At 42.8% G+C, this 115343-nt stretch carries 107 protein-coding genes, 1 pseudogene and 2 riboswitches (2 of these 110 cut by a window edge); of the genes and pseudogenes, 40 read left to right on the top strand and 68 right to left on the bottom strand.

Going from position 1 to position 115343, the window contains the following annotated elements; all coding sequences use genetic code 11:
* Nucleotides 1-1314, bottom strand: partial view of a fumarate hydratase gene (locus tag FZC79_RS09515; protein WP_148946573.1) — the 5' portion only. Its footprint begins 237 nt before the window's first position; 1314 of the gene's 1551 nt are visible here — the first part of the coding sequence; its start codon is at nt 1312-1314; its stop codon lies beyond the left edge, outside the window.
* Nucleotides 1315-1442: 128 nt separating this feature from the next.
* Nucleotides 1443-1694 (bottom strand): annotated as a pseudogene (locus FZC79_RS09510) (GNAT family N-acetyltransferase); the annotation flags it as partial.
* 198 nt (nt 1695-1892) lie between these two features.
* On the opposite strand from FZC79_RS09510, the gene tnpB reads away from it, so the two are divergent.
* Nucleotides 1893-3065: an IS200/IS605 family element RNA-guided endonuclease TnpB gene (gene tnpB / locus FZC79_RS09505; RefSeq protein ID WP_148946571.1), complete on the top strand. Its 1173-nt coding sequence runs from the start codon at nt 1893-1895 to the stop codon at nt 3063-3065.
* A gap of 28 nt (nt 3066-3093) precedes the next feature.
* Here the strand turns inward: tnpB and FZC79_RS09500 are convergent, their stop codons facing one another.
* From FZC79_RS09500 to FZC79_RS09495, 3 genes are all read right to left on the bottom strand, one after another.
* Nucleotides 3094-3312, bottom strand: a complete 219-nt coding sequence (locus FZC79_RS09500) for a hypothetical protein (RefSeq protein ID WP_148946570.1) — start codon at nt 3310-3312, stop codon at nt 3094-3096.
* 350 nt (nt 3313-3662) lie between these two features.
* Nucleotides 3663-3839 carry an SE1561 family protein gene (locus FZC79_RS23080; protein ID WP_187442717.1) on the bottom strand — a complete coding sequence of 59 codons (177 nt, stop codon included), beginning with the start codon at nt 3837-3839 and terminating at the stop codon, nt 3663-3665.
* Nucleotides 3840-3975: 136 nt separating this feature from the next.
* The gene (locus FZC79_RS09495) at nt 3976-4845 is read right to left on the bottom strand and encodes a YfkD famly protein (protein ID WP_148946569.1); all 870 of its coding nucleotides are present in this window, start codon (nt 4843-4845) and stop codon (nt 3976-3978) included.
* A 603-nt stretch (nt 4846-5448) separates the two neighbouring features.
* Here FZC79_RS09495 and FZC79_RS09490 point away from each other — a divergent pair.
* Nucleotides 5449-5868: a pyridoxamine 5'-phosphate oxidase family protein gene (locus FZC79_RS09490; protein WP_148946568.1), complete on the top strand. Its 420-nt coding sequence runs from the start codon at nt 5449-5451 to the stop codon at nt 5866-5868.
* 840 nt (nt 5869-6708) lie between these two features.
* Here the strand turns inward: FZC79_RS09490 and FZC79_RS09485 are convergent.
* Complete coding sequence (locus FZC79_RS09485) at nt 6709-7092, bottom strand: OsmC family protein (RefSeq protein ID WP_148946567.1); 384 nt, start codon at nt 7090-7092, stop codon at nt 6709-6711.
* A gap of 258 nt (nt 7093-7350) precedes the next feature.
* On the opposite strand from FZC79_RS09485, the gene FZC79_RS09480 reads away from it, so the two are divergent.
* Both FZC79_RS09480 and FZC79_RS09470 read left to right on the top strand, forming a co-directional pair.
* Nucleotides 7351-8529: an MFS transporter gene (locus FZC79_RS09480; RefSeq protein ID WP_148946566.1), complete on the top strand. Its 1179-nt coding sequence runs from the start codon at nt 7351-7353 to the stop codon at nt 8527-8529.
* A 325-nt stretch (nt 8530-8854) separates the two neighbouring features.
* Entirely contained in the window at nt 8855-10783 is a 1929-nt protein-coding gene (locus FZC79_RS09470) for a heavy metal translocating P-type ATPase (RefSeq protein WP_148946564.1), read from the top strand.
* A 470-nt stretch (nt 10784-11253) separates the two neighbouring features.
* Here the strand turns inward: FZC79_RS09470 and FZC79_RS09465 are convergent, their stop codons facing one another.
* A complete protein-coding gene (locus FZC79_RS09465) occupies nt 11254-12093 on the bottom strand; it encodes a YihY/virulence factor BrkB family protein (RefSeq protein WP_148946563.1) in 840 nt (279 codons plus the stop codon).
* A gap of 21 nt (nt 12094-12114) precedes the next feature.
* Nucleotides 12115-12498, bottom strand: a complete 384-nt coding sequence (locus tag FZC79_RS09460; RefSeq protein WP_148946562.1) for a YtxH domain-containing protein — start codon at nt 12496-12498, stop codon at nt 12115-12117.
* A gap of 319 nt (nt 12499-12817) precedes the next feature.
* On the opposite strand from FZC79_RS09460, the gene FZC79_RS09455 reads away from it, so the two are divergent.
* Nucleotides 12818-13042: a DUF1128 domain-containing protein gene (locus tag FZC79_RS09455; protein ID WP_148946561.1), complete on the top strand. Its 225-nt coding sequence runs from the start codon at nt 12818-12820 to the stop codon at nt 13040-13042.
* A gap of 205 nt (nt 13043-13247) precedes the next feature.
* On the opposite strand, the gene FZC79_RS09450 is transcribed toward FZC79_RS09455, so the two are convergent.
* The 6 genes from FZC79_RS09450 to motA all read right to left on the bottom strand — a co-directional run bounded on the left by FZC79_RS09450 (nt 13248) and on the right by motA (nt 19993).
* Nucleotides 13248-13769 carry a type 1 glutamine amidotransferase domain-containing protein gene (locus tag FZC79_RS09450; protein WP_148946560.1) on the bottom strand — a complete coding sequence of 174 codons (522 nt, stop codon included), beginning with the start codon at nt 13767-13769 and terminating at the stop codon, nt 13248-13250.
* Between the two features lie 101 nt (nt 13770-13870).
* Nucleotides 13871-14857: a class I SAM-dependent methyltransferase gene (locus FZC79_RS09445; RefSeq protein ID WP_148946559.1), complete on the bottom strand. Its 987-nt coding sequence runs from the start codon at nt 14855-14857 to the stop codon at nt 13871-13873.
* Nucleotides 14854-16170, bottom strand: a complete 1317-nt coding sequence (locus FZC79_RS09440) for an FAD-dependent oxidoreductase (protein WP_148946558.1) — start codon at nt 16168-16170, stop codon at nt 14854-14856. The genes FZC79_RS09445 and FZC79_RS09440 overlap by 4 nt, the downstream gene beginning before the upstream one ends.
* A gap of 464 nt (nt 16171-16634) precedes the next feature.
* Nucleotides 16635-18008, bottom strand: a complete 1374-nt coding sequence (locus tag FZC79_RS09435) for an alanine/glycine:cation symporter family protein (protein WP_148946557.1) — start codon at nt 18006-18008, stop codon at nt 16635-16637.
* Between the two features lie 439 nt (nt 18009-18447).
* Nucleotides 18448-19212 carry a flagellar motor protein MotB gene (motB, locus tag FZC79_RS09425; RefSeq protein ID WP_148946617.1) on the bottom strand — a complete coding sequence of 255 codons (765 nt, stop codon included), beginning with the start codon at nt 19210-19212 and terminating at the stop codon, nt 18448-18450.
* Nucleotides 19196-19993: a flagellar motor stator protein MotA gene (motA, locus tag FZC79_RS09420; protein WP_148946556.1), complete on the bottom strand. Its 798-nt coding sequence runs from the start codon at nt 19991-19993 to the stop codon at nt 19196-19198. Before motA ends, motB begins: the two co-directional genes overlap by 17 nt.
* Nucleotides 19994-20298: 305 nt before the next feature.
* On the opposite strand from motA, the gene FZC79_RS09415 reads away from it, so the two are divergent.
* Nucleotides 20299-21780, top strand: coding sequence for a methyl-accepting chemotaxis protein (locus FZC79_RS09415; protein WP_148946555.1), 1482 nt, complete (start codon nt 20299-20301; stop codon nt 21778-21780).
* A 70-nt stretch (nt 21781-21850) separates the two neighbouring features.
* On the opposite strand, the gene FZC79_RS09410 is transcribed toward FZC79_RS09415, so the two are convergent.
* A complete protein-coding gene (locus tag FZC79_RS09410; protein ID WP_148946554.1) occupies nt 21851-22225 on the bottom strand; it encodes a DnaJ family domain-containing protein in 375 nt (124 codons plus the stop codon).
* 249 nt (nt 22226-22474) lie between these two features.
* Here FZC79_RS09410 and FZC79_RS23075 point away from each other — a divergent pair, with 249 nt between their 5' ends.
* The gene (locus tag FZC79_RS23075) at nt 22475-22630 is read left to right on the top strand and encodes a hypothetical protein (RefSeq protein WP_187442715.1); all 156 of its coding nucleotides are present in this window, start codon (nt 22475-22477) and stop codon (nt 22628-22630) included.
* Between the two features lie 282 nt (nt 22631-22912).
* Here the strand turns inward: FZC79_RS23075 and hmpA are convergent, their stop codons facing one another.
* Nucleotides 22913-24124 (bottom strand): NO-inducible flavohemoprotein, encoded by a 1212-nt coding sequence (gene hmpA / locus FZC79_RS09405; RefSeq protein WP_148946553.1) that lies wholly within the window; start codon nt 24122-24124, stop codon nt 22913-22915.
* Nucleotides 24125-24309: 185 nt separating this feature from the next.
* Between hmpA and FZC79_RS09400 the strand changes: the two genes are divergently transcribed.
* Nucleotides 24310-24765: an RrF2 family transcriptional regulator gene (locus FZC79_RS09400; RefSeq protein ID WP_148946616.1), complete on the top strand. Its 456-nt coding sequence runs from the start codon at nt 24310-24312 to the stop codon at nt 24763-24765.
* 173 nt (nt 24766-24938) lie between these two features.
* Nucleotides 24939-28040 carry a hypothetical protein gene (locus FZC79_RS09395; protein ID WP_148946552.1) on the top strand — a complete coding sequence of 1034 codons (3102 nt, stop codon included), beginning with the start codon at nt 24939-24941 and terminating at the stop codon, nt 28038-28040.
* A gap of 345 nt (nt 28041-28385) precedes the next feature.
* Here FZC79_RS09395 and FZC79_RS09390 read toward each other — a convergent pair whose 3' ends face one another.
* Genes FZC79_RS09390 through FZC79_RS09380 form a run of 3 tightly spaced genes read right to left on the bottom strand, consistent with a single transcriptional unit; the run spans nt 28386 to nt 31647 of the window.
* Nucleotides 28386-29795 carry a glycosyltransferase family 2 protein gene (locus tag FZC79_RS09390; protein ID WP_148946551.1) on the bottom strand — a complete coding sequence of 470 codons (1410 nt, stop codon included), beginning with the start codon at nt 29793-29795 and terminating at the stop codon, nt 28386-28388.
* A complete protein-coding gene (locus FZC79_RS09385) occupies nt 29796-30833 on the bottom strand; it encodes a HEAT repeat domain-containing protein (RefSeq protein ID WP_148946550.1) in 1038 nt (345 codons plus the stop codon).
* Nucleotides 30826-31647 carry a response regulator transcription factor gene (locus tag FZC79_RS09380; RefSeq protein ID WP_187442714.1) on the bottom strand — a complete coding sequence of 274 codons (822 nt, stop codon included), beginning with the start codon at nt 31645-31647 and terminating at the stop codon, nt 30826-30828. The genes FZC79_RS09385 and FZC79_RS09380 overlap by 8 nt, the downstream gene beginning before the upstream one ends.
* A gap of 1425 nt (nt 31648-33072) precedes the next feature.
* On the opposite strand from FZC79_RS09380, the gene FZC79_RS09375 reads away from it, so the two are divergent.
* The 5 genes from FZC79_RS09375 to FZC79_RS09355 all read left to right on the top strand — a co-directional run bounded on the left by FZC79_RS09375 (nt 33073) and on the right by FZC79_RS09355 (nt 38321).
* Nucleotides 33073-34305 carry an aminopeptidase gene (locus FZC79_RS09375; protein ID WP_148946548.1) on the top strand — a complete coding sequence of 411 codons (1233 nt, stop codon included), beginning with the start codon at nt 33073-33075 and terminating at the stop codon, nt 34303-34305.
* 594 nt (nt 34306-34899) lie between these two features.
* Nucleotides 34900-36186: an MDR family MFS transporter gene (locus FZC79_RS09370; RefSeq protein ID WP_148946547.1), complete on the top strand. Its 1287-nt coding sequence runs from the start codon at nt 34900-34902 to the stop codon at nt 36184-36186.
* A 227-nt stretch (nt 36187-36413) separates the two neighbouring features.
* The gene (locus FZC79_RS09365; RefSeq protein ID WP_148946546.1) at nt 36414-36542 is read left to right on the top strand and encodes a DUF2639 domain-containing protein; all 129 of its coding nucleotides are present in this window, start codon (nt 36414-36416) and stop codon (nt 36540-36542) included.
* Nucleotides 36543-36958: 416 nt separating this feature from the next.
* Nucleotides 36959-37462 carry an acyl-CoA thioesterase gene (locus tag FZC79_RS09360; RefSeq protein WP_148946545.1) on the top strand — a complete coding sequence of 168 codons (504 nt, stop codon included), beginning with the start codon at nt 36959-36961 and terminating at the stop codon, nt 37460-37462.
* A 208-nt stretch (nt 37463-37670) separates the two neighbouring features.
* Complete coding sequence (locus FZC79_RS09355; RefSeq protein WP_148946544.1) at nt 37671-38321, top strand: glycoside hydrolase domain-containing protein; 651 nt, start codon at nt 37671-37673, stop codon at nt 38319-38321.
* A gap of 293 nt (nt 38322-38614) precedes the next feature.
* Here FZC79_RS09355 and FZC79_RS09350 read toward each other — a convergent pair whose 3' ends face one another.
* The gene (locus FZC79_RS09350) at nt 38615-39226 is read right to left on the bottom strand and encodes a hypothetical protein (RefSeq protein WP_148946543.1); all 612 of its coding nucleotides are present in this window, start codon (nt 39224-39226) and stop codon (nt 38615-38617) included.
* A 294-nt stretch (nt 39227-39520) separates the two neighbouring features.
* On the opposite strand from FZC79_RS09350, the gene FZC79_RS09345 reads away from it, so the two are divergent.
* The 4 genes from FZC79_RS09345 (at nt 39521) to FZC79_RS09330 (ending at nt 44157) form a co-directional block, all read left to right on the top strand.
* Entirely contained in the window at nt 39521-40498 is a 978-nt protein-coding gene (locus tag FZC79_RS09345) for a BMP family lipoprotein (RefSeq protein WP_252183294.1), read from the top strand.
* Nucleotides 40499-40514: 16 nt separating this feature from the next.
* Nucleotides 40515-42170: a methyl-accepting chemotaxis protein gene (locus FZC79_RS09340; protein ID WP_148946542.1), complete on the top strand. Its 1656-nt coding sequence runs from the start codon at nt 40515-40517 to the stop codon at nt 42168-42170.
* A gap of 468 nt (nt 42171-42638) precedes the next feature.
* Nucleotides 42639-43646 carry a rod-share determining protein MreBH gene (gene mreBH, locus FZC79_RS09335; RefSeq protein WP_148946541.1) on the top strand — a complete coding sequence of 336 codons (1008 nt, stop codon included), beginning with the start codon at nt 42639-42641 and terminating at the stop codon, nt 43644-43646.
* A gap of 271 nt (nt 43647-43917) precedes the next feature.
* A complete protein-coding gene (locus FZC79_RS09330; protein ID WP_148946540.1) occupies nt 43918-44157 on the top strand; it encodes a hypothetical protein in 240 nt (79 codons plus the stop codon).
* Here FZC79_RS09330 and FZC79_RS09325 read toward each other — a convergent pair.
* The 8 genes from FZC79_RS09325 to queF form a co-directional block, all read right to left on the bottom strand.
* Nucleotides 44154-45239 (bottom strand): nitric oxide synthase oxygenase, encoded by a 1086-nt coding sequence (locus FZC79_RS09325; RefSeq protein WP_187442713.1) that lies wholly within the window; start codon nt 45237-45239, stop codon nt 44154-44156. The genes FZC79_RS09330 and FZC79_RS09325 overlap by 4 nt on opposite strands.
* A 209-nt stretch (nt 45240-45448) precedes the next feature.
* Nucleotides 45449-45649: a hypothetical protein gene (locus tag FZC79_RS09320; RefSeq protein WP_148946538.1), complete on the bottom strand. Its 201-nt coding sequence runs from the start codon at nt 45647-45649 to the stop codon at nt 45449-45451.
* 354 nt (nt 45650-46003) lie between these two features.
* The gene (abc-f, locus tag FZC79_RS09315; RefSeq protein WP_148946537.1) at nt 46004-47890 is read right to left on the bottom strand and encodes a ribosomal protection-like ABC-F family protein; all 1887 of its coding nucleotides are present in this window, start codon (nt 47888-47890) and stop codon (nt 46004-46006) included.
* 317 nt (nt 47891-48207) lie between these two features.
* On the bottom strand, nt 48208-48327 hold the full coding sequence (locus FZC79_RS23835; RefSeq protein ID WP_286365363.1) for an RAxF-45 family protein: 120 nt from the start codon (nt 48325-48327) through the stop codon (nt 48208-48210).
* Nucleotides 48328-48409: 82 nt separating this feature from the next.
* Nucleotides 48410-48925: a GNAT family N-acetyltransferase gene (locus tag FZC79_RS09310; RefSeq protein WP_148946536.1), complete on the bottom strand. Its 516-nt coding sequence runs from the start codon at nt 48923-48925 to the stop codon at nt 48410-48412.
* Nucleotides 48926-48983: 58 nt separating this feature from the next.
* Nucleotides 48984-49832 carry a YitT family protein gene (locus FZC79_RS09305; RefSeq protein ID WP_148946535.1) on the bottom strand — a complete coding sequence of 283 codons (849 nt, stop codon included), beginning with the start codon at nt 49830-49832 and terminating at the stop codon, nt 48984-48986.
* A 452-nt stretch (nt 49833-50284) separates the two neighbouring features.
* Nucleotides 50285-50914 carry a queuosine precursor transporter gene (locus FZC79_RS09300; protein ID WP_148946534.1) on the bottom strand — a complete coding sequence of 210 codons (630 nt, stop codon included), beginning with the start codon at nt 50912-50914 and terminating at the stop codon, nt 50285-50287.
* Nucleotides 50915-50926: 12 nt separating this feature from the next.
* Nucleotides 50927-51424: a preQ(1) synthase gene (gene queF / locus FZC79_RS09295; RefSeq protein WP_148946533.1), complete on the bottom strand. Its 498-nt coding sequence runs from the start codon at nt 51422-51424 to the stop codon at nt 50927-50929.
* 111 nt (nt 51425-51535) lie between these two features.
* Nucleotides 51536-51582: riboswitch (PreQ1 riboswitch) on the bottom strand.
* A gap of 193 nt (nt 51583-51775) precedes the next feature.
* Between queF and FZC79_RS09290 the strand changes: the two genes are divergently transcribed.
* From FZC79_RS09290 to FZC79_RS09270, 5 genes are all read left to right on the top strand, one after another.
* Nucleotides 51776-53596 (top strand): solute:sodium symporter family transporter, encoded by a 1821-nt coding sequence (locus FZC79_RS09290; protein WP_148946532.1) that lies wholly within the window; start codon nt 51776-51778, stop codon nt 53594-53596.
* A 209-nt stretch (nt 53597-53805) separates the two neighbouring features.
* Nucleotides 53806-54477 carry a cobalamin B12-binding domain-containing protein gene (locus FZC79_RS09285; RefSeq protein ID WP_148946531.1) on the top strand — a complete coding sequence of 224 codons (672 nt, stop codon included), beginning with the start codon at nt 53806-53808 and terminating at the stop codon, nt 54475-54477.
* Nucleotides 54477-55052 (top strand): hypothetical protein, encoded by a 576-nt coding sequence (locus FZC79_RS09280; protein ID WP_148946530.1) that lies wholly within the window; start codon nt 54477-54479, stop codon nt 55050-55052. Before FZC79_RS09285 ends, FZC79_RS09280 begins: the two co-directional genes overlap by 1 nt.
* Before the next feature lie 12 nt (nt 55053-55064).
* Entirely contained in the window at nt 55065-55637 is a 573-nt protein-coding gene (locus FZC79_RS09275; RefSeq protein WP_148946529.1) for a beta-class carbonic anhydrase, read from the top strand.
* Nucleotides 55638-56196: 559 nt separating this feature from the next.
* A complete protein-coding gene (locus FZC79_RS09270; protein ID WP_148946528.1) occupies nt 56197-56403 on the top strand; it encodes a heavy-metal-associated domain-containing protein in 207 nt (68 codons plus the stop codon).
* A 67-nt stretch (nt 56404-56470) separates the two neighbouring features.
* Here FZC79_RS09270 and FZC79_RS09265 read toward each other — a convergent pair whose 3' ends face one another.
* A complete protein-coding gene (locus FZC79_RS09265) occupies nt 56471-56932 on the bottom strand; it encodes a GyrI-like domain-containing protein (RefSeq protein WP_148946527.1) in 462 nt (153 codons plus the stop codon).
* 425 nt (nt 56933-57357) lie between these two features.
* Between FZC79_RS09265 and FZC79_RS09260 the strand changes: the two genes are divergently transcribed.
* A complete protein-coding gene (locus FZC79_RS09260; protein ID WP_148941294.1) occupies nt 57358-57645 on the top strand; it encodes a hypothetical protein in 288 nt (95 codons plus the stop codon).
* A 30-nt stretch (nt 57646-57675) separates the two neighbouring features.
* On the opposite strand, the gene FZC79_RS09255 is transcribed toward FZC79_RS09260, so the two are convergent.
* Nucleotides 57676-58242 (bottom strand): flavin reductase family protein, encoded by a 567-nt coding sequence (locus FZC79_RS09255; RefSeq protein WP_148946526.1) that lies wholly within the window; start codon nt 58240-58242, stop codon nt 57676-57678.
* A gap of 642 nt (nt 58243-58884) precedes the next feature.
* Here FZC79_RS09255 and FZC79_RS09245 point away from each other — a divergent pair.
* The gene (locus FZC79_RS09245) at nt 58885-60264 is read left to right on the top strand and encodes an amino acid permease (protein ID WP_148946525.1); all 1380 of its coding nucleotides are present in this window, start codon (nt 58885-58887) and stop codon (nt 60262-60264) included.
* Nucleotides 60265-60750: 486 nt separating this feature from the next.
* Here the strand turns inward: FZC79_RS09245 and FZC79_RS09235 are convergent, their stop codons facing one another.
* From FZC79_RS09235 to FZC79_RS09180, 12 genes are all read right to left on the bottom strand, one after another.
* Complete coding sequence (locus tag FZC79_RS09235) at nt 60751-61383, bottom strand: response regulator transcription factor (RefSeq protein WP_148946524.1); 633 nt, start codon at nt 61381-61383, stop codon at nt 60751-60753.
* Nucleotides 61380-62426: a sensor histidine kinase gene (locus FZC79_RS09230; RefSeq protein WP_148946523.1), complete on the bottom strand. Its 1047-nt coding sequence runs from the start codon at nt 62424-62426 to the stop codon at nt 61380-61382. The genes FZC79_RS09235 and FZC79_RS09230 overlap by 4 nt, the downstream gene beginning before the upstream one ends.
* Nucleotides 62423-63154, bottom strand: a complete 732-nt coding sequence (gene liaF / locus FZC79_RS09225; RefSeq protein ID WP_148946522.1) for a cell wall-active antibiotics response protein LiaF — start codon at nt 63152-63154, stop codon at nt 62423-62425. Before liaF ends, FZC79_RS09230 begins: the two co-directional genes overlap by 4 nt.
* 127 nt (nt 63155-63281) lie before the next feature.
* A complete protein-coding gene (locus tag FZC79_RS09220) occupies nt 63282-63935 on the bottom strand; it encodes a PspA/IM30 family protein (RefSeq protein WP_148946521.1) in 654 nt (217 codons plus the stop codon).
* A gap of 83 nt (nt 63936-64018) precedes the next feature.
* A complete protein-coding gene (locus FZC79_RS09215; protein WP_148946520.1) occupies nt 64019-64363 on the bottom strand; it encodes a flagellar basal body rod protein in 345 nt (114 codons plus the stop codon).
* A 771-nt stretch (nt 64364-65134) separates the two neighbouring features.
* Entirely contained in the window at nt 65135-66244 is a 1110-nt protein-coding gene (locus tag FZC79_RS09210; protein ID WP_252183293.1) for a glycoside hydrolase domain-containing protein, read from the bottom strand.
* A 319-nt stretch (nt 66245-66563) separates the two neighbouring features.
* A complete protein-coding gene (locus FZC79_RS09205) occupies nt 66564-67571 on the bottom strand; it encodes a hypothetical protein (protein WP_148946519.1) in 1008 nt (335 codons plus the stop codon).
* An 18-nt stretch (nt 67572-67589) separates the two neighbouring features.
* Complete coding sequence (locus tag FZC79_RS09200) at nt 67590-68447, bottom strand: permease prefix domain 1-containing protein (RefSeq protein WP_148946518.1); 858 nt, start codon at nt 68445-68447, stop codon at nt 67590-67592.
* Nucleotides 68444-68770, bottom strand: coding sequence for a PadR family transcriptional regulator (locus tag FZC79_RS09195; RefSeq protein ID WP_148946517.1), 327 nt, complete (start codon nt 68768-68770; stop codon nt 68444-68446). The genes FZC79_RS09200 and FZC79_RS09195 overlap by 4 nt, the downstream gene beginning before the upstream one ends.
* Before the next feature lie 267 nt (nt 68771-69037).
* A complete protein-coding gene (locus FZC79_RS09190) occupies nt 69038-69568 on the bottom strand; it encodes a DUF4256 domain-containing protein (protein WP_148946613.1) in 531 nt (176 codons plus the stop codon).
* A 137-nt stretch (nt 69569-69705) separates the two neighbouring features.
* Nucleotides 69706-70257, bottom strand: coding sequence for a hypothetical protein (locus FZC79_RS09185; RefSeq protein ID WP_148946516.1), 552 nt, complete (start codon nt 70255-70257; stop codon nt 69706-69708).
* A gap of 234 nt (nt 70258-70491) precedes the next feature.
* Nucleotides 70492-72264 (bottom strand): M3 family oligoendopeptidase, encoded by a 1773-nt coding sequence (locus FZC79_RS09180; RefSeq protein WP_148946515.1) that lies wholly within the window; start codon nt 72262-72264, stop codon nt 70492-70494.
* 193 nt (nt 72265-72457) lie between these two features.
* Between FZC79_RS09180 and FZC79_RS09175 the strand changes: the two genes are divergently transcribed.
* The gene (locus tag FZC79_RS09175) at nt 72458-73183 is read left to right on the top strand and encodes a tryptophan-rich sensory protein (protein WP_148946514.1); all 726 of its coding nucleotides are present in this window, start codon (nt 72458-72460) and stop codon (nt 73181-73183) included.
* Between the two features lie 38 nt (nt 73184-73221).
* Complete coding sequence (locus FZC79_RS23070; protein WP_187442712.1) at nt 73222-73359, top strand: hypothetical protein; 138 nt, start codon at nt 73222-73224, stop codon at nt 73357-73359.
* 214 nt (nt 73360-73573) lie between these two features.
* Here the strand turns inward: FZC79_RS23070 and FZC79_RS09170 are convergent, their stop codons facing one another.
* From FZC79_RS09170 to FZC79_RS09160, 3 genes are all read right to left on the bottom strand, one after another.
* Entirely contained in the window at nt 73574-75439 is a 1866-nt protein-coding gene (locus FZC79_RS09170) for a cation:proton antiporter (protein ID WP_148946513.1), read from the bottom strand.
* A gap of 119 nt (nt 75440-75558) precedes the next feature.
* Nucleotides 75559-76881, bottom strand: a complete 1323-nt coding sequence (locus tag FZC79_RS09165; protein ID WP_148946512.1) for an oligosaccharide flippase family protein — start codon at nt 76879-76881, stop codon at nt 75559-75561.
* Nucleotides 76882-77183: 302 nt separating this feature from the next.
* Nucleotides 77184-77621, bottom strand: a complete 438-nt coding sequence (locus tag FZC79_RS09160) for a DUF1284 domain-containing protein (RefSeq protein WP_148946511.1) — start codon at nt 77619-77621, stop codon at nt 77184-77186.
* Between the two features lie 321 nt (nt 77622-77942).
* Here FZC79_RS09160 and kynU point away from each other — a divergent pair, with 321 nt between their 5' ends.
* On the top strand, nt 77943-79220 hold the full coding sequence (kynU, locus tag FZC79_RS09155; protein WP_148946510.1) for a kynureninase: 1278 nt from the start codon (nt 77943-77945) through the stop codon (nt 79218-79220).
* 11 nt (nt 79221-79231) lie between these two features.
* Nucleotides 79232-79852, top strand: coding sequence for an arylformamidase (gene kynB, locus FZC79_RS09150; protein ID WP_148946509.1), 621 nt, complete (start codon nt 79232-79234; stop codon nt 79850-79852).
* A gap of 205 nt (nt 79853-80057) precedes the next feature.
* Here kynB and FZC79_RS23595 read toward each other — a convergent pair whose 3' ends face one another.
* The gene (locus FZC79_RS23595) at nt 80058-80147 is read right to left on the bottom strand and encodes a putative holin-like toxin (RefSeq protein ID WP_222928531.1); all 90 of its coding nucleotides are present in this window, start codon (nt 80145-80147) and stop codon (nt 80058-80060) included.
* A 213-nt stretch (nt 80148-80360) separates the two neighbouring features.
* On the opposite strand from FZC79_RS23595, the gene FZC79_RS23065 reads away from it, so the two are divergent.
* Nucleotides 80361-80516: a hypothetical protein gene (locus FZC79_RS23065; RefSeq protein ID WP_187442711.1), complete on the top strand. Its 156-nt coding sequence runs from the start codon at nt 80361-80363 to the stop codon at nt 80514-80516.
* 155 nt (nt 80517-80671) lie between these two features.
* Here the strand turns inward: FZC79_RS23065 and FZC79_RS09145 are convergent, their stop codons facing one another.
* The 6 genes from FZC79_RS09145 to FZC79_RS09120 all read right to left on the bottom strand — a co-directional run bounded on the left by FZC79_RS09145 (nt 80672) and on the right by FZC79_RS09120 (nt 87726).
* Complete coding sequence (locus tag FZC79_RS09145; protein WP_148946508.1) at nt 80672-81199, bottom strand: hypothetical protein; 528 nt, start codon at nt 81197-81199, stop codon at nt 80672-80674.
* A 170-nt stretch (nt 81200-81369) separates the two neighbouring features.
* The gene (locus FZC79_RS09140; RefSeq protein WP_148946507.1) at nt 81370-82065 is read right to left on the bottom strand and encodes a DUF2306 domain-containing protein; all 696 of its coding nucleotides are present in this window, start codon (nt 82063-82065) and stop codon (nt 81370-81372) included.
* Nucleotides 82066-82226: 161 nt separating this feature from the next.
* Entirely contained in the window at nt 82227-84461 is a 2235-nt protein-coding gene (locus tag FZC79_RS09135; protein WP_148946506.1) for a UvrD-helicase domain-containing protein, read from the bottom strand.
* A 297-nt stretch (nt 84462-84758) separates the two neighbouring features.
* Nucleotides 84759-85100: a hypothetical protein gene (locus FZC79_RS09130; RefSeq protein WP_148991345.1), complete on the bottom strand. Its 342-nt coding sequence runs from the start codon at nt 85098-85100 to the stop codon at nt 84759-84761.
* A 90-nt stretch (nt 85101-85190) separates the two neighbouring features.
* On the bottom strand, nt 85191-86768 hold the full coding sequence (locus FZC79_RS09125) for a GGDEF domain-containing protein (RefSeq protein ID WP_187442710.1): 1578 nt from the start codon (nt 86766-86768) through the stop codon (nt 85191-85193).
* 265 nt (nt 86769-87033) lie between these two features.
* Nucleotides 87034-87726 (bottom strand): YqjF family protein, encoded by a 693-nt coding sequence (locus FZC79_RS09120; protein WP_148946503.1) that lies wholly within the window; start codon nt 87724-87726, stop codon nt 87034-87036.
* A gap of 165 nt (nt 87727-87891) precedes the next feature.
* Here FZC79_RS09120 and FZC79_RS09115 point away from each other — a divergent pair, with 165 nt between their 5' ends.
* Entirely contained in the window at nt 87892-88128 is a 237-nt protein-coding gene (locus FZC79_RS09115; RefSeq protein WP_148946502.1) for a hypothetical protein, read from the top strand.
* 148 nt (nt 88129-88276) lie between these two features.
* Complete coding sequence (locus tag FZC79_RS09110) at nt 88277-89833, top strand: ABC-F family ATP-binding cassette domain-containing protein (protein WP_148946501.1); 1557 nt, start codon at nt 88277-88279, stop codon at nt 89831-89833.
* Between the two features lie 209 nt (nt 89834-90042).
* Here FZC79_RS09110 and FZC79_RS09105 read toward each other — a convergent pair whose 3' ends face one another.
* Nucleotides 90043-90492, bottom strand: coding sequence for a GNAT family N-acetyltransferase (locus FZC79_RS09105; RefSeq protein WP_148946500.1), 450 nt, complete (start codon nt 90490-90492; stop codon nt 90043-90045).
* A 292-nt stretch (nt 90493-90784) separates the two neighbouring features.
* On the opposite strand from FZC79_RS09105, the gene FZC79_RS09100 reads away from it, so the two are divergent.
* Entirely contained in the window at nt 90785-92416 is a 1632-nt protein-coding gene (locus FZC79_RS09100) for an amidohydrolase (RefSeq protein ID WP_148946499.1), read from the top strand.
* Nucleotides 92417-92717: 301 nt separating this feature from the next.
* Here FZC79_RS09100 and cls read toward each other — a convergent pair whose 3' ends face one another.
* The gene (gene cls, locus FZC79_RS09095) at nt 92718-94226 is read right to left on the bottom strand and encodes a cardiolipin synthase (RefSeq protein WP_148946498.1); all 1509 of its coding nucleotides are present in this window, start codon (nt 94224-94226) and stop codon (nt 92718-92720) included.
* A gap of 228 nt (nt 94227-94454) precedes the next feature.
* Here cls and FZC79_RS09090 point away from each other — a divergent pair, with 228 nt between their 5' ends.
* Entirely contained in the window at nt 94455-94646 is a 192-nt protein-coding gene (locus FZC79_RS09090) for a CsbD family protein (protein WP_148946497.1), read from the top strand.
* Between the two features lie 113 nt (nt 94647-94759).
* Nucleotides 94760-94906 (top strand): lmo0937 family membrane protein, encoded by a 147-nt coding sequence (locus tag FZC79_RS09085; RefSeq protein ID WP_148946496.1) that lies wholly within the window; start codon nt 94760-94762, stop codon nt 94904-94906.
* 107 nt (nt 94907-95013) lie between these two features.
* Here FZC79_RS09085 and FZC79_RS09080 read toward each other — a convergent pair whose 3' ends face one another.
* On the bottom strand, nt 95014-96138 hold the full coding sequence (locus tag FZC79_RS09080; RefSeq protein WP_148946495.1) for a DEAD/DEAH box helicase: 1125 nt from the start codon (nt 96136-96138) through the stop codon (nt 95014-95016).
* A 98-nt stretch (nt 96139-96236) separates the two neighbouring features.
* Nucleotides 96237-97523, bottom strand: a complete 1287-nt coding sequence (locus tag FZC79_RS09075; protein WP_148946494.1) for an ATP-binding protein — start codon at nt 97521-97523, stop codon at nt 96237-96239.
* 968 nt (nt 97524-98491) lie between these two features.
* On the opposite strand from FZC79_RS09075, the gene FZC79_RS09070 reads away from it, so the two are divergent.
* The gene (locus FZC79_RS09070; protein WP_148946493.1) at nt 98492-98791 is read left to right on the top strand and encodes a hypothetical protein; all 300 of its coding nucleotides are present in this window, start codon (nt 98492-98494) and stop codon (nt 98789-98791) included.
* A 63-nt stretch (nt 98792-98854) separates the two neighbouring features.
* Here the strand turns inward: FZC79_RS09070 and FZC79_RS09065 are convergent, their stop codons facing one another.
* Together FZC79_RS09065 and FZC79_RS09060 are read right to left on the bottom strand one after the other, a co-directional pair.
* Nucleotides 98855-99625 (bottom strand): DeoR/GlpR family DNA-binding transcription regulator, encoded by a 771-nt coding sequence (locus tag FZC79_RS09065; protein ID WP_148946492.1) that lies wholly within the window; start codon nt 99623-99625, stop codon nt 98855-98857.
* Nucleotides 99626-99837: 212 nt separating this feature from the next.
* Nucleotides 99838-101121 (bottom strand): homoserine dehydrogenase, encoded by a 1284-nt coding sequence (locus tag FZC79_RS09060; RefSeq protein WP_148946491.1) that lies wholly within the window; start codon nt 101119-101121, stop codon nt 99838-99840.
* 160 nt (nt 101122-101281) lie between these two features.
* Nucleotides 101282-101386, top strand: a riboswitch (TPP riboswitch).
* 203 nt (nt 101387-101589) lie between these two features.
* Between FZC79_RS09060 and tenA the strand changes: the two genes are divergently transcribed.
* Genes tenA through FZC79_RS09040 form a run of 4 tightly spaced genes read left to right on the top strand, consistent with a single transcriptional unit; the run spans nt 101590 to nt 104783 of the window.
* A complete protein-coding gene (tenA, locus tag FZC79_RS09055; RefSeq protein WP_148946490.1) occupies nt 101590-102264 on the top strand; it encodes a thiaminase II in 675 nt (224 codons plus the stop codon).
* A complete protein-coding gene (locus FZC79_RS09050) occupies nt 102257-103033 on the top strand; it encodes an ABC transporter ATP-binding protein (protein ID WP_148946489.1) in 777 nt (258 codons plus the stop codon). Before tenA ends, FZC79_RS09050 begins: the two co-directional genes overlap by 8 nt.
* On the top strand, nt 103030-103782 hold the full coding sequence (locus FZC79_RS09045; protein WP_148946488.1) for an ABC transporter permease: 753 nt from the start codon (nt 103030-103032) through the stop codon (nt 103780-103782). Before FZC79_RS09050 ends, FZC79_RS09045 begins: the two co-directional genes overlap by 4 nt.
* The gene (locus tag FZC79_RS09040) at nt 103779-104783 is read left to right on the top strand and encodes an ABC transporter substrate-binding protein (RefSeq protein WP_187442709.1); all 1005 of its coding nucleotides are present in this window, start codon (nt 103779-103781) and stop codon (nt 104781-104783) included. The genes FZC79_RS09045 and FZC79_RS09040 overlap by 4 nt, the downstream gene beginning before the upstream one ends.
* 93 nt (nt 104784-104876) lie before the next feature.
* Here the strand turns inward: FZC79_RS09040 and FZC79_RS09035 are convergent, their stop codons facing one another.
* The 10 genes from FZC79_RS09035 to pdhA all read right to left on the bottom strand — a co-directional run.
* On the bottom strand, nt 104877-105755 hold the full coding sequence (locus FZC79_RS09035) for a DUF4097 family beta strand repeat-containing protein (RefSeq protein ID WP_148946486.1): 879 nt from the start codon (nt 105753-105755) through the stop codon (nt 104877-104879).
* Nucleotides 105756-105966: 211 nt separating this feature from the next.
* Complete coding sequence (locus FZC79_RS09030) at nt 105967-107121, bottom strand: homogentisate 1,2-dioxygenase (protein WP_187442719.1); 1155 nt, start codon at nt 107119-107121, stop codon at nt 105967-105969.
* Nucleotides 107115-108035: a fumarylacetoacetate hydrolase family protein gene (locus FZC79_RS09025; protein ID WP_148946484.1), complete on the bottom strand. Its 921-nt coding sequence runs from the start codon at nt 108033-108035 to the stop codon at nt 107115-107117. Before FZC79_RS09025 ends, FZC79_RS09030 begins: the two co-directional genes overlap by 7 nt.
* Nucleotides 108036-108039: 4 nt before the next feature.
* Entirely contained in the window at nt 108040-108651 is a 612-nt protein-coding gene (locus tag FZC79_RS09020; RefSeq protein ID WP_148946483.1) for a flavin reductase family protein, read from the bottom strand.
* Nucleotides 108641-109756, bottom strand: coding sequence for a histidinol-phosphate transaminase (gene hisC, locus FZC79_RS09015; RefSeq protein WP_353733605.1), 1116 nt, complete (start codon nt 109754-109756; stop codon nt 108641-108643). The genes FZC79_RS09020 and hisC overlap by 11 nt, the downstream gene beginning before the upstream one ends.
* Nucleotides 109757-109991: 235 nt before the next feature.
* Nucleotides 109992-111107: a 4-hydroxyphenylpyruvate dioxygenase gene (gene hppD, locus FZC79_RS09010; RefSeq protein ID WP_148946482.1), complete on the bottom strand. Its 1116-nt coding sequence runs from the start codon at nt 111105-111107 to the stop codon at nt 109992-109994.
* Nucleotides 111108-111622: 515 nt separating this feature from the next.
* The gene (locus FZC79_RS09005) at nt 111623-113050 is read right to left on the bottom strand and encodes a dihydrolipoyl dehydrogenase family protein (protein WP_148946481.1); all 1428 of its coding nucleotides are present in this window, start codon (nt 113048-113050) and stop codon (nt 111623-111625) included.
* Nucleotides 113051-114280 (bottom strand): dihydrolipoamide acetyltransferase family protein, encoded by a 1230-nt coding sequence (locus tag FZC79_RS09000; RefSeq protein ID WP_148946480.1) that lies wholly within the window; start codon nt 114278-114280, stop codon nt 113051-113053.
* Nucleotides 114281-114292: 12 nt separating this feature from the next.
* Nucleotides 114293-115288, bottom strand: coding sequence for an alpha-ketoacid dehydrogenase subunit beta (locus tag FZC79_RS08995; RefSeq protein ID WP_148946479.1), 996 nt, complete (start codon nt 115286-115288; stop codon nt 114293-114295).
* Nucleotides 115288-115343 carry the final stretch of a pyruvate dehydrogenase (acetyl-transferring) E1 component subunit alpha gene (gene pdhA / locus FZC79_RS08990; RefSeq protein ID WP_148946478.1) on the bottom strand. It continues 1009 nt past the right edge of the window, so the window shows 56 of its 1065 coding nt (coding positions 1010-1065); its start codon lies off the right edge, out of view — the gene reads right to left on this strand; it ends in the stop codon at nt 115288-115290. Before pdhA ends, FZC79_RS08995 begins: the two co-directional genes overlap by 1 nt.

Genomic DNA, 115343 nt, shown 5'->3' with positions numbered 1-115343 from the left:
GTGCTCACCCAGGGCCTCAAGCGTTTTTGGTCCCATACCGCCTTTTCCGATTACGGCACGGATGCCGAATTTCTTCATGATATCTCCTTGATAAGGCTCTTCGCGGATGGAAGTGGTCGGCCCGGCTGCTTTCACATGCCAGCTTCCTCCTTCATCCTTCATCATGACCGGTCCGCAGTGATAGATGACTTGGCCGTCAAGGTCTACCGGTGATTCATTATCGGAGAGGTGCTTGTGGATTGCGTCACGGCCTGTGTACATTCTTCCGTCGATACGCACCACATCACCCACTTTCAGGCTGCGGATTTTCTCTTCCGTAATAGGAGCCTGAAGTGTAATCACATCGGAATCCCCTTGTGATGCTGCTGCCGTCTCCTGCTGTGCTGTGTTTTCGGACAGGTCGACCAGCTCGCCTTCCTGATAAAGCCATTCCTGAACTGATCCTGTATCTGCATCAAGCTTGAAGCCCAATCTTCTGAAAGCCCAGCAGTTGTACGCAACAGAAACAAAGAAGCTTGCCGGGATGCGGTTCATGACACCAACCTTGCAGCCAAGCAAAGTCGTTTCACCGCCGAATCCCATGGTGCCGATTCCAAGTTCATTGGCATTATCCATAACATACTCCTCAAGCTTGCGGAGATCTTCATGGCTGTTTGTATCCTCCACAGAACGGAATAGCTGCTCTTTCGCAAGGTCATAACCAGAAGAACGATCTCCGCCGATTCCGACACCGATGAAGCCTGCAGAACAGCCCTGTCCTTGTGCCTGATAAACAGAGTGCATGATGCATTTCCGGATGCCATCAAGGTCGCGGCCGGCACGCCCTAAGCCATCCAGTTCGCATGGCAGGCTGTATTGAATATTCTTGTTTTCACAGCCGCCTCCTTTAAGGATTAAACGGGCATCAATGTAGTCTTTCTCCCACTGCTCGAATTTGATGACAGGTGTACCTAGTCCCAAGTTGTCCCCACTGTTCGCTCCGGTGAGGGAATCCACTGAATTCGGGCGCAGCTTCCCATCCTTAGTTGCTTCTTTCATGGCGGTATAGATGGCTTCTTTAATCTGTAACTGGTTTACGCCAACTGGTGTTTTGATTTTAAACGTTGGCAATCCGGTATCCTGGCAGATCGGCGAAACTTTATCATCAGCCATCTTAATATTGTTTGAGATGGTCGCCAAACTCATTGCTGAACGCGTTCCTGCACTTTCTCTTGCCTTCGCTGTCTTAATTGCTCTTCTAACATCCTTTGGCAGGTTCGTTGAAGTTTCAACAATCAGCTGATACATGCTTTCTTGCAGTTTTTCCATGTTCATATACAATTCCCCTTTTCTCCCGCTGCGTTTTCTCTATAGTCTATAAATTATCTAAAATTTTAATTTTTCACAATTCATTATACCCCTATAATTAGCAGAAAAAAAGACCTGATTGTAACCGATTACAGTCAAGTGGAGATTTTTTTTCTAAAATGAATTCTTTCGTCTTCTCTCTTATATGGTTGATATCCATTGTTCCTGTAAAAAGAGATGGCGTCACTCCATTCTTGATTAGTTTCCAGCACCATATGTATGGCTCCTCTCCTTTTAGCTTCCTGCTCTAAGAACTGAAGCATCTTGCGTCCGAGCCCCAATCCTCTATAGGAAGACACCACTGACATTCTCACAACCCTGGCCTCTTCCGGTGTTTCGGATATGAAAGCGCCTGTCGCTGCAAGTTCTCTTTATCTAAAAATGGCGAGAAAACTCCCTCTTCAAGCGTGTGAAGGGCATAGCCCAACGGTAAGGGGGAGATGAATCGCCTGCCTTTTGGTCTCTACTAAAAAAACTCTGAAAGAAACATATGTTCCCGAAATGCAATCTTTCTTGGTATAATTACTACCAGGAGGTGAAAACATTTGTATGTTAAAAAAACCTTTAAATTCAGGATCTATCCAAATCACAAACAGATTGAATTAATCAATAAAACGTTCGGTTGTTCCCGGTTTATCTACAACTATTTTGTTGGGAAACAAAAGAACAAAGACGCTTATTGGTCTATCGTAAATGAAATGGTACAGAATGGACAGCTTTCACAGAACAATTGGAAAGGTGAATTCTTCAACAAGAACCAATCCATCAAAGCTGTTCGAGAGCTCAAGAAGACCTATTCATTCTTGAAAGAAGTCGATAGTATCGCCCTTCAGAAATCAGTTGAAATCGTTCATGATTCCTACACACGGTATTACAAGAAACAAAACCGTTTACCTCGCTTCAAATCGAAGAAGAATCCTGTTCAATCTTATACCACAAAGTTTGTGAACGGGAATATACAAGTGAAAGATAAACACATCAAATTGCCAAAACTCGGCCTGGTTCGCTTTGCCAAGAGTCGTGAGGTAGAAGGGCGAATAATGAACGCCACCATTCGACGAAGCTCTTCGGGTAAGTTCTTCGTTTCAATTTTGGCTGAATCAGCAGTTCAACACTATAAGAAAACCGGCACCTCTGTCGGAATCGACGTAGGTTTGAAGGATTTCGCAACTCTTTCAGATGGCACAACTTATAAAAACCCCCGCTTTTTCCGTACATTAGAAAAGAAAATAATTAATGCCCAACGCATTCTTTCTAGGAGGCAATTGGGTTCTTCGAATTGGACTAAACAAAAAAAGAAAGTTGCCCGGCTGCACGAAAAAATCGCTAATGCAAGAAAAGATATGCTGGATAAAATCTCTACCGAAATAGTCAAAAACCACGACATTATCGGCATTGAAAATTTGTCCGTCAAAAAAATGTTAAAAAACAAAGACCTTTCAAAAGGGATCAGCGAAGTAAGCTGGGCCCAATTCAGGTCTATGTTGGAATACAAATCATTATGGTACGGTAAACAGGTGGTAGCCGCAGCGAAAAATTTCCCTTCCAGCCAGCTATGTTCTGTATGTAATCATAGGTATAAAGCTGTTAAAGATCTTGCGTTGCGTGAATGGACGTGTCCAAACTGTAAAAGCAACCATCAAAGGGATCTTAACGCAAGTATAAATCTTCGCAATGAAGCATTGCGATTAACCGCAGGGACTGCGGAGTTAGCCTAATCAAAAACGAACCAATAGGTTTGTGTTCTTAGGAATCCCCCACTTCAAGCGACCTGTAAGGGCGGTAAGTGGTGGGTAGTTCAAAGTGACCAACATAGAAGAATTTATTTTCTTTGTAATATCCTGTTATGTCATCCAGGTCCGGGTTCAATCCGTCGATGATGACACCAAAGCGCTCTTTGAAGCCTTGCAGGACGACGTTTTTTGCCGCTTCCGTCTGTCCTTCGGTTATTAATGAAATGTTCATGAATCTATCCTCACTATCCAAATTTGGTAAGTGTCCCTGAAAATTGATGAAGGACACCTGGTGGATTGTTTTTTTCTTTTAGCAGCCCTTATCCAGCCCCTATTGTAAAAATTACTTGATAAAAAAAGGCTGTTTTCGCATATATTGTTGCTTTCGGAAAAATCCCAAGAGCCGGATTTTTCCCGGTATACTAAGAGTTTTATCTCTTATCGGGGAAGAGTAGCTCTTTTCTTTTCGATATTACCGGATTTTTCCCTTCTTAAGATTTATATTTTTCGCAATTAGTATCAAATAGCAACAAAGTTTACGAAAAGAGCCTAAAAAAAAGAGCCAAAAACAGGCTCCTGGCATTACTTCTTAAATTGATCAACCTTCATTTCAAGATCATCAATCATTCCTATTAGACGGTCGATATCTTCTAAATCAGTGTGCTCAGGATCTATTGAATCCAGCACTTCCAGGAACATGTTCAGTCTCTGTTTCAAATAAAGTACCTGATCGTCTCTGTTGCTTGCTGCTTTGCCCATATGTCCGCTCCTTTAAATGAATTTCCTCTTTCATCCTACCGAATTCCGCAATGATTGACAAGCCAATTGGCCAGCCTGTCTTTGTCCTAGTAAAAAAACTGACACCCTATATTGATAGAGGTCAGCTTTTTAATGTTTAGCGTGGTTTATCAGTTGTAATGAATCCGAAAGAAACATGGTCCTGAACAGGGATCCAGGCACCGATTCCCTGGGATGTTACATTTTTAACCACAATGGAGCGTTTAGATCCTTTCATGACCAGATATACTTCTCCATAGGTCACTTTTCCTTTTTCGTTCACAGCAGGTGCATATCCATACAAGTAGCCAAGACGGCTTGGTGAAATGTTATAAACATGATCCTTTTTTGTTCCTGCTCCTACAATCGTTTGGAAGGAAAGTGGAAGCTGACTGTTTTCCATAGCCTTTAACAACATCATTTTTTGAACATCATCTGAATGTGGAACCTTGGCCGTCAATCCGCCTTTAATGTTTTTTTGGGCTTCTTGTACGTAGTGTATCTGATAATTTTGATTTCCGCCGCGGTTGTCATAGTAGTTCGTGTTGATTTTCTGATACTCCCAGTTCGGAGCTGTCTCAGTTGATTCATAATTTAATGGCCATTCCCCAAGGTAAATGGTGGCCCTCATCCCTATTGCGAATGGTGTTTTATTCATACTTGACTCGTTAAACATCCTAATAAGGTTCGGGTTCTCAATTTTCACATCCGAGGTATCAAGCAATTCAGCAGTGAGCTCGCTTGGCTGAAGATATGGGAGATCCTGTGTCGGATTCGGATAAGTATTTTCTTTTGCGATATTCAAGACTGAAGATGGGATTTGGACTTTTGGCTCAGCCTGCTTTTCGGCAGCCTTCTCTTCATCCTTCTTCTCGACTTTCTCCTGCTTAGGTGCCTTTTGTTTGTCTTCCTGCTTTTCTGCTGAGGCAGAGGGCAGGATCAAAGATGAGAAAAGGAACATCATAAGTACGATGCGAAATAGTTTCATGGCGTTACTCCCTTCTTGCATTTGCTTTTTCTATTGTTAGTTTTTCCGTTGTTTGCATTGTTATCCAAGCTATTTTTAAAAAATGTGGGTTCTCACAAGCTTTAATGGTTTTTAAGGAAAAAGCTACAGCAGGTTTTGGCGGTAACTTAAATGAAGATATTATTAAGAACAATCGATGTGTGTAATTCCTTCAATCATTATTTAAATTGAATATTTACAAAATTCAATTTTTATATTATAATAAAAATACCAGCCGGGATACCGGCAAAAGATTTTCATTCCCTAAATTCCCTACTAAAGAACAAGGCGACAGCTAAACAGCTTCGCCTTGTTTTTTTGCGGTTGCATTATAGACGGGCGGATCCCGGCAAGCTGAAAAATCATCTTAGTAACAGCGAGAAGCAGATGCATATATATATTGGCTCAAGTGAATTGCGGTAATTCTCAGATTTGGCCTCACAGGATGTGTTCTTTCACTTCTTGCACAGAATGTAACCATCCTTGTTACAGGAAGACCTGAAAAAACAGGCCCTTCTAAAAAACCTGGTTAAAACAACCTCCAATAGAACAGATTAATATCGTACATTTAAAGGAGGTTTAAATATGTCCCTTACATTAAGAGAAAAGATTGTGGAGTTGATCTCCCACCACAAAGTAGGAACATTGGCTACCATCAGGAATAATAGACCCTATTCCCGCTTCATGATGTTTTACAATGAAGAACTGACTCTATTCACTGCAACCAATCAGCATGCCCATAAAGCAGAAGACATTGCTCAGAATCCTTATGTCCATATTTTGCTTGGTTTTGACAGAGACAGCGATCATCAGCACTATGTGGAAATCGAAGCGGAAGCGGAGTTGGAGAAATCCGAGGAACTGAAGCACAAATTCTGGAATGATTATCTCAAGCCTTGGATCACTGCACCTGATGATCCGGAATATATGCTGCTTAAGCTCACACCTAAGACTATCCTTTACTACGAAAGAACAGGTAAAGAGCCTCAAGAGCTCAGCTTGTAATACTTAAACACTTTAAAGCACGAAAAGGGACAGTCCCTTTTCGTGCTTTAAAGCGTGAACGCAAAAGAAGATGGTACGGTCATTAAGGAACCCTGCCGTACAGTATGGGCATGAGATGGAAATGGTATAATGAAATCAGGCTAATAGAGACCACCATGCCTGGAAATCAGCTTTGTTTGGGTCTCAAGGTTGCATACTAGAGACCACTTCACGCGGAAATCAGCTCTGTTTGGGTCCCAAGAAAACTCCTAGAAACCACCTCACATGGAAATCAGCTCTGTTTGGGTCTCAAGGATGCTCCTAGAGAACACTTCAACTGGAAATCAGCCCTATCCGGGTCTCAAGGATGCACTCTAGAGACCACTTCAATCGGAAATCAGCTCTCTTATGGTCTCTAGGAAACCCTTAGAGACCACTTCAACCCAGAATTCAGCTCTCTTACGGTCTCTAGGAAACCCTTAGAGACCACTTCAACTGGAAATCAGCCCTGTTTGGGTCTCAAGGATGCACTCTAGAGACCACTTCAATCGGAAATCAGCTCTCTTATGGTCTCTAGGAAACCCTTAGAGACCACTTCAACCAGAATTCAGCTCTCTTACTGTCTCTAGGAAACCCTTAGAGACCACTTCAATCGGAGATCAGCTCTGTTTGGGTCTCAAGGATGCTCCTAGAGACCACCTCAACCAGAAATCAGCTCTCTCAGGGCCTCAAGGATACACTCTAGAAACCACTTCAACCAAAAATAAGTTCTCTCAGGGTCTCAAAGGATGCACTCTAGTATCCACTTCGAAATGCACTAAGCGGGACTGTCCCCTTTAACGCGGTGAAGCCAAAATGCTTTTATGATTGTAATTCAAAGGTTTCTTCAACTTCTATGCTGCCGATGACCGACTGGACCATTGAGCAGTTCTTTCTTGTTAATTCCATGGCTTTCTGTATTTTTTCTTCTTTTAGGTTTTCTCCTGTTATGGTGAAGTGCAGCGAGATTTTTTTAATTCTGTTGGCTTCCTCTTCAATCCTCTTTACGTCAGCTTTTATTGAAATGTCTTTAAAATCCACCCTTTGCTTCTCAAGGATTTTCCTCAGTACTCCCCCGCTGCATACAGCGATGGAAGACACCATCAATTGATATGGGCGGAAGCCGAATTCCTCATTGCCTGAAACTTCCAGTTGTCCATATGGAAGGCTGGCAGAAAAACCGCCTTCTTTCATGTTAAATTCCATTGAACTCACTCCTTTTTAAATCTGAAGGGTGCTTGCACTTTGTTCATTTTTTAGCGGGCAGGTTTCCAAACGGTCAATTCTACACTATCCCTTCAAGGACCTGCCATTGGATATTAACTCACTGGAAAATACCCAGCTGCCCGAACTGACTCAAACATCCCTTGCCCAAAAGTTTACTTCATAATGTTTTATCTTGCCAATATAGTGAAATGACGATACCATCGTAGAGGAAATACGTACGTCGGGAGATAGATATTTATGGATAAACAAATGAAATTCCGCTTCTGGGTGTTAATAAGTATTGTAGCCATTTCAGGATTCTCCCAAGGGATGCTCCTGCCTTTGATTGCCGTCATTTTTGAGGGAGACGGACTGTCGTCTTCACATAACGGTTTGAATGCAGCGGGCCTTTACATCGGGATCCTTCTCGTTTCCCCTTTTATGGAGGACCCTCTCAGGAAGTTCGGCTATAAGCCAATCATAATTGGAGGAGGGCTGCTTGTTATTCTTGCCCTGGTTCTTTTCCCTTTATGGAAATCATTCTGGTTTTGGTTTGGCTTAAGGATGCTTGTTGGAATCGGTGACCATGCCCTGCATTTCGGAACACAGACATGGATCACTTCCTTTTCCCCGGAAAGTAAGCGCGGACGTAATATATCGCTGTATGGATTGTTCTTCGGCCTGGGATTTGCGGTGGGCCCGCTGATGACTCCTTTAGTAAAAGTGAATGAATCACTGCCTTTCATCGTCTCTTCTTTGTTATGTTTAGCCGCATGGGTATTTTTATTTATATTAAAAAATGAACATCCAGAGCAAACAATGGAAGTCAGTTCCTTCCGCAGCACCATGTCGAGGTTCAAGAAAGCAACAAAGTATGGCTGGGTTGCCTTTCTTCCACCATTGGGCTATGGGTTTCTTGAGGCTTCTTTAAACGGAAGCTTCCCCGTTTATGGACTGAGAAACGGCATAGATGTTACAAGCGTTTCCATCCTGCTCACCTCTTTTGCCATTGGCGGAATTGTATTTCAGCTGCCCCTTGGCATTTTAAGCGACAAATACGGAAGACGCAGAATCCTGCTGACGATCCTGCTGCTCGGTTTCATCAGTTTTACCGCTGCCGGCTTCCTTGAAGCGTATATACCTGCTCTGACAGTAGTACTATTCATAGCCGGGATGGTTGTAGGCTCCACCTTCTCGCTCGGCATCAGCTACATGACCGATTTGATGCCAAGCAAGTATCTGCCGACAGGCAACCTGCTGTGCGGAGTTGCATTCAGCATTGGCAGTCTTGCCGGCCCCTATACAGGCGGGATCTTCATCGAGCTTTTTGAAAACATAAGCTTCTTCATGATTATTAGTTTAATTCTATTATTCATTTTCCTGGTCATCCTTTTTTACGGAAAAGAAAAAGCGAGCATACAGCCGGTCCAGTCTTAACAGCCTGCACTTTATTCTTTCCAAAGCATATGCTGTATGGTAAAATAAGAAACAATTAAATAGGAAAATTCTGTTTTCAAACGTGCACTACAGCTGTCATCTCCCAAGATGACAGCTTTCGTCGTTTTAATGGGGAAATGATGCTGATTATTGTTATCAACTAGAGCAAAAGCGGAAGCGCCTGGATCAGCCCCGACAGGCAAATGTTCCAAAGAGAAAAAAGGGCGCTCTTTCCTTTTATTCTCTTTGGGTTATTTGACCCCGAGGGGCTAGGACATGCGCATACAGCACTTATAAAAGAAAACGCTTAAAAGGAGAAGAGAATATGAGCTCACACGCAAAGTCAATGTCTGTAAATGCACGCACTGAATCCTCTGCTATCTCTATTTTAGAAAAAATAAAGCCGCATGCCGAACTAATCGCTGCACTTGTCAGCGGAGTTTTCATCTTATTGGGCTGGCTGCTGGCAGATGACTTCTCTTCATTATCAGTCGCCTTCTATCTGCTTGCATTTGTGATTGGAGGATTTGCCAAAGCAAAAGAAGGCATTGAAGAAACCATTGCCGAACGAGAACTGAATGTAGAGATGCTCATGGTTTTTGCAGCAATTGGCTCTGCCATTATCGGCTATTGGACAGAAGGTGCCATCCTGATTTTTATTTTCGCTGTCAGTGGTGCATTGGAGACTTATACCCTTAATAAGAGCCAGCGGGAGATTTCCTCTCTAATGGATCTTCAGCCGGAAGAAGCTCTTCGTGTAACCGGCCAGTCTGAAGAAAGAGTGCACGTTTCCGAACTATCCATTGGAGATCATATCCTTATCAAACCGGGTGAAAGGGTTCCTTCTGATGGACAGATCATCAAAGGATCCACAACCATCGATGAAGCTGCCATATCAGGCGAATCGATGCCGGTCACTAAATCCATTCATAGTGAAATTTTCGCAGGAACTGTAAATCTTAATGGTGCAATCACTGTGGAGGTCACTAAACCAAGCAATGAAACACTTTTCCAAAAAATCATCGACCTAGTCCATTCGGCGCAAAGTGAAAAATCTCCTTCGCAGCTTTTCATTGAAAAGTTTGAAGGAACTTATGTGAAATTCGTCTTGCTTGCTGTCCTGCTTATGATGTTTCTGCCTCATTTTGTCCTGGGCTGGAGCTGGACTGAAACCTTTTACAGGGCGATGGTCCTTTTGGTTGTAGCCTCTCCCTGCGCTCTAGTGGCTTCCATCATGCCTGCCACGCTCTCAGCCATCTCCAATGGAGCAAGAAATGGAATTTTATTCAAAGGCGGTATGCACCTTGAAAACTTAAGCAATCTGCAGGCAATAGCCTTTGATAAAACGGGGACCCTCACGAAGGGGAAACCGCAAGTTACAGATATCATCACTCACCCTGAAATAACCGAAAGAGAAGTTCTCAGCATTACAGCCAGCATAGAGAAACAGTCAAACCACCCTCTCGCACAGGCAATAGTCAAACATACCGCCAGTTTATATCCTGACCTGCCATTAACAGAGCCCCAATCACTCCAAGATGTTTCAGGCTGGGGGGTAAAAGCAATGGTGAATGGTGAAGAGTGGAAGATAGGAAAAGCGGAGTTTGTCGGAAGTGAAGCTGCAATGCACTTTGCTGAAGGCAGTTCAGAACAATTGGCTGCCGAAGGAAAAACCATTGTATTTGCAGCAAATGAGAATGGAATAGCGGCTATGATTGCATTAAAAGATGTGATCCGTGAAGAGACGATGCAAGCTTTGAACTCTTTGAAAAAAGAAGGTATTTTCACTATCATGCTTACTGGAGACAGTGAAAGCACAGCTGGAGCAATCGCTCATGAAGCAGGAGTCGATGATTATATCGCGAAATGTCTGCCTGAAACCAAGGTGGATGAGTTAAAGAAACTGATTAATCAATATGGTACCGTGGCTATGGTCGGGGATGGCATTAATGACGCACCTGCCCTCGCAACAGCGAATGTCGGGGTGGCTATGGGGGAAGGGTCGGATGTAGCCTTGGAAACCGCGGATGTCGTGCTTATGAAAAACGATTTGAAACGTATTGCTGATGCTGTTCGTCTGTCGAGAAAAATGCAGCGGATCGTAAAGCAGAACATCATCTTCTCATTGTCTGTCATCTTTGTACTAATTGCCTCCAATTTCTTGCAGGTTCTCGACCTTCCGCTTGGGGTCATCGGACATGAGGGAAGTACCATACTTGTTATTTTAAATGGACTGCGCCTGCTGCGTTCTTGATGGATTATTACCAAGTAATTGTCCTCTCTAGTTAAAAGCTGCCTTTCTTTTTACATCTTCATAAAGACTGTATTCGTTTAGTTGTTGCTATCCCGATCACCGGAGGCTAATTCCATTCCAGAAGGTTCAGTCCCTAAGGCGCCCAAGCTGATTCAGAAACGCTGTTTGATTTCCAATCCTTAAAAGGGTCTCCCAATCGGGAAACCCTTTTTCTATATAGCTTCAAGTTCCCTAGTGGTAACCGTTTTGACCATTAGCAGATCCTGAAGTTTTGTTCTGTGGTTTCTGCTTGCTGTTCTGTTTCGTACCGCCATCTTTTTTAGTCTTTTTTGTCAAGGTCTTTTCCTCCCTCAAGTGGTAGTGAGGCTCCTTTTAAGCCTCTTCTGCTTAGTCTGCTCTAACTGAAAAAAGAGTTTACCGGTAATAACCGGTAAACTCTTTTTTAGAATGCAGTAACTTGTGTTTTACCCTCAGCACTCTGATTTTTTCACATTCATGAGGGCATTGATATGCCCGCCGATCATGATAATGATACCCGTCAAATAGAACCAGATCATCAGGACAATGATACCCCCGATACTTCCATATGTGGCAGAATAATTCCCAAAGTTGCTCACATAGTAAGAGAACGCCAATGAAGCACCTACCCAGCCAAGTGCTGCAAACACGGCTCCGGGAACTGCGCTTAAGCATTTGATTTTCTTACTTGGGGCAATAAAGTATAGTCCGACAAATACTATGAACAAAATGATAGGAGAAATCGCCCATCTTATGGCTCCCCAAATCGTCAGGAACTGATCGGAAAATCCGAATTGTGAAAACAGAAACAGCCCGATTTGTTTGCCGAACACCGGGAGAAGCAAAGCAATGACAAACACAAAAATCATTGCGATGGTCAGTACGATGGACATAAGCCTCGTTACGATAAACGATCTTGTCTCCTCGACTTCATATGCATCATTCAAAGATTTCACAATAGCATTCATACCATTGGATGCCGACCATATCGTCGCGATAATACTGAATGATAGTAACCCTGTATTGCGATTGGACATGACTTCATTTATTGTGGACTGAATCATATCCATTGTTTCACCTGGCGCATAATCACTGATGACATTCATGATATCCTCCTGTGCAACAGGCAGATAAGGGATCAGCGTCACCATGAATATCAATAATGGGAAAAGTGAAAGAAGAAAGAAGTAGGCAAGTTGTGCAGCCAGTCCTGTCACATCTCCATCTGATATCTTCTGAAATAGCTTCTTGAAAAATCCTTTTACTCCTCCAGCTTTGCTCCTCTTAGTCATCCTTTCACCTCTTAATATGCTTTATTTCTCCACGCCGTTATTGGTGGAATGACCCTCATCTTCGGTAAATACCTCTTTATACGATTCCGAAGAAGAATGCAAGGTTTCTTTAGTGTCTTCTATTAATTCCTTTACCTGTGGAGACAGCTCCTTGATTTCCTCTACTTTTGAATTGATGAATTCCATATCTTCACCAATCTGCTGAGCTGTTTCCCTGACCTTTTCATAAACCTCTCTAGTGGACTCCAACAGAAGCTGAGGATCACGGGCATAACGACTGATGAATTCCCCGCCCTTCTTAGTGCTGTTCATCACATCTTCTCTGGTCTCTTTATTCAACAATGTAATGAATCCCCCAGCCATAGCTCCAAAAACCAACCCTTTAAAAAATCTCTTCGTTCCCATAGTCATCCTCCGATACATTAATGTTGTTAGCTTGCACCTGTTTTCTTTCTTTAATCATATAACGATGAGAGCAAGTGAACAAATCTTAAAGACACCCTCTTCTATCTTCTTCCTGCTTCTTATCAGAACCTCTTTTTTACGGAGAGTTTTATAAGAAAGGTTCACAGTGATAGAACAATAGTATTATTTATCCATCTGCGCTCTCATTCAAACATACCAACAGGCTTTGCCTCCCACCCTTAAACGGTTTCATATTGACATCGCTCTCTAATAATGAAAAGATGTTATTATGATCAAACCCTAAAAGGATGGATGAAAAATGGATCTTTCACAAAAATCATCAGAAAACGTAGAATTTATGATTGAACAAATCAAGGAAAAATTAAGAGTCGTAAATGTCGGAGCCATTAAGCCTTCTCATTTTGATGGGGATATGTACGAAGAACTACGTGATATTTACGAAATGGTTGAGCGCAAGAATAACTTCAGTCCCCGTGAAATGCAGGCAATCGTTGAAGAACTCGGGAACTTAAGGAAGCAGTAAATCTTAAGCACAAAGGGCCTGCTTTTAATCGATGCCTATACCTTCAAGGGCATCTGCAGTTATTGATGCTTTATGTCCTCCAGTAATTACTGGGGGCCTTTTTATTTGGCTGCTCGGCTTTATATTGCTGCTTAGTCTATACTCTATCAGGAATCTTTGCTGCTTATAGGAAAGGACTGCCCTAATAGGCAGCCCTCCAATACTTTTATTGTGCGTTCTTTAAAAGTTTTACTGATTCGCGGATAAATGCCGGGATATCATCAGGATTTCTGCTTGTGACAAGCTGGTCTTTGCAGACAATAACTTCTTGGTCTTTATATTGGGCACCAGCGTACTCCATGTCGACTTTAATGGATTTAAATCCTGTCGCTGTTCTTCCCTCAAGTGTCTTAGCTGTAAGCAGCAGCTGCGGGCCATGACAGATAGCGAATACAGGTTTGTCAGCATCCATGAAACTTTTCGTGAATTGGACGAAACGTTCATCTGCACGTAATTGGTCAGGAGAAAATCCTCCCGGAAGGAATAATGCATCAAAGTCTTCAGGTTTTACATTGTCGATGCCTTCATCAATAGAGACTTTCGCCTCTCCCTGCTTACCTTCTACTGTTTTGCCAGACTCTTTTTCGATCGTCACTACAGAATGTCCCTCTTCTTTAAATGCATCTGCTGGTTTGGTATACTCCACGTCTTCAAACATATCTGTTACTAAACATGCGATCTTTGCCATTGTAACCTCTCCTTTTGCTTTGCATTTTTTCAACACTTCATATATTCCCTGTGCAATTTCTTAAAAACATGCTCAGGGATATTAATTTATGGAAAAATCCATTACTTCTTAAAAACGGCAATATACCAGCCGCCTTCTTTGATGATAGGATCAATGGATACCATCTTAAGTCCGGACTTCTTTGCGAAACTCTTTAAATCTTTCTCGGTAGGAACAGGATACAGATTATCAAAGGTCATGAAAAAGCTGTTGAATGCACTTGAAAATTCTTTTCCATGCTTCGGTTTTTGAATGGGAGTTATAATCGAAAGAGCTCCATTCTTTTTAATCCATTGAGAGGCATTCTTAAAGAACCCAGCTCTTTCGCCTGGTTCAATATAGTGAAGAAGGTTGTTGGCCATCACAAGTCTGTAACGGTCCTCCGGCTGATACTCATTTATGTCTTTATTAAGGATTTCAATATTTCCATGTTCTTTCACTGCATCTCTGGCATTATCCGCTACTTCTTCATTCACTTCCACGCCGACCATTTTCTTGTCCGGGAACTTCTTGGCCAGCTTTCGGAGGTATCCTGCTTCCCCGCAGCCGACATCCAGGATGGAATCCACTTTATACCTTTTCATCACCTTTTCAACTTTTGGATAGGCAAGCTGTTCTAAAAGTGTTGAAGTTTTGGCAACCGTCGGTCCATGTACATCTGAATCAAAATGCTGCTTATTCTGATTCCTGAGAAGCTCGGGGTATGCCAATAAAGAAGGAATATGAAGCTCCATCATTTCCTTTAAGATGATCCCTGAAGAAAATCGATTGGATTTTGATTTTGGAAGTTTCCATTTCTTGATGGTCTTGACTTTCTCAGCTGATGTTCTTTTAAAGTGTTTGAGGATGATTCCTACTTCGACCCATTGCTCGAGAAGGTCATGCTCAAGTTCTCTTTCAGCTGCCACTTCTTTAGTTGACACAGGTTTTTTAAATGCTTTGAATAAATCCAGCTCATATCCTACATAAGCATGCCAGCTCCGCAGAAACGGCATATTCTGTTTCATCCAGCCCCTAGCCCGCCAAACCCTTATATACTCTCTTATCATACTAATTGCTCCTTCCATTTCCATGGGTAATCCAGTCTATCCGTAAATAACTTATCTTCTTTCTCTCGTTCTGTTAGGGGGGTGCTCCTCTTGGGAAGCAGGCCGCCTTGGATGAGCCGGTCTTTAATTGTGTCCTCCCACATACCGAGTCCTGATATATTCAGCATTTGTTTGAAATGAAGGATGGGATCTTGTTCAATCCTCATCAGGCTTCTTTTTCTTAGTTTTCCGACCGATTTGTATGGATAGGAATAGGCCAGGGCTGAAAGATGGCTCAGCTTCATTTGATTTTTAACCCTTTCCCTCCTCACATGCGGGTACCACTTTAGATTTTCTGTATTTAATTTCCCTTGAGTGTACATATCACACAAAAGCTCACCAAGTACATCTCCATCCTGAATGGCCATATTCATTCCTTCTCCCGCCATTGGATGGACAGTATGCACCGCATCACCAATTAATGCTTTATTGCCTTTTATATATTCTTCTGTATGATAGGCAACCGGCACCATCAGCTGGATGGTCTTCCAGTCAGGAATTTGGTTCACGTATCCTTCCATTTCAGGACACAATTCAATGTATAACTCATGGAAGTATTCTATTGGTTTTTTCCTCAGGTCTTTATACTCTCCTGCCGGAATAAGATAAACCGACCGGACTTCGTTGTTCGGAAGGGGAAACAGCCCAAGAAAGCGATCGAAAGTCGATATGATTTTCCCTTCTGTAAAAGACGGGGGCCTTGGAAACGTGACTGTAAGAAAGTGATGGTTGTACTGATTTTCTTCTTTTTCGATTCCCATCTCCTTCCTCGTGACCGATGCACGCCCTTCTGCACCAATGAAAAAGGAGCTTTCATACAGTTCTTCTTTTTTATCTTTTCTATCTTCTACAATCGCTTTCCCTTCAGTGAACCCCTTGCAGCTGCTATTGGATTTGTAATGAAAGGAAGGATAGGCAAGTGCAGCTTCCCTGATGATTTCCTTTAATTTTTCATGGTGGATCATCAAGGAATAGGAATACTGACCAGGCACAACATTGTATTTCATATTGGATTCATCAATGGAACCTGAATTTTTATCTATTTCCAAAAGGTTTAATTCTTCGATAACATGTCCGCTTGCTTTGATATCATCTAAAAGCCCCAGCTCGTCAAAAATCTGAAGGCTTTTAGGCTGAAGAAGTTCGCCTTTATATACAGGTGTTGGACCAGGAAGCCTCTCTATCACCGTTACGTCCACGCCGCATTTTGCCAGCTTGAGTGCAAGTGTCAGCCCTCCGATACCGCCGCCTGATATAAACACATCCGTCTTCATTTTCATCACCGCCTTTTCCCGGTATTTATCCTTTTTTTCGAGTTTCGAAACCAGTCGATGTGCGGAGCTTACCTGCAAAAATTGCTGCTAGAGATATTTTTCTATAGAAATATTTCCCGGAAAATAAGAGCAGTTGACGAGGGATAGGTTTTTTTGTGATATATCTGTACAAGACTTAAGATACTTGGTGCAAAAGATGCCGGTTTATAAGACGGAGTTTCATACAGATTCTTAAAGAAAGATGCTTTCCTCGAACTATTTGTATTGCTGCCTTATGATTATCCTTTGGGTACCAGGAATCTATCGGTGAACGGTGAGAGGGAACCCTTTCTTTCTTGCTTAGCAGAGCCGGAAGCTGTCCTTTTCAAAGTCCAGTGAAATAGCAGCAAAATTTCGAGAAGAATCTATTATGAGAAAAAAGCCGGCTGATGCATTGTGACATCAGCCGGCTTTTTTTAAACTATTTACTTCTTTCCTATATCCTTGAGATAATATTGATCTGAAGTGAAAAACTCTTGAGTAAGCCTCTTCACTTCCTTGCTGAGAAGCAGGACCGCAATAATATTAGGTACAAGAATGGCTACAAGAGCAAGATCAAGGAATTGCCAAATGACCTGCGCGGCTCCCATTGATCCTAGAATAATGGCTCCTATATAAACAAATTTTATCAACATGGCCGCTTTTAAACCAAATAGGAACTCTGCCTGTTTGGATCCATAATAGATGATAACTACAATGGTTGATAACACAAAGAAAATCAATGAGATGGTGACGATCAGACTGCCTGTAGTTCCAAGATAGTTAGCGAACGCCTGAGTTGTTAAAGCAGAAGGGTTATCCAATGCACCCTCTGCTGTCCAGACGCCGGAAGAAATAACAACAAACCCGGTCGCCGTACAGACAATCAGAGTATCAATTACAATCCCTATAATAGACCATAATCCCTGCCTGACGGGATGGTCAGTTGTGGCTGCCGCATGTGCAATCGGTGCTGTTCCAAGACCTGCTTCATTGGAGTACAATCCTCTGGCAAATCCCCAGCGGATCGTTTCAGCAACAGCTACACCCGCAAAGCCTCCCATTGCCGACATCGGCTGAAATGCATGGGTGAAGACAAGGTTCAATACATTTGGCAGCTTCTCCAAGTTCATAAATAAGATCACCAAACATGCCCCAACATACAAGAGCGCCATGAGAGGCACTAGTTTCTCTGTCACCTTCCCTATCCTCTTGATTCCTCCGAAGACGACGAGTGATACCACTGCAGCAACGGCCACACCTGTGATCCAGCCGCTTACTTCAAAAGATTCCTGAACAGTTGAAGCAACAGCATTTCCCTGTACCATAATGCTGGGAATTAATTCGATCATCAGGGCAAAGGCAAACCAAACCCCGAGCCATCTCATATTCAGTCCGTTTTTCATATAATACATCGGTCCGCCGACAAATTCGCCTTTTTCATTCTTTTCCCGGTACCTTACTGCCAGGACACTTTCTGAGAACTTAAGCGCCATCCCCATTAAAGCAATGACCCACATCCAGAATAATGCCCCCGGTCCTCCAAACATGATGGCAGCCGGGACTCCAACGATGTTCGCTGCCCCAATGGTTGCTGATAATGCGGAAGTCAAAGCCTGCAGGGGAGTCACTGTCCCCTCACCTTTCGGCTTCTTAAAAATGCTTCCTAAAGTTTGCTGAAATATGTAAATCGGATACCGAAATTGTACAAATTTCAATAGTATAGTAAGGTAAATTCCCGTACCTGCTAAAATGATGATGACCGGCGGACCCCACAGCCATGCCGAGACCGCTCCTACCGCTTCTAAAAATCTTTCCAATTTTATAAACCCCCTGATTAATTACTAAATACTCATTACCCCCTCCATATAACTGTAAAACTTAATAATAATTACCAGCGGACAAAAAGCGGAAGCGCCTTGATCAGCTCCGACAGGCAAATGTTCTCAAAAGAAAAAAAGGCGGTCTTTCCTTTTATTCTCTTGGGGGTATTTGACCCCGAGGGGCTAGGCGCTGAAGCTCGACGTACCAAAAGCGGAAGCGCCTTGATCAGCCCCGACAGGCAAATGTTCTCAAGAGAATAAAAGGCGGTCTTTCCTTTTCTTCTCTTGAGGTTATTTGACCCCGAGGGGCTAGGCGCTGAAGCTCGACGTGGATATTATAGCTATAAACTATCTACAAAGGGTGATTTTATAATTTTCTAAAGAACAAAAAAGCGTACCAGCCATATAGCTCTGGTACGCTTCTACTCTCATATATTTACTGTATTACTCTCGGCAGAATCAATACTTCCACTCTTCTGTTTTTGGCTCTGCCTTCCTTTGTATCATTATCAGCTAAAGGTTTAAATTCCCCAAAGCCTTTTGCACTGAACCACCGCGGATCAAGATTTTGGTTTCTCAAGATAATTTTCATGAAATTGACGGCCCTCATGACACTAAGCTCCCAATTTGAGTCGTAGCTGGCATTGGAAATCGGGATATTGTCGGTATGACCGCTGATAATGACACTTCTGGGAGTATCCATTTCCAGCAGTCCTGATAGTTCCCTTGCAACTCCCTCATCCTTACCTGCTACATTCGCTGATCCTGATTGAAAGAGTACATTATCTCTTATAGTCAGCAGCAGGCCTTCTGATGTAAGCTCTGTAGCGAATTGCTTCTGAAGCTCATTGGCTGTAATATAACCATTCACTTTGCTTTGAAGTTCTTCCAACTCTTGACGATCCTTCTCTTTTGCTGCTTCTAATTCATCGACAGTCAAAGGAATTTCTTCTTCCGCCTTTTTATCTTCCCCTAAATCACTTTCCGGGACTGGAGAAGGATACTCCATCACAGAGGCACCTCCAGTGAATATCTGATTGAAGGCTTGGGACATTGCATTAAACTTTTGTGCATCAACATTGCTGGAAGCAAAAAGAACAACAAACAAAGCCAGCAGCAGTGTCAACAGATCGGCATACGGGATTAGCCATGATTCATCCATGTGTTCATCATGCTGCTTTTTTTTACGCCGCCTCATCAGAACCCACTTCCTCTTCCATAATTCGTTTTCTTTCACTTGATGGCAAGTAGGAGGCAAGTTTCTGTTCAATTACTCGAGGTGCTTCCCCTTCAATAATGGATAGAATTCCTTCTATCATCATCGTCTTCTGTTTGACTTCCTGCTTAGATTTTCTCTTCAGCTTATTGGCAAAAGGATGCCAAAGGACATAACCTGTAAAAATCCCCATTAATGTGGCAATGAAGGCAGCTGAAATGGCTTTTCCCAGATGATCTATATTATTCATATCGGTGAGTGCTGCAATCAACCCGATTACAGCTCCAAGAACTCCAAGAGTGGGAGCATATGTACCTGCCTGTGAAAAAATTGCAGCACCCGCTAGGTGGCGCTCTTCCATTGCATCGATTTCCTCATTTAATACATCTCTGATATAATCAGCACTTTGTCCATCAACAGCAAGTCCCATCCCATTTTTCAAAAATGGATCTTCAATATCACTTGTTTTGGCTTCAAGAGCAAGCAGTCCTTCCCTTCTCGCCAAGTCAGCCCATTCAGAGAACATTCGGATGATTTCTTGAGGTTCCTGCATCTTTGTTTCCTTAAAGATGACGCCGAAAAGTTTTGGCACTTTCACTATTTCAGATGTCGGGAAAGCAATTGTGACCGCTGCTATGGTCCCCATAATGATAATCAGAATGGCGGCTGGATTGAAAATAGCATTGAATGGAACCCCTTTAAGAACCATTCCGACTCCTACTGCAGCAATTCCCAATATAACTCCAATAAATGATGTTTTATCCATAAAATCACCCTAATTAATTATTCTTTCTTCTTATATCGGATGGTGTAGAAATTATTAAAGGACAAATTTTGCTTTTCAAAGATTTACATGTTTTTATCTTTAAATTAAATATGAATGGCTTGTCCTATTCCACCCTGCAGTTCAGTATCCTGTCGGTATTCTTACTCAAAAAGTTACTCTTAGCAGCTAGAAAAATAGTAAGTTTCCACTTTTTCATATTATTTTCCATTTAAGCTATTGAAAAATTGCGAAAACTGACGATAAAATAAGTAGAAAGAATCACTAATCGACAGGAGAGACGTCCCATGACCATTGATGGTTTAAAACTGCAGGATTTAAAAAAGAAGAATCTTTTAATGCTGCTGCTCTATTCTGCTTCTTTGTTGGCAGCTATCCTTTATACTATTTTTAATAAAAACCCGTTGATTGAAACAATCCTTTACTCTGCCCAGCTTTCAGCTATGATTGTTTTCTTTCTCATTTTTCAGATAGCACTTAAAAAGTATCACTTGTTCCCCCTTTTCACTTTACCGGTTGTCTACATAATAATAGGAGTCGATATCCTGGTAAATGGCGGTTCTGGGAACAACCTGATCATTTTGCTCTTCCTTGCAGTTATCTCGGCCCTTCACTTTAAGCTTTCTCTATTCTCTATAGGATACGGCTCCGGTTTCATCCTGTTCATCTTGAACAAGCAATTCTTTCAAGGGCCTGGAGAAATTGATTCAATCTTTATTCCTGGAATTCTTGTTTATATGATGCTGGGAATTTTGCTGTACATTGTCGTCAAACTCAATACGAACCAATTTTCACAGCTTCAGAAGTTTATTGTAGAAGCTGAAGCCGAAAATGCAAGAAAAGAAAATCAAAAAACTTTGCTGGAATCTGAATTGCAAACAATCTTCAAAAGCATTAAGAAAGTGAATGATCAAATTCAGCACCATTTACTCTCCCATAACGAGATGAAAACCGCACTACAGGAAATTTCGGCGGGCAGCCAGACTCAAAGCGACCAAATTAACAGCATTGCCTCCATTTCGGAAACTACGATGAGACAAATGGAAGGCATGGCCTCCATGGCTGAAGTGCTGTTTCAGCATTCGGAAGAAGCGAATATCACTGCTATCAGTGGAACTGAAAAGGCAGACGGACTTCAGCTTGACATGAATGAGTTGAACACACTCATTGACGAACTTAGTATCACGTTCGCTGAACTGACGAATAAGTTTGAAGAAACGAACAGCTTTGTCGGAATAATTCAGGGAATAACAGAGCAAACCAACCTGCTTGCCCTGAATGCATCCATCGAAGCCGCAAGAGCAGGTGAAGCAGGAAGAGGCTTCTCAATAGTGGCTGATGAGATCAGAAAACTTGCTGAAATGACAAGCACCACAGCTTCGCGCATCAATGAAAATCTGGCTTCTGTCAATCAGGTGAACTCCACAGCACTAAAGAAGATGAATCTCAGCAGCAGCAAGCTTTCCGAAAACATCCAGGCTGTGGGAGATGTAAGCAGTTCATTCAAGGAATTGAGGTCCAAGCTTCACCTGCTTCAATCTGAATTCCATACGCTGGCAGCTAATTCTGATTCTGTAAAAGAACAAACTGTACACGCTGAACTTTCAACCAAAGAACTGGCCGCCGTCATCGAAGAAGCATCAGCGGGGCTTGAAGAGGTCAGCGCAACCATTGAGACATTGAATGAAGATACAGGCACCATTGCTTCATATGTCAATGAAACAGTGAGAAGCGCCGAAAAGATACAGGCCAACATCGATAATAAATAATGTCTGTGTTCTGAAAATGGAACTAGACGAAAAAAGAGCATCCCAGCTGCAGATGGGATGCTCCTTCAGTTTACAGAAGCTTTTTTTCTATTTTGTGTTCATAGTTTTTAAACACCGAACTATTGGTGTTGATTCTCTTTTTAGACATCAACCCATTAAACTTCAGAAGTTTTTCATTCAAATTCTTTTTTAACTCTTCCTTCTCCAGCTGATCTTCGCAATCCTTGATTAAATCTTCTATTCGCAGCATTTCTTTTCTCAAGTTGTTTTCTTCTATTGTGAATCCTGCATTTTTCATAATACGGTGTGCCATACGAAGTTCTTGGGGAATATGTGAATCATCTTCAAGCTTTAGAGGCTTGCCATAGCCGGGCAGCCGGTCAAATTCTCCATCTTCGTATGCTTTCTTGATTTTCTGTTCAGAAAGGATAGTGAATAAGTCCATGAAGATCCCCCTTCAGATTAAAAATTCAAGCGCTCCGCTCCCTAAGTTTCCCCTGTGTAAAAGCGAATGGATAAGATAGTATGAAAAATAAGCGTAGAGCCGAATACTTACTATTATATCCTTTAACTCGTTATCAAACGCCTCCAATTCTGTCCATTTTCTGAAAGTTACACTAGACATGGTTTTCTAACATAAAATCGGCCGCAATGGCAAAACTAATATCAGGATACAGGGAAAGGGGTGTTCATCATGAGCCGAGGAAAATCATTTCAACATAAGAAGAAAGGCCATCCAGGTAACTATCCTTCAGACTCACTGACTGAAAAACATACAAAAGAAAAAATTGAAGATGAAGAATATATCGTTACCCAGGAAGCATTCAAGAACCGTGTGGATGGGGATTGAGCTTTTGAGGGAATCTGCTTTTAGCGGGTTCTTTTTTATTGGCTCTTTTCGTAAACTTTGTTGCTTTTTAATTTTAAGTCGGTAAAAAGTCGGTAATATAACGCCATAATTCACCTTAAATATTCTGATAAGCAAGAAAGAAAAGAGCCTAAAGAGAAAAGTCAACATTTCTCCCTATTTAAGGAAGGATAGTTGACTTTATCTTTGGTCATAAAAAGTAAATTATAAAATTCAGTAGATTTACAGTGACCTTATTTATTCCCCAGGTGCCTCTCACTAGAATCATGCTTCCTGCAATTCAAATTTCATGGCAGGGCCAAAGAATTCATAGCGGATGCGTTCTTGTGGAATACCGATCCCGAGTAGTGAAGAAATGACTGCTTTCATAAATGGAGCAGGACCACAGACATAGCAAGTACTGTCTCTGTCTATAAGGCTTTCCAGTACATCTCTATTAATGTAACCAAGGTGGTCGTATCCTGCTTCAGGATTAATTAGACTTTCATAAGCAAAGAACGCTTTTCCATGATCCGTTCTGTCAATCATTTCTATTACTTCTTCTTTAAACGCCTGTACTTCTTCATTACGGCTGGCATGAATGAAAACGGCCTGCCTTGTTGGGTTGTGCCTGGCTATGGTTTCAAGCATGCTGTACATCGGAGTGATTCCAACTCCTCCACTGATGAGTGTGACAGGTGAATGGCCGCCTGGCTCAAGACAGAAGTCCCCTGCCGGTGCGCTCACTTCGATTACATCCCCCGCACTCACCTTGTCATGCAGATAGTTCGATACCTTTCCTTCTGGAGAATAGTCCGCCTCCCGTTTGACGGAAATACGGAAGTACTCTCCATTAGCTGCTGAAGATAAGCTGTACTGGCGATTGAATAGATATTCTTCACCAGGTATTCCCAGCCTGATAGTAATATATTGTCCTGGTAAATAAGATGGCACCTTCTGTCCATCATTCGGCTTCAGATAAAAAGAAGTGATCAAAGAACTTTCTGGTTTTTTCTTGATCACAGTAAAGTCCTTGAATTCTCTCCAACCAGCTTCTTTTGCTTCAGCTTCTTGGTACATCTCCTCTTCCACATCAATGAACACCTGTGCGATCACTCCGTATGCTTCACCCCATGCTTCCAGGATTTCCTCGGTTGCTGCATCTCCCAATACTTCCTTGATAGCCAGCAGGAGGTGCTCCCCTACGATAGGATACTGTTCGGGCTTGATACCAAGGCTTCGGTGCTTATGGGCAATTTGTTTCACTGCGGGAAGAAGCTGCTCCAGCCTGTCGATATTTTGTGCTGCGGCATATACAGTATTAGCAAGGGCCGTCTGCTGTCGGCCTTTCTTTTGGTTAACATGGTTAAAGATGTTCAATAATTCAGGATGGTTCTCAAACATTTTTTTATAAAAAAGAGATGTAATTTCCGTCCCCTTTACTTCTAAGACAGGGGCAGTTGATTTAATAATATCGATTGTTTTTTGAGCTAACATAAGATCGCTCCTTAAAGATATATTTATAATACATCTTTATGTTAGCCCTTATTAGTACTTAAAGCAATATCTCAAATACATCTTTAACTATTTAGACACATTTAGACAGGTACAGAATCAACTTGTATAATGAAAGTATCCTGGGAGCCCGCAGAGTTGAGGCTGCCACAATGAAGGTGAAACAATTGAAACTTACTTTATATACAGATTACTCACTGAGGGTACTCATTTACCTTGCCACCAGGGACGACGGCGAGTTGGCTAATATCAAGGAGATCGCCGACTCTTACCAAATCTCAAAAAATCATTTGATGAAGGTCACCCATGAGCTTGGAAAAATGGGCATTATTGAAACAATACGGGGGAGAAACGGCGGGATCAGGCTCGCCATGGCTCCCTTGGAGATCAATATAGGCACACTTGTCAGAAAGACAGAAGAGGACTTTCATTTAGTTGAATGCTTTTCTCCTGAAAACAACACTTGCATCATCACGCCGGTCTGTGGACTTAAGCATGTTCTTGCAAAAGCTTTGAAAGCCTACCTGGATGTTCTGGATCAATATACTCTAAAAGATTTAGTTCAGCGGCCCGAGGAATACCGTCTCTTGTTTTCATTAAATAACCCGCCAAAGAATGAATGATTGAACCCGGCTGCTCAGGCCGGGTTTTTCATGATGAAAAACCTATCCAGCTATTTACATTTTTTCTTTTTCCGTTAAACTCATTCATAGTGTGATTCTATAAAACTGCTTGTTAACGACTTACATGACAGCGATTCTTTTGAAAACATTAATTAAGAAATTCAGGTGATGAAATGAATAAAAAATATCTCTGGCTCCTTCTGCTCATTCTGCCGGCTGTCCCCTACTTCCTTTGGCTGTTAAAATCGGAAACACCTCTAAGTGTGGCCATCCTCGATAAGACTGTTCCGGCAGATGATTACAGAGAACACAGCGGGCTGACCTGGCTGCTCAATCACTGGAAAATTGTTGTGCCAGAAGACAGCAGTTCCTATCAACTGACTGATTATGCAGGCTGGCATCCTAAAAACGAAAAAGACGATAAAATAAAGAAATTGGATTTGTCCACTGCAAAGCCTGATGTCATTTATGTAGCCGATACCTACGGAGTATACCCTGAACAATCGGGAAACTCAGAGCGAGGAAATGACCCTATATATGGGGGGTTAACACAGGATGAAGTCTATCAAATAGAAAAGTCTTTAAAGGAAGATGCCTCCACCCTGATTACAGAATTCAACACTTTGGCAAGCCCGACAGATGAAAAAGCTAAAAAGGCCATGTATAACCTGCTGGGGATCCAATGGTCCGGCTGGACTGGCAGGTACTTTAATGAACTTGACCCTAATGAAAGTTCAGAACTTCCTAATTGGATTATTGACTCCTATCAATCTCAATCTTCTCCCTGGACTTTTGCTGGTCCCGGATTTGTTTTTTCAAACGAAGATGGAAGCCTGCTCGTTCTGGAGGAAGAAGAACATTACATCGAAAAAGGGTTATGGATTGACTACACCGAAAAGGGCCGCAATCTATTCGGGATAAAGGAATCCCCCGCCTACGGATACTGGTTTGACGTCATCCGGAACAATTCTGCGGAAGTACTGGGGAACTATAAAATGGACCTTACTGAAAAAGGCAAGACAGCCTTGGAGGAGTATGGTATTCCTTCTTCCTTCCCGGCCGTGACATTGCTTGAACAAGGGCCGTCCAAACGTTATTACTTCGCTGGAGATTTTGTTGATACAGGAAGTTCTCCGAGAATGCATAAGTATATTGGCCTTGAAAACATCCAAAAAATCTTCGCCTTTGAAAAAAAGGACAGGCCGCAGACTTTTTATTGGAAAGCTTATGTTCCGATGATGAAAGCTATCTTAAATGAGGTAAAAAACAGTGGTGAGGAAGCTGCTCAGCAAGTAGCAGATCCCAAGCCTATGCCGGCATTGGTGAAAGAGAATCAATATCAGGTCTTGAAAGATGGAAAATGGGAACAGCTGACAATCAAAGGAGTGAATATGGGGATTGCAAAGCCGGGCTACTTCCCTGGCGAAACAGCTATCACCCGTGATGAGTACTACCGATGGTTCGAAATGATTCATGAGATGAATGCAAATGCAATCAGAATCTATACCCTTCATCCTCCTGGCTTTTACCAGGCCCTGAAACAGTTCAATGATGAGCATAAAGATGATCCTTTGTATGTCTTCCATGGCATTTGGATTGATGAAGGGCCTCTGGAAGAGACGCTGGATGCGTTTTCACCTGGAAGCTCTGAACCTTTTATAGAAGAAATGAAACGTATTGTAGATGTTGTTCACGGGAACGCAAACATCTCAGATAAACCGGGACATGCAAGCGGAATTTATACTGCTGATATCTCTGATTATGTAATAGGCTGGATACTTGGGATCGAGTGGTACCCTTATATGGTTGAGAACACTAATAAGGTGCACGCCTCCAAAGGAGAGTACGATGGCAGCTTCACCTATACAAAAGGGGCAGCACCATTTGAAAATTGGCTGGCGGGCATGATGGATACAATACTGGTTTATGATGATGAAAATTATGGCACCACCCGCCCTGTATCATTCACAAACTGGGTGACTACTGATTTGCTGGATCATCCATCAGAACCGCTTGAACAGGAAGACCTGGTAAGCGTTGATCCCAATGTCATTTATCTCAAGGATGAGAAGTCTGCAGGACAATTCGCCTCCTACCATGTTTATCCATATTATCCGGACTTTCTAAACTTAGAAGAGAAGTATCTGAATTATATAGACCATCGAGGGAATAAAAACAGTTATGCCGGTTATTTAAATGACTTGCAGCAAGCACACCGCCTGCCTGTTTTAATAGCTGAGTTCGGTGTTCCGGGCTCAAGGGGAATGACACATGAAAACCCCTATGGCTGGAATCAAGGGTTCCATAATGAAGAAGACCAAGGAACTATTGATGCGTCGCTATTTGAGGACATCATAAATGAAGGGTTCCTGGGCGGCCTTGTGTTTACCTGGCAGGATGAGTGGTTCAAGAGGACCTGGAATACGCTTGAGCTGGATAATAGCGACAGGAGGCCTTTCTGGTCAAATGCACAAACGAACGAACAGCAATTCGGCCTTCTCAGCTTTGACAGACACAAGGTGAAACTGGATGGCGATACGTCGGACTGGAAAGATGTGCAGGCTCTTTATGACCATACTGAAGAAAAACAATCCGAGCTTCAAAGCCTCAAGATCGACCATGATGAAAAATATTTGTACTTGAATTTAAAATTGTCAGATTCAGCAATACAGGATTGGGACGAAAGAGATATCCTCTTTCTTCTTGATAACGGAAAAGAAGGCGGAAATATGGTTTCCACCTCAGACAGTGAATTCGAGGGGATCGATTTTGTCCTTCATCTGAATGGAAAGGAAAATTCCCGAATTCTCACTGACAGCTCCTACGATCCATTTTATTATCAGTATAGTGAGCAATTGTCTTTCCTTTCCAGACAGCCGTATCACGGTACGCAAGGATCAGGTGTCTTCCATCCCATCAAGCTCGCACTGAATAAGCCGCTTTTCATCCCGAGTACTGGAGAAACCTTCCCATTTAAAGCATATGAAACGGGCAGGCTAAGATTTGGAATCGGCAGCCCCGAAGACGCTGAATACGATTCACTTTCAGACTTCTATGTAAATGAGGAAGACGGTATTATTGAGGTGCGGATACCTTGGCTGATGTTGAATTTCAGAGATCCAAGCCAGAAAGAAATCATCGGAGATCTATGGAGCGGCGGCATGGATGCTTCAGCAGGAACGGATGGAATCAAAGCTTCTGTCCTTTTTGGCAGCGGCCTTGAAACGAATACCGAAAACCTTATGGTAAAAAACTTCAAAAATAAAACCGCATGAGTTCAAGGTTTTATACTTGATTTCATGCGGTTCTTTCATTTTAATAGGCTCTATTTGAAAGATGTTGCTTTTAAGGTTATTGATCGATTTTTCCTGAACGTAGACGGATTGGAGCGGAAGGTGTGCGACCTCCTGCGGGACTAGCGGGACAGGTGAGACCCCACAGGCAAAGCCGAGGAGGCTCACCGCCCGCCCCGCGGAGTCGTGCACCTGGAGCGGAAATCCATTCTTTTTACTCAGCCACAATCTTTGCGAAGAGAGCATTTATTATGGTTTTGTCCCAGTCTCTTCTTATTACCTTTTATTTACATTTAGTTAGTTTTCTCAGTTTGAACGACTTTACTATCAGGAAGAGACACCTTTCCTCTCCATATCGCCCCATTGATGTTTTTTATTTCTCAATTGCAGCAAGCCTTGTATCCTGAAAAAGGTCGTCACCGGACGGTACCAGAATGTTTCGGAAAGTGCGAGAAAGAACAATTTGACCACATCTTTCAGCTTAGGATACTTTCGAAGGCTCCACTCCTCGAGAAGCACTCCGCACATGGATAAAAAAGAACCGTACAGCAGGCTCAGGCAAAATAGAAGAAGTGCCATTTTCCATGAAATCAACGAGAAGGTGATTCCCATGACAAGGACGACGTATCCGAGAAACTCTACCACGGCGCCGAGCAGTTCGATCAGCAAAAAGTAAGGAAGTGAAATCAGCCCGACACTTTTGTACCGCGGATTCAGCAGCATCCCTTTATGAATGTACAGAGTTTCAAACAGCCCTCTCTGCCAGCGGCTCCGCTGCCTCCCCAGAACCTTGACCGATTCAGGCGCCTCTGTCCAGCAGACCGGATCAGGAATATACTCAATCCGGTTCGTGCTTTTCTCATCTTTTAGAAGGCGGTGCAGCCTGACCACCAGCTCCATATCTTCGCCTACTGTATTGGGATTGTACCCTCCTGCTTTCAATACCCAGTCCTTATGAAATACACCAAAGGCACCTGATACAATTAATAGGATATTGAATTTGCTGAGTCCGATCCTACCCATCAAGAAGGCCCTTAAATACTCGATCACTTGCATGATGACAATAGGCTTTTGGGACAAGCCCACCTCTACGACTTCTCCCCGTTCAATTTTGCATCCATTGGCGATACGCACCGATCCTCCTACGGCAATGACTTCTCCATTAGAATCAATGATCGGCTTCATCACTTGAAGGAAAGCATCCCTTTCCAGGATGGAGTCACCGTCCAGAGTGCAAAAATAAGGAAACTTCGAGATATTGATGCCTGCATTTAAAGCATCTGCTTTTCCGCCGTTTTCTTTATCCACAAGGTACACATGCTTGTACACCTTTGACTGATAGACTGCTTTGATCGGCTGTGTGTCCAAAGACTTCCGGATGACCATCGGGATTTTTTCCATAGAGAACTGATCGATCATCACTTGAAGGGTATCGTCCTTGGATCCATCATTGACAACGACAATCTCATATTCAGGGTAATTCATACTGAGGAGAGATCTTACACTTTGTACAATCCCCATCTGTTCATTGTAAGCAGGAACCAGCAAAGTAACCGGCTTGGTATCATAAGAATATAAAAGTTCTTCATGCTGCCCCGTTTCCATGCCCAGCTTCTTTCTTAACTCTGCCGCTGAAACAAAGAAAATGAACAGGTAAAAAGTAAACACAAATAGCATATACACAATCAAAAGAGAACCAGCATAATAAAAAAGATCACTCATTATCGAATAGAACATTTATACACTTCCTAACCACTGCGAGGCCATATCTCTTGCAAATGCATCCTGATGATTTTCAGCTGCATCCTTTAAGAGCAATTTTCCATCTTTAAATTTTGAAAGAGCTTCTCCTGCATAGTACCTCACCCACCAATTGGAGGAGGACAGCAATTCAAACAGCATTTCTTTATAGCCGGGGTGGGCGATCTCCCCCGCTGCCTGTGCGAAACTCATCTGCTCTACCCAGCTTTCTGATTTAGAGTAGGGATACAGCGCCTGCGGCTTGGTAATGAAGCCTATACTCCTGATTGCCTTGACTGCATTGACCCTGACTTCATGGTCCTCAGAATCCAGACATGATTCTGTAAAAGTCAGGAGAGACAGATCTCTTTTTTCCCCGATATAGGAAAGCACCGCAACCCTGAAGGAAGGAGAAAGATCATTGAACTTTGCAATAATCAGGTTCAAAGTCTCCGGAGAAACCCTTCTGATAATTTGTTTATAAAAGAACGTCGATCCATTAGGTGAAGAAACAGCCAGTACATCCAGCAGCTTTGGATCATCGGCACCTGCTGCTATTTGTAAAATCAAGGTTTTTTCCTCCTCTGATGCCCGCGTTTTTTCATAGATCTTCCATAGCAGCGGCATAAAGCTGTAAATCTGAAAATCTTTGATTGAAACCAAAGCATTCACCCTGTCGGCCCATCGGCGGCTTGAAAGACGGGCAGTCAAGGATTCAGACAAGTATTTATCCGCAGCATCCCTAATGGTTCTATGAAAAGAGGAAGAATCAAGGCTTGCTCCCAGGTTTTTCAGGGTGTCTTCAACAGCGGATGTGAAGACAGCATCTTTCGTAATCTGTTTTAATTCTTCCTCTTCGCCCCTAAGGAGTTCCTGAATCAATAAAGGCCTGATTCTCTCTTTCATAATACGAAGATCAGCCATCTTCCTTTGTTCGAGTTTTTTCCTGATAAGGAGGTAACCCAGCATTAGGAAAAGTAGTACAAGTGCTCCTGCTATTGCAATGCCGATCTGTAGATACGAAACATTAATCATCCACGTTTTCCATCCTCTTAGCGACCCTCTTAATCCTTGCAATCAATTCATTTATTTTGAACGGCTTTGTCACATAATCAAAAGCTCCAGCCTCCAAGGCAGAAACAATATCATTTTCCCTGTTTCGAGAGGTCAGCATAATAATAGAGACTTCTTTTTCACTGTACTTTTTCCTGATTTCACTTAGAACTTCCATCCCATCCATTCTGGGCATGATTCCATCCAGAACAATAATATGCTTTCCTTCCTCCTGCAGCCTGCCGCTGTTCAGGAAAGATTCACCCTCCCTGTATACCTGCAGGTCAACTGCCCACTCTCCCCAATCGACCGCATCCAGCTGATCACCCAGAAACATACGTATGACTTCATCATCATCCAAGATGGACAGCCTTAGATTTTTTTCAAAAGAAGCAGTTTCTGTCTCTTCATGTATGGAAATCAATTCAGGGTCTACAGATTTTTCATAAGTGATGCCTTCTAACTCAAGATCTTCAGTGATATCTCTGCAGACTTTTCCTTGAAAAACAGCGGTTAAGCCCTCTCCCTTACCGGCTGTTTCGATTGTTGCATCCAGAAGGCGTCCGGCTTCTTCTGCTGACTTTTCCGGCAGGATAACGGCCGCCCGTGATAGGCCCATTTCAAGAAAGAACGAATTATATGGCAGCAATTCTTTTACAGTCCTCCACACACTAGAATACTCTTCATTTGAGAGGCGGTTCTCTATGCTGTAGTCCAATATATAAAAATCTATATGATTGATCCGCAAAAAATCCGTGTTCCTTTTAAGCGACTCCAAACCGATTTTCTTTTCCATGTTTAGGTGACCCCTTCCGTTTACAGCCTGGTTCATAGTGAAATGTTTATTTACAAGTTCTTATAAAGTCTCTTCTCCTCAAGTTGTATATCGATCAAGGAGCACGCAGCTTGTTCCAGTCATTGACTTTCACAAATTTCTACTAGTGTTCTTTGCCGGACTGCATTCCCGCTCAAGTTTAGAGTGTGGACGATTATAAGAATCATCCCCCTTGCAAGAAAACAGCACTCAGAAAATCCATTCATCCATCTATTATAATTTACTTTCTAAAACATATAAATAAATCATGTGCTTCTAAGAATAACTCGCTATCTTAATTTGCATAATAGAAGCAGTCTGTTCCGAAATTTTTTAAGGAGTTTCTATATCCAGTTCCCATAGTACGTGGTGGTAGAGATCACTGCTGCTCTGATTTAAGGGGAACAGTGTCAACAGGTTTTAAGAGACCTAAGCATTTCTGAATTTTCGGCGAACTGGACTCATGAGCGCTTTTAGAGACCCATGCAGCCGAAATTTTGCTACGAACTGGTCTCTAGGGAACTTCTAGATACCCATACAACCTAAAATCTTCGTTGAACTGGTCTCATGAGCGTTTTTAGAGACCCATACAGCGAAGATTTAGCGGCGAATCGGTCTCTAGGGGCCTTCTAGAGACCCATACAACCAAAAATCTTCGTTGAACTGGTCTCATGAGCGTTTTTAGAGACCCATACAACCAAAAATCTCCGTTGAACTGGTCTCTAGGGGACTTCTAGAGACCCATACAACCAAAAATCTTCGTTGAACTGGTCTCATGAGCGTTTTTAGAGACCCATACAACCAAGAATCTTCGGCGAACTGGTCTCATGAGCGTTTTTAGAGACCCATACAACCAAGAATCTTCGGCGAACCGGTCTCATGAGCGTTTTTAGAGACCCATGCAGCCGAGAATTTAAGGCGAAATGGTCTCTAGAAGCCTTCTAGAGACCCATACAATTAAGAACCTTCGTTGAACTGGTCTCATGAGCGTTTTTAGAGACCCATACAGCGAAGATTTAGCGGCGAACCGGTCTCATGAGCGCTTTTAGAGACCCATACAACCAAGAATCTTCGGCGAACTGGTCTCATGAGCGCTTTTAGAGACCCATACAACCAAAAATCTTCGGCGAACTGGTCTCATGAACGCTTATAGAGACCAATACAGCCGAGAATTTAAGGCGAACCGGTCTCAAGGAGACTTCTAGACACCCATGCGACCGAGAATTTAAGATGAACGGGTCTCAACAAGGTTTCTAGAAACACCCATCAAACTAAAATTCAAGGAAAACTGGTCTCATGAGACATTCAACTAAACATTACACCATGAAATGAAATGAAAAAATTTGCAAAAGCCTGTTTGATTGTTAAAATGAAGTTAGAAAGATTCTGAATTAAAGGAGAATACATATGGAAAATTTTAAACAAAACCTTGAGAAATACGCAGACTTAGCTGTGAAAGTGGGAGTAAATGTTCAAAAAGGCCAGACTTTGGTTGTCAACGCTTCCCTTGATGCAGCTGAATTTGTAAGGCTTGTCGTTAAAAAGGCTTATGAGACAGGAGCAAAACATGTCTATGTAAACTGGAATGATGACACGGTCAACCGTTATAAGTATGACCTTGCACCAGATGAGGCATTCACTGAATTTCCAGAGTGGAAGGCAAGAGAAATGGAAACACTTGCGGAAAACGGCGCGGCATTCATGTCCATCGTTTCTGCATCTCCTGATCTTTTAAAAGGAGTAAATCCTGAGCGGATCGCCAACTTCCAAAAAGCGGCCGGCCAGGCAATGGACAAATACCGTTCTTATATCCAATCGGATAAAGTAAGCTGGTCTGTTTTGGCGGCACCTTCTGAAAAATGGGCAGCGAAAGTATTCCCTGACGCGCCTGTTGAAGAGCAAGTAGACAGACTGTGGGATGCGATTTTCAAAGCTGTTCGGGCTGATCAGGCGGATCCTGTTCAAGCTTGGAAAGACCATGACCAGAACCTGCATGAAAAAGTGGATTACCTTAACAGCAAGAACTACAAGAAAATTCATTACACAGCGCCTGGAACAGACCTTACAATCGAGTTCCCTGAAGGCTACATGTGGGTCGGAGCAGGCAGTGTGTCTGAGCAAGATGTAAAATTCATGGCCAACATGCCGACTGAAGAAGTTTTCACTGTTCCATTGAAGACGGGTGTTAACGGTACCGTTTCGAGCACGAAGCCTCTAAGCTACGGCGGAAACGTGATCGACAACTTTAAATTGACTTTCAAAGATGGACGCATCGTTGAAGTTCAAGCAGAGGAAGGCGAAGATATTCTGAAGCGCCTGGTAGATACGGATGAAGGTTCTCATTTCCTTGGAGAAGTAGCATTGGTTCCACACCAATCCCCTATTTCCCAGTCCAATGTTCTATTCTACAATACACTGTTTGATGAAAATGCCTCGAACCACCTTGCCATCGGAAGCGCTTATGCATTCTGTGTGGAAGGCGGAAAGAAAATGTCCAAAGATGAGCTTGAAAAAGCAGGCTTGAATAACAGTATTACTCACGTTGATTTCATGATCGGATCTGCTGAGATGGATATTGACGGTATCACTGAAGACGGTACTTCTGAGCCAGTGTTCCGCAATGGAGATTGGGCGTTTTAATTGAATGAATGACCTTAAGCCAATTCGCAAATTTGCGAATTGGCTTTTTGTTTTACTAGAGAAAATCCAATACGTTTACCTGTAAAAATCCAAAAAGCCTCTCCAAGCATAGTGATTAGCCGATAAACACCATACTAAAGTCAAAAAAGCCTCTCCWAGYATAGTGATTAGCYCGTAAACACCATACTACAGTCAAAAAAGCCTCTCCTAGTATAGTGATTAGCCGATAAACACYATACTAAAGTCAAAAARGCCTCTCCAAGYATAGTGATTAGCCSRTAAACACCATACTAYAGTCAAAAAAGCCTCTCCAAGTATAGTGATTAGCCGATAAACACCATACTATAGTCAAAAAAGCCTCTCCTAGTATAGTGATTAGCCCGTAAAACCATCCTATAGTCAAAAAAGCCTCTCCTAGTATAGTGATTAGCTCGTAAACACCATACTAAACTTCAAAACCTTCTTCAGGCATAGCGATTAGCCAGTAATCTGCAGGAAAATCCCATCCTTGATTTCCGAAAACAGCCTCTTGTAATTATCTGGATTGACCTATATGATATTAAAGGTTAAATAAGGGGAACGGAGAGAATTTTTATGAGAATCAGAGATTGGGATCGGAATTTAAAGGTGAGACTTTTCGGGGAAGCGATGATGAACATTACGTTCTGGATGTTCTTTCCGTTTCTGACGATTTATTTTACAGAGGCATTTGGGAAGCAGATGGCCGGTTTGCTGCTTATTGCTTCACAACTTTTTGCTGTATTTGCAAACTTGATGGGCGGCTATTGTGCTGACAGGTTTGGCAGGAAGACGATGATGGTGCTCTCTTCTTTCGGGCAGGGCTTGGCATTCCTTGTTTTCGCTTTTGCCAGCTCTCCTTGGCTGGAATCAGCAGCACTTGGATTTGTCTGCTTCACTTTTGCGAGCGTGTTCGGTTCCTTTTATTGGCCCGCAAGCCAGGCGATGGTTGCGGACGTGGTCGAAGAGAAGCATCGGAGCCACGTATTCGCCATTTTTTATACGTCCATTAATATCGCGGTTGTAATCGGACCGATTTTAGGAAGTATTTTTTATGTTCACTACCGCTTCGAGCTGCTATTGGTGTCCGCGATTATCTGCATGGTCCTTGGACTAATGCTGGCCAAAATGACAAGGGAAACAGCTCCTCAGAGAGAGGAAGAAATATCTGCTGCCCCGGGACAATCAAAGGCATGGTATCACGCTTTAACAGATCAATTTAGAGATTATAAAGTGATTATCAGAGACAGGACCTTCCTTCTTTTCATAGTGGCAGGTGTACTGGTCGGCCAGACCTTTATGCAGCTGGACCTTTTAATCCCAGTTTATATAAAAGATTCAATGGAAACAGCTTCATTGCTGTCCTTCTCATTAACAGGAGAACAGGTTTTCGGCCTCATACTATCGGAAAACGGCCTTCTTGTTGCCCTATTCACAGTTGTGGTCACGAAGTGGATGACTAAGTATAAAGAAAGAAATGTGTTTATTCTTTCTTCATTGATTTATGCAGTGTCCATCTTTATCTTTGGACAGACAGCCTCGATTTGGATGTTCGTCATATCCATGGCCATTTTCACATTTGCAGAATTAATGACAGTCGGCATACAACAGAGCTTCATTTCCAATCTTGCTCCTGAAAATATGCGGGGACAGTATTTCGCTGCTGCAAGTATGCGGTTTACATTAGCCAGGACGATTGCCCCTGTTTCTATCACTTTTTCATTGTGGGCAGGCTATGAATTGACGTTCCTCATCCTTGCTATTTTGGCAGCATTCAGTGCTGTATTGTACTACGTGATGTTCTCACAGATTGATAAAGAAAACAGCATTAAACAGGGTGCTCCAGCTCATACAGAAGCCTGATTTGTTATGAATTTTAAAAATTGAACTTTACCCCTTTCGTCATAGTTTTATAGATGTTACAATGGGACCCGGTTGAAATTTTATATTTCATTTAAGCTTTTTTCGTACACATGGCTGCCTTTAATTGGGTTGATCGATTCATATCTGAACTCTATAAAAATGCAGCGTCAATACTGAAAAAGCCGCTTGATTCCATTCAATAAACCGCAAAGAAAGGGTGTATTTCAATGCATATCGGAAGCAAAGGCTGGTACGTGGAAAAATTAAAGGAAAAAGGTGTTCGCCGTTACGAGGAACGCAAATTGGAATCCTACAAAAAGCACGTTTTAGCTAGCCTACTTGAGAAATATGAATAATATTTCCATCCAGCCGGAGAGTTCATCTTTCCGGCTTTTTATTTTGGGCTTTTTTAAAAGGCTGTTTTCGCATAGAATGTGGCTATGTTAAACTACTGGATTCCCACTCCAGGCGCACGATCCCGAGGGGCTGGGCGCTGAAACGAGACGACCGCTAGTCTCGCAGCAAAGATCCTCCTCCTTAAAAACGGAGATATGGATAATAAAGCATTCAAAAGCAACATTTTTTAGAGTTGAGCCATTTAAAAAGATGTTTTCTGCTGACTTACTATACTTCATTTACATAGGGGTAATCCATTCACTTTTTTATCTGCCCTCACCAAATGAAGAATTTTTAATAAGAATAATCAAGCGTGTTTGTTTTATTTAAATTAGTGGATTATATAAGAAGAAGCCAAATTTGAAAGGTGATTATGATGAAAGAATCCAAACGCGTAAAGGATACAAGGACGATCAAAACGAGCCATGTACTTCCTCCCGATACGAACCACCATGGAACATTGTTCGGCGGGAAACTGATGTCTTATATTGATGATGTTGCTTCAATAGCTGCATATAAAATGGCGAGAAACCCCGTGGTAACAGCATCGACTGATTCGGTGGATTTTCTGAAGCCTATCAAGGTGGGCGATGCCGTGACGCTTGAAGCTATGGTGACTTATACCGGCAGCAGTTCAATGGAGGTTTGTGTAAAAGTGACTTCCGAGAACTTGCTGACGGGAGAAACAGCAGTGGCCGCCATTTCCTTCCTCACGTTCGTGGCCCTGGATAATGAAGGAAATCCATGCCCTGTTCCGAAGATTATCCCTGAAACAGAAGAGGAAAAGTGGCTGAACGAAACAGCTGATAACCGGGCAGCACACCGGAAAGCGCGCAGAAAGCACAGCCAGGAACTTGCTGAATTCTTCGCGAATCAATAAGCATTGCGAAAAACACCGCCCTTTCAATCATTGAGGGCGGTGTTTTTTCGTTCTTAAATAGGCCGGCAAATGGTATTTGAATGAATGAGATCTAACAGCAAACGAAGCATTTTTCATACCGAACCTGTACCATTTAGGCCTGACTGGTCTAATTTCCCTCACCGGCAATATAAATAAATGAAAGGGATCAGGGAAGGAGATCAGCCTGATGGTAAAAACATATTGGGGTGTGGATTCGTCAGCCAGCGTCACAAGCGATGTATATAACAATGTGTTGAAAAGATTTGGAAAACCTCTCTTTTGGGGAAGATGTTTAACGACTGTTGATGGCTATTCTGAGGGCCTGTCCAAAGCGGAAATTGAATTTTTGAGAAGCAGAGGGACAAAGCTTCTTCCCATATATAATAATTTCACTTCCGCAACAGGTTTTCGCAGCGGCATGACTTCTGCGGTGGATGCTGTATCAAGCGCAAGGAGAATGGGCATCCCAATGGGGGTACCGATTTTCGCTAACCTGGAGCAATCATCTGACGTTGATGGGGCCTGGCTAAAGGGCTGGTATGAAGGCATTCAGTCCAAAGGGTATACAGCCGGCTACTATCAGGATCTTTCAGAAGAAGAATTCAAAAATTCCTTTAGTGCGGCCGCAAAAGAGAATGAGAAACTTCTTTCAGATACCATCCTCTGGAGTGCTGAAGCAAGTTCACGACCTTCAGGAGAAAGAAATGCACCTGCCTACAATCCAAGAACTCCCTTTCATTCTGCGAACGTATGGAGCTGGAAATACGGAGGAGATTCTGAAACTGGCGCAATCGATACAAACCTCGCAACCAAAGCGTTGTTTGATAGGCTGTGGTGACAAGTTCAATTTACAAAAAGCAGCTTTGAGCGAGACCGGTTTTGTTGAAGTACTTTTGTATCACAAAATGGAATGGCCAGTGGCTTGCCGCTGGCTATTTTTTATTAGGTTTTCGAAGACCAATGAGTTTCCATTCCACGCGCCCGGCCTCTGTTTAAAAACTGGAAGTGCCTTGGTCAGCCCCGACAGGCCAACGTTCTCAAGAGATAAAAAAGGTGATCTTTCCATTTATTTTCTAAGTGTCATTTGACTCCGAGGGGCTGCTTGTATTACAAAATTCAATTACCCCAGACCTAATTAATTTTCTTTTTCACTTCCTCTTCATACTTTTCAATCTGCTTATTATTATCATTAGTACCATATTTCTTTTCCAGTTGAGGTTTAAGCTTTAGCCAAATAACATTCTTTTTGTAGAGATCTCTATCAAAATCGTGGTTAAGTTCTTCGAGAGTTAACCCTAATGCATCTGCATAAGCTTGGTGCTGGGGCAGATCACTTGTATCAGGTCCTTCTTTAATAAACTCATCTATTTCTTCATCCGTTACGGTGATACCATATTCCTCTTTAGCAATGGATATCCACACTTCATATTCTTCCATCTCTCGTTCCGCAAGGTCCAACACCTCCTCATCTGTCAGCTCTGTTTCATAAAGTAATTTTTCATTGGCTAATGTTCTGATAATCCATTTGTTTAACTGTTCATCACTTTCCAATTTGTTTGCTTCTGACACCGCTTCATCAAAAACCTTCTTGTAATCCTCAAGAATATAAGTTTCCAAGATCTTTTGTTGTTCTTCTTCACTTTTCATCTCAATTTCCAGTTCGGCCTTTTCCTTTGTCTGGCACCCAGTTATTAAAAAGATAACCGGTACCACTAAAGTAAGCAGCTTCGTTAGTTTCAACATTAACCCCTCCCAGCTTATTCTACTCTCCTTAAGTTTTCCATTCTTTAGTTGTTAGACGGAAAACATAGGGTTTAAGTTTCAGATTATCTCAGTTGCTACTTTACAGTTGTACAAGAAGAAATATATGGGCTATAACTCAACTGCTGCCGAATGAACATTTTACAGGCGTTTCGATTTCTCTAGGTTTTCCCAGCTCGGAAATTCATTTTTAATCTTAACAAACCTCTATAGCCGGCCGATATTAAAGGTACGGACATCTTATCTTTGTCCTACAACCGATTAGGAGGAGCATCAGTGAGAAAAACATTATTTATAGCTCTGATCATTGCTGTCTTATTTATAGCAGGATGTTCAGGCACTACAACTTCAAAAAAAATAGAAAAGGAATATAAAATCGGGGTGCTGCTCTCTGATACCGGTCTTGGAGACGAATCCTTTAATGACTCGGCATTCAGAGGATTGGAGAAGGCCCGGGATGAATTGGGAATCCTTTTCGATTACCGGGAAGCTCCTGATGGTGATTTTGAAACACCGCTAGAAGAATTGACTCAACAAGGAAATGACCTTGTCATCGGCTTGGGCTTTTCTGTACAGGAAGCCATTGAAAAAACTGCTGAGAAATATCCAGATCAGGAATTCCTGCTCATTGACGGAGTCTCTGAACTTGAAAACGTCACCTCCATCACTTTTAAGGAACATGAAGGAAGCTTTCTTGTAGGGATGGTTGCTGCCATGGCAAGCAAGAGCCAGAAGCTTGGAATCATCGGTGGTGCCGATGTACCCGTCATCCATCGGTTTGAAAAAGGGTTCAGGCAAGGAGCTCAATACATAAATCCCAAAATCAATATTACCAACGAATATGCCAATACCTTCAGTGATGCCCAATTAGGCCGGGAGATAGCAGAAAAACAGATTAAATCGGGGATTGACTTTATATATCCTGCTGCCGGTTTTACTGGAGTTGGGGCAATTCAAGCTGCCCAAGACAACAAAGTCTTCACAGCGGGAGTCGATTCAGACCAGTACTTTGTGGCGGAAAAAGCAGTCGTTACATCCATGATGAAGAATATAGACGTTGCTGTATTCGACATAGCTGAAAGCCTTGTTAAAGAAGGTGCAATTCCACAAGATATCTATGAGCTCGGCTTGGCCGAAAATGGTGTTGGATTAGCACCAATCCGTAATTTCAAGTTATCAGAAGAACAGTTAAAAGCAATTGAAGCCGCTAAAGATAAAATCATCTCCGGCAGCGTAACCATTAATTTAGACTAACAAGGGAGCAAGGTTTATGAAACTACGAAGCAGATTAATCATCTTAGGTGTACTCCCTCTTGTATTTTCAATCAGCATTATCGCTTTTATGATATTCCAGATTGTCAATATCCAAAGTTCTGCCAAAGAGGATGTACATGTGTTAACGGCAACGGAATCACTGAACGGTACTCTGATTGTCACTAAACAATCATTAGAAAATTACGCCTTCAACTCATCAGACTCAAATAAGACTGAAGCCCTCTCCTTGTTAAAAGGTGCAGAAGAAGAAATTAACAGCCTGGGCAAACTTTTAATAAACAGCAGTGAGAAAGAAACTCTTAATAAAATTTCAGGAAAATTCTCACAATTAACAACAGCTTCAACAGAAGCGCTTGAAAGCCAAAATACAGCTGAAGTCAACCGGCAGTCTTTACGGATAGCCGGCGTCCTCAATGACATGCATCTGTTGAACAAGCAGACAGATGAATGGTACGAAGGAATTTTGAAGCAGACAGAACAAAAGATTGCATTCATCGCCCTTTCCTCCATTATCGCCTCTGTCCTGTTGATCCTGATGTCTGTGGGACTTTCTTTATACTTATCAAAAAAGATTGTTCAGCCAATCAACAGGATTGTACAGGATGCAGAAAGAGTAGCGGACGGAGATTTAACGGTGAGATCGCAAGCAGGGAGGAAAAACAGCGGATATGAAATTGACAAACTACAAACTTCCTTTTCAGATATGGTCCAAAACCTGAAGCAGACGGTCCTATCTGTTGAATCCATTGGCGGCAGGGTCAAATCCTTTACCGATGAAGTGAACGTGCATATGCAGAGCCTGACTGAAAGCAGCAGCCAAGTAGCCGTCTCAACCGAAGAACTTTCAAGGGGAAGCCAGTCTATTTCAGAAGACATCAGCGCTGCAGCAGAATTAATGAATAACATGGGCGAAGAATTCGGAAAGAATGTACATGAAAGCAAACTTTCCGTTCAAACCAGCAGAGAAGCCTTGGACATGGTCACAATAGGAAAGACAACATTGGATAAACAGAAAGCATTTTCTGAACAGCAGTCAGAATCCTCCAGGGATATTATGCTTTCCGCGGAACAGTTCGCCAAGTACACGGATGAAATTGAGCAGGCTGCCTCCTCTGTTAAAAGCATTGCGGACCAAACGAACCTCCTTGCTTTAAATGCGGCAATCGAAGCGGCAAGGGCTGGTGAGGCTGGTAAAGGCTTCGCTGTAGTAGCAGAAGAAGTTAGAAAGCTTGCTGAAGACTCTTCAAAAGCTACTGAACTGATTGGGAAGATGGTTCTAAGTATTAAAGAAGGCATCGGCTCCATCATTCAATTGTCGAATGACGGCAACCAAGTTTCACAAGAACAGCTCTCTTCTATGAACCAAACAGAAGAGGTATTTGAAAACATTTCTACCAAAATCACTTTGGTATATAAACAACTGAGTTCTTTGGTAGAAGGAATGAATCAATCCAATGAAATGACCAACAGTGTGATTTCGGCAGTTGAAAACATCTCTGCTGTTACAGAAGAAACAGCAGCAGGAACGGAAGAAATATCCGCCTCCACCGAAGAGCAATTAAATTTCTTTAACCAGATGAATACCAAAATCGGACACCTTCACCAAATGACAGAGGAAATGAACGAAGAACTGAGCAAGTTTAAATTATAAAAGAAGCCGGCTCCCATTATGAAGTGGAGGCCGGTTTTTTGATGGAAAGAGGCTGTTTTCCAAAGGCAGTTTCAAGAGTTTTGGATACATATGTTAAAGTTTCTCTGATATTTTTTACAAGGAGCTTTCCCCTGGACAACCAGCCTCCTTCTTTTCTCCTAAACAATCTCCAAATTTTATCATTACAACTTTACAGGAAGTTTAAGTTTTCTTAACACGGCAATATAAAAGATATCGTTTATTTACCCGTCATTATCTATTGATGAGTGAGAAGACAGTAATATGGACGATTCTCTAAGGAAAACCTTATTGTAACAGGCTGTAACAATTAGTTTATGGTAAATTTATCCGTGACAATAACCGTCAAAAATCTCCTATAATTTATGAAGGATATAAAGATAGACTTTGAAACTGATAGTTTACTAAAGATGAAAACAAGAAGAATGTCTAAAAGTTGGAGGAATAATGATGCTTTCAAATTCGGAAATCGGTATTGATTTAGGTACTGCCAATATTCTGGTGTACAGTAAAAATAAAGGAATTATATTCAATGAGCCTTCCGTTGTCGCCATTGACACAGAAACTAAAAGTGTTCTGGCGGTTGGGACGGAAGCAAAAAGCATGATTGGAAAAACGCCTGGCAAGATTATCGCAGTCAGACCGTTGAAGGACGGGGTCATCGCAGATTTTGATGTGACGACGGAAATGTTGAAGCAAATTATGAAAAAAGCAGGCAAGCAGCTTGGTCTATCCATTAGGAAGCCAAGTGTTGTCGTATGTACTCCTTCAGGCGCTACATCTGTTGAAAAAAGAGCCATCCAGGATGCAGTCAAAGGAAGCGGAGCCAAGTCCGTAACTTTAATCGAAGAACCGGTAGCAGCTGCGATTGGAGCAGATCTTCCAGTCGATGAGCCTGTTGCCAATGTAATTGTCGATATCGGCGGCGGAACCACCGAAGTCGGAATCATCTCCTATGGAGGTGTCGTATCCTGCAATACAATCCGTATCGGCGGCGATCAGATGGATGACGATATCATCCAGCATGTCCGCAAGAAATATAACCTTTTAATTGGGGAACGTACGGCCGAACAAGTTAAAATGGAGATCGGCTATGCACTGATTCCTCATGAAAAAATGACGATGGATATTCGCGGGCGTGATCTGGTAACCGGACTTCCGAAAACAATTACGTTGGATTCGAATGAAATTCAAGAAGCCTTGAAAGAATCATTTCTTCATATTCTGGAAACGATACGCGCAACTTTGGAAAACTGCCCTCCTGAACTCAGTGGTGACATTGTAGACCGCGGAGTAATCCTGACGGGAGGCGGAGCCCTTCTTGGCGGGATGCAGGAATGGCTGTCTGATGAGATCGTTGTACCAGTCCACCTTGCTCCTAACCCTCTGGAATCTGTAGCTATCGGGACAGGCCGTTCGCTTTCTGTCATCCATAAATTGCAGAAAATCGCTAAATAATGATCCGTGTGCCTTGAGAATCCAAATTGATTCTCAAGGCATTTTTGTTTACAGCTCAGACGTTCAGACATGGTTTAACCAAAGACAAACAAAAACCCGGCTGCTCAGCGTTCCGCAGCCGGGGTATGAAGATGAAAGGAGGTTCTTCATAGTACATAGTATGAATAGATTCCTTCCGTGCTTGTACTTCTAACCATTTTTTATTTTTTTCAAGAATTGGGCCCCTTCCTGTTGTTTATACTAGTACCAGTAAACGGAAAGGATGTTTCCAATGACTGAATCGCAAATGGAAGACCTATTTGATTTTTATGGCTACAGCAGCCTATACAAACGGTTCCGATACCCGCTCTTTGTCTCTGGTTTATTGGATGAGTCAAGTACAGACGAACTGGAAGATTTTTTTGAAAACTTTTCATTCAATGACCACCAGCCGCTATTTGATGAGTTCAGGTACTGGTTTCAATACTTTTCAATTACCAGAAAAAGCTTTCACCAAGAATTCGGTCCTTAATTATAAGCTTTTTTCTGGTAAAAGTAGTTTGGTGATTTCCACTCGTTCTTATAGCTTTTGTGGAAAACATGTGTCGCTGCTGGTGAGACGGGCGGGATCAGCCAGGTCCAATCCCCTGTCAGTTCCCTTCCACATTGCTCCTCTTTATTTTCAAACACTTTGAATTGCTGGGCTGCGGTATGGTGATCGACAATGCTGACTCCCTTCTTTTTAAACGAATATAAAACGGCAATGTTCAGTTCTATCAGTGCTTTGTCTTTCCATAAAGTCGAAGCTCTTGAGGTATCAAGGCCCATAAAGCTTCCCACCTTTGGCAGCATGTTGTAGCGATTTTCATCAGCCAGATTTCTTGCGCCGATCTCCGTCTCCATATACCAGCCATTAAAAGGAGCCGCTTTATAAGAAATTCCGCCGATTTCCAGTTTCATATCAGATATAATCGGCACCCCATACCACTTCAGGCCGAGATCTTCAAACCAGTTGTATTCGGGATGGCTTAATGTTACTTCCAGAAGATGATCTTGACTCACCTGCTTCCAGTGAGGTTTGTTTTCCCCGATTCCAACTACCCATGGCAACACATCAAAATGCGTGCCGGTGCCCCTCCAGCCGAGTTCTTCACACTTTGCTGTAAACTCCAGGGAAGCAGGATCTCCCAATACGCCATATTCACTGCTATACCCCGCATACCGAATCAATTGATGATTCCATATCCTGATATCCGGCTTGCCAGGGAGTGATGGACGGAATATGGTGATGGTCGGCCTGATTCTCCCTCCGTTAGAAGCATACTTAAGATGCTCTTCCATCTCTGTAAAAATCTCTTCTTCAGTGGATGCATCTCTTGCATCCCTTACATGCATAGTATCCCAGAACAGCCTCCCGATACACCGGTTGCTGTTTCTCCATGCCATTTTGGCTCCATGTTCGATTTCCTCATAAGTATGGGTGTATGCTCCAGTAGTTTTTATTTCCGATTGAACTTGAGTGATCCGCTGTGTGATTGATTCCTCGGATTTCCCTAGTTCTCTATAACAAACTTGTATGAATTCAACAGCTTCTTCGATTAAATTAGCCAACATAAACTTCCTTTCGCAGCGGGTTGCTACCGTGATTATACCATGCATGAATTTAATCTAGAAAAACGAAAAGCGCTAGACCGTGACAACTTATTGACTTACAGTAACGAGGGGTCTTAATCGGTGTCTGCCTGGAGGTCTCAGGATGTACAGAGTTCCGGCTTTCTTGGCAAATGAAAAGAACGGCTGATTATAGCCGTTCTTCCTTAGGATTAGTCATGACGTTTATGCTTGTTGAGGAACTCCTTCAACATATTTATGATGGTTGCTCTTTCTTCTTGATTGAATGTTGCCGTCCATTCTGACACAAGCTTGTTTTCATCGGGATGAAGTTCCCTTTGCAATCCATCTACCAGTATTTCATGTATTTCATCCAGGCTTTCTCTCCTGTTTCCTCCACGGATATCTTCCATGATGAAAAACCTCCCGTTCTTTTTTATAGGTTATTCCCTCAAGGAAGAAATCTAAAACTTGCTGGAAGGTCAGAGAGCACATTCATTCATTTTGCATCGTTTTATCATTGTTCTCCGGAAGCTTCCTTCGTGCCCTTTCACGCATTTCCCTCTCACTGTTGGGCAGCTAGAAGCTCCCTTGATTACCTTTTTACCCGTTCCTCACTTACTCTGGGCAGCCAGGAACTTCCGTGAATGCTTTATCCTCTTGGAAACCTGGAAACAGGCTTGGTAATCTTCTCATCACTTATTACCAAAACCCGACTGATACTCCGACACTCATCAATAGATTGGTGCAAGCCTCTACAACCTCTCTTACAGCAGCTGTTCAAGCAAAGAGTATTTATCGTCTCGCTCTCTTTCCTTCAGTTCTTTTTCAGCATAAAGCTTTTGGAGAATTTCCAGATCCGTTTCCTTTGAAAGCTGCTGGTCGATGGATGAAATCTCAGCTTCGATGACAAGCAGTTCTTCTTCCAGGGCATCCAGCGATGCAGAAGGTTTTTCTTTCTCCCTTTTGACTTGTTTTTCCTTGCCTGTTCCTTCTTTCGTTATAGCGACAGGCTCCTCTTCTATCGTGAGCTCATTTAGCTTTTCCTTCGCGTAAGAATAGTTACCCGGAAAGAAATACAGCTCCTGGTTATGAATCCAATAAGTCTTCTCGAACAATTTGTTGAGAAAATATCGGTCATGCGATACCGCCAGGATAGTCCCGCCAAAGCTTTCCAGAGCATCTTCAAGAGCTTCCCTGGAATCGATATCGAGATGGTTTGTCGGTTCATCCAGTACAAGAAAATTAATATCTTGGTGCATTAACTGTGCAAGGCGGAGACGCATTTTTTCCCCGCCGCTCAGCTGGCTAACCTTGCGGAAAACAGCTGCTCCATAAAAGAGGAACCCTGCAAGGATATGCCTTGCTTCTCCTTCTGTAACAGTGACCTCATCCCTGAAAGCATCTATCAACCTCATATTTGGATCAGCTGCAGTGAAGTGCTGTGAAAGGTAGCCTGTTCTTACATTGCTCCCCAGTTTCACTTCACCTTCATCCTGCTTCATCTGTCCAAGGAGCATCTTGATGATTGTGGACTTGCCAGTTCCATTTTTCCCGACGAGGGCAGTACGGTCTTGAAAGTGAACGTCAAGAGATGCATTTTCAAAAAGCGGTTTGCCGCTAAACGACTTTCCTGCTTCTCTCATGGTAAAGACCATTTTTCCGCTGCGGTCCCCATGTTCAAAATCCAGCCCCATCTTCTTCCTATCTAATACCGGGCGTTTTAGTTTTTCCATTCTTTCTAGGGCTCGCTCCATGTTTCTTGCCCTTTTATGGAGGTCGGCATTAGGCGGGCTCGCCTGATTCGCCCATTCCCTCAGCCTTTTGATCGCTTCTTTCATCTTCTTGATTTTCTTCTGCTGCTCTTGGTACTGCTGAAATTCCAGCAGAAGCCTCTCTTCTTTTTCCTTCACAAACTGGGAATAGTTTGCGTGGTAAACGCGAACTTCTCCATCCTCAAGATCGATTACCTTGTTGATGGTTTCATCAAGGAAATATCGGTCATGCGAAATGACGATAACAGATCCGCTGTATTCTTTCAGAAAACCTTCAAGCCACTCCACTGCTCCGATATCCAGATGATTTGTCGGCTCATCCAACAGCAGCAGATCAGGCTTTTTCAAAAGTATGAGTCCCAGACAAACTTTGGTTTGTTCCCCGCCGCTCAAAGTATTGAAGGATTTGTGCAGCAAATCAGTGATTTCAAGACCATTGGCTACCTTTGCTATTTCAGACTCTAATTCATAACCGCCCCCCAGTGTGAAAGAATCTTGAAGCGGTCCATATTCTTCAAGAAGGCGCTGAAGTTTTCCGGGATCCTGCTCTGTTCCCATCTTCCCTTCCAGTTCCTTTAACCGGAATTGAATTTTCAGCAGTTCACTGAACGCTGACTGCAGGACTTCACTACCAGTCACGCTGTCCTCATAGTGAGGAATCTGCGATAAATAACCGATTCTTGCTCCTTTTTTAAAATGAATCTCCCCTGTATCCGGCTCTTCGACACCTGCAATTAATTTGAATACAGTCGTCTTGCCGGTGCCATTCCGTCCGACAAAGCCTATTCTTTCGCCTTCGTGAACTTCAAAAGACAAATTTTCAAAAACAAGATTTCCTCCGTACATTTTGCTGATCTGCTGAACACTGCTCATTATCATTTTTATCTATCCTTTCTTCCTCATAGGTTTTTAATGAGTAAGAGGATCTCTGGCTATATCACTAAAGCTGAATCCCCCTGTTCAGCCCCGGTTATTTGACCCCGAGGGGCCGGGTGCTGAAGCTGAATGAGGATTTCAATAGCCTAAAGTTACCCACAGTGGTGGATTTTCATAATTCCTGAAATATAAAAAAGCCATGTATAAGGAAGGACCTTATACCATGGCTTTTGAAATTCGGGCATAAAAAAGGAAAGCGTGACGCGCTCTCCCCCCGTTTTCTATAAAAGTGTGGGTATTGAGACCTCTTACCGTTCTGTTCATATGGAATTGCTAAAAATGGGCATACGTATCCCGTTGACAGCAAAACCATGAAAAATCGCACGACAAATGTAGATATATTCTAAAAATTGACCGTGCAACCCGACAGAACTTTTCATCTCAATACACACCTCCTTAAATTCCTGATTATAATAATAGTATACAATTTTTTGAAAACTTTATACAAGGGGTATTTCAAATTTATCTTAAGAATTTTATCAGGCAAAGATTAAGTTCATCATCAAGCCTGACCATCTCTCCTGGTGCTGCCGGCTGGTAATCATACACTACTCCCTTTCCATCAGGAATATATCCACTTTTAGCATACAGCCGCTGTGCCGGACCGAAATCTCCATATAACCCTACACATAACCCGATACTATGGAAGCCCTGATCCTTAGCATACTCCTCCTGTGCGTAGAGCAATTTTGCCCCTATGCCTTCTCCTCGTTGTTTTGTAACAACTATCAAATCATTGATTTCGGGAATATTTTCTTCCCTGAAACCGGGATACTTGGATGTTAGCAAAAGATGACTGATGCCTGCTGTTGTTTTCTCTTCTGTTTTCGCTGCAAAAACAATCCGCTTCCCTTCTTTAACTTCCATGATGCAAAGCTTCAGGTATTCTTCACTTCTGGTAACTCCCTCTGATTTCAAGTCCCTGGATACCGTTACAAGTTCATTTTCCTGAAGGAATTCATTTTTCACAGCTGCCATTCAATCAACTCCTTTTTCAACTAAAAAAAATTCGCCCTTTAAGAGCGAATTCCTTGTTTTACACCAGACGTTTGAAGTTCTGGCCGAGTATTTCATTCATGTTATGCACGGTAATGAATGCTGTATTGTCGACTTCTGTAATATAACTTTTTAGTTTGGAAAAGTCCTTTCGACCAAGGATTGTGGTAATTACTTCTTTGCTGTCGGATGTAAAGGCACCCTTGGCTGTGTGAATGGTAGCACCCTTTCCAAGTTCTTTTACAATATAGGTTCTGATTTCATCGCTTTCCTTGCTGATGATGACCACTTCTTTGTTCGTGTTGAATTGCTGAAGTGTGTAATCAATGACCAGGCCATTCAGGATAACGCCAAAGAAAGCATACATTCCGACCTGCGTACCAAACAGGAATGTAGACGACAGTGCTATGGCCAAATCGGAGAAAAGAACGGCACGGCCGATTTCAATATTGAAATATTTGTTCAAGATCATGGCAATGATGTCCGTTCCGCCAGTTGAGGCTTTCTGATTGAACACCAGTGCCATCCCGGTTGCAGCGATGCATTGGCCGATAATCAATTGTATCAGAATGTCTTCGCTCATTGGCCCTTGCATTGGCAGAGCCGCTTCAAGCAGCCAGACATACCCTGACAGAGCAAAGCTGGCATAGACCGTTTTCGCTCCAAAACTGAAACCAAGGAATATTATACCTATGATGAATAAAACTATGTTAACCAGGATCATGAACATACCGATCGACATCCCAGGCATCACTGAATTCAGTAGAATGGATAAACCGCTGACTCCCCCTGTTGCCAAATTATTTGGTGAAAGAAAGAAATGAACATTCACCGCAACAAAAAAAGCACCCAGATTCATAAGGAAAAACGATATTAACTTTTTTCGCATCACTGCAACCTCCTTTTATATAAATTAGTTATTAATTATTTTCATTAACAACGGGATTATATAGGTCATAAATACCTTTGTAAAGGGGTATGCATAAGGTTTAATTATTGAAAAAATTGCAAAGGTTTACAACGGTATTTTACTGAAGTGCGGAACATTTTTTTCCTTTTCAGCAGCTTTGGCCTAATCGCTCGAATTTATTGGTTTCCCGCTCGTATATTGTAATTTTCGATCGTATTTGAATTTTCCCGCTCGCATTTCTGTATAATGCACTCGTATATATGTATATTGCGCTCGCAAATCCCTTCAGACACACCTGGCACCCTTTTAACCTCTCGTCCTAGCGCTCACAATTACATTTCTCACGCGACTCAGAACTCTTTAAAGCACTCTTTTCCTCTAAAAGTTGCTCACAAAGAAAAAGACCACCCAAAATGGATGGTCTTAAGGCATTATCCAGCTAATCCGACTTCACTGTCCTTTTCTTTACGGGCCAGCCGAACGAGAAGGTAAACCAGCGGAGTGTCGACTACAGCAACAACCAGTTTGAATAGATATTGTGTACCGATTAAGGCAATAAGCGCTGTCAGCGGCATGGTGCCGAAGAATGCGATGGTGATAAAAATGGTAGTGTCAGCAAGCTGGCTCAACAGGGTGGATGAATTATTGCGCAGCCACAGTTTTTCAGATCCATGCTTAGCTTTAAGCTTGTGGAAAATTGAAACATCCAGGTTTTGACTGACAAAGTAAGAAATCAGGCTTGCCAGAGTAATGCGGAAGCTTCCGCTGAGGATGGACTCAAATTCTCCCTGCATCCCAAAGAACGGAGCCGCAGGCAGTTGGATAGCTGCTGCTATGAACACAAGTGCAAATACCTGAGTCAGCAGTCCCGCTCTGACAGTCGAACGGGCAGCATCTTTTCCGTATACTTCGCCAATGACATCTGTAATTGGATAAGTGAAAACATAGACGATCACTGCAGCGGGCAAAACAGCCCAATCTCCAAGACTGAAGAGTTTTACAGCTAATATATTTGAAAGAATCAGAAGACCGACAAAAAGAGAATTGAGATAGATCAGCATGCTCATTTCTTCTTACCGGTTATCGATTGTTTCCGGATAGAGATCATGATTCATCATCCGGTAATCGGCCATTTTTTCAAATTTGGTATCTTTCTTTCCATAGTTGCAATATGGATCGATGGAAATTCCGCCTCTTGGAGTAAATTTTCCCCAGACTTCGATATAGCGCGGGTCCATTAATTCTATCAAGTCATTCATGATGATATTCATGCAGTCCTCATGGAAGTCACCGTGATTGCGGAAGCTGAAGAGATAAAGCTTCAATGATTTACTCTCCACCATCTTAATATCAGGGATATAGCTGATATAAATGGTTGCAAAGTCAGGCTGCCTTGTTTTTGGACAAAGGCTGGTAAACTCCGGACAGTTGAACTTGACGAAATAATCTCTATTTGGATGCTGGTTATCAAAGGTTTCCAGCACTTGCGGTGCGTATTCAAATAAATAATCTGTTCCTTGGTTTCCCAGTAATGTTACATCTTGAAGTTGTTCATCTTTTCTTCCAGACATAGTAAAAATCCTCCCTTTATTTACCTATAAAGAGAATTCACAGCCAAAAGTTTATGATGAGGGACATAAAAAAAACCATATCCGGCATGGATATGGTTACGAATGTAAGTCTCATCCATAGTTTTTTATAGAGGGTTTGGGCTATGAACCTCTCCTGCGATAGGAAACTATTTAATTAACACCTTTTATAGTAGGGCAGCACGAGTAGAATGTCAACAGGTAAAACAGAAAGCGATTACAATAATACAATAATTATTTTTATTTTCAGACTTCTTGTTAGAGCAGGTTTCAACTTCTTCTAAGATGGATATATATTATTCTACGATATTATCAAATTGGAGGTAGACGCTCATGTTTAGTGGGTTAACATTCACCATTATCTCTTGTTTGTTTTTCATGGGACTTGTTGCATGGATTTCATACATAAAGACTAAAGGTTCTGTAAATGATTCTGATGGTTATTTTCTGGCAGGCCGGGGACTGACCGGTACGTTCATTGCCGGTTCTCTCTTGCTGACAAACTTATCGGCTGAGCAGCTGGTGGGATTAAACGGACAGGCGTTCCGTACCAATCTTACCAATATGGCTTGGGAAGTAACTGCAGCTTTTGCAATTATTATAATGGCGATTTATCTTTTGCCTAAATATCTTGGGAGAAGTTTTACAACCCTCCCGGAATTTCTCAGCCAGCGATATGACGAAGGAGTCAGGAAGTATACCGTCATCCTTTTCATGCTGGGATATGTATTTGTCACGATTCCTTCTATGCTTTACTCAGGCGCGCTTGCAGTATTAAAACTGTTTGATGTTCCCGAACTTCTCGGCATCAGCTATTCACAATCAGTGTGGCTTGTTATCTGGGTGATCGGAATCATTGGAGCTGTTTATGCGATCTTTGGCGGTTTAAAAGCTGTAGCCGTATCAGATACGATCAATGGTGTAGGACTGCTTATCATTGGTATCCTTGTGCCGGTCCTTGGTTTCTTTGCACTTGGTGATGGAAACTTTATCGGCGGCATGAAAGAAGTGGCCACAACAAATCCTGAAAAATTGAATTCGATTGGTTCGAGTGAGGATTCGGTTCCTTTTTCCACCATATTTACAGGAATGATCTTTGCGAATCTGTTCTACTGGGCAACGAATCAATATGTGATCCAGCGGACGTTAGGTGCCAAGAACTTGGCTGAAGGGCAGAAAGGTGTCATCTTCTCAGGATTTTATAAGCTTCTCGTTCCATTCATGATGATGATTCCTGGAGTCATTGCTTTCCATTTATATGGTGACTCTTTAAGATCAGTTGATTTGGCTTATCCTACTTTGATAGCCAATATTCTTCCAAGTTACTTAACCGGGTTCTTCCTGGCTGTTCTATTGGGAGCTGTACTCAGTTCTTTCAACTCCCTTCTCAACAGTGCGGCTACTCTATTTGCTTTAGATATCTATAAGCCTCACTTTAATAAGGAGGCGAATGACCAGCAGCTGATTTCCGTGAGTAAGAAGTTTGGTATTTTGCTGGCTGTCATTTCGATGTCAATTTCACCGATGCTTATGAATGCCACTGAGGGACTGTGGGATCTTATCAGGCGGTTCACTGGATTTTTCAACATCCCGATTGTCGTCATCCTGCTTGTAGGAGTTCTTTCAAAACGTATTCCTTCACTTGCGGCCAAGACGGTCATCATTTTCCATGTCATCACCTATTATATGCTGGTGTGGGGTACGAACCATCTATTTGGATATGAACTAGGCATTAACTTCATTCATATTTATGGCATTCTCTTTACGATTGAAGTATTGATGATGATTGTTATCGGTAAGTGGAAGCCGCTCGAGAAGGCTTATCACTATGAGGCAGATTCCAAAGTAGCTATGACACCATGGAAATATGCTTTGCCGATGTCGATTACCCTTCTCGCTTCTGTAGCGATTGTTTATGTAATTTTCTCACCGATTGGTTTAGCCTATAGCGATGGTATCGTTTCTGCCTGGTTCTGGCCGATCATTATAGGCATTGCAACGGCAGGGGGACTTCTTATAGCTTATGCGTTGAAACATTGGAATAAGAAATATGCAGGGTATCTTGAAAGAGGATATCCAAAGAAAGAGCTCAATCCTGTCAAAAAAACTATCAACAAGCTAAATCCAGCACTTTCAAGCAAGAATGAAAATTAAGATGGATAATGTGGAAAACAAGGACCGGATTCGGGTCCTTGTTTTCTGTGTTTACCTGATCTACATATTCTATCCATTCCTTCAAATTAGTAATATGGACCATTTATAGTCTCTCGCTTTTCTTTTACAGCATTACGTACTAGAATAGGGATAATAGACAAATCCATCTACAAAATTATCAATGACAAACTATTAATGGAGTGTCCCATTTGCAAAAACAAATTAGAAAACTAACTGAAATGGCGATTGCCGGCGACCTCCCAGAAATCCATAAGTGGTACCAGGAAAACCGGGAACTGCCTCTATCGACTATAGAATTTTATGAAAAGATCCTGAAGCCTGTCATGGAAAGTGTCGGCAGTCTTTGGGAAAAGAATAAGATCACTGTTGCAGAAGAACATCTTGCAACCGCAAGCATTGACTACCTCATGACTCAGCTGAGATACCAGATTGTCCATCCCGGGGAATTGAAAAAGTCCCCTTCCATTCTTTTATTTTGTCTTGAAGGCGAGCAGCATTCCCTTGGATTAAAGATGGTTTCTGACGTTTTCAGGGAGAGTAAGTGGAATGTTAAATTCCTTGGTTCCAGCGTACCTACTGAAGAAGTCATCAAAACCATCGATAAATGGGAACCTGATGCCATTGGAATATCCATTGCACTTTCCCCCCTTCTGCCCAAATTGAAAGACTGCTTAACCCTGATTTCAGAGGTCAGAAAAGATGTGGATATACTCGTGGGAGGGCGCGTCGTTTCTCTTTATAACTTAGAAGATTTCGGAATTGATAATGTCCATTTTTGCCGCGATCTCAGGGATATCGAGTCGTTTGCCTTGAATGCACAGAAAAAATCCCAGCCCGTCTTATCTAAAGGTGATTCATAATGGAAGAACTATATTATATCCCCATCCCTCTTTTTATATTAGATGCCCATCTGAATATCGAAGAAGCTTCATTAAAAGGAGCAAAGCTGATGCAGGGTCCAAGTTTTCTTGATATGATAGAAGAGGAAAGCGCAACAAAATTTTCTAAGTATTTTCACCGGCATTCCTCCGGGTCGATTGAAATCAACTTTACATCTAAGGAAATGCCCAATATGCCTGTTTTGCATGACGTCCACTTTCAATTTGTGGAAATAAAGCAGAAATACTTTGTGGCGGTCATCAGTAAAGCAGCTGACTACTCTGAAGTTTCAAAAAAACTGGACAGAATTCAGAAACAGCTTTGGAACCCGAATCAAGAGGATGCGTTTCAAAAGCAGCTGCATCCCAGTTCCTTTCACCTTGATTCTGCTGCCGGCCAGATCCGTAAACAGGAGAGTGATATCCAGTCAGCCCTTGAACAGCTTAAGCAGCTTAAAGAGCAGTTAGAAGACCTCGAGCCGGAAAAACAAGACATGGTGAAACAATGCATGAAAATAGAAGAAACTCTAAAAAACAATATAAAATCAGATCAATAGTGGAGGTACCTTATGTCTCTTTTAAATGACATTCTTTCCTTTAATAACAAATTTGTTTCTGAGAAAATGTATGAGTCTTATATTACAACAAAGTTTCCTGACAAAAGGCTTGTCATTTTGACATGCATGGATACCAGATTGGTTGAGCTGGTTACTAAATCAATCAATATGAAAAACGGTGATGTTAAAATCGTACGCAATGCAGGTGCGGTCGTTTCCCATCCATTCGGAAGCATCATGAGAAGCTTGGTACTCGCGGTTTATGAACTCCAAGCTGATGAAGTACTTGTCATCGGCCATCACGACTGTGGAATGGCAGGTTTAAATGCCGATAAAGTTAAATCAAGCATGATTGAAAGAGGAATAGGTGAAGAAACATTTGATACACTGGAATATGCAGGAATTAACCTTGATGAATGGCTTACCGGTTTTTCAAGCGTGGAAGAGAGTGTCGCGCACAGCGTAAAAATGATCCGAAAACATCCTTTGATGCATGAAGAAGTCCCGGTCCATGGATTGGTCATCGATCCTTCCACAGGGAAGCTGGATCTCGTCACTTCAGGATATGAACTTCCAGAAAAATAGCATTAAAAAAGCATCCATTTTGTTAACGGGTTCTGTTTTCGAGTACTGAATTAACAATTACACAATAAAAGGAGTGTCAAATCGCATTGATTTCGACACTCCTTTTTGGTTGATTTAGCGGTATTCTTGCTGTTATATCTGTTCAATTGGTTAAACAAAATTCACCCCAAACAGAACTTTTTGCTCTTCAAAATTTGTGACACAATTTCCTATACACTTTGAATCCTAACATTAATATGAAGGAGAGTTGTTAATATAAAAAATCTAGTAATGATTCGATTGGAACGGAAGGTGCGTGAACTCCTGCGGGACTAGCGTGACAGGTGAGACCCCACAGGCGAATCTAGCTTCACCGCACGCCCCGCGGAGTCACGCATCTGAAGTGGAAATCACTCTACCATTTCTTCTTTGGCTAATTAGAAGTTTGTACTTCAAAACAGAACCCGTTACCATATTGAATGCTTTTTTATGCTCTAAGCGTATCCTCATCCATCTACATACTTCATGGATATTCGGGTATATATAATTAGAATATCAATTATTGAAAGGAGTATGACTGATGGATGAAATGACTTTACGAGTAAAAGAAGCGACGGATCGTGCAGCAATACAAAATTTAGAAAACGCCTTATTAAGCCTTGATGGAATTGAAAGAGCCCTGGTAGATACAGGAGACGGCGAAGTGAAAATCACTTATAACAGTGATAAGATTTCCCGCGGGGAAGTAGCAGAAATCATTCAGCAGAATGGCCTTCACGTACAATAAATAGGGTACTCTCCATCGATGTATTTTAAAACTAAGCGTAAAAAAAGAATCCCGAGGGATTCTTTTTTTAGATTGAAACTGGTATATGAATAATTAGTTTCGGATCATCCTGATTGGGATCATGATCGGCAGGGTACTCTTCAAGATGCTGCAGAATCTGTTGATTCAACCGATAGCCCTTCTCCTCTATCCAATTGTATAACACATCGTAGGAAGCCAGGATTTCAGGTCCCTCATGTTCTAGTACGGCATACGTATAAGCAGGCACTTCTATAATTTCTAGACCATATCGAATCTCCTCGATTTCTCTTACTTCCTGGCATAAATAATAGGTAAAACCTCCAGTAAGATTATGATAGGATAACCCTTTTACAATCCCTGGTTCTGTTCTGTATTCAATTCCATCGGAAATCTCTCTCAGGTCAAGGAACAGCTTTTGGATGCCTCCTTGAGAAGCCTCAGCAAATGTCCCCTGCCATTTCAAACCCAATGCCTTGAATCCTTCTTTTTTTACAATTCTTGGTTTCATCTTTCCGCTCCTATCCTAGGTTCAGGTTTTAAAATATTTTCTATTATTTTTTTAACGCCTAATCTTTACTTTTCTTCCATCCATTATTTCACAGCTAGTATGTAAAGTATTTACCCAGAAAAAAATTTTTAATGGCATTCTTCAATTATTTCTTCGATGCCTCTCTTTGTCTTAATAAGCCTGCGCTTTCGAAAATTTCCTATTCATATTCACTTTTTGCTGCTTCCCCTAACCCCCCTATAAATCGTGAACTTCCTATTCAGCAACAATATGTATTGAAACGTACCACTGGAACCGGCCTATCAGGGTCAAAAAAACTTATGCAAGCAGAAAGATTGTTTTAGAAATCCCTTAACTTTTTTGGTATTTTTCCATACACCTCATTCCTGCTTTCATCATACTCTAAAGTGAAGGAGGTGGTTGATTTGCTTTCGCGTATTAAATGGCTTTCATTCTCTATAGAAGCCTTTCTCGCTCTTCCTATTTTCGGGAGTGTCGCTTCTGAATTGATGCCCTTTTATCTTTGTTTCATCGCTGTTTGGCATGCTTGCGTCCTAATGGTTTCAAAATCAGAAGATCAACCGGTTCTCGGCAGTGCTTTTGGGATAATTGCTTCCTTTTTGAACTTCTTTCCTTATGTACGGATTGCCGCACATGCTGTCACTGCATTCATCTTATATTTCGAAATCAAAAAAGCTCCCGGAATGGAGTGAACACCGCCGGCTCACCTGCTGAACCGGCTTTTACTTTTTCTTGTTCACCGCACAATCCTCTATCTTGGTCGTTTCATCCATTACCGCATATAAAGATCTCCCCAAATACAAAGGGATGGCTAACTTCTCGAAGTCAGGCAGTCCTTTTTCATCAAATAGCTCATCATCTTTATAAAACGTTGTTATATCAGCAGCAAACCAATCGTGGTCCCCGTATGAATTAACATCGATGGTTTTACATTCATAAGCTACATAAGCTTCTTTTAAAATAGGCGCATTGGTGGTTCTTCCGCGTTCAAACTCCATCTTGCCTATTTCGAATTTATTTTCCTCACTGCCTGAATATACTCCTGATTGTTGAATGAATTCTGCATATTGGGCCGGAACAAAGTTGATTGCAAACTCCCCTGCCGCCTTGACTAATCCGTATGTATGTCTTTCTCTCCCTATTGCCACGCCATAAATGGGCGGCTCGTATGAAATATAGGAGTGCCATCCAGCTGCCATAATATTATCTTCACCTTGGTGGGAGACCGTAACAAGAGCCACCATCCCCGGATAACTGTGCATCACTGTTTTTTCCTGAATTCTTCTCATATTATCACCTCTGTTATTATTATCACACACTTCGGAAATATCTGTCACTTGTAAGAACAAAAGCGGAAGCGCCTTGATCAGCCCCGACAGGCAAATGTTCTCAAGAGAAAAAAAGGCGCTCTTTCCTTTTATTCTCTTGAGGTTATTTGACCCCGAGGGGCTAGGCGCTGCAGCTGGACGGATCAAAAGCGGAAGCGCCTTGACCAGCCCCGACAGGCAAATGTTCCTCAGAGAAAAAAAGGCGGTCTTTCCTTTTATTCTCTGAGGGTTATTTGACCCCGAGGGGCTAGGCGCTACAGCTGGACGGATCAAAAGCGGAAGCGCCTCGATCAGCCCCGACAGGCAAATGTTCTCAAGAGAAAAAAGGCGCACTTTCCTTTTATTCGCTTGAGGTTTTTTGACCCCGAGGGGCTAAGTCCGTTCCAATGGATTCGGAACCTCATGCGCTGCAACTCGACGTGAATAACATAGCTTTAAGTTACCCACAGAGGGTGTTTTACAATTTCCTAAGCAGCAAGAAAAAATAGGGCAGGCATTATGCTCTCCGTTTAAGTCCGGATTAATTTTCCTTCTATATTAAACTTCTCTTAAGTGCAACCTAGGGGATGACGATTCGTTCGAGTAATATGAAGGAGGATTTATATGAGCAGTGCTGGATGCGGGACTGGCAGCGGCAGCCAAGGCAATAGCGGCAGTTCCGGTAAAGGAGATTTAAAGTGGTGGCAGCTGTCACTGATGGGGGTCGGATGCACGATCGGCACCGGGTACTTCCTCGGGTCAAGTATCGGGATCAAGCACACTGGCCCTTCCATTGTATTTGCGTTTATTTTAGCGGCAATCGGGACTTATATCGTTTTTAATCTGCTGGCAAAGATGACAGCAGAAGATCCCCAGGAAGGATCATTTTGTTATTATGCCAATAAAGCTTATGGAAAATGGGCAGGGTTCAGCTGCGGATGGAATTACTGGTCATCCAATATCCTGATTATGGGAAGCCAGCTGACAGCCCTTTCGCTTCTTTCACAGTTTTGGTTCGAAAAAGTCCCTCTGTGGGTGTTTGCAGCAGGATATGCTGTATTGTCGATTTTAGTTGTTCTGCTTGGAACAAAAGGATTTGATAAAGTTGAGGATATCCTTGCTGTCATTAAGACAGCAGCTATTATCATGTTTATCATACTGGCCGCGGCTGTGCTGTTTGGCTGGATTAATGGCGGCGGAGGCAAGCCAGCTTTCCCTTCATCAACAGGAAAGCTGTTTCCGGAAGGATTTAAGGGCTTCTGGTCGTCCCTTATCTATGCATTTTATGCTTATGGCGGTATTGAAGTCATCGGCTTAATGGCCATGCAGCTAAAGAACAAGGAAGATGCACCTAAGGCAGGGAAAATCATGCTTATTCTCCTGCTCATTATCTATGTGATTTCACTTGGACTGGCCGTTTTATTGGTGTCTTATGATAAATTCACACCGGATGAAAGCCCATTCGTCACAGCCCTGAATGGCACAAACCTTAAATTTTTCCCACATGTATTCAATGGGGCTATTATTATTGCCGGTTTTTCTACTATGACGGCCGCTTTATTCGGGGTAACCAATCTCCTTGTCACGATGGCAAAGGATGGGGATGCTCCAAAGCTTTTCTCGAAGAAACTTGAGAAATTCAAAAAACTTCCGCTACCTTCACTTGGTTTAGCAGCAGCGGGACTTTTGCTTTCTGTCATTACCGCTCTGCTCCTGCCAGGGAAGATTTATGAATACATTACGACAGCTGCCGGAATTTTGATTTTGTATAACTGGGCTTTCATCATTATTTCAGGCCTGAAAATCCTGGAGAATAAAATGTGGAGTAAAGCTCTCGGAATCTTCGGGATGGTTCTGCTTCTGGCAGCAGTAAGCGGTACTATCATGGAAAAAGAGATACGCTTCGGCTTCTTCATTTCCCTGCTGCTTGTCGCCCTGATTGCCATTGCTGCCTTTATAATGAAAAAGAAAAAATGGGACAAAGAGCAGCAAACAAGCGGGTAGAACCAAAAGCGGAAGCGCCTTGGTCAGCCCCGACAGGCAAATGTTCTCAAGAGAAAAAAGGCGCTCTTTCCTTTTATTCTCTTGAGGTTATTTGACCCCGAGGGGCTAGGCGCTGCAGCTGGACGGATCAAAAGTGGAAGCGCCCCGGGCAGCTCCGACAGGCAAATGTTCCGACGAGAAAAAAAGGTGCTCTTCCTTTTATTCTCGTCGGGTTATTTGACCCCGAGGAGCTGGGCGCTGGAACTGGACGAAACAAAAGCGGAAGCGCCTTGGTCAGCCCCGACAGGCAAATGTTCTCAAGAGAAAAAAAGGCGCTCTTCCCTTTTATTCTCTTGAGGTTATTTGACCCCGAGGGGCTAGGCGCTGCAGCTGGACGGATCAAAAGTGGAAGCGCGTTGCACAGCCCCGACAGGCTTCAAAATTTACAACTTAAAAAAGGCTGCCTCATTAAATTCCCCTTGATGAGTCAGCCTTCTTCTATTCTTTTTATTCAACAAGCGCATGCTTGAATGCATAAATGACCGCCTGAGTACGATCGGCTACATTTAATTTTCCAAGAATGTTGCTCACATGGGTTTTGACCGTTTTCAGAGCGATGAACAACTCATCGGCAATTTCCTGATTCGTTTTCCCTTCGGCCATGAGGAGCAGTATTTCCATCTCACGGTTCGTTAACTCTTCATGGGGCTGGGAGGTGTTCTTTCCTCTCATTTTCAACATCATTTTTCCTGTGACTTCCGGTTCAAGGACGGTCTGGCCTTGATAAGTAGCCCGGACAGCATCTGCTATTTCACTTGCTTTTGAGGTTTTCAGCATGTAACTTGTGGCGCCTGCTTCAAGTGCCGGGTACACTTTATCATCATCCAGGAAGCTGGTGACGATGATGATTTTGGCTTCTGGCCACTTTTCTATGATTTGGCGGGTTGCCTCGATTCCGTCCATTTCTTTCATCACGAGGTCCATCAAGATAATATCCGGTTTGTGTTCCAGAGCCAGACCAATGGCTGTACTGCCGTCATCCGCTTCGGCCACCACCTCAATATCCGGCTGTGCCGTCAAATAGGAGGACACCCCGATTCTAACCATTTCATGATCATCTACAAATAATACTCTAATCATTCTTCATCACCCTCTGTTTCCACCATTGGAACTTTTACTTCCAGCCTTGTTCCTTTGCTTGGCACACTGACGATTTTAAATGAACCGCCAATCTCCAATGCGCGCTCCTGCATATTCTGTAAGCCATAAGAACCTGTCTTCTCTATTTCACTGTCAAATCCAATCCCATCATCCATTACCCTCAATATGACAAGGGAATCTCTTTTAATTAAGAGGACTTCCAAGGAAGATGCTTTGGAGTGACGGAGGGTATTCGAAACGGATTCCTGCAGAATTCTGAAAAGATGGTCTTCTATCCCTTTATCAAGATCGATTTCTTCCACCTTCCAGTCCACTTCCATTGGCACCTTATTAGATAGTTCCACCAGAAGCTCCTGAATTCCTTCTTTCAGGGTCTTGCCTTTCAAAGCGACGGGACGCAGGTGCAGCAATAAAGCTCTCATCTCCAGCTGTGACTGGTGAATCATTTCTTCCACTATCTTCAACTGTTTTGTCTCGTTGGGGCTCGCTTCTTCTTTTTTCGATTCGTTGATTGCGGACATCATCATGGAAGCCGCGAATAACTGCTGGCTGACAGAATCATGAAGTTCCCTTGCAAGCCGGTTCCTTTCTTGGGAGACGATTTCCTGGATGCGTTTTTCCTGCTCTTCCGCTTTTTCATTAACAAGTTTTTGTGATTGCTTGGTCCTGCGGTTGATTTGCTCCTGTACTTTTACGAGTCCGTTCCACACACCGTTCAATTCGGCAAGGTTGAAAATTTTATGAGAATCTAAAATCCGGCCTTGTTCCAAGTCCAGTACCCCGGATTGGATCTCATTCAGCCTCCTTCTTAAAGGCAAGGATGCCCAAACTCCACCTGATATTCCGATCAGAATGGTGAGGAACGGTATATAGACAATTAAGGGGATGTCCATGATTTCTTTTTTGATGAAAAACTGCCAATCAGGAAGCGGAAAAATGAAGGCGAAGATAGCTGTAAAAACGATGAGCAGGACAATTGATATTATAAGGTTATGGAGAACCTGGCGCTTAAGGATACTCATACTCTTTTCACCTCAAGGTCTCCAACAGCCAGCGCGGTGATGATCTTGACTTTCTGCGGGGCCATATCATATTCGCTTGATTGATAATAAATGGATTGGTTGAACGATTTCGGCTCAACGCTTTCAAAAATGGTCACTGCTCCTGCCAGCCCATTATGATGTATGCTGACTTCAATATCATATGGCACCATGATCACAATATTACCGAGAATTTGACGCACGGATATGACTGAGGTTCCTTTTGGCAGAACGGTATTTCCTAAATCAATGACTGTATCGCCAATGCCGCCCTGTATATTAATATCATTCCACTCATATACATGCCCGGGTGTCTGCTGGCGGCCGAACCAGACATTCTGGATGGTGGATTTTTTTATATAAACGGGTTCTTCTCCATCCGTTAGTGTCTGAACTAAATGCGGTTCAATCCTATTCGGATTTTTCTTGGACTCTGCGAACTTAAGGATCACCATTACTAAGAGCGCCAGCAAAAAGAACCTGAACGCCATTGTGTTGAGAATCGTAAGCGAGAGCCCTATAATCCCGAACCAGAACAAAGCTTTCCCTGATGTTTTTGGAAGTCTTTTTCTTCCTGCATAAATGCATCCAATGGTTAAAATTAGAAAGAAAACAACTCCCCCATCATAAAAGGACATTTCAAAAAGGAGCATGATGATTCCAATCAGCAATATCCAACTGAACCTTTCTGTCCTGAATTTATCAAGCATGGGGGAACCCTCCTCTCTTTTGTTTCATTTTCACAAGCAATTTTCAGTTATGGTTATATGATTGGGTTCTAGTATTTTAACTTCCAAAAAGACGCAGAAACCTGCGCCTTTTTAGAATACCATGTTTTTACTGTGAAATAGAATGAGTTTCTTCTATTTTCATCTCTTTTTCCAGTTGAGCAATTCTTCCATCAATGCTGCTGCGGTAATAGGAAGTGTTCACCCCATGCTCGAGGCGTTCAAGATAGGCTTCCATCTCCTCGAATCTTGAGAATGATGCGTCTGAGTATCCTTCAGATGATTGAAGCACCTTATTCATCCGGTGGTTCGCTCTGGCTATATTTTCGCGCCCCATCAGCTCCAAGCGTTTGATATACATATCTTTAAGTTTATGCTTCATTTCTTCATACTTTCTTTCAAGCTCATCCAGTCCATTTTCTGCTTCCTTCAAGGAAGCTTGAAGCCTCTCAGCCCTATTATTTAAGTTTTCATGCTCACTCATTGCAAACTGATAAAGTTCTGTTTCACCGGCATTGGAAGCAATATCTGCCTGGTGCTTTCTTTTATCAGCCAGCTTTCGTGTTTCTTCAATTTTTTTTGTAAATTCCTGCTTTAATAAATATTGGCGCTCAACCAGCTTCCTCACTTTCTCTACTTCGGTTTCACATTGGCGCAGGTATTGGTTCAGCATTGAGATGGGATTCTTTTTTTCCTTTTCATCCAGCATTTCATGAACATCTGAAGTGATTGAGTTTTTTAGTCTGTTAAATAAGTTTGCCATTTTCATATCTCTCCTTGTTTTTTAAAAGTATGAGGATAGCACCTTTAGAAGGTGTCCCTCTTAATCGCTTGTATATCTTTAAATTAATTGTTTTTCAGGTTCGCCCATTCTTTTTCAAAATTTGTGAATGGATCATCGTTTTCGATGATTTCAGGCTTTTCTTCATTCCACTTCTTCATCACGACGTATAAAAGGTATATCGCCGCCAAGCCGATGATGGCCGGGAAGTTCGAAGCTGAAGCACTTAGTGCCGCTAGACCGATGATGGCCCAGATGACTTTAGCAAAAGTCGAATCTGTCTTCATGAATTGCTTGAATGAGTAGTAAAGAACCAAGAGACTGACGGCCAGGCCGATCATCGGCCCCATATTCGCCAGGAGCACAATGGCTCCAATTCCTCCTAACACCAATAAACCAAATTTCCTCATGTTGCTTCCTCCTTAGGGCTGACAATTCAGCCTGATTTCGAAAGAATGTTTTGTTCTTCCGATTTCTTGTTTCTATCGTACCTTTTTAAAAGGTTCTTCATAACGAGCCTGAGCTTTATTTTCCTCTAAGACCTGAGGCTTAGTGGGGGTAGGACTATGTTTTTGTTTATGTACCAATTTCTTTCTTTAATAGAAAGGCTTTTTTCGTAAACTTTGTTGTCAATTGTAAATGGATTTCAAAATATATCGCAGAAAGAAAAGAGCAAACACAGATATTAAATCAAAATTACCATTGTTTAACTGATGGTGCTCTGCGCTTGGAATCTGCCTATAAGGCTTCAAAAAAATTTTCTCTACCTTTCCTGTGAAAAGATTTCGAGAAATAAGGGAAGAAATTCCGCTTATTTAAGAAATAGCTTGAAAACTAGCTGAATTAAGCGGAGAAAATCCGCTTATTCTCCTAAAATATGCGAAAATGCTTCTTTTGGGTGTACTTAAGCGGAAAAATTCCGCTTATTTATCCCAAATCGAATCCTTTTCCGAAATTTAACCGGATAATTTCCGCTTATTTTAGATAGGATTATTCACGTCCTTCACAGGGATACCTCCGCCGGAATGGAATAATGTGATAGGGAAACCTGCTTATCCTATCATGAAAGGAAAGTTTATTTATACCATACTCTAAGCTCTCAGTAACCACTGGCATATTCGAGTAGGTTCAGGACCACAAAAAAAAGCGCGGAGAATTCCCGCGCTTTACTACCTGCTTTTTCACCACAGTACATCAGTATACTGATTATCAAAAAGATTGGTGTCGATATTGCATTCTTGTGCATCTAATCCATATTGCCAGCCGATCACAAGTGCTCCCTCTGGTGCAGCAGGCTGGTATTCAGGCGCATTTGCTTCTGTTGTGATTCCGACATTTGGTGCTGCTGTCCATAGGTAGGTGTCTTCTTGTATATTGGAATTCTGGCTTACCGCCTGATTATACGAAGCAGAGAGCTCTCTCTCACTGGAAAAGATGCCGTATATTCCTGGTACATAGGCTGATGAAGACAATGCATCATACCAGCCTCTGATGAAGTCGCTGTTCACTGGATAGGTAGGTTCGATATCAGCAAATATCGCTGTTCCTTCCGGGGCTCCCAATTCGCGGGCAAGAGAAATGGCTTCTTCTCCTTCTTGTACTCCATTTTCAAACCCTGTCGCATCTGAGAAGCGGTTATGAATCAATAAAATCTCATCATTATTGGACTTTATCAACTCAGCTTCTTCTTGTGTTAAACCTGCAGAAACCCCTTCTTTATCACCTAAATACCTGCCGACAACTTCAGGATCACCAAAATTATCACGAACACACATGTTAAATTCTTCATTGGTGGCACTCGCAGTATCAATTCCCCAAGCTAAGCCCGACTCGCCGTCTCCATTGTCGTTTCCATTATCTCCGCCGCTGCCATTGCCATTGCCATTGCCACTGTCATTTTCATTTCCATTGCCGTTTCCATTGCCACTGTCGTTGCCGTTTCCTGTACCATTCATAACGCCGTTTGAGATTGAATTCGTGACAGAATTAACGACATCGCCGTCACCTTCCACTGTTACTTTTACATTATTGGTAATATTGTTCGTAATATTGTTTTGTACCTCTTCCCCGCCTTGATTGTCAATCGTGTTTTCGACATTATTTTGTGCGGAATCAGCTCCATTATTGTCTATGTTGTTTTGGATATTATTTGTTCCGTTCATAGATTGTGCAGTGTTTATTGCTTCTTTTCCTTCAAGAAAACCTGTTTTATAGATATACAGTCCCGAGAAAAGTGATAGCAGTAACAGCCCGGCCGCCAAAAACACTCCAAGATACTTTCCCTGGTTCACGCTTAATTCACATCCTTCATAGCTATTCCTTACAGCTTATGAGGGATGGGTGGAGGCGTGTGGGCTCTGCCAACTGTATTATAATGGTAAAAACAAACGAAGTTGTAATGTAAATCTGAACCTGCCGCCTGAATGAATGAGGTGAGAAGAACTCTTGAACTAGGTGAGATTCCAGCCAAGCTGAATAAGGTTAAATAGAGAAAACTTGAAATCTTGGAGTCCCCTTTTTATACTGACACCACTAAAACAAGGCATCTAAGATCCGTTATAATCATCTTTAGAGTTCATTTCCAGCCATTCAACACATTATGACCTGCCATCACTCATTTTCCAGCTCCTTGAACTGATAAGATGACTTCTCTGTCTCCAATGTATCTCTATCCAATTTATATAAATCAAAATTGCTATAGTTTCGGCCTGGAAACTTCTTATTATAAGCAAAATACACTTGGTGAGTGGATTCTGAATACACAGGATCTGTAACAAAGGCTTCCAGGAAGGTGAGTCTCTTCGTTTTATAAGTCTCCAGATTCACGCTGTATAGTTCATACTTATAGGTCGATCCGGAATCAGGATTCGAGATTCCGCTGAAAATGATTTCATTTTGTGCTGTGTTCAAATCTGCTTCAAAAATGTCTTGATGTCCTGTCTCTATACGCTTAATCGATTCGTCTTTGACGGATAACTCATAGAGCCCCTGCTCTGCTTCGAACGGGTCTCCGCTTTTTGATTGATTCATAATGAAATAGAGTTTTTGAGACTGATCATCAAACACAAGTGATGAGACATAAAAAGCATCCTTTTTCGTGAGCCGCTCATGTTTATTAGTTTTAGAGTCATAGGAATAGATATCGTAGAAGTGGAAAGGATTGCCCTCATCGCCGGAGTGCTGATAATTCCCTTTCACATAGTAAATTTTCTCGTTGGCTTTAACAAACTCGCGTACTGGTGCATCCACCGTCATATGCTTTTCTATCTTATGGTTATCGAAATTTATGGAATACAAGGATGTTTTTTCTGGGGAGTTTGCAAGATAGGCAACGGTTCTTGAAGCTGAATTCACAGCGGGATCCAAAAACTGACCGCCTTCCTTGGCGCTGATAAGCTTATGGGTTTCTCCCGTTAATACATTTGCAAGATTGAGAGTCTGTAAACCTTCTTCATGATCTACATAGACTAAGAATTCTTTATCTATCGATAGTGTGCCATGCTGATAGGTATTTCCTCCACTTTCATCAGCCATGTAAATTTTACTGAAGATAAGCAGGGACACCAAAACAGTTCCACTTAACAATATGACCAGTATGACGGTTTTCTTTTTCCCCACCTTACTCCTCCTTATCGATCAGGTCATGTACCTGAGCACTATCAAAAATATAGCAATAAAGTCAGCTGACAGAAACACAATAGATATGGAGAGCCTCTTTTGGTAAAACTTCATCTGTGCCCAATAAGAAAGAGACCAGAGCAAAACCAGTCCCAGCGGTATAAGAAGCATTGGGGTATAACCGCCGAACAGAAGCGCACCCATGCCAAAAACAAACGAATAAGGGACCATCACAACTCCCAAAAGGATGTTGACCGTATGAAGAAATGTCCTTTTCTTTTTCGTGCTCTTATCCATAGCTGCCGTCTTCCCGCTTCTGACCAGCGTCATAAACAGCGAAATAATAACAAGGACAGCGAGAATGCCAGCTAGAATTTCAAGCGGTCCTTTATACCATTTATCTGATGTATCAATGATCAAGAGCCCCCAAAATATCAATGGAAAATAGAAAAACAACAGAACTGTCATCAGTAGTTTCCGTCCAGCTGCAATTGACGGATAAAAACCGGAGAGGGTCATAAATACCCCGATGGAAAACAAGATGGTCAGCCAAATCGGGTGTGGTTCATTTATCTGGGTCACTCCGTGCAGAAAAACACTTACTGCGTAAATGATGCTTGCAAGACCCAATCCAATTAAAACATCTTTCCGGTAAGGAGAGATACTTTCCTGCAGCTCGCCACCCACTTCGGAGTCTCCTCCAAAATCGGCAATCGCCTTTCTTTCCGCTTCTTCGTCAGAAAGCCCTTGCGCGATGTACTCTTCTTTTGCCGATAAGAGATGGTCTTTCATTTCTTCAACAAGCTCCTGCCTCTCCTCCGGTGTCCCTTCAACACGCTGCAATACTTTTTGAATATGATGATCAATCGTTGTCATTCTGTTCCTCCCAATGTTTTGCCGATCAGGCGGTGGACAGCCTGCCAGTCCTTCAGCTTTAAGACTAATTCTTCCTGTCCTTTATCCGTGATATGATAATACTTCCTTCTAGTGCCCTTATCCGTTTCACTCCAGTAAGAAGTGACCCACTCCTGTTTCTCAAGCCGCTTCAATGCTGGATACAGAGTCCCTTCACTCATGTTGTAAAGATCGTCACTGGATTCTTTCAGTCTCTTGACCATTTCATAGCCATACATATCTCTTTGTGAAATTAAGGATAAAAGCAAAATATCAATACTGCCCTTCATCAATTCTTTATTCACTGTTTTCCCTCCCTTAATTTTCCTTAAATACATTGTAATACTACTTGCATCGTATTACAAGGGTATATTTTCAGGAAAGTCGTAAATAGTATTTTACTCTTCTGAGGAAGTCGTTCATGCTTCACTCCCAATAACGTCTGCTCGAGTTTATGGCTTCTCTGTCGGCTCAGAAACGTATGTAATAGAAACAAAGTTTCAAAAAAGCCAGAGGCACTGCAATCTGCAAATGGCCTCTGGCTTTTTTGGTGTGTCTCAATATCTAATTCTTCAGACCTTCAACGATCCCCTGAATCCTCTCGCTGCATAATAGGACTCTGCTCCATTGTGATAAAGGAAGACATGCTCGAAGCGGAAGTCGCAAAACAGTGCGCCTCCAAGCCTTCTAATATCGGCAGGTGTCTGCACCCAGCTCGATGTTTTCTTATCAAAATCACCAAGTTCCTGTAAAGCGCGGTATTGGTCTTCATTCAAAAGTTCGATCCCCATTTCAGCCGCCATATCAACTGCACTATTTTCAGGTTTAAACTTTTTCCGTGACTCTAAAGCTTCCCGGTCGTAACACACACTCCGACGGCCCTTGGGACTTTCCGCTGAGCAATCAAAAAAGATGTACTTCCCGCTTTCTTCATCAAAACCCACTACATCCGGTTCGCCCCCGCTTTTTTCCATTTCGTTGAGCGACCATAATTTTTCAGGAGCAGCATTCAGCTTCGATTGAACATTGTCCCATTCGAGTCCTTTATGCCGGTTCATATTTTTCTCGAACCGCGTCTTTAGTCTTTCTAGTAAATCTTCCATTTGGTCTTTAGATAACTTCTTGTTAGTCAAATTTGCTCCTCCTTAAACAAAATATTTACAGTTTGTCCTTTTTAATTGTACATATTATCAGAGCTGTTCTAAACTTCCCAGTTATTCAATAAATGCTCGAATAATATCTAAGAGTCATCCTCCCTTGAGACAAGAGTCTGCAATGTTTTCAGATGATTGGTGCCGCTGATGACTTTGTAGTCATTGAGGTAATCCTGATCTAATTTTATGTTAATAACTTTAGTAAGATAACGATCTGGTCCTGCTTGATTTTTCACAATAATGTCTACATGGTATTGATAAAATTCACTGGCCATACCATCTTCTTTTTTCAGCTCTATTTTTGAAAAATCATTCATTAAGCGTTCAATGGTATCCTGCTCCTCTATAACTTTACTTGCACTTGTTTCTAATGAGTCCTTCGAGGGGTCATACACTCGAATAGTAATCTCCTCAATAACGCTGTCTTCCTTAAGGGTTTTATCATAGAGTTCCGGAAAGGTTGTATACTTTAATTGTTGAACAGCGAAAGAAACTCCAATCACCAAAACAGCCATTACCATGAACAACATTCGTTTTCTTTTTATAAATTTACTCATAACTAGTGTAACGATTGCAATCAAGACTGCAATAAGAAATAGATCAAAATATTGTAATGTAAAATCAATAAATCCTCCCAATTCACATCACTCCCCACTATAAAATCAGGTTAGCTTCTCTAAAAAATCCGAATCCCCTATTAAAGGTTCCTGCTCCTTTAATGGCACCAAACAGAATAATAAAGAAAAGCAGACCCATAGTTTTACAAGTTGGTCTGCTATTTTTTATGTTTTTAGTTTTATTTTAGAAATTAAATTTTAACTGTAAGTCCCTTTTCAGCTTTCAGGTTAATACAAGGGACTGGTCGAAGGAAATTATTCAGTCAAACTTAGGAACTCTTCTACGTCATTGATACAAAGAGCGATTCCTTTTTCCCAGAATGCCTCTTTTGTAATGTCTTCCCCAAGATGTTTCATCGCCAGATCCTCTACCGACATAACAGCCGTGTCCCTGAGCAGCGCCATGTACTTCTCTTCATAGTTCTCATTTGCCTCCAGCGCTTTAGCATAGATGCTCAGTGAGAAAAGATAGCCGAACGTGTATGGGAAGTTATAAAATGGCACACCTGAAATATAGAAGTGCAGTTTGGATGCCCAGAAGTGCGGATGAGTTTCCTGGAGTCCTCCCGCAAAAGCTTCTTTTTGAGCTTCTGTCATAAGCTCATTCAGGCGCTCTGCAGAAACCAGACCATTTTTGCGCTCTTCATAGAATCGCGTTTCAAACAGGAAACGCGCATGGATGTTCATGAAAAAGGCCACGCTTCTTTGCAATTTATCTTCCACCAGGGCAATCTTTTCTTCCTTGGTCTGCGCTTCTTTCACCGCGGCGTCCGCCACGATCATTTCTGCAAAAGTGGAAGCTGTTTCTGCTACGTTCATCGCATAGTTTTTGTTTAAAGTATGCATCGGTTTCAAGGCATGAGAATGGAAGGCGTGCCCAAGTTCATGAGCCAAAGTCGCGACGTTGGACATACTCCCGGAATAGGTCATGAAAATTCGTGACTGCTCGCTTTGCGGGAAAGAAGTACAGAACCCGCCCGGCCTTTTTCCAGCACGGTCTTCTGCCTCGATCCATCTGTCTTCAAAAGCCTTTTTAGCGAAGGATGCCATTTCACTTCCGAAACGCTCGAAGTGCTTCAGGATAAACTCTGCTCCCTCGTTGTAGGTCATCGTTGAATTCGACTCAGCAACAGGTGCGTCCATATTATGCCAATCCAGTTTCTCTTTGCCCAGCAATTTCGCTTTGCGATCTAGGTATTTTACGAAAGGGGCCTTATTCTTCGAGATGGCTCCCCACATGGCATCAAGCGTTTCTTGCTGCATACGGTTATACTCAAGAGGTTCTTTGAGCACTTCTTCCCAGCCGCGCTTCTTATAAACATTCAAGCGGAAACCGGCTAGATGATTCAAGGTCTTCGCAAATAACTCTTCCTTTTCGGTCCATGCTTTTTCAAGACTTTCAAAAATGTCTTTTCTAACCTTCTCATCCTGGTGGGAGCTGAGGTTATTCGCTTGGCCGATAGAAAGCATTTCACCGTTATAAGGAATCTCCATGCTGCCTACAATCGTGTCATACATCTGTCCCCATCCATGGTAACCATCAATTGATAGAGCCTGGATAAGTGCTTCTTCCTCGCTCGATAATTTATCCATTGCTTTCTCCCGCCATTCGTTCAGTACGAAGGTCAGTTGGGAAAGGGAATCCGTTTGTAGAAGTTCTTCCCAGATATTTTCCGGCGTTTCGGAGAGCTTTTGCTGAAAACTATTAAAGGAAACCTGAAAATCTGCGCTGGCCGTTGTCAGTTCCCCGCGGAGCGAATTTGCTTTCCTGTCCTTCATATCCTGTGCTTCAAGACATCCAATAAAAGCACCTGCCTGGCGGAGGTAAAGCATGATTTCTTTAGCCTCTTCAATAAGGCTTGCAACGTGAACACTGTCTTCTGTTGACTTCGGCGCTTCAAATTCTTTCTCTTTCTGAGCAAACTCCGCCTTCTTCTTATCCAGTGTCTCCAAGTGATTTCTCAGCTGAGGCGAGCTGCTTCCTCCCTCAAAAAATACATCTAAATCCCAAACGTCAGAGTATGTCATTTTGAAATTCTCCCCTTTTAAATATGTAATCTACTTATGTATATGTACAGTTTATCATTTTCCGACTTTTCTTGCTTTTATTTTTTACTTAAAAATACCTTTTCCAGACACAGTTATTTATAAACACCACAGTGTTTCTAAAATGGCGCTCGTGGAATAGTAGGAGTAATAAAGAAATATTGGAGGTCTTATAATGGTCAGACTTTTACTTAATATCACTGCATTCATCCTTGTAATCTCAATGAATGCTTTAGCTGTGATGCTTCCTTTGAACGGACAGACGACAGGTGAAATTTCGAATAGGCTGGATGTCTTTTTCACCCCCGCCGGCTATGTATTTTCGATATGGAGCGTCATCTACCTGCTGCTGGGCATCTGGGTCATCCGTCAGATCCCAAAAAAGAACAGGGAATCTGAGTATTATCGGAAACTCACTCCTTACTTCATTGTGACCTGCCTATTGAATTCGGCCTGGATCTTCATGTGGCATTACAATTACTTCGGGTTGTCGGTCATCGTTATGCTCGGTCTGCTGATTACCTTGATCCTTCTTTACAGAAAAGCGGAAGCCTTATCAAATGGATTCTTGGATATGCTTCAGTTTTCGGTATATCTAGGCTGGATTTCTGTGGCAACAGTTGCGAACATAAGCTACTACCTTACCTATTTGGAGTGGGGAGCCTTTGGATTGGAAGAAGCATTTTGGGCGATATTCCTTCTGGCATTCTCTGTAGCACTCGCCGTTTATTTCAGGATCAAAAAACGTGACTGGATCTATCCGCTGGTATTCGTCTGGGCGACCATAGGAATCGGTGTCAATAACCAATCTGAACATCCAACCCTCTCTTCCCTGAGCTATGCAGTGGCGGTGCTGATCTTTCTAGCGGTTATCTTCTTTAGAGGTGATAAACATAATTAAAGCCCCTCTGTACAAAATAAAGATGCGGAGGTGAAGATATGAAAGAGCAGAACAAGAAAAATCTCACATCAACTGGAACGGACATTGATGAGGTAAAGAGGCTCAATGCACAATCCGGCCTCTCCTATAATAGAGTGAAACAAGCACTTGCCGATAGAAATCGGAAGAATAGTTGAAAGTCCTGTCTAAAGCGTAAAAGCACAAGCGGCCCAGTTAGCCTCGACAGGCAATGTTCCCTGGAGAAAAAAAGGCGGTCTTTCCTTTTATTCTCCAGGGGTTATTTGACCCCGAGGGGCTAAGCGCTGGATTCAGAAACGCTCCCTAAAACTTTATACTTTCTTACCTTTTAAGAAACCCCCTTGGGAATCATCCCAAGGGGGCTTTCTGTTCTTATTTTTCTTTCTCGTTCTGTTTAGCTGGTTTTTCACGCTGTTCCACCAGCTTCTCCTGAATCTTATTGAATTCCTTGCAAGGCTGCGTCAAACTGACGACAACATCCCCTGCCTCTGCTTTTGCTGATCCATCCGGAGTGAAGAACTCAATTTTGCCAGACGGCTTTAATACAAATAGAAGGATTGTATGCTCTTCCCTTTCTGACAGGTATTCTTCAAATGGATACTTCTCCGTAATATTGGTTTTCCTGATGACGTCTCCGCGTTCGATACGCTTGTTCAATTCATCCCATGTGGCATTTACCTGAAAGAGTATCCTGCCCCCAATCGTATGGACAAGATCTTCGATGTCATCACTTCTTTTTCCTTTCAAACTCAGCTGAAACAAATTATTGCGCCCGATGGAAGGAACAAAAGTGGTACAGACGAGAGCGTTGTAAGAATCCACCTCTGTTGCCGCAACCAGGTATTCATAAGGCGTTAAGTCCATATGATAATCAGTTTGTTCAGACAGTATTTCACCCTTATAAAAAGGGACTCCAGCTTTTCGTGCAGGGAAAAGCCTTTTCCAGGATGAGTCGGCAATCAACACTGGAGTATTCAGCTCCCTGAAGGTCTTTGCAAGCTCTGTATTGAAGCTGCTGCCTCCGATCAAGAGAACTCCGGGTCTGTCATTGATAGCGAGGTCTAGCTTTTTCGCAAGCCAGCCAATGGAAAATCCATGGACGGTAACAGTTCCAAATACGAGTGCAAACGTAACGGAAGTCAGGACCGCTGCATCTTCAAATCCTGTTTCCAGAAGGATTGAAGCAAAGTAGCTGGAAACCGTCAGAGCAACTATTCCCCTGGGTGCAATCCAGCCGACAAGTGTCTTTTCCTGCCAGGAAAGATCCGTTCCGATTGTTGAAAGAAAAATGGACAGGGGCCGTACAATGAAAAGCATTAAGAGAACAAACCCAATGATTTTCCAATTGAATATTTCAATCAATGTTTCCAACGAAAGAGACGCTGTCAGCATTACAAAAATCGTTGATATCAGGAGCACTGAGATATTTTCCTTAAAGTGGCGCATATCATCAATGGACGAGATGTGCATGTTGGCAAGCGTCATCCCCATTGCTGTTACAGCTAGAAGGCCTGTCTCATGTGTGATTTCATCAGAAATCGTAAAGCAGGCGATTACCACCACAAATACGACGGGTGATTTTAAAAATTCAGGAACATGCCCTTTTTCAAACATCCAGCCGATTCCCTTGCCGCAAACCCAGCCGAATACAACAGCAAAGAAGGATGCCAGAAAGAACATTACAAGTGCATTCCCTCCTCCTTCGGCTGTAAAAAAGAGAATGAACTCAAAGGCAAAAAGGGCCAATAGAGCTCCGAAAGGGTCTACGACAATTCCTTCCCATTTTAGTATCGCTGCCGGGCGCGGCTTTAATTTTGCCTGCCTTAACAACGGAAGGATAACAGTAGGGCCTGTTACAATGAACAACCCTCCAATGACGAACGCAACGGCCCACGAAAGCCCTGCAACATAATGAGCCGCCAAGGATCCCAGAATCCAGGCAAGGAAAGCCCCGATCGTGACAATCCGGAATACCGGCCTTCCAAGCCCCTTCACTTCACGGAAATCCAAGTTCAAGCTTCCCTCAAATAAGATAATGGCCACAGCTATTGAAATGATAGGTTTAAACAAATCCCCAAAGTCTTCTTCTGGGTGGATAATTCCGAGTAACGGCCCTGCCAGGAGTCCGACGATGGACATAATGACGATGGCCGGCATCCTGAACCGCCATGCTGCCCATTGTGACAGAATTCCAAGCAGGCCAATAAGCATTAAGTTGAATAATATCGAATCAAACATTTGGTCTCTCCTTACAGGATAAAAAGTTAAATTTCGTTTATCTTGCTCGCCACACTATGTAAAACCATGTGATTCTCTAATGTTCTTAGTTCTAGTGATCAGCAGTAAGCTTCTCCTTCTTATACCCTTACTGAGCTCTTAAACCATAGAGTGAGATTAAGACGGCTGCAAACAGTATGGTAATGAAGGAGCGTCAGCAGCACAGCGCCTGCATTCATGCCGATCAGGACACCCGCCATTCCGAACTGCGGGAGCGAACCCAGGAAATAAATAATCGTAAATGAAACAAGAGTTGCCCATATAGTATGGTACAAAGCATCTTTTATCAATCCAAAACCAATCATGAATGCCTGAAGAGGCATCACGAAGAAATGAAAGAAGAAGTACGGCCACAGTAATTTCAGGTAATAAGCTGCCGAGGTGGAATGAAAAAATAGTGCAGTCAGCTCATCTCCCCAGAAATAAAAGATCATGACAGCCGGCGCACCGTAACTCAGGGTAATCAGGACAACTTGTCTAAGTATTGAATGTATACCTTTAATATCATTCTTTGAAACCTTTTCCGATACGATTGGAATAAGGGCGATCAACAAAGAATGGGCGATAAACGCAGGGAAAAATCCAATTGTCAAGGCAACCCCTGCCATTACCCCAAAGTGTTCAGTCGCCATAACATCGGTCATTCCGGCATGAAGGAGGGCTGCTTTGATCAAAAATGGCTGGATAGCGTGGGAAACAGCATGAAAAATCCTTAAGACCGTCGTAGGAAAGGAAACCGACAACAGTGCCTTTCCCACTTCCGCTTTGTCTGCTGACTTGAAAGAAGAACCTTTCATCTTCCTTACAGATAATACATAGGCCTGCATGAAATAAAGGAACACCACACCTTCACTGCCGATAAAGGTGCACAGGGCAATGATGATAGCCATATTGGTTTCAAAAGAAAATAACTGATAAACCATAACCAGAAGAAGCAGCTGAGCAATCTTTCTTAAGAAATTGGCTGCGGCGATCTTGCCCATCTGATGGACTCCCATAAAGTAGCCACGTGCTATTGAAGAAAAAGATATGATCGGGATCAGCAGCAGCGTCAGCCACCGTACACTGGGATGATACTCAGCAAGAAATGGAAAAACAGAATAAATAAAAGTGGCTGCCAGCAAAAAAACACATGTGAAAATAATGGTCATCCTCCACACCTGTGAAAGAATATTCCGGTGATAGACAACATCTTTCTCAGCAATAAATTTGGACAGCGACACCGGCAGCTCAAGGCTCGCAATGATGGCAATCAGGAAGATGGAGGGCAGGATCGACATATAGATTCCCATTCCTCTCTCGCCAAGTTCCCTTGCCAAAATCATATTCACAATAAACTCCAAACACTCCCCCAAAAAGGCGGTGATTATTAAAAAGGATATTCCCCTGATAAATAATTTCATTTTTTCAACCTCCGAAATTTGTACATGCCCTATCATATGATGGAGGAGAGGGGTTTAGGATTTTTTTCATTCGTTAGCCGGTTAGTCATTTTCAATTCATGCAGGATATATCTCTGACTCAAGTATTATGTTAGGTACTCTTAATAAACAGATACATACCATAAGACCCTTCATAAGCCTTAAATCAACTAATAAAAAAACGGTCCCCGCTTGGAGACCCGGTTTCCGGAATAATCATAGTACATTCAAGCTGTATCTTCTAGAATCGTTCTATCAAGAATCATTCTTAAAATCCCTCATTTCTACTCTGTACTAAAGCTTGGCAGTCCTTTATTCAGAAGGTCGATTCCTTCCTTGCACACCCCGTATTCAAGCCATGAACATCCCGCGCAGATATGGTCCAAATCTTTCGGCTCCACCTTTTGGGAGGTTAATTCTACAAGATAAGATTTCTTATATACTCCTCCTGCCTTCAAGCCCAGGTGTTCAATCGTTCTTCTGTCCAGCCCCATTACCTTATTATTGGACTTTACACTTCCGCTGCACAAGCTTTCTCCTCTATGAGGGCACGCCGAACAAGCATCATCAAAACCCGCTACGACGCTAATGTCAAAATCTTTTTCTGGATCTCTCATATCACTGACAATTTCCTTCATTTTTTCTACAAAAGACGGGCTGTACCCCATGCCTCTAAATCCATGTACACACAGGAGATGATGCCCCCTTAAAATTTTCCTCATCCCTCTCCCTCCTTTAAATTTACTCGTTTTATACCTATTCTAGAGTTAAATAAGAAATCCTTTTTAAGAGGGAAGGGGCCGGGCGCTATATCTTGCTTGCTCACTCGCTCGTATTCTCTTATTTCCGCTCGCATTTATGAATAATGCGCTCGTATACATGCATATTCCAAGTAAACTCTAAATCTCATCCACTAGGACACATTATGGTCTTGGGCACCCCCTTCAAAATGTATCAACTATTGATCCTTCCCGTTTAATAATTTTACTATTCCATCTATTTCGATTACCATTTATATATAGAACTGAAAAGGCGGGATTTCAATGGATTTCAGCACTAAAGAAGATTATGCATTCGAACTGGATAAGAAAGATGATTTGTCTCGTTTCAAAGAAGAATTTTACATAAAAGATGATTGGTATTATATGGACGGCAACTCCCTCGGCCTACTTTCCAAGAGAGCAGAAAAATCACTGCTGACTTCATTGGAAGATTGGAAGCAGCATGGAATCGACGGCTGGATGGATGGCAGGGAGCCATGGTTCTATTACTCTGAAAAACTTGGAAAGATGACTTTACCCCTCATTGGCAGTAAAGAAGCCGAGACTATTGTAACAGGATCGATCACCACGAATCTTCATCAATTAATCTCGACTTTTTATCAGCCGGCTGGTGCCAAAACAAAGATACTTGCCGATGAGCTGACCTTCCCTTCGGATATCTATGCCATTAAGAGCCAGATTGAGCTTAAGGGATATAACGCAGAACAAGAATTGGTTCAAGTTAGAAGCAGAGATGGATTGACTATTTCAGAAGAAGATATCCTTGAGGCGATGACTGATGAAATTGCCCTTATCCTTCTTCCTTCCGTTATGTACCGATCAGGCCAGCTCCTGGATATGAAGCTTTTGACAGAAGAGGCGCACAAGAGAGGTATCATCATCGGTTTCGATTTAGCGCACAGTATTGGAGCCATCCCTCATGAACTTCATGACTGGAATGTTGATTTTGCCGTATGGTGCAATTATAAATATTTAAACAGCGGTCCAGGAGGAGTCGGAGGGCTGTTTGTACATGAAAAACATTTAGGGAAGAAGCCGGGACTGGCAGGCTGGTTCGGTTCAAAAAAAGAAAAACAATTTGATATGGAGCACACGTTAGCACATGCTGAAACAGCGGGGGCTTACCAAATTGGAACTCCCCATATCTTCAGCCTGGCTCCCCTTCTTGGCTCTCTGGAAATTTTCGAAGAAGCCGGTATTGAAAGTGTAAGGAAGAAGTCACTGCAACTGACAGCTTACTTGATGAGGCTTATTGAAGACAGATTATCCGATTACGGCTTCTCCATCTCCAATCCTAAGGAAGACAGCGCGCGTGGAGGCCATGTTTGTTTGCAGCATGATGAAGCATCCCGGATTTGTAAAGCTTTGAAGCAAAACGGGGTTATCCCTGATTTTAGGGCTCCCAATGTGATCAGGCTTGCTCCTGTCGCGCTCTATTCTTCTTTCCATGACGTCTGGAAAACCGCAGGAATTTTGGAGACCATTATGAAAGAAGAACTGTACAAACAATTTGAGAAAGGCCGCAATGTTGTGGCGTAGGAGGAACGAGAATGAAACTCATAGATATTTCACAGAGATTGAACAGCTCTACCCCTGTCTGGCCTGGAGACAGCCCCTTTTCCTTTTCATTGAATTGGTCAAAGGAAGAAACCGGTTCTGTCAATGTAGGGAAAGTTTCGTTCAGTGCACATACCGGAACGCATATTGACGCTCCCTATCACTTTGATAATAATGGCAGGAAAGTTGCCGACCTTCCTCTTGACAGCTTTTTCGGGAAAGCCTTAGTGGTCGATCTTACTGGGAGGGAATCGATTGGTGAAGACGATTTGGAAGGGTTGGATTTGGAAGGGGTCACGAAATTATTGATCCGCACCGGCAGCTGGGAAGATAGAAGTGCTTTTCCGGATAGAATCACCTATCTTGAGAAAAGCGCTGGTCCGCTGCTTAAAGAAAAAGGCATCAACTTAATTGGAGTGGATGTACCTTCCGTTGATCCTTTAAACAGTAAAGACCTCCCTGCACATCACTCGCTTCAGTCAAATGGCATCGGGATCCTGGAGGGGATCGTCCTGGATGGTGTGGAAACAAAAACATATGAACTTTCTGCCTTTCCTTTGTCTCTTGAAGAGGGTGACGGATGTCCGGTAAGGGCGGTTCTCATCGATCGTTAATTAAGGGAAAAAATTGCTATTTCATCTCGCAAGTTCCTTTACTTCATGCTGAGATGTTGGGTATAATTATAACTATAAGAATAATGGAAGACATGAGAGCTCCGGCTGCAACCAGAACCCTCATGCAAGCACACATTACAGGAAACAGCAGCTCAAATTTTAGATACGGAAGTAACCTACCCTGGTTGGAAGCCATGCGGGTGGGTTACTTCTTTTTTTGGGTGACTGCGATTATTGCTACTGTCAGTGTTCCAAACGCAATCATGATTTGAAGAACGTCAGCTACTTCTACCATTACAGTGACTCACCTCCCCTCAAGAAAGGGAGCAGCCGCTGCCCGCCCGGCATGTATACTATAGCACTATTTTAACACAATAAGGAACGTATGTTCTATTTTTTGTTTGTTTTTTCTAAAAATGGTCCGATTCTACTGAATTCTTCTTAAGGTCTATATGGATATTCCCTTTCATAAATTAGCTGTAGGACTGAAATGAGGAGGAAAAATCCAATGGACTTATTTGTATTTATCGGATTTTCTGTCGTGCTGCTCTTTATTGGCGGATTTTTTATGTATTTTATAAAAAGCACTTTAAATGTTTCAGACAGTTCCTCAATTGATTCTCTTCCGGAAGATGAAAACTCCACAGATTCCTCGGATAAATAGGTTCGGGTACTCAAGCCAGAAATTCTGATTATAACGACATGCTTGGACTGTTATTGTGGGGCAACAGAAGCAAAAAAAGACTCGTCAATTGACGAGTCTTCTTCATTGTTTAAGGATAAGGTGTTTTGCATAGCGATAAATTAGATTGGTGCTTACTACTCCATTGTTATTGAATCCGCAATCTCTACAAAGATTTCAGGGGTTACCTTGTCGGATAGCCTTTTATCAATTCCAAACATATATTGCCAATCACTGTTTTCAACCACAAAGAAGATAAAATGACGGTCAACTACGTAAATAGCTTTTTCCCCATTCTTAAGGGTATATTCTGTTAGATTTTCTCGTCCTTGAAACTCTATCTTATTTTTTAATGGTCGAATATCAATTTTGTAATGATTTGCTGAATTGTGTTGATCAAGAAACTCAACCTCTAATGAATCGTTAATATCCCCCTCAAGGTCAATAAACCTTCCAACCTGGTGCGTGAAGGCAACCCGAGGCAGCCTGTAGGGTAAAGGAATCTCTTTATTGAAGTGCAACTCAGCAGCTGATAATGCATCATCGATTGCTGTATATCCAATTTCAATAAAGATATCTTCGAACTGCCTTTGTTTTGCAAAGGCAGTGTAATCCGGCTGAAACCCTAAAAATACAGTAATAAGGATCAAAACTATTCTTTTCATGCCATTCATCCTTTTTTACAGTTATCGTTCCCTGGCGTTTTTCCTATATACTGAATCATTTACTGAGAAAACCTAAAAAACTGACCTATGCTAATTTCATAAGTCAGTTTATAAAAAATATAAGGGTGCGCCCGAGACTGAAACCCTTCACTATCTATAACGCCGTCTTTTCAGCCTGAAATCACTTTCTTCCCATTAAACTTCCGGTCATAATAAATTGAAAATCCAATAATGGCAGGAGTAAGGAGGATGGTTGGCAGGAACCAGAGCAGGATGCTGACCGATTCTACATTCATTAATCTTGGTGCGCCAAAGACGGTAAAAGCAGTTATGGTAGCAATTGAACAACCCAGCATACCTCCAAGATGCTCAAACCACCAATGCAGTTTTCGAACAGGTTTTCGCAGCCAATACTTTAGCTGTGTACCACTGAGGAAAATTCCCAGGAATGGAAACCATGCCAGCAACTGAAAGTTCTGCAGAAATCCATATACACTCACAGCTCCTGAAGAAATCAGCAGCAGCAGAGGAAACCCCAGATCCAGCAACTGTTTGTGTACGGCCTTTCTTCCCTTGAATCTCAATACCCTTATTCCATAATAAGCTGTAGACCCGCTTAAAATGGCAATATAAATTAAGAATAAGGAGAATGAGATCACTTCACTGGTACTTGCAGGATCAAAAAGCCGGTAAATTCCCATGTACAGTGCCGATAAAGCTACAATAATCATTCCCCATACATAGACCCATCCCGCGATTTTATGGACCCTGCCGCCTTTTCTTGTGACAACTGGTATCCAAAAAGTCAAAAGCGCTGTAAAACCCCCAATTATATGCAGCGCCCGAATAATAGAGAACAAATCCATTTCTTCATCTCCTTTCTGTCCCACAAAGATTATATAAAAGAATTCACCATCTCATACCAATAATCCTGTTGAAGACCAAAAGCGTAAGCGCCTTGCACAGCCCCGACAGGCAAATCCACATAAAAAAACTCAGTGCCTTCTCACACTGAGTGTTGATTCATTTATCCGCTTACCCTTTTTTCACCCTTGATCATCCGTGTCTCACAAAGCGGACACACTTTTCTTTTTATACTTTGCTCGGCTTCTGTCTTGATCCTTGACCAGGTAATACAGTTGTCGTTGCTGCAAATCCAGGCGGAGACCTTTATCATCGGGCGCTCCCTTTTCTGCTTGTCCATTTCTTTTCCTGTTTGTTTCTCTGAAAATACATCAGTGAGGAATCGGGAAATTTCACGTTTTTCACCTTGATAGTATGCCGGGGAACTGATGAAGAGCTCATTTTTGGCTCGGGTGATGGCGACATACATGAGCCTTCTCTCCTCTTCGAGTGCAAGCAGGTCCTTCTTTTTCCCATTCTGCTGAATTTTATCTTCCAGTTTATCCGCATTGAGTGCAGAGGAATGAGGAAGATTTCCTTCACTTGCACCGATAACAAAGACAGCTGGAAACTCCAAGCCTTTTGCACGGTGGATTGTCATCAGCGAAACGGCATCCGAATTCATGTTCTTACCTTCTTCCTGCATCCTCTTGTGTTTTTCTGTCATGCTGTCAATGAACGAGATAAAGGCAGAAATGGATGGAAACCGTGCTGCTGAGGCTTCAAGTTCTGATAGTGTTTCTTTGATTGCCTCTTTATGTTCAGTTACTGAAAGTCGCTCGTTAGTATCCATGAAGGTATCATAAAACTCTTTTCTCATCCGCTTGATGGCTGACGCAGGAGGCTCTGTCGAAAGCTCTTTGATTAGCTTTATTCTTTCTTTCACTTTATCTTTCTGAAACGCCTTTAAATGGTCCATTTTTATCAAGTGGATGAGGGGGTATTTCTTTCTGGCTGTTTCCTCCTCGATTCCGATCTTTTTCATTCCAGCGTCCCTGTTGATATAAAGCGTGGAGAGGATTCCTTCAATCGCCGTAAAATTACGCGGCACAAGAGAAAGCCTTAGATGGTCAATAAGCGGTTTGACGATCCACTGGTCGTAGAAATGCTGATCTCCGAGATTATAAGAGAAGAACGGAACTTCCTCTATGACTAACCGTTCGAATATGGCACGGCTGCTGCTGATTGTCCGATGTAAGATGGCAATGTCCTTATAGCTTGAATTTCCTTCCTCAATCATCCTTTTGATTTGGGAGATAGTCCATTCAGCTTCTTCATCCGAATTGGAAGGGCGGCTGTATTTCGGCTTAACCTCTTCTTCTTTTACAGCTTGAAGAGCCTTTTCTCTCCTGAATTGATTTCGGCTGATCACTTCATTTCCAAGACCGACAATATAACGGTTAGACCGGTAATTCACATCCAGCGTGACCACCGCAGCACCGGGATATTCTTTATCGAAATCAAGGATAAAAGAATGATCGGCCCCGTTAAAGGAATAAATTGTCTGGTCATCATCTCCGACAACAAAAAGGTTTTGAGAGCGGCCGGCGATCATTTTAATCAACTCATATTGAAGCCAGTTTGTGTCTTGAAATTCGTCCACCATGATATATTGAAACCTTTTTTGCAAGGCTTCCAGTAAAACAGAATCCTCATGAAGCAGCTCATAGGCTTTCACGAGAATGTCATCGAAATCCATTTTATGATTGCTTTCCTTCCACTCTTCAAAGTTGGACAGAATCTTTTTGATCTCTTTTTCACCTGCCGTTTTATCTGGCAGCTTTTCAGCCGGCAGCATTCTTATCTTAAGGCTGGAAAGAGTAGATAACAGTGTCTCCGGCTGATAAGGTTCCTGAATTCCTAATTTTCTCTGTATCTGTTTTAAAATAATGTGTTTGAATCTTTCATTTCCCAGGATTTCCTGATTCACTCCCCTGCTTCTCAATAGAAAGAGGAAAAAGGAGTGAAAGGTTCCGGCTTGTATTCTATTCACTTCAAGAGAATTGATGCCCGGCAGTGCTGAAACTCTTGTCTTCATTTCCATGGAGGCTTTCTTTGAAAATGTCAAAAGCAGTATTTTGTCAGGAGAAACCCTTTGAACCTGCAAAAGATATCCGGTCCTGGCCACGAGGACCGAAGTTTTTCCGGAACCGGCCCCAGCCAGTGTCAGGCATGGTCCTTCTAAATGTTTGACAGCTTTCATTTGAGATTCATTCAGGCGTATTCCATCCTGCTCAATCATCCGGAAGTAAAAGGCGTCTTCTTTGCTCTCTGGCTGCCTATATTGATTATGGTATATGTCTGCATTTGGTGTTACTTCATCGGAAGAACCAAATGGCCTGTTGGAGAAGTAGTCCATTTTTTAGTCACCCAGCTTGATTTTATAGATTTTCATTTTTAGTGTATATGAATATTAAATCCGTCATCACCCTTCATCCCTAAGTTTTTCAAGGATGGCATGTACCCTATAAAGATAAAAAGAGTGCAAAGACAGACTGAGTCTTTACACTCTTAGAAATGTATTATTTTTGGTGATAAAAGTCAATAAACGCATGGTAGATTTCGACTGCTTGATAAGACAGCAGCGTTAATGCGGTAAACGAAAAAGCCCCCATCATAATAAACCTGATCCACATATTTCTTCCCTCCTTAAATATCAATTTGAAAATTGATCATTTAAAGAGAAAAGCTTCAAATAATTCGCCCCGAATAAAACGGGCATAAGCAGCATGCGGATCCTGTTTCCAGCGTGAGACCGGTGATTCCCGTATGCCATGAGAAGAAGCGCCGCCACGGCTCCTGCTATTAAACTGGCAAAAGGGTAAACAGCCCCTTTTTTCAGATCCGGATATTCTCCTGCCAGCAATTTGTCATGTGCAAACTGTTCTATACTGGAAGCTTCATGAACAGCTTTTACCGGAACATGAGACACTCCAATACTGTTGGCCAGGAACGCAAAAGATAATAGAATTGCCAAGAACATTGTTCTATTCATCATTCACACTCCTAAAAATCGATACTATCATTATATTCTACATTAAACAAATAAGCACCTTCAAGATTTGGCAATACACCTTTTTGCCCAGCGTTAATGGAACTGGTAATTATTTTTTCCATGCTGTTTGGCAGCATACATTGCCATATCAGCAGCCTGAAGAAGTTCGTTGGCATTCCTGCTGTCTTCAGGAAAGAAGGATGCACCAAGGCTGAAGGTGATGTTCACTTCTTCTCCATAGATGGAATATCCTTTTTCATTAGCCTTAAAAAATTTCTGAATGAGGGATTCAATTTCTTTCTTCGATTGACATCCTTCCAAAATAACCACAAATTCATCCCCTGACTGCCTTGCTATGAAGGCGTCTGGCGGGAATTCCTGTTTTACTCTCCTTGTAAATTCAATCAGCAGCTCATCACCATATGAGTGGCCAAGCCGGTCATTGATTTCCTTAAATTTATCAATATCGATAAATATAAGGGCAAACTCCACCTTCTTCCCTTCCTCGAGAGATTTCTCGAATAAGGTTTTCAGTCTTCCTTCCAGTGCCCTCCGGTTCCATATATCCGTAAGTTGATCATGAAGGGCCATGTACTTTAACCTGGATGAAGACTTTTCAAGTTCAGCATTTTTCCGGCTTAACTCTTCCGTCCTTTTATCCACCTGATTCTCTAAATCCCTGGCAAGCTCTTGGTAGGATAACGTCATTTGATTCAAGTGGGAACTTGCCAGAAGCTGTCTGGAATAAACAAGGAATATGATGATCAGCAGCCCTGCACCGGCTGTTGAATCCTGACTGGTACTGAAAATAAGAAACAGTATGAGTATGTTTCCGATATTGACGACACTTCTGGCTACAGGGTATGAACCAGCCTCATAGTAAAAGATGTTTTCTCCCCGTCTGAAAGAAGATCTTTTCAGATACAATTGCAGCGCAGCAATCCCCTGCAGGACAATTGCTGAACTCCACATTACTTCCAGCAGGCTGTTCGGTTCAAACCTGCCGTAATATAAGGCAAGCAAATGTATACAGTCACTTATGAAAAATAGTGCTATAGAACAGATGAGTAAAAGCATGGTTTTCAATGGAAAAAAATATTTTTTCAGAAACATGGTCGCTGACAAGGCAAATAACAGGAGCAGTTCCAGAGCGGGATAAATAAATGATGTTATCCCCAGCCCATAAGCAACACCAGCTTCTTCATAGAGAGGATGAAGCCAATAAACCCATAGTATGGCAGTGACAGAAAAATAGATGATCAGAATATCAATCGCAAAATAGATAACCTGATAACGGTTTTTTATCGCAAATGTCAATAATGAAAATGCTGCAATATACGACAGAAGATTCAATATGTATAGGATATTGCTCCAAAGCGGAACAGAATCAAGACCGCCGGCCAGTTTTTCCTCATAGAACCAGACAACTTCAGCCGCTGCATAGAAAATGGTTGCCAGCAGAAGCAGGCCGATAAACCTCCGCTGCAGCCCTTCTGTTCTCTTGACTGCCAGGAGCTGCATCAGAAATGTGAACACAATGGCCGCCGCAGCCATTGCACTTACTCCCAAAGCTTTTATCTCACCGTCTAATGTGAGGATCCACCCGCAAAATATTATCACAAAAACTGCCAGTCCAAATAGTGCATTTCTTATGTAAATCGTTTCCTTCATGTCCATCGCCCTATTCTACTTAAATTCAAGCAAGGTTTATTTTTTAGTACAGTGACTTCCATATGTCTTGGTTTCCGCACGCTCGTTAAACTATTTACAAGGTTTGGAAGGTAGTCTCTTTCTCTTTCATTGAACCTCAGTCCGTTTTACCAGCTGTTCCATGACCCCTTTACCCTGATAAAGTATTTCCAAAACTCTTTTCGTTACTTTCAGACTAGTATATAATAACCATGCGCTTCACGCTTTGGAGGTTTATAAAAATCGCTTAACGGGATAAGGGCCAAATATAGGCAGTGAGGCTGGGTGAATAGCATTGATGAACTTCTGTCTCCTCTTCCTTTGGCTGCGGCCATAAAGATTGTTCCTTTATAAAAGAGTGTCCTTCATACAATTCCCATGGCTTATGTTGAATTGCGCCTTTATAGACTCTATTATTTTTTATAGTCCACAAGCAATATCGTTCAGTCAGCCACTCTGTCAGTGACCCTTTAACTGTATGGATTCTTTCTCCTGGGGTATACTCTATTTTCAAAGACTCTCCATTTGTTCCTTTATGGACTCTCCTCGTGCTGTACTTCACTGTTCCATTACTGACCTCCATCTTCATATCAGCATTGAAGTAGGGCAGGGAAAAGAAGCGCCGTGCGCCGGCAACTGCAGGGGCATGATTTGCATCCAGGCTGAAGAAATAAACACCCGGCTCTCCTTTATACTTAACATATGTACGGACATTGCATTCAAGGAAGGAACGCGCAAACGGAATCTCAGGGAGTCCGCGGACCCTTATATGATTCATGGAGAATGGAACGATCCCAACCCACGCTTTCCCTTCATATGTATCAAGTTCCAGCTGTGCTGGCAGCTTTGCTCTCAGTTCTTCCACAGGTACTTGCCAATGAAGGAACAATAAGTTTTCCCAAGTTTGCTTCATCATCCAGCCGGACATATCTTTATCCATGCTTTCTCCTCCTCTGCTTCTTCAGAATTTCAGAATGAATCCTTATTGCATAGTTTTACTCAAAACCAACTAACTTTTCAAATCATGAACTGCCTACTGAAACGTTTGCCCCTATATGGAAACCGGGAATGTATACTATACCAATTCAAAGGGGGGAGTCACAGCGTGAAACTCACGAGGTGGAGTTATTCCAGAAGATTTAACATCAAAGCGAGCTTTGACAGCTTTCCCCATTCGACCGTTCTCTTCCGTAAAATCAAAGGGTATTACTTTGTCTATAACGTCTATTGGTCCCCGGAAGACCCCGTCGTCACCCGGACAGAACTCATTGAAATGGAGCTTCTACTTAACAGGGAGCTGGGTTCAGAAGAAGAATACATCAGCCGCCGGAGCCTGAACTGACTTTACTTGCTGATTAACATGGGGTTAGGATAACCTTTATCTGCCCTGTCCTTGTTACGATTAATTTTTTCCATATACTATTCATCTGCTTTTAACACCTTTATAATGAAATGAGATAAAAAGAATTCAATAGAAAAGGTGCTTTCAAATGAGTATATTAACAGTAAATAATTTAAGCCATGGCTTCGGTGACAGAGCCATTTTCAATGACGTATCCTTCCGTCTGCTAAAAGGTGAACACATTGGTCTTATCGGCGCCAATGGAGAAGGAAAATCCACCTTCATGAATATCATCACCCGCAAACTCGAGCCGGATGAAGGAAAAGTACAATGGGCAAAACGGGTCCGAGTCGGGTATCTCGATCAGCATACTTCTCTTGAAAAAGGAATGACGATCAGAGATGTACTAAAGACCGCTTTTCAATATCTATTCGATATGGAAACAGAAATGAATGAACTATTTGCCAAAATGGGAGAGGTCTCCCCGGAAGAACTTGAAAAGCTGCTCGAAGAAACCGGTACGCTTCAAGACGCACTTACAAACAATGATTTTTACATTATAGATGCAAAAGTCGAAGAAATTGCCCGCGGGCTAGGCCTGGATGAAATCGGCCTTGAGCGGGAAGTACAGGATTTGAGCGGAGGACAAAGAACGAAAGTCCTGCTCGCCAAGCTTCTGCTGGAAAAGCCTGATATCCTGCTGCTTGATGAACCTACCAACTACCTTGATGAACAGCATATTGTCTGGCTGAAGAGATATCTGCAGGAATATGAGAATGCATTTATCCTCATTTCCCATGATATCCCGTTCCTGAACAGTGTCATCAATCTCATCTATCACATGGAAAACCAGGAGCTTAACCGTTATGCCGGTGATTACGATGATTTCCAAAAGGTTTATGAAATGAAACGCCAGCAGCTGCAGTCTGCTTATAAAAAACAGCAGCAGGAAATCTCTGAGCTGAAGGACTTTGTGGCCCGGAACAAAGCCAGAGTGTCCACAAGGAACATGGCTATGTCCCGCCAAAAGAAACTGGATAAGATGGACATCATCGAACTTGCAGGCGAAAGGCCTAAACCTGAGTTTCACTTCAAGCCTGCCAGAACTTCAGGCAAATTGATTTTTGAAACAAGAGACCTTGTAATTGGATATGATGAACCACTTTCCAAGCCTCTGAACCTTCGAATGGAAAGAGGCCAGAAGATTGCTCTATACGGAGCCAACGGAATCGGGAAAACCACATTGCTGAGGAGCATCCTTGGCGAAATCAAACCTGTATCCGGAGAAGTAGAATTAGGAGAACATCAGCACATTGGCTATTTCGAACAGGAAATTAAAAAAGCCAACTACAACACCTGCATCGAAGAAGTCTGGAGCGAGTTCCCGTCCTTCACTCAATATGAAGTCAGGGCGGCCCTCGCGAAATGTGGCTTGATGACGAAGCACATCGAAAGCAAAGTTGAAGTGCTGAGCGGCGGCGAAAAAGCGAAAGTCAGACTGTGCAAGCTGATCAACAGAGAAACCAATATCCTCGTCTTTGATGAGCCGACAAACCATCTGGATGTCGAAGCCAAAGCCGAACTCAAAAGAGCACTGCAGGAATATAAAGGCAGCATCCTCCTCATTTCCCATGAACCTGAATTTTATCAGGATATTGCGACAGATATGTGGAACTGCGAATCGTGGACGACAAAAGTATTTTAATCTGTGATGCAAAAATTTTTTCGCAGTCCACTATAACTAATAAAAACGCAGCGATAGTTTTACAGCGCTGCGTTTTTTTTTGCATTTGGGATTATTCGTGCATCTCTAAAGGGGTTCCTGGAACTATCAAAATAGGTTCACCTTTTCACCGGATCCCACAAAAGAATGGCATAGGGACAGAGGCTCCGTTTCCTGACAATCGAACAAATTTAGAGACTATAAGTATAATGAAACTCAGTATGCTTTACGAACCCGAACTTTTCATAAAGTTTTTGTGCGTTATAATTATCATGCGCAGTCTCCAGAGTTACTCCCTTGGCACCTGTGGATTCGGCAAGCTGTTTTGCGTGATTCAGGAGTTCTTCGCCAATCCCTCTCCGCCTTGCTTTTTCAGCAACAAACAAGTCATTCAGGAGCCAATGAGTTTTCAAGGACACAGAAGAAAAAATCGGATATATCTGGGTAAAGCCCAGCGGCTCCACCACCTCTCCCTGTTCTTCAACCGCGAGGAAAATGACAGACTCCTCTCTTTCCATACGCTTTCTTAAAAAATCCCTGCAGCTCTCTATGTCACTTTGCTGTTCATAGAAAACTCGATATTGATTAAACACTTCTGAAACTAAATCCAGATGCCCAATGTCAGCTTTTAAGACTCTCATTCTCAGTTCCCTCCTTCATAAATCCCCTGTTTTATAGTGATTCTATGCTCGCTATTCAGTTTTTCAGCTTATGTTAACGTATGGTTAGATGCCAAGATCTAAAGATTTACAGCTAAGTCGTTTTTTACATTACCGAGAAAACAAGTATTCCACCAAGGTAGTGTACTTGTGATCATTGCACAGCAAATGAATAAATACACTTTCTATTCCAATCATTTTTTTTCTATAGTAACATGATTATAAGTGTTTTCCATAATTTTCTCACTACTTTTACCACAAGGAGAAATGTAATTTGAATAAACAATGTGCAGATATCATCATTAAAAGCGACTCGATTTTTACGGCAGATAGAGACTTACCGCTCCAAGGGGCTGTCGCAGTAAAGGGCGACACAATCCTGGCAATTGGATCAGAAGAGGAATTAGGGCAATACAAAGGTTCTCATACAAAAGAAATCGAAGCTTATGGCAAATTAGTCACTCCCGGTTTTCATGACTTTCACGTACATTTGTGGCTCGGGGCCATGTTCCAGGAGTATGCTTCACTCACCTTCTGCGGAAGTGAGGAGGAAGCAGCAGAAAGAATAGCACAGTACGCTGAACAACATCCAAATGATCCATGGGTGCTCGGATTCGGATGGCATCACGTCAGGTGGCCCGGCCAAAAGCTGCCTGCCCGCCATTCACTGGATCAGCGCATAAAGGACCGTCCTGTCTTTCTTTTGAATGAAGAAGCACATAGTGCCTGGCTGAATACCAAGGCATTGGAAATCCTGGGAATTGATGAAATGACACCAGAGCCTCCATTCGGCGTAATAGAAAAGGATGAGGATGGCAAACCTACAGGGTTCCTATATGAAACAGCTGTTGGTTTAGCCGTGGAAGCCTTCAATCTTCCTTCTGAAAAAAAGCACAAGCTGATGAAATCTTTTTTAGAAAAAGCGGGCAGACTCGGGATTACTTCGATCGGCGATATGCTTCCGCTCCCAGGTTTTACATTGGGAGATCTTGAGGAATACAAAAGATTTGAAGATGAGGGAAAGCTGACGGTCCGTATTCATTTCCTTGCCCCTTTAGACGGAGACCTCGAGAAGCTTTCTTATTACAGCAGGTTTGACTCGGATAAACTTCAGCTTTCTGGACTCAAACAATTCATTGATGGTGTTCCTTTAACCTATACAGGCTATCTGTTGGAACCTTATTCTGACCGCACTTCCACAAATGGCGGTACGATTTATTCAAAAGAAACTTACTTTAAATGGATTGAAGAAGCGGATAAAAAAGGATACAGAGTGAGGCTTCATGCCTGCGGGGATGCAGCGGTGAGGCTGGCGCTGGATGCTTTTCAACATGCAAGAAACGTTAATGGCCCGCGCGACTCCAGGCATACAATTGAACATATCGAAGTCATCCATCCTGATGATATTTCAAGATTTTCGGAGCTGGGTGTACTTCCTTCCATGCAGCCGGAGCATTTATCATCGAGCTCCATGGAATCACATGAATATATTGACCGGCTCGGACCAGAGAGACTGCCTTACACGTGGCCAATCGGAGAATTGGAGAAAAGCGGTGCCCAGCTCGTTTTTGGAAGTGATTACCCCATCGTGGAGCTGAATCCAATGCTGGGGATCTACAGGGCAGTTACAAGGAAACATGAAGACGGAACACCTTCCCGGGGCTGGAACCCTCAGCATAAAATCAGTATCGCTAAAGCACTTACCCATTTTACAAGGTCACCAGCTTACGGAAACTTCCGGGAGAACGATCTGGGAACTCTCCAAGCCGGTAAAAAAGCGGACATCGCTATATTGGACCGCAACCTATTTGAATGCGAGCCTGAGGAGATCAAAGGATGCAAGGTCCTGTGGACGATAATGGATGGCAGGATTGTATATGATATAAAAAATAATCCAAAAGCATAAATAAGCACCGGAGACACAGCAACGCGCTGCCGCACCTAAGGGACGTTCCCTGGTGGTACGGCAGCGCGTCAATGTATTAAAAGGGACTGTCCCTCTTACCTTAGTGGTTATTGTACCGTTCAGTTGAGCCAGGTTCAATTTCCTCTTTTTGAGCCTGGCTCAATTCACGCCTTTTGAGCCTGGCTCAGATTCCACCTTTTGAGCCTGGCTCAATTCCTACTTTTTGAGCCTGGCTCATTTCACGCCTTTTGAGCCTGGCTCAGATTCCACCTTTTGAGCCTGGCTCAACTAATTACCTTTATTACAAAACTCCCGAGAAGAGCCTCGCAAATGATTCCTTCGCCCGCTCCACTACACCCCTCTTGTAGTATTCAACCGGCCTGACCCTCACGCTGTCCTCCATGTCCTCTTCATAATGGGCCGCCAAATCGCGAATGGAGCTGTTCCCGAGCAGGAAGACATTGACTTCAAAATTCAAATGAAAGCTGCGCATATCCATATTGGCTGTTCCTATCGACGCAAGGTTCCCATCCACTATGATGATTTTCTGATGCATAAAGCCTTTTTGATAAGAGTAAATTTCTACTCCACAGCGGATCAACTCGGAGAAATATGACCTTGTGGCATACTGCGTAAGAAATCCGTCATTGATTTCCGGCACCATAATCCTGACTTCAATGCCTTTTGAGGCAGCGATGCGAAGCGCTGTCCTGATTGATTCAGTCGGTACAAAATAAGGAGTGGCAATCCAAATCGATTTAGTTGCTGAAGAAATTAGTGAATAGTACAGATCGCTCATAATTCCAAGCTGAGTGTCCGGTCCGCTGGCGACAACCTGAACCGCACCATCCAGTTTTTCCGATTGTATATAGGGATGCCCCTGGTATTTTTCAAGAATCATTTCACCTGATACGTATTCCCAATCCAGCAGGAATACTGTGTGAAGCGTAAATAATGCCCCTCCTTCAAGCATCATATGAGTATCCCGCCAGAAGCCGAACTTTTCACTCTCCCCCAGGTATTCGATTCCTACATTCAAACCTCCCACAAAACCGAATTCCCCATCAATCACGATGATTTTCCTGTGGTTTCGAAAGTTGAACTTTTGATTAAAGAAACCGTATTTCAAGGGCAGGAAAGGCTGCACTTTAACCCCAGCCTGATCCATTGCCTTGACGTCCTTTGAAGAAAGATGCATACTGCCGACAGCATCAAAGATGAAGAGGACTTCAACACCCTGCTCTGCTTTTTCTATCAGAATTTCAATAATTTCTTTTCCCAGCCGGTCGGAACGGAAAATGTAGTATTCCATGTGTATATATTTTTTCGCGTTCTTTAATTTATCCTTGATCTCATTAAAGGTTTCATCCCCGTTTTTCAAGATTTTTGTTGTTGAAGAAGTGCTGATCGGTGACCAAGCGACTTTATTTGAGAAACTGGCGAAATTTCTTTGGTTATCCTGAAGAAAGGCCAAATCAGGTGAATTCTCCTTTTTAAGCAGCTTCTGCCATTCCTCGCGGTCATTCCTGCGCTTGCTTTTAAAAAGGTACCCTTTTAAATACAACTGACCGGAGTACAGGTAAAAGAAATAACCGAAGACCGGGAAACAGACCAATACATAAATCCATAGCAAGGTATGCTGCGCTGATCGATTTTCAAGGATAAGTGAAAGAACACTGATCAAGATGATAATGATGTAAATAGCTGCTGCCGCCAATTTTATGTAGGTAGGGTATCCGATGGAAAGGAAGATATACACGCATGCAATCAAAATAATGACAAATAAAAATTCAAGCCTTCTCTTTTTCATATGACCAATCCCTCAAGTTAAGAATACTTCCCTGTCGGATAAAAAATTCTATCCTCTATTGTTTCACATAACCCAATAACTACGCTAAATAATTTTTATTATGCTGAAAGTAGAAAAGTTCTTTTATGTATTCCCTGTTTTCTATAAAACCTAACCTGTATCCACCTATGTTTAACTAGAGCTAAAAAAGGTAAAAGAATAATAAAACCACGAAAGGATGATTTTCATATGAGTAAAGATAACGGTATGAAAGACAAGCTTAAAGGTGCCGCAAAGAAGGCTGAAGGAGAAGTTAAAGAAAAAACAGGAAAAGCTTCGGATAATCCAGACATGCAGCATGAAGGCAATGTCGATAAAGCAAAAGGAAAAGTACATGAGACAGTTGGAAAAGCAAAGGATGACCGTGCAGACAAATTTTAATCCTCTGCAATTTTGCTTAAGCACTCTGCAGCAGAGTGCTTTTCTTCTTTACTAGTTTAAATTTTTCAAAATGAGGGAAGTTAAACTTAACATGTCAAAGGAGGTTTCCATATATGCTCTGGACGATAATAGGTATTTTAATTGCCTTGTGGCTGCTCGGTCTTCTGTTTGAGATCGCTGGAGGTATCATTCATATTCTCCTTATCATTGCAGTCATTGTTCTTGTATACAAGTTAGTTATTAAAAGAGGAAAACGATAAATGAAGGCCCGGATTGAAACATTCAATCCGGGCCTTATCTTTCTCATTTATTCTTCGTTTGCTATTCGGCAAGAGCCCTGCACTACTGTCGGAGGGGATCCTCCATGTTATCGATCTTCTGATATTTGCCCGCCATGGACACGCTTCTTGGTCACTTTGAGGTCCAATTCGCCGGCCATCTTTTCCAAAAAGCTTTCCTCTCTTTTGGTGACTAAGGAAATGACTGTCCCGGATGCACCCATTCTGCCTGTTCTACCAGAGCGGTGGATATATTGCTTTGTGTCTGTTGGGAATTCGAAATGGATGACATGGGTGACTCCGCTGATATCCAACCCTCTTGCTGCCACATCTGTAGTAAGAAGCATAGGGACTTTCCCGGCCCTGAATCTATCCAATGAATGCTTTCGTTCCATTTTCTTTGATTCTCCTGCCAGGACCTCCAAGGAAGTTTTCTGGTATTTCAGCTTCTCTTCTACCTCTGATAATTTTTCAAGGCTATTGAAGAATACCAATGCTTTAAGATCATTGACGTTGGACAGCTTGCGGAGCACTTCTATCTTATCTCGCTGCTCAGACAACAGGTACCCATGCTCCACATTGGAGGATGAAACGATGCCTTGATTGACTCGGATCACTTCATAATTGTCCATAAGTTCTGAGGCGACTTCGTCCGTAGTATCCGAAAGGGTAGCTGAAAAGAATAAAAGCTGCCTGTCGGCCATAGTTGACTTGATGACCTGCCTGATATCGTTAATATGTTCTTTGCCAATCATAGAATCAAATTCATCAACGACAATTGTTTTGATCTCATGCATTTTCAATTTCTTCATTTTAATCAATTCCATGATTCTGCCGGTGGTTCCAACAATGATTTTGGGTTTCTTTTTTAGTTTTTCTATTTGATTTTTTACGTTGGCTCCGCCTATCAGGGCGATGCTGTTGATTCCGGTATTCTTCGTCCATTTCTGCACTTCTTGATGAATCTGCATGACCAGCTCATGGGAAGGTGCCAATATAAGGGCTTGAGCCTGCATTCTCTTTTCATCAATGCTATTTAGAATGGGTAAAAGGTAAGCGAGCGTTTTGCCTGTTCCTGTCGGCGATTCACAGACAAGATTTTTCCCTTCCAGAATTTCCGGGACTGCTTTTTTCTGAATTTCCGTTAGCTCCTTGAAATCGGATGCTTTCCAAGCGTCCTGTAGAAAAGGCTTTAGTTCTGTTAGATATTCCATTTATTGATTCCTCTCTCTGTTAAAGATGCTGTAGTCCATTCTACACCATGTGATATGGAAAAGCTGTATTGTAATAGTATTTTCCTGATAGATACTCATCATGACAGTGGCAGGGTAATGGTAACTGTTGTTCCTTTTCCTTTTTCACTCTCATACGTGATTTCACCCTGATGCCGTTCAACGATTTTCTTGCACACAGCAAGCCCAAGGCCAGTCCCTTTTTCTTTCGTCGAATAAAAAGGTTCTCCAAGGCGGTCGATCCGCTCCTGATCCATACCCGCACCGCTGTCCTGTACCTTTATTAACGCCTGCGTCTCTGTTTTTGCTGTCACGACTTTTACGAACCCGTGATCATCAATTGCCTCTACCCCATTTTTTATTATATTGATTAACACTTGTTTCAATTGGTTTTGGTCGGCATTAACGAACATGGGACCATCTTGGGAAGGAGCGAAGTCAATTCCCACGTTATCCAGATTCGCTTGCGCTTCCATCAATACAATGACCTGTTTGATGGTATCATTGACCTCTTCTTTGCCAAATAAGATGTCCTGCTGTTTTCCAAGAATGAGCATTTCACCTGAGATGAGATTGATTCTTTCGATCTCAGAAAGCATTATACCGAGATGCTTATCGTCTGCTTTCTTGGTTACCTGCATTAATTGTACAAATCCTTTCAAGGATGTTAAAGGATTTCTTATCTCATGGGCCACTGCCGCTGCTAACTGTCCAATGACCGAAAGTTTCTCAGAGGCTATCATCATCTCTTCATTCTCCCTATAGTGGGTGATGTCTCTTGCCATACCGAAGACCCCTATGATCTTTTCATCAACAATGATGGGGAGAAGGGTGCAGCGAAGGAGACGATTATTTCCAGACTTACCAAAAATGTTCATTTCAAACTTTTCAGGTTTTCCCAGAAGTGTTTTCCTGAATAGCTCTTTTACATAGTCTCGATCTTCAGGGTGTATTAGAAAATCCAGTGGCTTGCCTTTTAAATCATCTACCGGGCGGCCTATGATTTCTTCTCCCTCAGGATTCAAGGCTGCCAGTTTTCCTTCCCGTGTAATCTCAAATACGGCATCAGGATTGTGGTGAAATAATGATTGGTAATGCTGATTGCTCTTTTGCAGCTGCTTCTCTTTATTCTTCAGTTTTTCTGCTGACTCCACGAGCCTGGATGCCCGCTGATAAACCAGGATATAAATAAGAAATCCAGTTATCAGTATGAACAACCAGCCCTTATATCTTTGAAAAAAGACGTATGCCCCCATCTCATTCTCAGCCAGGATTAGGGAGAACCTATCGGAAAATATAATCCATAGAGCGCCGATGACGATGTAAACAACCGCTATTTTCGCTGCAATTTTTTTTGATTCTTCCATTTGTGGTCTTCCCCTGCCATCTGTTAATTTATACACCTATAATACCTCACTTGGAGTAATTTATGTTTGTCATCTTTAATAAGGAGGTTCTCGCAAAGATTGTGGCTGCGTAACAAAAAATGGATTTCCGCTCCAGGCGAACGACTCCGCGGGGCGGGCGGTGAAGCAAAAGTGGAAGCGGCCGTTCAGCGACGTACAGATTTTAGGGCTCTCGTATGAGATAAAGGAATCACGAAGAGCGATAGCGATTCGATGATGACTTATCGCAAGGAGAGAGACCGAAATCTGCTAGTCGCTGGCCGCTGGAGCTGAATGAGCCTCCTCGGCTTCGCCTGTATAAAAAGTGGAAGCGCCCTGCTCAGCCCCGACAGGCAAATGTTCCGGAGAGAAAAAAAGGCGGTTTTTCCTTTTATTCTCTCCGGGTTATTTGACCCCGAGGGGCTGGGCGCTGCAACTAGATTGGGGGTCTCACCTGTCCCACTAGTCCCGCAGGAGATCGTACGCCTTCCGCTACAATCCTCCTACGTAAAGGGGGATGAAGGAAAAACCGCATTCTAAAATCAGCAATTAATTAAAAAAACTATTAAATAGACTTAGACTTTTTTCACATTATTTTTACTTTCGGCAGGTTCCCCCTCCGGGTACTAAGAATTTTCTCTCAAAACGGGGAGCACTATATTTCTTTTGGCATACCAGAATAGAAATCAGTTATCTTACGAAATTTTAAAATAGCAACAAAGTATGCGAAAAGAGCCTTACATAGGGAAGTTTTCATATGAATGATTGCTTTCAGACCTTTTCCAGTGATACATGAAAAAGACAACTTTTCCTTTCCTGCTTATACAGATATTTGAGGTGAACTATATATCGTCTATACAGAGTTTAAGAAAAGAACCTTCACTAATCAAAGACTCAACGTTTTAGTTCCATCTTCACCGGTTACTTAATAGTAAGAGGTGAATAATCTGATGTGGGAAAAATACAAGTGCAAAGATTTCAGCAAAACCGGCAATGTAACATTGCCCAATCAATGGAGGAAGCAGTTCGGGCTTGTTCCTGGACGGCAGGCGGAAATCTGCTATGACGAGGAAGCCATCGTGATTAAAAAACCGGAACAAAACAGCACGAATAATAAGCGGTATATTTCCGAGAAAGGCGCGATTCATATTCCAAAAGAAATCCGGGACATCAGCGGGATCCAACCACATCAAGAATTCTGCCTGTTTGTGGATGAGCAGGGCAAGTGCTTCATCTTGAAAGTTGTTTAAACCAGAATTATAGCGCAAAAAAGTGAAGCGATTTTGCTCACTTCACTTAAATAAATACAGGATTTATTTATTTTTAGGTACCTTTATTATCTTCACTCCATGTGATTCAAGCTCATCCACTTGAGCAGAAGTAGTAGCTTCATCAGTTAAAATGATGTCCAGTTTTTTCAAAGGATACATACTGGTGAACAGGTCGGCTCCCACTTTGGTGTGCTCAACCAGCGTTATGATCCGGCGTGAGTTTTCATAAACTTTTTCGTGAAACAGAGCCACTTCGGGAGTTGATGTACTTAAGCCTCTTGCTGTCAATCCTCCTCCAGTAGCAAAACATAAATCATAATGAAAACGTTCCGCGAATTGGGCAGCAAGGGGATCTGTGATATTGCCGGAAACCTTCATCTTCCCGCCGATCACATACGTATGGATATTTTCAAACTCTCTCAGCTGATAAGCGATCTCAACAGAATTCGTTACCACTGTAAATGAAAATTCCTTTGGCAGGTAAGGAAGCATTGCATAATGGATGGACGCACCGCCGATAAAAACGGTTTGCTCTGGATTGATATAGGCAGCTGCCCTTTCAGCAATCTCTTTTTGATAAGAAGTGCTCACCCCAAACCTTTCATCATTATTCCTTGGCATTGACCTTACTGCAGGCAGAGGAATGGCGCCGCCATGCGTCCTTTTCAGCTGCTGGTCGTCTTCCATGATGGACAGGTCCCTGCGAATAGAATCGATTGAAACATCAAATTGCTCCGCGAGCTCTTTTACAAGAACCCTGCCTTCTCTTTCAAGGGTTTCAAGGATCTTCTTTCTTCTTTCCTCAGAGAACATTATAATCCCGCCTTCCAATTCTTTCATTACTTCCTATTATTGCCGTTTTGTTCATGATTAGTCAACCAACATCTCTTCTTTGTGCTGATTTTTACGCACCGAAATTTATTAAGGAGTCTCCCAACCCTATGTATGTTTAAAGTTACTAAGAATAGGTTCGCTGTCCACTGACGATCAAAAGAAAAAACCAGTAAGATACTGGTTTAAATTTCTTAAATCTCAATGCGGTAGTAACTTCCCACACGTTTGACCACACTGGAATCATTCAACTCTACTAAGATATCTTGAAAGCTTTTTCTGGAGGCTTTGTGTGTCACCAGTACGATTTCAGAGATACTGCCTCTTGTTGGATTTTGCCATATTTTTTCTACAGAGATTCCCTCTTTTGAAAAAAGTGTTGTCACTTCTGCAAGTGTACCCACTTCGTCTTCAACCACCAGCCTGATAAAATACTTTTTGAACACTTCATCCGCTTTCATCATCTTTTTGGTGAATTGCGGAAAGGCTGCACTGTGGCCGTTGACCCCGAGCCTCATATTCCTCATGACTCCAACAAGATCGGAAACAACGGCAGTAGCTGTAGGCAGACTTCCTGCTCCCGGCCCGTAAAACATCGTTTCTCCAACTGCTTCTCCGTAAACATACACTGCATTATTCTCATTTTTCACTGCTGCCAAAGGATGCGAATCAGTCACCAAGGCAGGCTGAACGGTAACATCGATCTTCTCGTCATCTCTTTCAGCGACCCCGATCAGTTTCATTGTATAGCCCAGTCTTTTTCCATAATCAATATCCTGCTGTGAAATGTTGGTTATCCCTTTGAACCTGACATCATGGAGTCCGACATTCATTGAAAACCCGAGTGTTGACAATATGGCCATTTTCCTTGCTGCATCAATTCCCTCGACATCAGCTTCAGGGTCCGATTCTGCGAATCCCAATTTCTGAGCCTCAATCAGGGCTTCCTCATAGGATTGTCCTTCATCACTCATTTTCGTGAGTATATAATTCGTTGTCCCATTAACGATTCCGATGATTTTGTGGATGCGGTCTGAGGCAAAGCCATCTGCCACACTGCGTAAAATAGGGATCCCCCCTGCCACACTTGCTTCGTAAAATAAATCGCATCCATTCTTTGATGCGGTTTCTAACAATTCCGGTCCGTGAAGTGCCATAAGATCCTTATTGGCAGTTACCACGTGCTTCTTTTTTTCAAGGGCTCTGAGGAGAAGCTTCCGCGTTTCCTCAATTCCTCCCATCACTTCCACAATGATATCAATGTCAGGGTCATCCACTATTTCATTGGAATCTAACGTCACCAGCTCGGGATCCACCACGACTTCCCGGGATTTTTCGGTATCCTGGACCAATATTTTTTTTATCCCAACTGGACATCCTACCCCATGCACCAGTTTATCCTGATGATTGCGTATCACCTTCACAACGCCGGAACCTACTGTACCCAGCCCTAACAGCCCGATCGAAATCTTTTCCAATCTTCCGCCTCCTATCACTCACACTTTCGTATTGTATGAATGTATTCAGCAAGATTCGGGGTATTCCTGCATAATTTCAATAATATTTTTTTCTTAACTGGATGTTGCAGAAATATTCAGAGTATGATAGATATGTTATGTACAGACAATTTCATATTTTGAACAACACTAGGGGTGCGTTTAAGCTGAGAGAGACATTTACATGTCTTAACCCTGACTACCTGATCTAGGTAATACTAGCGAAGGGAAGTGGCGGACATATGTATGCATTGCAGACAGTAGGATCGTACTGCCTGTATTCTCTTTACATACTTAAATTTGTGCCAGACCACTTTCTTTTTGAAAGTGGTCTTTTTGTTGTCAATAAAGGGGAGGACATAATTCTATAAAATCTTTTATTAAAAGGCATCAGAGGGATGAGAAGAACGACTGCTGACATAGGTTTCTTACGAATAAGGAGGAGAAATGATGAAGTTTACTGACCGTTTGTATCAGAAGGTACAACCCATTTGGAACAAAAATCATCAGCACCCTTTCGTCCAGGGAATCGGCCAAGGGACGCTCGACCGGAACAAATTCCGCTTTTATATGATTCAAGACTATGTATATTTAATAGATTTCGCCAAGCTATTTGCTTTAGGGGCCGTGAAAGCAAGAGACCCAAAGACTATGGGGGAATTCGCAAAGCTGCTGGATTCCACTTTGAATGAAGAAATGGCTTTGCACCGCCAGTATGCAGAAAGGTTTGGCATTTCAACTGAGGAGCTGGAAACTGCTGCGCCATCTCCCGTCACACTCGCTTATTCTCATTACATGCTTCATGTCTCTGAAAATGGAACTCTTGCTGAATTGGTGTGCGCCCTTCTTCCCTGTATGTGGAGTTACTGGGAAATCGGCAAGGACTTGAACACCATAGATGGTGCCGCAAGCCATGAATTTTATGGAGAATGGGTATCGATGTATTCATCTGATGAATTCGGCTCTTTATCTCTGTGGCTGATTTCCCTGCTTAACCGCTTAGCAGCCGGAAAAAGCGAAGAAGAATTAATGCGATTAGAAGAAATCTTCTTGAACACAAGCCGCTTTGAATTCATGTTTTGGGACATGGCCTGGAACGAAGAAATGTGGCCGGCGGATGACTGATCTGCTTACCCTTGAGCATGTTTCTTTCTCTTACATAGGCGGCACAAAACAGTCCCCCGGCCACGTACTCGATGGACTCTCGCTTTCTATCAGACAAGGAGAATTCGTATCAATCATCGGTCCCAGCGGTTCTGGCAAAAGCACTTTGTTCCGGCTGATTACCGGCCTGGAAAATCAGACCTCCGGCAGGATCCTTTTCCATGGAGAAGAAATACAACAGCGCCTGGGACAGGCAGGGTATATGCCGCAGCAGGACCTATTGCTGCCATGGCGTACAGTTAGGGAAAATGCCATCCTGCCTCTTCAGCTGCAAGGGATGAAGAAAGAAAAAGCGTATGAAGAAGTCGGAGGGTTACTAAAGGAATTCGGCCTAAGTGGACATGAAGACCGGTACCCTCATAATTTATCCGGCGGCATGCGCCAAAGAGTTTCTTTCCTGAGAGCAGTACTGAGCGGGAAAGATCTTCTTGTACTGGATGAACCATTCAGTGCTTTGGATGCTATCACAAAACTTTCCATGCAGGAATGGCTTCTTGATCAATGGAGCAAATGGAGGAAAACCATCCTGTTCATCACCCATGATGTGGAGGAAGCCTTGTTTCTGGCGGACCGTATTCTTGTATTCAGCACTATGCCTGTATCACAACTGACGGAGATTAAGGTTCCTCTGCCAAGGCCCCGCGATTTCAGGGATCTTTCTCACGCAGATATTCAAGGCTTGAAAACAACGCTGATTTCCGAGTTAAGGAAAATGGTGTCCCATTCATGAGAGAGCGGCGCAATTATATAAACTCATCTCTTGTGATCCTTTTCTTTCTGATGATTTGGCAGATCGGAGCAGCCCTCTATAATAAACCTTTTATCCTGCCGACTCCGGGGGAAATCGCAGCTGAACTCTGGGAGTTGAAAGCGGTTTTGATCATAAAACACCTGCCTTCCACCATAATCATCATTTTAATCGGTTTAGCATTCTCGGTAGCACTCGGTATTACCCTGGCTGTCTTAATGAATTTCAGCAAATCGGCAGAACGGACTTTTTATCCGATTCTTATTGCTTCCCAAACCATCCCGATCATTGCCCTCGCCCCTATTTTTGTACTTTGGTTTGGCTATTCGATTTGGAGCAAGATCGTGGTAACCGTACTCATCACCTTTTTCCCCATCACGGTCAGTACCTTTGATGGACTTCGGTCTGTCAGCAAGGACTTGAAAGAACTTATGCTGACGATGGGTGCCGGAAAAAGAGAGGTCTTCCTGAAACTCAGCGTCCCTTCTGCTCTTCCGCATTTTTTCTCAGGACTGAAGGTGGCTGTCACCCTGAGTGTCATTGGCGCCGCTATCGGAGAATGGCTTGGGGCAGAAGCCGGGCTGGGGTACTTCAGCCGCAGGATGATGACTCAGTTTAACGGTGCAGCAGTGTTCGCTCCCATTGTCCTATTATCGATTGCCGGCATTGTCTTATTTTTGCTTGTGACTTTGTGTGAAAATATATTTTTAAAATGGAGGAAATCCTTATGAAGAAAATGCTTATGTTCATGATTCTTGCCAGTCTTGTGATAATGGGAGGCTGTTCTCAAGAGGACACCGCTGCTTCAACAGAGGAAGAAGAATTGGAAAAACTGACAATTATGCTGGACTGGTATCCTAATGCCGTACATAGCTACCTTTATGCTGCAGAAGAAAAGGGGTATTTTCAAGATGAAGGTCTGGACGCAGAGATCAAATTTCCGGCAAATCCAACCGATCCTATCAATCTTGCGGCTGCCGGGCAGATTGACCTCGGAATCTCTTATCAGCCAGATGTCATCATTGCAAGAGCCAACGAGGGCATTCCCGTCAAGTCTGTTGCAGCCATTGTGCGCTCTCCATTGAATCATGTGGTTTTCCTGGAAGACAGTCCGATTCAATCACCCAAGGACCTGGAAGGAAAGAAGGTCGGGTACCCCGGGATTCCATTGAACGAAGCTCTTCTCAGCACGATGGTAGAGGCTGACGGCGGAGATCCAGCCAAGGTTGATACGATTGACGTCGGATTCGAGCTGGGCTCATCGATTGTCAGTGAAAAAGCTGATGCCGTCATCGGAGCCTATATCAACCATGAAGTTCCGGTACTGAAACACGAAGGCTATAAAACCCGCCTTTTCAATCCAGTTGACTACGGGGTACCGAGCTTTTACGAACTGGTTTTCACCACAAATGATGAGACATGGAATAAAAAAGAAGAAAGCATCCGTGCATTCTGGCGTGCTGCCACTAAAGGCTATGAATTCATGAAGGAAAACCAGGACGAAGCACTGCAAGTCCTGCTGAGCAGCCAGGATGAAGCAAATTTCCCGCTGGTCGAGGAAGTGGAGAAAGAAAGCATGAGCATCCTGCTGCCCAAAATGGAGTCAGAGGATGAAGCGTTCGGAAGCCAAAGCGAAGCCTCTTGGCAGGAAACCATCGATTGGCTGAAGAAGTCGGGGCTGATTGAGGAAAAACCGGATACAGAAGATATTTTCGTTAATATCGCAGAATGAATAATCAGCAGAAAAGGACTTCTTTGTCGGAAGTCCTTTTCTCATACTCTGAGTCGTTTTGTTGCTCAAGGCAACTATGGTACTCAGATTTGTTTATGTTCTGAAATCAAAGTCGCCAGAAGATGTTTTGACTCTGATCGTATGTTTGCCTTCTCCCATTTTTCCTTTGATTCGGTGATCTTTCTTCTTTTCATATTGGAAGCCATCCAATTCCAGATGAGCTTCTCCTGAGCTTCCGGAGAAATCAAGGGAGAAGGATTGGGGTTTCTTGTCAAAGTAGAGCATGACATCTCCACTTGACGCTTCAGCCTCTATATTCCCTGTCAGTTCTGCAGAATGAAGGTCAATGCCGCCTGAATTTGATTCAGCGGTAATATTCCCCGTCCACTTCTTCCCAATTACATTCCCTGAAGAAGCTTTGGCATGGACATCAGCGGCTGTGAGGTTTTGCAGTAAAACTGTCCCGCTGTTTGCCTTGGCATATATCACAGGAGCCTCAATCCTATTCAAATGAATACCTCCGCTGTTTGTTTTACTTTTAAATTCGGTGTGTGCCTTTATCCTTGCTGCATCCACCTCTCCTGAACTTGCTGTAAACTTCACTTTCTTTCCTTCCAGGTCTGAAGCTTCCACTCCTCCTGAGGAAGTTTCAACTGTGATTTCCTCATACAGTTTGCCCGGAACCTGAACGCTCAGAGCCAGTTTGATCATTTCAATTCCGAAACTGAAGCCGCTGTCCCGTTCAATTTTCACTTGTACATTCAGTGCATGCCCCTGCTGCGTTACATCCATTCTGATGCTGTCTTTTAATTTAGGGCTGACCTCCCCTTTTAACTCGATTTTGATATCTTCTGATGCATGGGGAGATAAAATGACTTCTGTTGAAGAGGTATCAATAGCCAGCGCATTGACCTCGCTGCCTTCCACTATTTTCTCTCTATAGATTTCTTCTGTTTTTTTAAATCCTAACATTTTGTCACTCCTTCAATTTTGCTTCCTTTGTTACAGGCTGTTTTGATAACAGATGAACTCTCATGGCGGTTACATACTTACATGAAACAACCAGCATCCTCCGAGGAAATCTCTCGATAGTCCTCTTTAACACTATTCAATGAATAAGGCGATATCCCTTTTTAATTAACTGAAAAAGGGACACGATTGGTTATCATGTCCCTTCCTTGGATTATTCCATCCAGGAATACATATAGTTTTTGTCTTCGATATCGTGAGCTTTTTTGACGATTTTTAACGGACGGAATGTATCGATCATGACGGCGAGCTCGAGAGTTTCCTTTTTTCCGATACTCTTTTCAGTTGTGCCGGGATGCGGTCCATGAGGGATGCCGCTTGGATGAAGGGTGATCGATCCCTCGCTGATCCCCTTCCGGCTCATGAAGTTCCCTTCTACATAGTAGAGAAGTTCATCGCTGTTCACATTGCTGTGATAGTAAGGTGCCGGAATCGATTCCGGATGGTAATCATACAGTCGGGGCACAAAGGAACAAACGACGAAATTGTGCCCTTCAAATGTCTGGTGCACCGGAGGCGGCTGATGGACACGCCCGGTGATTGGCTCGAAGTCTTCAATATTGAAGACCCACGGGTACAGATAACCATCCCAGCCGACCACATCAAGCGGGTGATGATTCAGGACATGTGAATTCATCAATCCGCGGGATTTAGTGATGACTTCAAACTCCCCTTTTTCACTGAATGTTTCCAGCTTTTCAGGTCCCCGGATATCACGTTCACAAAACGGACTGTGCTCGAGCAGCTGGCCATATTCATTTCTATATCTTCTTGGAGTTGTAATTTGGCTGAAGGACTCAATAAAGAGAATCTTCGTGTCTTCTTCAGGCAGGACTCTATATATGGTGCCAATCGGGATGATGACGTAATCTCCTGGACGGTAGGTCAATGTTCCGAACATCGTTTCCACAGTCCCTTTTCCTCGATGGATATAAAGCATTTCATCTCCATCTCCATTGCGGTAGTAGCTTTCCATATTTTCAGTTGCCAGGACTGTACCGATGAGCAGGTCCTCATTCCCCAGCAAGTATTCTCTTCCTTTTAGAGCATCTCCCGACTTGGCTGCATTATCAGTCAATAAATGGCGGTGCTTCAGTTCTTGATTTTCTTCATATTGCGGCAGATAGGAGCCCAGCAGTTCTGCTTTCGCCACCTCCGTGGGCATATGGTGATGATACAGAATTGACTGAGTTCCCGAAAAGCCTTTCGTGCCCATCACTTGTTCCCGAAACAGCGTTCCATCGTCTTTCTTGAACATCGTATGACGCTTATGAGGGATTTTCCCCAGGGTGCGGTAATACATTAAAATCCTCCTTCCTTAATCTTATTACTCAATTTTCCCAAGCCCGTGATTTCAAGTTCCACAGTGTCTCCAGGCTCAAGCCAGCGGTGAACATCTGTGCCAAGTTCAAGAATGCATCCAGTCCCGACAGTGCCGGAACCGATTACCTCTCCTGGATAAAGGGTGACATCTGCGGAAGCCCTCTCAATCATCTCGGCGAATGTATAGTAAACGCTCTTGAAATTCCCGGAAGAAAGTTCCTGTCCATTCACCTTCGCTGTCATCTTCAAATCGTACCGGCCATCCTTTCGGTAGGGCTCCAGCTCATCCTTTGTCACGATATAGGGACCGATGGAGGTGGCAAAATCCTTCCCTTTAGCGGGACCTAATCCGACTTTCATTTCTTCTCTCTGAAGATCCCGTGCACTCCAATCATTCATGATGCAGTAGCCGAATATGAATTCTTCAGCGTTTTCTCTGCTGATATTCCGGCCTTCTTTGCCTATCACACAGGCAATTTCCAGCTCATAATCCAGCCAGCTGCAGTTTGCGGGACGTTGAATCGCTTCTCCATCTCCTTTTACAGCGAGATGATTCGAAAAATAAAAAACCGGCATTTCATACCATTCGGGAACGACATCCAGGCCCCGATTTCTTCTCGCTGTTTTCACATGTTCTTCAAAAGCATAGAAATCGCGGATACTGTTGGGCCGGGGGACAGGAGCTTTAACCAATACTTCCTCCATAGAATATATGCCCTTATCGGCCGGATTCATTTCCTGCAGCAACTTCATATTCTTCTCACTGTTTTCCAAAAAGGACAAGATATTATCTGGCAGGGCACCTTCACTTGCTTCATGGACATCCACTACTGTATGTTCATCCTTAAGGACGCCGAGCCTGAGTTCACCATCCCTGTTTTGATAACTAATAAATTTCATAGCCTCACCTTTTCCTGACCATTTCAAATGTCTCTGCCATAGGCTTTGTATACATCTGTCCGGCCATCCTCCCGACAGGCTTCAGTTGCTCGGTGTCAATTTTGCCGTTGTAATAAAGCTCGTCGGCCACACGGACATACTCCACCTTGCCGATGACCAGGCTACCTGATCCCGCTCCATCGCCGAAATGAAGCACCTGATGAAGGGAACATTCCAGCTGGACTTTGCTTTCCTTGACACCCGGAGGACTTACCATAACGGACTCCAGCTTGGTCAAGCCTGTTTCCTCAAACTCATCGATACCTGATTCATATTCAATTGCGGTATTATTCATCTGCTCTGTAAACTCTTCGCTCACGACATTAATAACGAATTCCTTAGTGCTCTCAATATTATTCAGAGTATCTTTCTTGCCGCCATCCGTTCCCCTTCTCATCGGTGAAAAACAGACAAGCATCGGATCTGCACTGATAGCTGTAAAAAAGCTGAAAGGAGCAAGATTGGCTTTTCCGTTTTCATCGAGAGTCGAGACAAAGGCGATAGGACGGGGAACAATCGATCCGACCAGCAGCTTATAAGCATCTTTCCACTCGAGCGTGTCCGGTTTAATTTCCATGGTTGCCCTCCTTCTCTTCTGCAATGACCTGTTTCAAGCCTTGAATAAAAAGTTGGTTGTCCGTTTCTGTTCCGATGGTGACCCTGACTGTAGTTGGAAAACCAAGCAATGTACCGGCCCGGACAATGATTCCATGCTTCAGCAGCCCGGCTGCCGCTATATCTCCTCTTATGCCGCAGTCCACCATGATGAAATTAGATTGTGAAGGAAAGCAGGTTAATCCCATTTTACTGAATTCAGCCTGCAGATAATTTCTTCCTTTTTCGTTCATCCTCGCACACTCTTCAATGAATTCCTGATCCTCGATCGCGGCAATGGCAGCTCCCTGGGCAAGCCGGCTGACATTGAACACATCTTTGACTTTCCTTAATTGGGTGGCAATTTCTTCATTCATCACGCCAAAACCGACACGAAGACCTGCTAATCCATATATCTTTGAAAAAGTCCGTAAAACAATTAAATTTTCAAACTGACCGAGGAGCGGAATGCAATGAAGATAGTCATCTGTCGTCACATATTCCACATAAGCTTCGTCCACTATGACAAGAATATCCTGAGGGACCTCTTCCAAAAACTTTAAGAGCTCCAGTTTTCCATTTATCGTCCCAGTAGGGTTATTCGGGTTGCAGACAAACACCATTCTGGTCCGCTCTGTAATCTTCTCCAGCATCCCTTTTAAATCGTGGACGCCGTCGACTAGGGGAACAATAACAGGTGTTCCTCCTTCTAAGAATACATTTGTCTGATACCTTGGGAATGTGACATCCGCCATCACAGCTTCGTCACCTTCGCTTATATACGCTCTCGTCAGCAGGCGGATCACTTCATCCGAGCCATTGCCGAACACAAGCTGTTCCGGTGCCGCATTTAGGAATTCACTTGTCTTCTTAGTCAGTTCCTGTGCCATGCCATCCGGATAAAGATAAATATCCGATCCTCCTGTACTCAGGTACGCTTTTACACTGGGGGAGCATCCATAGATATTTTCATTTTCCGAGAGCTTGCGAATTTCCGAGAGCCCCAGTTCAAGCTTAATTTCAGCGATACTCTTTCCAAGGACATAAGGCGCAATCTCTTCGACTCTCTTTCTCGTTTTAAATTTCACGGCCACCTTCGACCCCCGCTTTCTAGAAAAACTGTTTTCATATCGAATTGACATCTGCTGCAGAGTACTCAACCACATGCCTGCCTTCATTCCTATTCTCTTGCAAAATGAAAGGGAGTCCCTCCAAGGTTTCAATCTCCGCCTGCTATAAAAGGCTGATTGATATGTTTTCCTATTCCTTGTAGGGACATCCCTTTATGATGAGATGCCGCTTCCGGACTTCTCAGATACTATTTTATAAGTTGCCTCGGCGCTCCTGTTCACGCTCGATCGATTCAAACAGGGCCTTGAAGTTTCCTTCACCAAAACCTCTTGCACCTTTGCGCTGGATCACTTCAATGAAAAGTGTCGGCCTGTCTACAATCGGTTTTGTGAAGATTTGCAGCAGATATCCTTCATCATCCCTGTCCACGAGAATCTTCAATTCTTTGATTTTAGAAATCTCTTCATCGATCTCCCCTACACGCTCGGAAAGCATGTCGTAGTATGTGTCCGGAGTATCAAGGAACTCAACACCATTTTCCTTCAGGATGGAAATCGTCTCGACGATGTCTTCTGTCAAGATGGCGATATGCTGTACTCCAGGTCCGTTAAAGAATTCAAGATATTCCTGAATCTGCGATTTTCTCTTTCCATCAGCCGGTTCATTGATCGGGAACTTGATCCGGCCGCCGTTATGCATCACTTTTGACATCAAAGCTGAATATTCAGTGTTGATATCGTCATTTGTGAAGTGCCTCATTTCTTTGAAGCCCATGACTTTTTCGTAGTAGGAGACCCACTCTTCCATTCTTTCCACATTTCCTACTACATGGTCGACAGCGATGATTCCTGCATCTTTAAACGGAACTTTCATTTCCATCGCTTCGAATCCCGGCATGAATATACCTTTATAGTCCTTGCGTTCCACAAGAGTATGGATGGTATCACCGTATGTACCAATAATGGCTTTTTTCACTGTTCCGTTATCATCGGATAGTGTCATCGGCGGAGTGATTTCAATAGCTCCTCTGGATACAGCTTCACTGTAAGCCTTTTCAACATCATCCACAGCAAGAGCGATGTCCTTGATTCCGTCTCCATGCTGTTTTACAAAAGAAGCAACTCGGGAGCTTTCAGTAAGTGAACCGGTGATCAGCATCCGTACCTTGTTCTGCTGAAGAACATAAGATACGGTTTCACGGTTTCCTGTTTCAAGACCTGAATAAGCAACCATTTTGAAACCGAATGCTGTACAGAAATAATGGGCGGCTTGTTTTGCATTTCCTGTATAGTACTCGAGATAGTCTACGTCTCTTACCGGAAAGAAATCTTCTACCTTTTGATTTGTTTCAGCCATTTTACCTTGCATTGTAACAACCTCCATTTTTGTTTTAATCTGGTGATTATTTTTTAAAAGAGTTGTTGATTTCCGTTCCAGACGTACGACTCCGCGGGGCGTGCGGTGAATTTAAAAGCGGAAGCGGCCGTTCAGCGACGTACAGATTTTAGGGCTCTCGTATGAGATAAAGGAATCACGAAGAGCGCTAGCGATTCGATGATGACTTATCGCAAGGAGAGAGACCGAAATCTGCTAGTCGCTGGCCGCTGGAGCTAGATGAGCCTCCTCGGCTTTGCCTGCGGGGTCTCACCTGCCCGCTAGTCCCGCAGGAGATCGTACGACTTCCACTACAATCAACGCTTTGTTAAAAAGTAAAGTATAACAATCACTTAGAAAAAGACCTATTTTATTATTCTAAATATTATGATAGTTTTTGTTTCACCTTTTCTCAAGAGCGGGAGTTAAAGCAGAAACGCATCACCGCAGTAAAGCATTCAGCACTTAATCTCAGCTGCTTCGCGTTTGAAGAAGGATAGTAAACCCCCTCAAACTGAATATTCCTTTTGCTTCACTGGAGGAAGGTGTACCGCCTTGCCCTTCAATGCTTCCATAGCTTCCTGCAGGCTCTCGCTTGTGTTTGGATGCGGATAATAGGGATAAGAAAAATCTTCATCTCTACCTGCCATTTCCATCCCCACAGCTGACCCTGAAATCATTTCCACTGCTCCGCTGCCGATCATGTGAATTCCCAGAATCAAATCACTGGAAGAATCGGAGACAACCTTGATCAACCCTTCTTTTTCTCCAATAAGCTGGGCGAAACCGTTGCCTCCCATTGGATAGGTGCTCACAGAAATATCATGTTCCGCAGCAGCTTCCTTCTCAGTCAATCCGATTGAGGCGACCGGCGGAATGGTTTGGGCTACATCTGGCAGAAGCATGCCATCATACTCTGCTGCTAAGCCTGCAGCATTTTCCGCCGCCACTTTTCCCTGCCTGATCGCCTTGACAGCAAGCGGAGAGCCGTTAACCGCATCACCCACAGCATAAATGCCTGGTATAGATGTTCTGCACGTTTCATCGATTTCAATGAAATGATCTTCAGTGAGTCTCATCTTTAATCGATTAACCCCTAAGCCTTCTACATTGCCAATGAGCTTCCTTGCTGTAAAGAAGTAAGGGGATTCAAGTGTCACGGAGTCACTGCCTTCTTTTTCAAGCGAAATCGAAACTCCTTCAAGAGATTCTGAAACATCCACAGGGGTAAAGCCGGACAGCAGCTTCACCTTCATTTTCTTTAAAACCCTTGTCAGTTCTTTGTTGATCGAATCATCAAATGGAAGTACCCCATCCAGGACAAGCGTCACCTTCGTTCCTAACGCAGCAAAACTGGACGCCGCCTCGAGTTCAATATAACTGTTTCCATAAATGGCCAGCTCCTCAGGAAGATTGCTTAATTCATAGATAGAAAACTCGTCTAAGATTCTTCCGCTGTATCCTGGGATAAAAGAAGGCTGTTCTCTTTTAGCACCAGTGGCAATGATTGCGGATTGGAAAGAATAGACTGTAAAGCTGTGTCCATTTTCCACGCCGATTTTATTTTGGGAAAGAAATGATGCCGTGCCTTTTACAATTTCAACTTTATTTGCCTCGCAAAGTGAACTGACACCCTGTTTCAGTTGAGCTATTAAACTGTTTTTATAGTTTTGAAGTTTGGACAGGTTAACAGAAACATCACCTGAGTCCAGCCCCATCTTTTGATAGTGACTCATTTCTTTATGTTTCCTAGCTAACTGTGTAAAAACCTTAGATGGTATACAGCCCTTATTCAGGCACACGCCGCCCATATCTTCTTTTTCAACGAGCAGGACGGAAAGCCCCAGTTGTGCTGCTCTTATGGCAGCGTGATAACCGCCGGGACCACCGCCAATAATGACCAGCTCTCGTTCTTCAGCCAACTCGCCAACTACCATTTACATCAACTCCACAATCATAAGATTAGGATTTTCAATCAGTTCGGCAAATCGGTTCGTGAATGCTACCGCAGTCGCTCCATCAGCTGCCCTATGATCAAATGACATCGAAATATTCATCATGGAACGGATCACGATTTTATCTTTTTCATTGACCATCGGCCTTTTCTTTGTTTTATGAAAAGAGACCAAAGCCACTTCAGGATGATTGATGATCGGAGTTGCTCCGATGGATCCCCCCATCGGCCCCACATTGGAAATCGTGAAGGTGCCTCCCGTTACCTCCCTGGAGACGAGCTTGTTCTCCCTGGCTTTCAAGGTGCTGGCCTTCATTTCAGAATGGATTGTCTTTAACGACTTACTTTCCACATTCTTGACCACCGGCACAATCAGACCATCTTCTGTATCTGTTGCTACCCCGATATTATGATCCTTGATGAAGGTAATCTGTTCTTTTTCTTCATCCACTCTTGCATTGAAGATCGGAAACTCCTTCAGCGCAATGGATAGGGCTTTTACAAAAAAGGCTGAGGCGGAAATATTGGTATCCGCTTGCTTCAGTTGATTTCTTAACAGCATCATGTTCGTGACATCAATTTCCTCAAAATGGGTACAGTGAGGAATCGTCATCAGGGAGGACTTCATTTTCATGCCGATCTGCTTACGCCTGCCCCTGAACGGAATGCTTTCACTATTCATTGAGACAGCAGGCTTATTTTCAGCCAGAACGGTTTCTGTAACCTCTTTCGAATCAGAAGGAGATCCCCCATCTCCTTCTACGAATCTCATAACATCTTCATCTGTTATCCTTCCGGCTGCCCCTGTTCCTTCAATCTTTGTTATATCAACGCCTTGTTCTCTCGCAATTTTTCTCGTATAGGGAGCTGCCAAAATTCTCTTTCTGCTCCGGGGAAGGTTAGAAGAGGACGCTGCTGCTGCGACGGTTTCCCGCGCTTCCTTGTTTTCTTGAGTTTTCTCTGGTCTCTGTTTGGTAATTTGAGCTGCTTCCATCACTAAGACGACCGTTCCTACTTCTATCGTGGTTCCTTCTGAAACTAATATCTCTTTGATCGTCCCGGCTGCAGGAGAAGGGATTTCCGCAGTCATTTTATCTGTCTGCACTTCTACCAATGGCTGATCGGCCTTTACTGAATCACCGGCTTTTACGAAGAAATGGCTGACATGCGCCTCTGTCATCCCCTCGCCGATATCATGCAGTTTAACTTCCATCCTCTCCACCCCCTAGAATTTTGCTGCTTTCTCAACTGCCTTCAGCACTCTTTCTGAAGTCGGCAGATAGTAATCTTCGAACCCGAAATACGGTACAGGTGTATCAAAACCGGTCACTCTCTCAACAGGTGCTTTCTGATAGAGAAAAGAAGTATCGTTGATGATGGCCAGTACGTCATTCCCCACACCACCGGTAGCATGCGCTTCGTGGACTACCACTGTTCTTCCTGTCTTCTGTACAGAGTCTGCTATGATATCTTTGTCGATGGGATAAAGTGTTCGAAGGTCAATTACCTCACAGCTGATTCCTTTGCTCTCAGCTTCCTTAGCGGCTTGTGAAGCGACCGGAACCATGGCTCCCCAGGCGATGATTGTCACATCTTCTCCTTCCTTGACCACTTTTCCTTTTCCAAGCTCGATTGAATATTTCTCTTCCGGCACTTCCTGTTTGGCAGCACGGTAAATCCGCATTGGCTCAAGGAACAGGACAGGATCCGGATCCTCGATGGCTGCTATCAGCAAACCTTTTGCATCATAAGGATTTGAAGGGCAGACGACCTTCAGTCCAGGCATATGTGTGAAAATCGCTTCCGTACTGTCTGAGTGAATCTCGGGTGCGCGGACACCCGCTCCATAAGGTGCACGGACTACAAGCGGACAGGTGAAATGCCCAAGTGTTCTTGCACGCAGCCTCGACGCATGGGTCATCAGCTGTTCATAGGCCGGGTAAATGAAACCAAGAAATTGAATTTCCGCTACCGGGATGAAACCATTTGCCGCCATACCGATGGCTGCCCCGATAAAACCTGCTTCACTTAAAGGAGTGTCCATGACCCTGTCTTCACCGAACTCTTCCTGCAGTCCATCCGTTGCCCGGAAGACCCCGCCGTTTTTTCCGATATCCTCTCCAAGAAGGAGAACGTTCTCTTTCTCCTTTAGCATGATGCGCATTGCATCCGTGATGGCACCGACCATTGTCATCTGATTCGTTTTCACCGCAGTCTTCATCATCCTTCACCTCGCAGCTGCCCGAGCAGCAAATCTTTCTGCTCTGAGATTGTCC

The sequence above is a fragment of the Rossellomorea vietnamensis genome (assembly GCF_008180615.1).
In the GTDB taxonomy this organism is placed as follows: Bacteria; Bacillota; Bacilli; order Bacillales; family Bacillaceae_B; genus Rossellomorea; species Rossellomorea vietnamensis_D.
Note: the sequence above shows the minus strand (reverse complement) of the source record. Positions and strands in the feature narration are given on the sequence as shown.

Excerpts from the sequence above, each read along its gene's own strand:
- FZC79_RS09500 (WP_148946570.1), bottom strand. The coding sequence starts at position 3,312 with ATGAACATTTCATTAATAACCGAAGGACAGACGGAAGCGGCAAAAAAC.
- FZC79_RS09120 (WP_148946503.1), bottom strand. The coding sequence starts at position 87,726 with ATGGATAAAGATATGTCCGGCTGGATGATGAAGCAAACTTGGGAAAAC.
- FZC79_RS09080 (WP_148946495.1), bottom strand. The coding sequence starts at position 96,138 with ATGGAATATCTAACAGAACTAAAGCCTTTTCTACAGGACGCTTGGAAA.
- FZC79_RS09370 (WP_148946547.1), top strand. The coding sequence starts at position 34,900 with ATGAGAATCAGAGATTGGGATCGGAATTTAAAGGTGAGACTTTTCGGG.
- FZC79_RS09320 (WP_148946538.1), bottom strand. The coding sequence starts at position 45,649 with ATGGAAGATATCCGTGGAGGAAACAGGAGAGAAAGCCTGGATGAAATA.
- FZC79_RS09130 (WP_148991345.1), bottom strand. The coding sequence starts at position 85,100 with ATGATGAATAGAACAATGTTCTTGGCAATTCTATTATCTTTTGCGTTC.
- FZC79_RS23075 (WP_187442715.1), top strand. The coding sequence starts at position 22,475 with ATGAGCCGAGGAAAATCATTTCAACATAAGAAGAAAGGCCATCCAGGT.
- FZC79_RS09020 (WP_148946483.1), bottom strand. The coding sequence starts at position 108,651 with ATGGAAATTAAACCGGACACGCTCGAGTGGAAAGATGCTTATAAGCTG.
- FZC79_RS09090 (WP_148946497.1), top strand. The coding sequence starts at position 94,455 with ATGAGTAAAGATAACGGTATGAAAGACAAGCTTAAAGGTGCCGCAAAG.
- hppD (WP_148946482.1), bottom strand. The coding sequence starts at position 111,107 with ATGCAAGGTAAAATGGCTGAAACAAATCAAAAGGTAGAAGATTTCTTT.
- FZC79_RS09490 (WP_148946568.1), top strand. The coding sequence starts at position 5,449 with ATGTCCCTTACATTAAGAGAAAAGATTGTGGAGTTGATCTCCCACCAC.
- mreBH (WP_148946541.1), top strand. The coding sequence starts at position 42,639 with ATGCTTTCAAATTCGGAAATCGGTATTGATTTAGGTACTGCCAATATT.
- FZC79_RS09485 (WP_148946567.1), bottom strand. The coding sequence starts at position 7,092 with ATGGAATTTAACATGAAAGAAGGCGGTTTTTCTGCCAGCCTTCCATAT.
- liaF (WP_148946522.1), bottom strand. The coding sequence starts at position 63,154 with ATGCTTGATAAATTCAGGACAGAAAGGTTCAGTTGGATATTGCTGATT.
- FZC79_RS09455 (WP_148946561.1), top strand. The coding sequence starts at position 12,818 with ATGGATCTTTCACAAAAATCATCAGAAAACGTAGAATTTATGATTGAA.
- FZC79_RS09175 (WP_148946514.1), top strand. The coding sequence starts at position 72,458 with ATGGTCAGACTTTTACTTAATATCACTGCATTCATCCTTGTAATCTCA.
- FZC79_RS09360 (WP_148946545.1), top strand. The coding sequence starts at position 36,959 with ATGAAAGAATCCAAACGCGTAAAGGATACAAGGACGATCAAAACGAGC.
- FZC79_RS09270 (WP_148946528.1), top strand. The coding sequence starts at position 56,197 with ATGGATGAAATGACTTTACGAGTAAAAGAAGCGACGGATCGTGCAGCA.
- FZC79_RS09325 (WP_187442713.1), bottom strand. The coding sequence starts at position 45,239 with ATGTTGGCTAATTTAATCGAAGAAGCTGTTGAATTCATACAAGTTTGT.
- kynB (WP_148946509.1), top strand. The coding sequence starts at position 79,232 with ATGAAACTCATAGATATTTCACAGAGATTGAACAGCTCTACCCCTGTC.
- FZC79_RS09460 (WP_148946562.1), bottom strand. The coding sequence starts at position 12,498 with ATGGGAACGAAGAGATTTTTTAAAGGGTTGGTTTTTGGAGCTATGGCT.
- FZC79_RS09470 (WP_148946564.1), top strand. The coding sequence starts at position 8,855 with ATGAGCTCACACGCAAAGTCAATGTCTGTAAATGCACGCACTGAATCC.
- FZC79_RS09235 (WP_148946524.1), bottom strand. The coding sequence starts at position 61,383 with ATGATTAGAGTATTATTTGTAGATGATCATGAAATGGTTAGAATCGGG.
- FZC79_RS09310 (WP_148946536.1), bottom strand. The coding sequence starts at position 48,925 with ATGGCAGCTGTGAAAAATGAATTCCTTCAGGAAAATGAACTTGTAACG.
- FZC79_RS09035 (WP_148946486.1), bottom strand. The coding sequence starts at position 105,755 with ATGTTAGGATTTAAAAAAACAGAAGAAATCTATAGAGAGAAAATAGTG.
- FZC79_RS09440 (WP_148946558.1), bottom strand. The coding sequence starts at position 16,170 with ATGAAGACGGATGTGTTTATATCAGGCGGCGGTATCGGAGGGCTGACA.
- FZC79_RS09385 (WP_148946550.1), bottom strand. The coding sequence starts at position 30,833 with ATGATTAATGTTTCGTATCTACAGATCGGCATTGCAATAGCAGGAGCA.
- FZC79_RS09375 (WP_148946548.1), top strand. The coding sequence starts at position 33,073 with ATGGAAAATTTTAAACAAAACCTTGAGAAATACGCAGACTTAGCTGTG.
- FZC79_RS09450 (WP_148946560.1), bottom strand. The coding sequence starts at position 13,769 with ATGGCAAAGATCGCATGTTTAGTAACAGATATGTTTGAAGACGTGGAG.
- FZC79_RS23835 (WP_286365363.1), bottom strand. The coding sequence starts at position 48,327 with ATGAAAAGTTCTGTCGGGTTGCACGGTCAATTTTTAGAATATATCTAC.
- FZC79_RS09340 (WP_148946542.1), top strand. The coding sequence starts at position 40,515 with ATGAAACTACGAAGCAGATTAATCATCTTAGGTGTACTCCCTCTTGTA.
- FZC79_RS09365 (WP_148946546.1), top strand. The coding sequence starts at position 36,414 with ATGCATATCGGAAGCAAAGGCTGGTACGTGGAAAAATTAAAGGAAAAA.
- FZC79_RS09330 (WP_148946540.1), top strand. The coding sequence starts at position 43,918 with ATGACTGAATCGCAAATGGAAGACCTATTTGATTTTTATGGCTACAGC.
- FZC79_RS23065 (WP_187442711.1), top strand. The coding sequence starts at position 80,361 with ATGGACTTATTTGTATTTATCGGATTTTCTGTCGTGCTGCTCTTTATT.
- FZC79_RS09000 (WP_148946480.1), bottom strand. The coding sequence starts at position 114,280 with ATGGAAGTTAAACTGCATGATATCGGCGAGGGGATGACAGAGGCGCAT.
- FZC79_RS09480 (WP_148946566.1), top strand. The coding sequence starts at position 7,351 with ATGGATAAACAAATGAAATTCCGCTTCTGGGTGTTAATAAGTATTGTA.
- tenA (WP_148946490.1), top strand. The coding sequence starts at position 101,590 with ATGAAGTTTACTGACCGTTTGTATCAGAAGGTACAACCCATTTGGAAC.
- FZC79_RS23595 (WP_222928531.1), bottom strand. The coding sequence starts at position 80,147 with ATGGTAGAAGTAGCTGACGTTCTTCAAATCATGATTGCGTTTGGAACA.
- FZC79_RS09045 (WP_148946488.1), top strand. The coding sequence starts at position 103,030 with ATGAGAGAGCGGCGCAATTATATAAACTCATCTCTTGTGATCCTTTTC.
- FZC79_RS09170 (WP_148946513.1), bottom strand. The coding sequence starts at position 75,439 with ATGTTTGATTCGATATTATTCAACTTAATGCTTATTGGCCTGCTTGGA.
- FZC79_RS09445 (WP_148946559.1), bottom strand. The coding sequence starts at position 14,857 with ATGATAAGAGAGTATATAAGGGTTTGGCGGGCTAGGGGCTGGATGAAA.
- FZC79_RS09230 (WP_148946523.1), bottom strand. The coding sequence starts at position 62,426 with ATGAGTATCCTTAAGCGCCAGGTTCTCCATAACCTTATAATATCAATT.
- FZC79_RS09410 (WP_148946554.1), bottom strand. The coding sequence starts at position 22,225 with ATGGACTTATTCACTATCCTTTCTGAACAGAAAATCAAGAAAGCATAC.
- FZC79_RS23070 (WP_187442712.1), top strand. The coding sequence starts at position 73,222 with ATGAAAGAGCAGAACAAGAAAAATCTCACATCAACTGGAACGGACATT.
- FZC79_RS08995 (WP_148946479.1), bottom strand. The coding sequence starts at position 115,288 with ATGAAGACTGCGGTGAAAACGAATCAGATGACAATGGTCGGTGCCATC.
- FZC79_RS09390 (WP_148946551.1), bottom strand. The coding sequence starts at position 29,795 with ATGTTCTATTCGATAATGAGTGATCTTTTTTATTATGCTGGTTCTCTT.
- FZC79_RS09005 (WP_148946481.1), bottom strand. The coding sequence starts at position 113,050 with ATGGTAGTTGGCGAGTTGGCTGAAGAACGAGAGCTGGTCATTATTGGC.
- FZC79_RS09065 (WP_148946492.1), bottom strand. The coding sequence starts at position 99,625 with ATGTTCTCTGAGGAAAGAAGAAAGAAGATCCTTGAAACCCTTGAAAGA.
- FZC79_RS09215 (WP_148946520.1), bottom strand. The coding sequence starts at position 64,363 with ATGAGGAAATTTGGTTTATTGGTGTTAGGAGGAATTGGAGCCATTGTG.
- kynU (WP_148946510.1), top strand. The coding sequence starts at position 77,943 with ATGGATTTCAGCACTAAAGAAGATTATGCATTCGAACTGGATAAGAAA.
- FZC79_RS09265 (WP_148946527.1), bottom strand. The coding sequence starts at position 56,932 with ATGAAACCAAGAATTGTAAAAAAAGAAGGATTCAAGGCATTGGGTTTG.
- FZC79_RS09465 (WP_148946563.1), bottom strand. The coding sequence starts at position 12,093 with ATGACTAAGAGGAGCAAAGCTGGAGGAGTAAAAGGATTTTTCAAGAAG.
- FZC79_RS09280 (WP_148946530.1), top strand. The coding sequence starts at position 54,477 with ATGGAAGAACTATATTATATCCCCATCCCTCTTTTTATATTAGATGCC.
- FZC79_RS09495 (WP_148946569.1), bottom strand. The coding sequence starts at position 4,845 with ATGAAACTATTTCGCATCGTACTTATGATGTTCCTTTTCTCATCTTTG.
- FZC79_RS09380 (WP_187442714.1), bottom strand. The coding sequence starts at position 31,647 with ATGGAAAAGAAAATCGGTTTGGAGTCGCTTAAAAGGAACACGGATTTT.
- cls (WP_148946498.1), bottom strand. The coding sequence starts at position 94,226 with ATGAAAAAGAGAAGGCTTGAATTTTTATTTGTCATTATTTTGATTGCA.
- FZC79_RS23080 (WP_187442717.1), bottom strand. The coding sequence starts at position 3,839 with ATGGGCAAAGCAGCAAGCAACAGAGACGATCAGGTACTTTATTTGAAA.
- FZC79_RS09070 (WP_148946493.1), top strand. The coding sequence starts at position 98,492 with ATGTGGGAAAAATACAAGTGCAAAGATTTCAGCAAAACCGGCAATGTA.
- FZC79_RS09075 (WP_148946494.1), bottom strand. The coding sequence starts at position 97,523 with ATGGAAGAATCAAAAAAAATTGCAGCGAAAATAGCGGTTGTTTACATC.
- motA (WP_148946556.1), bottom strand. The coding sequence starts at position 19,993 with ATGGATAAAACATCATTTATTGGAGTTATATTGGGAATTGCTGCAGTA.
- FZC79_RS09350 (WP_148946543.1), bottom strand. The coding sequence starts at position 39,226 with ATGTTGAAACTAACGAAGCTGCTTACTTTAGTGGTACCGGTTATCTTT.
- FZC79_RS09165 (WP_148946512.1), bottom strand. The coding sequence starts at position 76,881 with ATGAAATTATTTATCAGGGGAATATCCTTTTTAATAATCACCGCCTTT.
- FZC79_RS09105 (WP_148946500.1), bottom strand. The coding sequence starts at position 90,492 with ATGAGAGTCTTAAAAGCTGACATTGGGCATCTGGATTTAGTTTCAGAA.
- FZC79_RS09145 (WP_148946508.1), bottom strand. The coding sequence starts at position 81,199 with ATGAAAAGAATAGTTTTGATCCTTATTACTGTATTTTTAGGGTTTCAG.
- queF (WP_148946533.1), bottom strand. The coding sequence starts at position 51,424 with ATGTCTGGAAGAAAAGATGAACAACTTCAAGATGTAACATTACTGGGA.
- FZC79_RS09220 (WP_148946521.1), bottom strand. The coding sequence starts at position 63,935 with ATGGCAAACTTATTTAACAGACTAAAAAACTCAATCACTTCAGATGTT.
- FZC79_RS09040 (WP_187442709.1), top strand. The coding sequence starts at position 103,779 with ATGAAGAAAATGCTTATGTTCATGATTCTTGCCAGTCTTGTGATAATG.
- FZC79_RS09135 (WP_148946506.1), bottom strand. The coding sequence starts at position 84,461 with ATGGACTACTTCTCCAACAGGCCATTTGGTTCTTCCGATGAAGTAACA.
- FZC79_RS09140 (WP_148946507.1), bottom strand. The coding sequence starts at position 82,065 with ATGGATTTGTTCTCTATTATTCGGGCGCTGCATATAATTGGGGGTTTT.
- abc-f (WP_148946537.1), bottom strand. The coding sequence starts at position 47,890 with ATGATAATGAGCAGTGTTCAGCAGATCAGCAAAATGTACGGAGGAAAT.
- FZC79_RS09255 (WP_148946526.1), bottom strand. The coding sequence starts at position 58,242 with ATGAGAAGAATTCAGGAAAAAACAGTGATGCACAGTTATCCGGGGATG.
- hmpA (WP_148946553.1), bottom strand. The coding sequence starts at position 24,124 with ATGTTAGCTCAAAAAACAATCGATATTATTAAATCAACTGCCCCTGTC.
- FZC79_RS09025 (WP_148946484.1), bottom strand. The coding sequence starts at position 108,035 with ATGAAATTTATTAGTTATCAAAACAGGGATGGTGAACTCAGGCTCGGC.
- FZC79_RS09290 (WP_148946532.1), top strand. The coding sequence starts at position 51,776 with ATGTTTAGTGGGTTAACATTCACCATTATCTCTTGTTTGTTTTTCATG.
- FZC79_RS09275 (WP_148946529.1), top strand. The coding sequence starts at position 55,065 with ATGTCTCTTTTAAATGACATTCTTTCCTTTAATAACAAATTTGTTTCT.
- FZC79_RS09050 (WP_148946489.1), top strand. The coding sequence starts at position 102,257 with ATGACTGATCTGCTTACCCTTGAGCATGTTTCTTTCTCTTACATAGGC.
- FZC79_RS09180 (WP_148946515.1), bottom strand. The coding sequence starts at position 72,264 with ATGACATACTCTGACGTTTGGGATTTAGATGTATTTTTTGAGGGAGGA.
- FZC79_RS09395 (WP_148946552.1), top strand. The coding sequence starts at position 24,939 with ATGAATAAAAAATATCTCTGGCTCCTTCTGCTCATTCTGCCGGCTGTC.
- FZC79_RS09085 (WP_148946496.1), top strand. The coding sequence starts at position 94,760 with ATGCTCTGGACGATAATAGGTATTTTAATTGCCTTGTGGCTGCTCGGT.
- FZC79_RS09355 (WP_148946544.1), top strand. The coding sequence starts at position 37,671 with ATGGTAAAAACATATTGGGGTGTGGATTCGTCAGCCAGCGTCACAAGC.
- FZC79_RS09200 (WP_148946518.1), bottom strand. The coding sequence starts at position 68,447 with ATGACAACGATTGATCATCATATTCAAAAAGTATTGCAGCGTGTTGAA.
- FZC79_RS09190 (WP_148946613.1), bottom strand. The coding sequence starts at position 69,568 with ATGGAAGATTTACTAGAAAGACTAAAGACGCGGTTCGAGAAAAATATG.
- FZC79_RS09110 (WP_148946501.1), top strand. The coding sequence starts at position 88,277 with ATGAGTATATTAACAGTAAATAATTTAAGCCATGGCTTCGGTGACAGA.
- FZC79_RS09305 (WP_148946535.1), bottom strand. The coding sequence starts at position 49,832 with ATGCGAAAAAAGTTAATATCGTTTTTCCTTATGAATCTGGGTGCTTTT.
- FZC79_RS09300 (WP_148946534.1), bottom strand. The coding sequence starts at position 50,914 with ATGCTGATCTATCTCAATTCTCTTTTTGTCGGTCTTCTGATTCTTTCA.
- FZC79_RS09415 (WP_148946555.1), top strand. The coding sequence starts at position 20,299 with ATGACCATTGATGGTTTAAAACTGCAGGATTTAAAAAAGAAGAATCTT.
- FZC79_RS09160 (WP_148946511.1), bottom strand. The coding sequence starts at position 77,621 with ATGAGGAAAATTTTAAGGGGGCATCATCTCCTGTGTGTACATGGATTT.
- FZC79_RS09245 (WP_148946525.1), top strand. The coding sequence starts at position 58,885 with ATGAGCAGTGCTGGATGCGGGACTGGCAGCGGCAGCCAAGGCAATAGC.
- FZC79_RS09125 (WP_187442710.1), bottom strand. The coding sequence starts at position 86,768 with ATGAAGGAAACGATTTACATAAGAAATGCACTATTTGGACTGGCAGTT.